General features: G+C 71.3%; 108 protein-coding genes and 1 other RNA gene (1 of these 109 running past the window's edge). 65 read left to right on the top strand and 44 right to left on the bottom strand.

What is annotated here, in order from left to right:
* On the bottom strand, positions 1–46 hold the 5' end (the start) of the coding sequence (locus tag AB0C16_RS02150; RefSeq protein WP_357677944.1) for a response regulator transcription factor. Its footprint begins 608 nt before the window's first position; the window shows 46 of its 654 coding nt (coding positions 1–46); its start codon is at positions 44–46; its stop codon lies off the left edge, out of view.
* Positions 47–288: 242 nt separating this feature from the next.
* On the opposite strand from AB0C16_RS02150, the gene AB0C16_RS02145 reads away from it, so the two are divergent.
* Complete coding sequence (locus tag AB0C16_RS02145; RefSeq protein WP_357677942.1) at positions 289–453, top strand: hypothetical protein; 165 nt, start codon at positions 289–291, stop codon at positions 451–453.
* Between the two features lie 96 nt (positions 454–549).
* Here the strand turns inward: AB0C16_RS02145 and AB0C16_RS02140 are convergent, their stop codons facing one another.
* Together AB0C16_RS02140 and AB0C16_RS02135 are read right to left on the bottom strand one after the other, a co-directional pair.
* Positions 550–1,350, bottom strand: coding sequence for an inositol monophosphatase family protein (locus tag AB0C16_RS02140; RefSeq protein ID WP_357677940.1), 801 nt, complete (start codon positions 1,348–1,350; stop codon positions 550–552).
* The gene (locus AB0C16_RS02135; RefSeq protein ID WP_357677938.1) at positions 1,350–3,398 is read right to left on the bottom strand and encodes a prolyl oligopeptidase family serine peptidase; all 2,049 of its coding nucleotides are present in this window, start codon (positions 3,396–3,398) and stop codon (positions 1,350–1,352) included. The genes AB0C16_RS02140 and AB0C16_RS02135 overlap by 1 nt, the downstream gene beginning before the upstream one ends.
* Positions 3,399–3,455: 57 nt before the next feature.
* Between AB0C16_RS02135 and AB0C16_RS02130 the strand changes: the two genes are divergently transcribed.
* Positions 3,456–4,409 carry a ferrochelatase gene (locus AB0C16_RS02130; RefSeq protein ID WP_357677936.1) on the top strand — a complete coding sequence of 318 codons (954 nt, stop codon included), beginning with the start codon at positions 3,456–3,458 and terminating at the stop codon, positions 4,407–4,409.
* Positions 4,410–4,523: 114 nt separating this feature from the next.
* Here AB0C16_RS02130 and AB0C16_RS02125 read toward each other — a convergent pair whose 3' ends face one another.
* Positions 4,524–5,696 (bottom strand): lytic transglycosylase domain-containing protein, encoded by a 1,173-nt coding sequence (locus tag AB0C16_RS02125; protein ID WP_357677935.1) that lies wholly within the window; start codon positions 5,694–5,696, stop codon positions 4,524–4,526.
* A 93-nt stretch (positions 5,697–5,789) separates the two neighbouring features.
* Here AB0C16_RS02125 and AB0C16_RS02120 point away from each other — a divergent pair, with 93 nt between their 5' ends.
* The 3 genes from AB0C16_RS02120 to AB0C16_RS02110 all read left to right on the top strand — a co-directional run bounded on the left by AB0C16_RS02120 (position 5,790) and on the right by AB0C16_RS02110 (position 9,116).
* Entirely contained in the window at positions 5,790–6,992 is a 1,203-nt protein-coding gene (locus AB0C16_RS02120; protein WP_357677933.1) for an MFS transporter, read from the top strand.
* A gap of 78 nt (positions 6,993–7,070) precedes the next feature.
* The gene (locus tag AB0C16_RS02115; protein ID WP_357677931.1) at positions 7,071–7,793 is read left to right on the top strand and encodes a polysaccharide deacetylase family protein; all 723 of its coding nucleotides are present in this window, start codon (positions 7,071–7,073) and stop codon (positions 7,791–7,793) included.
* A 45-nt stretch (positions 7,794–7,838) separates the two neighbouring features.
* Entirely contained in the window at positions 7,839–9,116 is a 1,278-nt protein-coding gene (locus tag AB0C16_RS02110) for a D-arabinono-1,4-lactone oxidase (RefSeq protein WP_357677929.1), read from the top strand.
* A gap of 61 nt (positions 9,117–9,177) precedes the next feature.
* On the opposite strand, the gene AB0C16_RS02105 is transcribed toward AB0C16_RS02110, so the two are convergent.
* Positions 9,178–9,990, bottom strand: a complete 813-nt coding sequence (locus AB0C16_RS02105) for a hypothetical protein (RefSeq protein WP_357677927.1) — start codon at positions 9,988–9,990, stop codon at positions 9,178–9,180.
* Positions 9,991–10,103: 113 nt separating this feature from the next.
* On the opposite strand from AB0C16_RS02105, the gene AB0C16_RS02100 reads away from it, so the two are divergent.
* Positions 10,104–11,039: a S8 family serine peptidase gene (locus AB0C16_RS02100; protein WP_357677925.1), complete on the top strand. Its 936-nt coding sequence runs from the start codon at positions 10,104–10,106 to the stop codon at positions 11,037–11,039.
* 161 nt (positions 11,040–11,200) lie between these two features.
* Positions 11,201–14,308 carry a septation protein SepH gene (gene sepH / locus AB0C16_RS02095; RefSeq protein WP_357677923.1) on the top strand — a complete coding sequence of 1,036 codons (3,108 nt, stop codon included), beginning with the start codon at positions 11,201–11,203 and terminating at the stop codon, positions 14,306–14,308.
* Between the two features lie 64 nt (positions 14,309–14,372).
* On the opposite strand, the gene AB0C16_RS02090 is transcribed toward sepH, so the two are convergent.
* A complete protein-coding gene (locus AB0C16_RS02090; RefSeq protein ID WP_357677921.1) occupies positions 14,373–15,851 on the bottom strand; it encodes a PH domain-containing protein in 1,479 nt (492 codons plus the stop codon).
* Between the two features lie 194 nt (positions 15,852–16,045).
* Entirely contained in the window at positions 16,046–16,567 is a 522-nt protein-coding gene (locus tag AB0C16_RS02085) for a PH domain-containing protein (protein ID WP_357677919.1), read from the bottom strand.
* Positions 16,568–16,684: 117 nt separating this feature from the next.
* Between AB0C16_RS02085 and AB0C16_RS02080 the strand changes: the two genes are divergently transcribed.
* The 6 genes from AB0C16_RS02080 (at position 16,685) to AB0C16_RS02055 (ending at position 24,478) form a co-directional block, all read left to right on the top strand.
* Entirely contained in the window at positions 16,685–17,647 is a 963-nt protein-coding gene (locus tag AB0C16_RS02080; RefSeq protein WP_357677918.1) for an ATP-binding cassette domain-containing protein, read from the top strand.
* Complete coding sequence (locus AB0C16_RS02075) at positions 17,644–18,453, top strand: ABC transporter permease (RefSeq protein ID WP_357677916.1); 810 nt, start codon at positions 17,644–17,646, stop codon at positions 18,451–18,453. Before AB0C16_RS02080 ends, AB0C16_RS02075 begins: the two co-directional genes overlap by 4 nt.
* Positions 18,454–19,195: 742 nt before the next feature.
* Entirely contained in the window at positions 19,196–19,699 is a 504-nt protein-coding gene (locus AB0C16_RS02070) for a YbhB/YbcL family Raf kinase inhibitor-like protein (RefSeq protein ID WP_357677914.1), read from the top strand.
* Between the two features lie 183 nt (positions 19,700–19,882).
* The gene (locus AB0C16_RS02065; RefSeq protein WP_357677913.1) at positions 19,883–21,319 is read left to right on the top strand and encodes a hypothetical protein; all 1,437 of its coding nucleotides are present in this window, start codon (positions 19,883–19,885) and stop codon (positions 21,317–21,319) included.
* A 69-nt stretch (positions 21,320–21,388) separates the two neighbouring features.
* A complete protein-coding gene (locus tag AB0C16_RS02060) occupies positions 21,389–23,605 on the top strand; it encodes a bifunctional SulP family inorganic anion transporter/carbonic anhydrase (RefSeq protein WP_357677911.1) in 2,217 nt (738 codons plus the stop codon).
* A gap of 339 nt (positions 23,606–23,944) precedes the next feature.
* Positions 23,945–24,478: a hypothetical protein gene (locus AB0C16_RS02055; RefSeq protein ID WP_357677910.1), complete on the top strand. Its 534-nt coding sequence runs from the start codon at positions 23,945–23,947 to the stop codon at positions 24,476–24,478.
* A 93-nt stretch (positions 24,479–24,571) separates the two neighbouring features.
* Here the strand turns inward: AB0C16_RS02055 and rnpB are convergent.
* The 4 genes from rnpB to AB0C16_RS02035 all read right to left on the bottom strand — a co-directional run bounded on the left by rnpB (position 24,572) and on the right by AB0C16_RS02035 (position 27,967).
* Positions 24,572–24,962: RNase P RNA component class A (gene rnpB / locus AB0C16_RS02050), an RNA gene on the bottom strand.
* Positions 24,963–25,200: 238 nt separating this feature from the next.
* On the bottom strand, positions 25,201–26,427 hold the full coding sequence (locus AB0C16_RS02045; protein WP_357677908.1) for a bifunctional RNase H/acid phosphatase: 1,227 nt from the start codon (positions 26,425–26,427) through the stop codon (positions 25,201–25,203).
* Entirely contained in the window at positions 26,424–27,164 is a 741-nt protein-coding gene (locus AB0C16_RS02040; RefSeq protein ID WP_357677907.1) for a C4-type zinc ribbon domain-containing protein, read from the bottom strand. The genes AB0C16_RS02045 and AB0C16_RS02040 overlap by 4 nt, the downstream gene beginning before the upstream one ends.
* Before the next feature lie 2 nt (positions 27,165–27,166).
* Complete coding sequence (locus tag AB0C16_RS02035; RefSeq protein WP_357677905.1) at positions 27,167–27,967, bottom strand: Nif3-like dinuclear metal center hexameric protein; 801 nt, start codon at positions 27,965–27,967, stop codon at positions 27,167–27,169.
* Positions 27,968–28,090: 123 nt separating this feature from the next.
* Between AB0C16_RS02035 and AB0C16_RS02030 the strand changes: the two genes are divergently transcribed.
* From AB0C16_RS02030 to AB0C16_RS02010, 5 genes are all read left to right on the top strand, one after another.
* Positions 28,091–29,590, top strand: a complete 1,500-nt coding sequence (locus AB0C16_RS02030; protein WP_357677904.1) for an NAD(P)/FAD-dependent oxidoreductase — start codon at positions 28,091–28,093, stop codon at positions 29,588–29,590.
* A 75-nt stretch (positions 29,591–29,665) separates the two neighbouring features.
* Positions 29,666–30,694 carry a membrane dipeptidase gene (locus AB0C16_RS02025; protein WP_357677902.1) on the top strand — a complete coding sequence of 343 codons (1,029 nt, stop codon included), beginning with the start codon at positions 29,666–29,668 and terminating at the stop codon, positions 30,692–30,694.
* Entirely contained in the window at positions 30,691–31,752 is a 1,062-nt protein-coding gene (locus AB0C16_RS02020) for a M20 family metallopeptidase (protein ID WP_357677901.1), read from the top strand. The genes AB0C16_RS02025 and AB0C16_RS02020 overlap by 4 nt, the downstream gene beginning before the upstream one ends.
* A gap of 25 nt (positions 31,753–31,777) precedes the next feature.
* Positions 31,778–32,554, top strand: a complete 777-nt coding sequence (locus AB0C16_RS02015) for a GNAT family N-acetyltransferase (RefSeq protein ID WP_357677900.1) — start codon at positions 31,778–31,780, stop codon at positions 32,552–32,554.
* A 131-nt stretch (positions 32,555–32,685) separates the two neighbouring features.
* Positions 32,686–33,642, top strand: coding sequence for a YafY family protein (locus tag AB0C16_RS02010; protein ID WP_357677899.1), 957 nt, complete (start codon positions 32,686–32,688; stop codon positions 33,640–33,642).
* Here AB0C16_RS02010 and AB0C16_RS02005 read toward each other — a convergent pair.
* Both AB0C16_RS02005 and AB0C16_RS02000 read right to left on the bottom strand, forming a co-directional pair.
* Positions 33,629–34,189: an alpha-L-fucosidase gene (locus AB0C16_RS02005; RefSeq protein WP_357677897.1), complete on the bottom strand. Its 561-nt coding sequence runs from the start codon at positions 34,187–34,189 to the stop codon at positions 33,629–33,631. The genes AB0C16_RS02010 and AB0C16_RS02005 overlap by 14 nt on opposite strands.
* Positions 34,190–34,299: 110 nt before the next feature.
* Positions 34,300–34,869, bottom strand: coding sequence for an RICIN domain-containing protein (locus AB0C16_RS02000; protein WP_357677895.1), 570 nt, complete (start codon positions 34,867–34,869; stop codon positions 34,300–34,302).
* 23 nt (positions 34,870–34,892) lie between these two features.
* Here AB0C16_RS02000 and AB0C16_RS01995 point away from each other — a divergent pair, with 23 nt between their 5' ends.
* Positions 34,893–35,471, top strand: coding sequence for a hypothetical protein (locus tag AB0C16_RS01995; protein WP_357677893.1), 579 nt, complete (start codon positions 34,893–34,895; stop codon positions 35,469–35,471).
* 109 nt (positions 35,472–35,580) lie between these two features.
* Here AB0C16_RS01995 and AB0C16_RS01990 read toward each other — a convergent pair whose 3' ends face one another.
* Genes AB0C16_RS01990 through AB0C16_RS01980 form a run of 3 tightly spaced genes read right to left on the bottom strand, consistent with a single transcriptional unit; the run spans position 35,581 to position 39,288 of the window.
* Entirely contained in the window at positions 35,581–37,074 is a 1,494-nt protein-coding gene (locus AB0C16_RS01990) for an AMP-binding protein (RefSeq protein ID WP_357677892.1), read from the bottom strand.
* Between the two features lies 1 nt (position 37,075).
* Complete coding sequence (locus AB0C16_RS01985; protein WP_357677890.1) at positions 37,076–38,125, bottom strand: acyl-CoA dehydrogenase family protein; 1,050 nt, start codon at positions 38,123–38,125, stop codon at positions 37,076–37,078.
* Positions 38,122–39,288: an acyl-CoA dehydrogenase family protein gene (locus AB0C16_RS01980; RefSeq protein ID WP_357677888.1), complete on the bottom strand. Its 1,167-nt coding sequence runs from the start codon at positions 39,286–39,288 to the stop codon at positions 38,122–38,124. Before AB0C16_RS01980 ends, AB0C16_RS01985 begins: the two co-directional genes overlap by 4 nt.
* Before the next feature lie 157 nt (positions 39,289–39,445).
* Here AB0C16_RS01980 and AB0C16_RS01975 point away from each other — a divergent pair, with 157 nt between their 5' ends.
* From AB0C16_RS01975 to AB0C16_RS01955, 5 genes are all read left to right on the top strand, one after another.
* Positions 39,446–40,795 carry a HAMP domain-containing sensor histidine kinase gene (locus AB0C16_RS01975; protein ID WP_357677886.1) on the top strand — a complete coding sequence of 450 codons (1,350 nt, stop codon included), beginning with the start codon at positions 39,446–39,448 and terminating at the stop codon, positions 40,793–40,795.
* 67 nt (positions 40,796–40,862) lie between these two features.
* A complete protein-coding gene (locus AB0C16_RS01970; RefSeq protein ID WP_357677884.1) occupies positions 40,863–41,462 on the top strand; it encodes a TetR family transcriptional regulator C-terminal domain-containing protein in 600 nt (199 codons plus the stop codon).
* 62 nt (positions 41,463–41,524) lie between these two features.
* Positions 41,525–42,469, top strand: coding sequence for a diiron oxygenase (locus AB0C16_RS01965; protein WP_357677882.1), 945 nt, complete (start codon positions 41,525–41,527; stop codon positions 42,467–42,469).
* A gap of 84 nt (positions 42,470–42,553) precedes the next feature.
* Positions 42,554–43,564 (top strand): copper resistance protein CopC, encoded by a 1,011-nt coding sequence (locus AB0C16_RS01960; RefSeq protein WP_357677880.1) that lies wholly within the window; start codon positions 42,554–42,556, stop codon positions 43,562–43,564.
* Positions 43,561–44,598: a CopD family protein gene (locus AB0C16_RS01955; RefSeq protein ID WP_357677879.1), complete on the top strand. Its 1,038-nt coding sequence runs from the start codon at positions 43,561–43,563 to the stop codon at positions 44,596–44,598. Before AB0C16_RS01960 ends, AB0C16_RS01955 begins: the two co-directional genes overlap by 4 nt.
* On the opposite strand, the gene AB0C16_RS01950 is transcribed toward AB0C16_RS01955, so the two are convergent.
* Positions 44,556–45,725 (bottom strand): hypothetical protein, encoded by a 1,170-nt coding sequence (locus tag AB0C16_RS01950; protein WP_357677876.1) that lies wholly within the window; start codon positions 45,723–45,725, stop codon positions 44,556–44,558. The genes AB0C16_RS01955 and AB0C16_RS01950 overlap by 43 nt on opposite strands.
* A gap of 124 nt (positions 45,726–45,849) precedes the next feature.
* Between AB0C16_RS01950 and AB0C16_RS01945 the strand changes: the two genes are divergently transcribed.
* Positions 45,850–46,962: a transposase gene (locus tag AB0C16_RS01945; protein WP_357677873.1), complete on the top strand. Its 1,113-nt coding sequence runs from the start codon at positions 45,850–45,852 to the stop codon at positions 46,960–46,962.
* A 53-nt stretch (positions 46,963–47,015) separates the two neighbouring features.
* Here AB0C16_RS01945 and AB0C16_RS01940 read toward each other — a convergent pair whose 3' ends face one another.
* Positions 47,016–48,425, bottom strand: coding sequence for a cytochrome P450 (locus tag AB0C16_RS01940; RefSeq protein WP_357677871.1), 1,410 nt, complete (start codon positions 48,423–48,425; stop codon positions 47,016–47,018).
* A 25-nt stretch (positions 48,426–48,450) separates the two neighbouring features.
* On the opposite strand from AB0C16_RS01940, the gene AB0C16_RS01935 reads away from it, so the two are divergent.
* From AB0C16_RS01935 to AB0C16_RS01920, 4 genes are all read left to right on the top strand, one after another.
* The gene (locus AB0C16_RS01935) at positions 48,451–48,858 is read left to right on the top strand and encodes a PaaI family thioesterase (protein WP_357677869.1); all 408 of its coding nucleotides are present in this window, start codon (positions 48,451–48,453) and stop codon (positions 48,856–48,858) included.
* Positions 48,859–48,905: 47 nt separating this feature from the next.
* Positions 48,906–51,440 carry an alpha/beta fold hydrolase gene (locus tag AB0C16_RS01930; protein ID WP_357677866.1) on the top strand — a complete coding sequence of 845 codons (2,535 nt, stop codon included), beginning with the start codon at positions 48,906–48,908 and terminating at the stop codon, positions 51,438–51,440.
* Positions 51,437–52,285 carry an ABC transporter permease subunit gene (locus AB0C16_RS01925; RefSeq protein WP_357677864.1) on the top strand — a complete coding sequence of 283 codons (849 nt, stop codon included), beginning with the start codon at positions 51,437–51,439 and terminating at the stop codon, positions 52,283–52,285. The genes AB0C16_RS01930 and AB0C16_RS01925 overlap by 4 nt, the downstream gene beginning before the upstream one ends.
* Positions 52,286–52,527: 242 nt before the next feature.
* Entirely contained in the window at positions 52,528–54,633 is a 2,106-nt protein-coding gene (locus tag AB0C16_RS01920; protein WP_357677862.1) for an AAA family ATPase, read from the top strand.
* Here AB0C16_RS01920 and AB0C16_RS01915 read toward each other — a convergent pair.
* Positions 54,543–55,547, bottom strand: a complete 1,005-nt coding sequence (locus tag AB0C16_RS01915; RefSeq protein WP_357677860.1) for a hypothetical protein — start codon at positions 55,545–55,547, stop codon at positions 54,543–54,545. The two genes, AB0C16_RS01920 and AB0C16_RS01915, sit on opposite strands and share 91 nt — an antisense overlap.
* A 187-nt stretch (positions 55,548–55,734) precedes the next feature.
* A complete protein-coding gene (locus AB0C16_RS01910; protein ID WP_357677859.1) occupies positions 55,735–56,067 on the bottom strand; it encodes an ankyrin repeat domain-containing protein in 333 nt (110 codons plus the stop codon).
* Between the two features lie 133 nt (positions 56,068–56,200).
* Between AB0C16_RS01910 and AB0C16_RS01905 the strand changes: the two genes are divergently transcribed.
* Positions 56,201–57,100, top strand: a complete 900-nt coding sequence (locus AB0C16_RS01905) for a PAC2 family protein (protein ID WP_357677856.1) — start codon at positions 56,201–56,203, stop codon at positions 57,098–57,100.
* Between the two features lie 21 nt (positions 57,101–57,121).
* Entirely contained in the window at positions 57,122–58,162 is a 1,041-nt protein-coding gene (locus tag AB0C16_RS01900) for a Gfo/Idh/MocA family oxidoreductase (protein ID WP_357677853.1), read from the top strand.
* A gap of 14 nt (positions 58,163–58,176) precedes the next feature.
* Here the strand turns inward: AB0C16_RS01900 and AB0C16_RS01895 are convergent, their stop codons facing one another.
* Positions 58,177–58,959, bottom strand: coding sequence for a tyrosine-protein phosphatase (locus tag AB0C16_RS01895; RefSeq protein ID WP_357677851.1), 783 nt, complete (start codon positions 58,957–58,959; stop codon positions 58,177–58,179).
* A 169-nt stretch (positions 58,960–59,128) separates the two neighbouring features.
* Here AB0C16_RS01895 and AB0C16_RS01890 point away from each other — a divergent pair, with 169 nt between their 5' ends.
* Entirely contained in the window at positions 59,129–59,905 is a 777-nt protein-coding gene (locus AB0C16_RS01890) for a hypothetical protein (protein ID WP_357677849.1), read from the top strand.
* A gap of 142 nt (positions 59,906–60,047) precedes the next feature.
* Here AB0C16_RS01890 and AB0C16_RS01885 read toward each other — a convergent pair whose 3' ends face one another.
* Positions 60,048–62,150, bottom strand: a complete 2,103-nt coding sequence (locus AB0C16_RS01885; protein ID WP_357677846.1) for a M6 family metalloprotease domain-containing protein — start codon at positions 62,148–62,150, stop codon at positions 60,048–60,050.
* A gap of 100 nt (positions 62,151–62,250) precedes the next feature.
* Here AB0C16_RS01885 and AB0C16_RS01880 point away from each other — a divergent pair, with 100 nt between their 5' ends.
* The gene (locus tag AB0C16_RS01880; protein ID WP_357677844.1) at positions 62,251–63,411 is read left to right on the top strand and encodes a helix-turn-helix domain-containing protein; all 1,161 of its coding nucleotides are present in this window, start codon (positions 62,251–62,253) and stop codon (positions 63,409–63,411) included.
* Positions 63,412–63,514: 103 nt separating this feature from the next.
* On the opposite strand, the gene AB0C16_RS01875 is transcribed toward AB0C16_RS01880, so the two are convergent.
* On the bottom strand, positions 63,515–63,934 hold the full coding sequence (locus AB0C16_RS01875) for a MarR family transcriptional regulator (protein WP_357677842.1): 420 nt from the start codon (positions 63,932–63,934) through the stop codon (positions 63,515–63,517).
* A gap of 71 nt (positions 63,935–64,005) precedes the next feature.
* On the opposite strand from AB0C16_RS01875, the gene AB0C16_RS01870 reads away from it, so the two are divergent.
* Positions 64,006–65,739, top strand: a complete 1,734-nt coding sequence (locus AB0C16_RS01870; protein ID WP_357677840.1) for an ABC transporter ATP-binding protein — start codon at positions 64,006–64,008, stop codon at positions 65,737–65,739.
* A 100-nt stretch (positions 65,740–65,839) separates the two neighbouring features.
* Positions 65,840–66,166, top strand: coding sequence for a DUF5709 domain-containing protein (locus AB0C16_RS01865; protein WP_357677838.1), 327 nt, complete (start codon positions 65,840–65,842; stop codon positions 66,164–66,166).
* Here AB0C16_RS01865 and AB0C16_RS01860 read toward each other — a convergent pair.
* Entirely contained in the window at positions 66,159–66,812 is a 654-nt protein-coding gene (locus AB0C16_RS01860) for an HAD family hydrolase (RefSeq protein WP_357677836.1), read from the bottom strand. The two genes, AB0C16_RS01865 and AB0C16_RS01860, sit on opposite strands and share 8 nt — an antisense overlap.
* Before the next feature lie 98 nt (positions 66,813–66,910).
* Between AB0C16_RS01860 and AB0C16_RS01855 the strand changes: the two genes are divergently transcribed.
* Positions 66,911–67,102, top strand: coding sequence for a hypothetical protein (locus AB0C16_RS01855; RefSeq protein ID WP_357677834.1), 192 nt, complete (start codon positions 66,911–66,913; stop codon positions 67,100–67,102).
* 325 nt (positions 67,103–67,427) lie between these two features.
* A complete protein-coding gene (locus AB0C16_RS01850; RefSeq protein WP_357677832.1) occupies positions 67,428–67,598 on the top strand; it encodes a hypothetical protein in 171 nt (56 codons plus the stop codon).
* On the opposite strand, the gene hrpA is transcribed toward AB0C16_RS01850, so the two are convergent.
* Positions 67,588–71,469 carry an ATP-dependent RNA helicase HrpA gene (hrpA, locus tag AB0C16_RS01845; protein ID WP_357677830.1) on the bottom strand — a complete coding sequence of 1,294 codons (3,882 nt, stop codon included), beginning with the start codon at positions 71,467–71,469 and terminating at the stop codon, positions 67,588–67,590. The genes AB0C16_RS01850 and hrpA overlap by 11 nt on opposite strands.
* Before the next feature lie 272 nt (positions 71,470–71,741).
* Positions 71,742–72,485: a polyphosphate--glucose phosphotransferase gene (gene ppgK / locus AB0C16_RS01840; RefSeq protein WP_357677828.1), complete on the bottom strand. Its 744-nt coding sequence runs from the start codon at positions 72,483–72,485 to the stop codon at positions 71,742–71,744.
* A gap of 119 nt (positions 72,486–72,604) precedes the next feature.
* Between ppgK and AB0C16_RS01835 the strand changes: the two genes are divergently transcribed.
* Positions 72,605–73,723, top strand: coding sequence for a TIGR03118 family protein (locus AB0C16_RS01835; RefSeq protein WP_357677826.1), 1,119 nt, complete (start codon positions 72,605–72,607; stop codon positions 73,721–73,723).
* A gap of 135 nt (positions 73,724–73,858) precedes the next feature.
* Here the strand turns inward: AB0C16_RS01835 and AB0C16_RS01830 are convergent, their stop codons facing one another.
* Positions 73,859–74,689 (bottom strand): HAD-IA family hydrolase, encoded by an 831-nt coding sequence (locus tag AB0C16_RS01830; RefSeq protein WP_357677823.1) that lies wholly within the window; start codon positions 74,687–74,689, stop codon positions 73,859–73,861.
* A gap of 142 nt (positions 74,690–74,831) precedes the next feature.
* Between AB0C16_RS01830 and AB0C16_RS01825 the strand changes: the two genes are divergently transcribed.
* Complete coding sequence (locus AB0C16_RS01825; RefSeq protein ID WP_357677821.1) at positions 74,832–75,650, top strand: DUF4253 domain-containing protein; 819 nt, start codon at positions 74,832–74,834, stop codon at positions 75,648–75,650.
* A 6-nt stretch (positions 75,651–75,656) separates the two neighbouring features.
* On the opposite strand, the gene AB0C16_RS01820 is transcribed toward AB0C16_RS01825, so the two are convergent.
* Both AB0C16_RS01820 and AB0C16_RS01815 read right to left on the bottom strand, forming a co-directional pair.
* On the bottom strand, positions 75,657–76,487 hold the full coding sequence (locus tag AB0C16_RS01820) for an SAM-dependent methyltransferase (protein ID WP_357677819.1): 831 nt from the start codon (positions 76,485–76,487) through the stop codon (positions 75,657–75,659).
* Positions 76,488–76,640: 153 nt separating this feature from the next.
* Positions 76,641–77,918 (bottom strand): Scr1 family TA system antitoxin-like transcriptional regulator, encoded by a 1,278-nt coding sequence (locus AB0C16_RS01815; RefSeq protein ID WP_357677817.1) that lies wholly within the window; start codon positions 77,916–77,918, stop codon positions 76,641–76,643.
* Between the two features lie 227 nt (positions 77,919–78,145).
* On the opposite strand from AB0C16_RS01815, the gene AB0C16_RS01810 reads away from it, so the two are divergent.
* The 10 genes from AB0C16_RS01810 to AB0C16_RS01765 are packed head-to-tail and all read left to right on the top strand — an operon-like array spanning position 78,146 to position 87,481.
* Complete coding sequence (locus AB0C16_RS01810; RefSeq protein WP_357677814.1) at positions 78,146–78,904, top strand: hypothetical protein; 759 nt, start codon at positions 78,146–78,148, stop codon at positions 78,902–78,904.
* Positions 78,901–80,493, top strand: coding sequence for an MFS transporter (locus tag AB0C16_RS01805; RefSeq protein WP_357677811.1), 1,593 nt, complete (start codon positions 78,901–78,903; stop codon positions 80,491–80,493). The genes AB0C16_RS01810 and AB0C16_RS01805 overlap by 4 nt, the downstream gene beginning before the upstream one ends.
* An 11-nt stretch (positions 80,494–80,504) precedes the next feature.
* Positions 80,505–80,711: a hypothetical protein gene (locus tag AB0C16_RS01800; protein ID WP_357677809.1), complete on the top strand. Its 207-nt coding sequence runs from the start codon at positions 80,505–80,507 to the stop codon at positions 80,709–80,711.
* Positions 80,712–80,743: 32 nt separating this feature from the next.
* On the top strand, positions 80,744–80,941 hold the full coding sequence (locus AB0C16_RS01795) for a hypothetical protein (protein ID WP_357677806.1): 198 nt from the start codon (positions 80,744–80,746) through the stop codon (positions 80,939–80,941).
* Positions 80,942–80,991: 50 nt separating this feature from the next.
* Complete coding sequence (locus AB0C16_RS01790) at positions 80,992–81,405, top strand: hypothetical protein (RefSeq protein WP_357677803.1); 414 nt, start codon at positions 80,992–80,994, stop codon at positions 81,403–81,405.
* On the top strand, positions 81,402–82,130 hold the full coding sequence (locus tag AB0C16_RS01785; protein ID WP_357677801.1) for a hypothetical protein: 729 nt from the start codon (positions 81,402–81,404) through the stop codon (positions 82,128–82,130). Before AB0C16_RS01790 ends, AB0C16_RS01785 begins: the two co-directional genes overlap by 4 nt.
* On the top strand, positions 82,127–83,332 hold the full coding sequence (locus tag AB0C16_RS01780; RefSeq protein WP_357677799.1) for an FAD-dependent oxidoreductase: 1,206 nt from the start codon (positions 82,127–82,129) through the stop codon (positions 83,330–83,332). The genes AB0C16_RS01785 and AB0C16_RS01780 overlap by 4 nt, the downstream gene beginning before the upstream one ends.
* Position 83,333: 1 nt before the next feature.
* Positions 83,334–84,134, top strand: a complete 801-nt coding sequence (locus AB0C16_RS01775; RefSeq protein WP_357677796.1) for an aspartate/glutamate racemase family protein — start codon at positions 83,334–83,336, stop codon at positions 84,132–84,134.
* Positions 84,135–84,137: 3 nt separating this feature from the next.
* Entirely contained in the window at positions 84,138–85,115 is a 978-nt protein-coding gene (gene hemB / locus AB0C16_RS01770; protein ID WP_357677794.1) for a porphobilinogen synthase, read from the top strand.
* A 32-nt stretch (positions 85,116–85,147) separates the two neighbouring features.
* Positions 85,148–87,481 carry a hypothetical protein gene (locus tag AB0C16_RS01765; protein WP_357677791.1) on the top strand — a complete coding sequence of 778 codons (2,334 nt, stop codon included), beginning with the start codon at positions 85,148–85,150 and terminating at the stop codon, positions 87,479–87,481.
* 249 nt (positions 87,482–87,730) lie between these two features.
* Here the strand turns inward: AB0C16_RS01765 and AB0C16_RS01760 are convergent, their stop codons facing one another.
* The gene (locus AB0C16_RS01760) at positions 87,731–89,653 is read right to left on the bottom strand and encodes a Xaa-Pro dipeptidyl-peptidase (protein WP_357677788.1); all 1,923 of its coding nucleotides are present in this window, start codon (positions 89,651–89,653) and stop codon (positions 87,731–87,733) included.
* 139 nt (positions 89,654–89,792) lie between these two features.
* Between AB0C16_RS01760 and AB0C16_RS01755 the strand changes: the two genes are divergently transcribed.
* The gene (locus AB0C16_RS01755) at positions 89,793–90,359 is read left to right on the top strand and encodes a helix-turn-helix domain-containing protein (protein WP_357677785.1); all 567 of its coding nucleotides are present in this window, start codon (positions 89,793–89,795) and stop codon (positions 90,357–90,359) included.
* A gap of 102 nt (positions 90,360–90,461) precedes the next feature.
* Here AB0C16_RS01755 and AB0C16_RS01750 read toward each other — a convergent pair whose 3' ends face one another.
* Positions 90,462–91,196, bottom strand: coding sequence for a hypothetical protein (locus AB0C16_RS01750; RefSeq protein WP_357677783.1), 735 nt, complete (start codon positions 91,194–91,196; stop codon positions 90,462–90,464).
* Positions 91,197–91,252: 56 nt separating this feature from the next.
* On the bottom strand, positions 91,253–91,888 hold the full coding sequence (locus tag AB0C16_RS01745; RefSeq protein WP_357677780.1) for a class I SAM-dependent methyltransferase: 636 nt from the start codon (positions 91,886–91,888) through the stop codon (positions 91,253–91,255).
* Positions 91,889–91,996: 108 nt separating this feature from the next.
* Here AB0C16_RS01745 and AB0C16_RS01740 point away from each other — a divergent pair, with 108 nt between their 5' ends.
* On the top strand, positions 91,997–93,412 hold the full coding sequence (locus AB0C16_RS01740; RefSeq protein ID WP_357677778.1) for an MFS transporter: 1,416 nt from the start codon (positions 91,997–91,999) through the stop codon (positions 93,410–93,412).
* 5 nt (positions 93,413–93,417) lie between these two features.
* Here the strand turns inward: AB0C16_RS01740 and AB0C16_RS01735 are convergent, their stop codons facing one another.
* Positions 93,418–93,969, bottom strand: a complete 552-nt coding sequence (locus AB0C16_RS01735) for a nuclear transport factor 2 family protein (protein ID WP_357677776.1) — start codon at positions 93,967–93,969, stop codon at positions 93,418–93,420.
* Between the two features lie 467 nt (positions 93,970–94,436).
* Between AB0C16_RS01735 and AB0C16_RS01730 the strand changes: the two genes are divergently transcribed.
* Positions 94,437–94,631, top strand: coding sequence for a hypothetical protein (locus AB0C16_RS01730; protein WP_357677774.1), 195 nt, complete (start codon positions 94,437–94,439; stop codon positions 94,629–94,631).
* Positions 94,632–94,928: 297 nt separating this feature from the next.
* The gene (locus tag AB0C16_RS01725; protein ID WP_357677772.1) at positions 94,929–95,225 is read left to right on the top strand and encodes a hypothetical protein; all 297 of its coding nucleotides are present in this window, start codon (positions 94,929–94,931) and stop codon (positions 95,223–95,225) included.
* A gap of 181 nt (positions 95,226–95,406) precedes the next feature.
* Here the strand turns inward: AB0C16_RS01725 and AB0C16_RS01720 are convergent, their stop codons facing one another.
* Entirely contained in the window at positions 95,407–96,093 is a 687-nt protein-coding gene (locus AB0C16_RS01720) for a putative N-acetylmannosamine-6-phosphate 2-epimerase (RefSeq protein WP_357677770.1), read from the bottom strand.
* A gap of 145 nt (positions 96,094–96,238) precedes the next feature.
* Here AB0C16_RS01720 and AB0C16_RS01715 point away from each other — a divergent pair, with 145 nt between their 5' ends.
* Positions 96,239–96,946: a GntR family transcriptional regulator gene (locus AB0C16_RS01715; RefSeq protein ID WP_357677768.1), complete on the top strand. Its 708-nt coding sequence runs from the start codon at positions 96,239–96,241 to the stop codon at positions 96,944–96,946.
* On the opposite strand, the gene AB0C16_RS01710 is transcribed toward AB0C16_RS01715, so the two are convergent.
* Positions 96,925–97,428 carry a GNAT family N-acetyltransferase gene (locus AB0C16_RS01710; RefSeq protein WP_357678215.1) on the bottom strand — a complete coding sequence of 168 codons (504 nt, stop codon included), beginning with the start codon at positions 97,426–97,428 and terminating at the stop codon, positions 96,925–96,927. The genes AB0C16_RS01715 and AB0C16_RS01710 overlap by 22 nt on opposite strands.
* A gap of 442 nt (positions 97,429–97,870) precedes the next feature.
* A complete protein-coding gene (locus AB0C16_RS01705) occupies positions 97,871–98,140 on the bottom strand; it encodes a dsRBD fold-containing protein (RefSeq protein WP_357677766.1) in 270 nt (89 codons plus the stop codon).
* A 249-nt stretch (positions 98,141–98,389) separates the two neighbouring features.
* Between AB0C16_RS01705 and AB0C16_RS01700 the strand changes: the two genes are divergently transcribed.
* The 5 genes from AB0C16_RS01700 to AB0C16_RS01680 all read left to right on the top strand — a co-directional run bounded on the left by AB0C16_RS01700 (position 98,390) and on the right by AB0C16_RS01680 (position 102,916).
* On the top strand, positions 98,390–98,539 hold the full coding sequence (locus tag AB0C16_RS01700; protein WP_357677764.1) for a putative ATP-grasp target RiPP: 150 nt from the start codon (positions 98,390–98,392) through the stop codon (positions 98,537–98,539).
* A gap of 84 nt (positions 98,540–98,623) precedes the next feature.
* A complete protein-coding gene (locus tag AB0C16_RS01695; RefSeq protein ID WP_357677762.1) occupies positions 98,624–99,619 on the top strand; it encodes a hypothetical protein in 996 nt (331 codons plus the stop codon).
* Positions 99,616–100,593, top strand: a complete 978-nt coding sequence (locus tag AB0C16_RS01690; protein ID WP_357677759.1) for a TIGR04500 family putative peptide maturation system protein — start codon at positions 99,616–99,618, stop codon at positions 100,591–100,593. Before AB0C16_RS01695 ends, AB0C16_RS01690 begins: the two co-directional genes overlap by 4 nt.
* Complete coding sequence (locus AB0C16_RS01685; protein ID WP_357677757.1) at positions 100,590–100,781, top strand: hypothetical protein; 192 nt, start codon at positions 100,590–100,592, stop codon at positions 100,779–100,781. The genes AB0C16_RS01690 and AB0C16_RS01685 overlap by 4 nt, the downstream gene beginning before the upstream one ends.
* Positions 100,778–102,916 (top strand): peptidase domain-containing ABC transporter, encoded by a 2,139-nt coding sequence (locus AB0C16_RS01680; protein ID WP_357677754.1) that lies wholly within the window; start codon positions 100,778–100,780, stop codon positions 102,914–102,916. Before AB0C16_RS01685 ends, AB0C16_RS01680 begins: the two co-directional genes overlap by 4 nt.
* 6 nt (positions 102,917–102,922) lie before the next feature.
* Here the strand turns inward: AB0C16_RS01680 and AB0C16_RS01675 are convergent, their stop codons facing one another.
* From AB0C16_RS01675 to AB0C16_RS01665, 3 genes are all read right to left on the bottom strand, one after another.
* Complete coding sequence (locus tag AB0C16_RS01675) at positions 102,923–103,171, bottom strand: hypothetical protein (protein ID WP_357677752.1); 249 nt, start codon at positions 103,169–103,171, stop codon at positions 102,923–102,925.
* A gap of 164 nt (positions 103,172–103,335) precedes the next feature.
* Positions 103,336–103,500: a hypothetical protein gene (locus AB0C16_RS01670; protein ID WP_357677750.1), complete on the bottom strand. Its 165-nt coding sequence runs from the start codon at positions 103,498–103,500 to the stop codon at positions 103,336–103,338.
* 229 nt (positions 103,501–103,729) lie between these two features.
* Positions 103,730–104,428: a helix-turn-helix domain-containing protein gene (locus tag AB0C16_RS01665; protein ID WP_357677748.1), complete on the bottom strand. Its 699-nt coding sequence runs from the start codon at positions 104,426–104,428 to the stop codon at positions 103,730–103,732.
* A gap of 84 nt (positions 104,429–104,512) precedes the next feature.
* On the opposite strand from AB0C16_RS01665, the gene AB0C16_RS01660 reads away from it, so the two are divergent.
* Complete coding sequence (locus AB0C16_RS01660; protein ID WP_357677745.1) at positions 104,513–104,953, top strand: hypothetical protein; 441 nt, start codon at positions 104,513–104,515, stop codon at positions 104,951–104,953.
* Positions 104,954–105,091: 138 nt separating this feature from the next.
* Here the strand turns inward: AB0C16_RS01660 and AB0C16_RS01655 are convergent, their stop codons facing one another.
* Complete coding sequence (locus AB0C16_RS01655; protein ID WP_357677744.1) at positions 105,092–105,463, bottom strand: DUF5997 family protein; 372 nt, start codon at positions 105,461–105,463, stop codon at positions 105,092–105,094.
* Between the two features lie 55 nt (positions 105,464–105,518).
* On the opposite strand from AB0C16_RS01655, the gene AB0C16_RS01650 reads away from it, so the two are divergent.
* Entirely contained in the window at positions 105,519–106,247 is a 729-nt protein-coding gene (locus tag AB0C16_RS01650) for a LysR family substrate-binding domain-containing protein (RefSeq protein ID WP_357677741.1), read from the top strand.
* A 191-nt stretch (positions 106,248–106,438) separates the two neighbouring features.
* Positions 106,439–107,092: a polysaccharide deacetylase family protein gene (locus AB0C16_RS01645; protein ID WP_357677739.1), complete on the top strand. Its 654-nt coding sequence runs from the start codon at positions 106,439–106,441 to the stop codon at positions 107,090–107,092.
* 20 nt (positions 107,093–107,112) lie between these two features.
* Here AB0C16_RS01645 and AB0C16_RS01640 read toward each other — a convergent pair whose 3' ends face one another.
* From AB0C16_RS01640 to AB0C16_RS01625, 4 genes are all read right to left on the bottom strand, one after another.
* Complete coding sequence (locus AB0C16_RS01640; RefSeq protein WP_357677737.1) at positions 107,113–107,589, bottom strand: NUDIX hydrolase; 477 nt, start codon at positions 107,587–107,589, stop codon at positions 107,113–107,115.
* 590 nt (positions 107,590–108,179) lie between these two features.
* Positions 108,180–109,346, bottom strand: coding sequence for an IS630 family transposase (locus AB0C16_RS01635; protein WP_357677734.1), 1,167 nt, complete (start codon positions 109,344–109,346; stop codon positions 108,180–108,182).
* Between the two features lie 162 nt (positions 109,347–109,508).
* Positions 109,509–110,135, bottom strand: a complete 627-nt coding sequence (locus AB0C16_RS01630) for an NAD(P)H-dependent oxidoreductase (RefSeq protein ID WP_357677732.1) — start codon at positions 110,133–110,135, stop codon at positions 109,509–109,511.
* 51 nt (positions 110,136–110,186) lie between these two features.
* Positions 110,187–110,486, bottom strand: coding sequence for a hypothetical protein (locus tag AB0C16_RS01625; RefSeq protein ID WP_357677730.1), 300 nt, complete (start codon positions 110,484–110,486; stop codon positions 110,187–110,189).
* 99 nt (positions 110,487–110,585) lie between these two features.
* Here AB0C16_RS01625 and AB0C16_RS01620 point away from each other — a divergent pair, with 99 nt between their 5' ends.
* The 3 genes from AB0C16_RS01620 (at position 110,586) to AB0C16_RS01610 (ending at position 112,683) form a co-directional block, all read left to right on the top strand.
* Positions 110,586–111,203, top strand: coding sequence for a TetR/AcrR family transcriptional regulator (locus AB0C16_RS01620; RefSeq protein WP_357677728.1), 618 nt, complete (start codon positions 110,586–110,588; stop codon positions 111,201–111,203).
* A gap of 831 nt (positions 111,204–112,034) precedes the next feature.
* Entirely contained in the window at positions 112,035–112,160 is a 126-nt protein-coding gene (locus AB0C16_RS01615; RefSeq protein ID WP_357677726.1) for a hypothetical protein, read from the top strand.
* A gap of 238 nt (positions 112,161–112,398) precedes the next feature.
* On the top strand, positions 112,399–112,683 hold the full coding sequence (locus AB0C16_RS01610; protein ID WP_357677724.1) for a hypothetical protein: 285 nt from the start codon (positions 112,399–112,401) through the stop codon (positions 112,681–112,683).
* Positions 112,684–112,886 lie beyond the last annotated feature (203 nt).

Genomic DNA, 112,886 nt, shown 5'->3' with positions numbered 1-112,886 from the left:
TCGCGTCGGCGAGCACCCGCTCGTCCTCAACCACCAGCACCCGCACGCCCGTGCACCTCTTTCCGATTCTTGACCAACATTCTGACCACAGCCTCGATAAGCGCACGGTAAGGCATGTCGCGGCCTGCCTTGGACAACGGCCCGCGAATTTCCATGTTTCGGATGCGGAGCGGGCTGGGTATGCCTGCGAAACACCCGACGCCGTGTGCCGATGGACGCTCGCGCGCCAGGCCGGGTGACCCACGTCGCCCCAAGGACGTTTCTGCACCCCCTCAGAAAGTAGGTGAGATGGGCGAGTTCACGACCACGATCGAAAGCCGCCTCGACCAGGCTTACAAGGGCCTCAGGGAGGCCCGCAGCACCGGTGACGACTATCTCGCCGACACCCTCACCGCCGAGATCGAGGACCTGCGCCGCCTGGCGGACGATCACGGCATCCCGTTGCGGAGCTGACGCCCACACGGCGGCGGCCGGAGCCCTGGTCCAGGGCCCCGGCCGCCGCCGTGTCTCGGGGGGCGGCCCGGCGCGTCCGTGGTCGGCCGCCGCGGGTCAGGCGTCGCGTTCGGGGTCGAGCCCGGCGAGCAGGTCGTGCAGCTCCTCGAACAACCCCGGCGCGGCGCAGAGCAGCAGCTCGGAGTTGGCCGGCCTGCCGTGCAGCCCGCCCAGCCTGGCCCCGGCCTCGGTGGCCACCAGCCCGGCCGCCGCGAAGTCCCAGTGGTTGACGCCTCGCTCGTAGTAGCCGTCCACCCGGCCCGCGGCCACGGAGCAGAGGTCGATCGCGCAGGACCCGCCGCGCCGGATGTCGCGCACCCGCGGCAGCACCGAGGCCACCACCTCGCCCTGCACCGCCCGCCTGGCCGCCCCGTAGCCGAATCCGGTCGCCACCAGCGCCCCGGCCAGCGGCACTCCGGTGTTGCAGCGCAGCCGCTCGCCGCCGAGCCAGGCACCCTCCCCCAGCGCCGCGGTGAACACCTCGCCGCGCGGCGCCACGTTGACCACGCCCGCGACGACCTCGCCGTCCACCTCGACCGCGATCGACACCGCCCACTCGGGCAGGCCGTAGAGGAAGTTGACCGTGCCGTCGATGGGGTCGACGATCCAGCGGACACCGGAGGAGCCGCCCTCTTCACCGCCCTCCTCACCGCCCTCCTCACCGAGGAACCGGTCGCCGGGCCGGGCCGCCCGCACCCTGGAGCGGATGAGCTCCTCCGAGGCCCGGTCCAGGGCGGTGACCACGTCGGTGGGGCTGGACTTGGTCTCGACGACGCCGGACATGGTGGGCCGCTTGGCGAGCAGCATGTCGCCCGCCTCCCGCGCGATGTCCTCGGCCAGCCGTGCGAAGTCGGTCATCAGACCACCGAGTCCGGGCGCTTCCACTCCTGGCCGAGCACGTGCTGTGCGAGGAAGGCCAGGACCGTCTCGTACCAGGCGACCGTGTTGCCGGGCTTGAGGATCCAGTGGTTCTCGTCGGGGAAGTAGAGGAACTTCGACTCGACGTTCGTGCGTCGCAGGTCCCACCAGAGCCGCAGGGCCTCGCCGATCGGCACCCGGTAGTCCTTGTCGCCGTGGATGACGAGCATCGGGGTGTCGATCTCGTCCAGCGCGAGGTGCGGGGAGAGCCTGGCGTAGCGCTCGGAGCCGGGCGCGCCGAACTCGCGCTGCCAGTACATGGAGGCGTCGGTGGTGCCGGCGAACTGGTCGAGGTTCCACAGCGAGGCATGGGTGACGATGGCCTTGTAGCGGTCGCTGTGGCCGGCGACCCAGTTGGCCATGTAGCCGCCGAAGGAGCCGCCCATCGCGGCGGCCCGCTCGCCGTCGATGTCGTCCCTGGCCACGGCCACGTCCACGATCGCGTCGAGGTCGGCCAGGGTGCGCGGGCCCCAGTCGCCCCAACCGCGGTCGATCATCTCCTGGCCGTAGCCGGTGGACAGGCACGGGTCGGGCATCAGGACGGCGTAGCCGTGCTCGGCCATGATCCACGACTGCCAGCGCCACTGCCAGTCGTTCCACGAGCCGATGGGGCCGCCGTGGATCCACAGCAGCAGCGGGGCCGGGGCGGCGGCCGAGGCGTCCGGGGGCAGCACGAGCCAGCCGCGGACGGTGGCGCCGTCGTCGGCGGTGGCGGAGATCTCGGTCAGGGTGCCGCGCACCTCGGGGCGGGGCGCGGGTGACGGCAGGTCGGTGATCTCGCCGGTGGCGGTGTCGATCCGGGCCGGGCCGGGCGCGAGGTCGACCGCACTGCGCAGGGCGTACAGGAAGCGGCCGTCGGAGGAGGCGTCGAGGGCGAGGTAGGAGGCGTCGTCCTCGGTGAGCCTGACCGCCTCCAGGCTTTCATGATCGCGCCCGCTGCGCTCCTCGTTGGCCCCTTCCGCGCTCTCTCGTCGCGAGCTCCCGTGCTCGCCGACCGGGACGCGGAACACCGGGCGGCGGCCCTGGTGGTCGGCGGCCAGGTAGACGGCGGAGGAGTCGGGCGCCCACGCGATGTCCATCGGGAACAGGCCGGGCGCGTGGGCGCCGCCCTCGCCGGTGGCCAGGTCGCCGATCCAGAGCTCGGAGCGGGCCGGCACGTCCAGTCCGGTGTGCCGCTCGCGGGAGCAGGCGACGCGGGCGCCGTCGGGCGAGACGGCGAGCGGCCCGGCGAAGTCGTGGGCGTCGTCGGCGAAGACCACCCGGCGCTCGCCGGTGGCCACGTCGATCGCGACGAGTTCGGTGCGCTGCTCGCCCTTCGGCAGCGCGACCCGCCAGGTCGCCACCACGGTGGCGCCGTCGGGGGTGAGCTCGAACGCGACCTCGCAGAGCGCATCGCCCGGGTCGGGCGTCAGGTCCCGGACGTCCTCCAGCCGGTCGCCGCCGAGCCTCCCGGCGAACAGCCGGGTGCGACCGGGGCCGAGGTCGTGGTCCCAGCGGCGGACGGGGTAGCCCTCGTGCAGGATCGCACTGATGCCGCGGTCCTTGCGTGTCTTGCGGCGTTCCTCCTCGGCCGCCTCCTCACCGTCGAGCACGTCCGAGCTGAACACCACCACGTCGCCCGCCGTCCGGACCGCGCCGATGCCGCCGGGCCGGGAGGCCACCTGGCGCGCCTCGCCACCGGAGCGGGGCAGCAGCCAGAGCGAGGGCACCTCGTCGGCGGAGTCCTTGACCGTGGGATCGGGGCGGGCCGAGGTGAACAGCAGGTCGCCCGCGCCGGTGAACTCCGCCTGGGTCTCGCCCTTGGCCGACCGGGTCAGGCGGTAGGGCTCGGCGTCCAGGGGGATCGCCCAGAGCGCGGTTCCGTACGACTTGCCGTCGGGGTTGAGGGACTGCACGGCGGAGACGAGCCGGGAGGCGTCGGGGGAGAGCTTCAGCGAGAGAACCCGGGGGATTGCCACATAGTCACGTATGTCGTTGAATGCGCTCACTCGATCGAACCTACCTCGCAGGAGGGAGCGCGGACACTCCGACATAGGGTTTGTCACGTGGGGAATTACGACGCGTTGCTGATCCTTTCGTTCGGCGGGCCCGAAGGTCCTGACGACGTGATGCCGTTCCTGGAGAACGTGGTGCGGGGCAGGGGCGTCCCGCGCGAGCGGCTGCTGGAGGTGGCCGAGCACTACCTGGGCTTCGGCGGCGTCAGCCCGATCAACCAGCAGAACCGCGACCTGGTCGAGGCGCTGCGCCCGGTGGCCGGTGTGCCCGTCTACTGGGGCAACCGCAACTGGCGTCCGTTCGGCGAGGAGACCGTGCTGCGGATGAGAGACGACGGCGTCCGCAAGGCCGCGGTCTTCGCCACCTCCGCGTGGGCCGGCTACTCCAGCTGCCGGCAGTACTACGAGGACATCGCCCGGATCTCCGTCGAGGACGGCCCCGAGCTGGTCAAGATGCGGCACTTCGGCGACCATCCGGGGTTCGTCGCCGCCGTGGCCGACCACACCCGGCAGGCGCTGGAGCGGCTCGGCCGCGACGACGCCCGCCTGGTGTTCACCGCGCACAGCATCCCGATCACCATGGCCGAGACGGCCGGCCCGGCAGGCGGGCTCTACGTGGCGCAGCTGCGCCGCTCGGCCGAGCTGGTCACCCGGGCGCTGGGCCGCACGGCGCCGTGGGACCTGGTGTGGCAGTCGCGCAGCGGGCCGCCGCGGGTGCCGTGGCTGGAGCCCGACGTCTGCGACCATCTGCGCAAGATCGACGCGCCCGCGGTGGTGCTGGTGCCCCTGGGGTTCGTCTCCGACCACATGGAGGTCGTCTACGACCTCGACACCGAGGCCCGGCAGGTGGCCGACGAGCTCGGCCTGCCGATGGAGCGGGCCGCGACGGCCGGCGTCCACCCCGCGTTCGTCCGCATGGTGCGCGAGCTGATGGACGAGCCCGAGCCGGCGCCGTGCCCGCTGACCTGCTGCCCGGCGCCGCGACGGCCCGGGGCGCCGGCGTAGGCGGCCGTGCGCGATGGGGTGAGGCGGGCCAGGCACGGGCAGGCCAGGCGCGGGCAGGCCAGGCGCGGGCAGGCCAGGCGCGGGCAGGCCAGGCGCGGGCAGGCCGTGGGCGGGTCAGGTGTAGGTGCGGGCGAAGGCTTCGGCGATGCCCATCACCTTGTTCACGTAGTCCCACGAGTGGTTGTAGAACCAGATCGCCTTGCGCAGCTTCTCGCCGCCCTTGCCGGCGCCGTTCGCGCACAGGTAGTTGGCCGCTCCGGGCACCGCGTCGTACGGGCTCCAGATGTCGGCCTTGCCGTCGCCGTCGCCGTCCACCCCGTACGCCTTCCAGGTGGCGGGCATGAACTGCATGGGCCCCAGCGCGCCCGCGCTCGATGGGCCGTTGTTGCGGCCGTGCCCGCTCTCCACCTGGCCGATCGCGGCCAGCACCGTCCACGACAGCCCGGGGCAGCGGGTGGCCGACACCTTGTAGAGCTCGAGGTAGCTGGCGGGCCGCCGCGCCCCGACCGCCTGATCCGCCTGCTCCGCCTGCGGGGGATCGGTCTTCCTCGGCGCGGCGGCCAGCGAGACGACCTGGGCGCCGTCGCCGAGCAGCCTTTTGACCCGCGCCTGGCTGATGTCGCCCGTCCTGCCGTGCAGCAGCACCGCGACGCCCGGCGAGAGCCCGAGGGTCTTGCCCACCTCGGTGCTCACCAGGCCGTCGACGCCCTTCAGGCCGAGGGTGGCCGAGGCGGCGACGCGCAGCCTGGGGCCGCCGTCCACCTGGTAGTGGGCGCCCAGCACGAGGCCGAGCCGGCGGGTGGCCGCGCCGTCGGCGACGAGCTCGCCCCTGGCCAGCGCGCTCCAGACGGCCGGCTGGTCGGCGACCGCCTTGGGCGTCCACGAGCGGAACCCGGCCGGGTCCACGGCGAGCAGGTTGAGCCCGGTGCCCGCCACCTTGACCGCGCCCGCGTCGACCACGGTCACCTTCTGCACGTTCTTCAGCTCGGCCAGCGCGAACCGGGTCTTTTTGGGCACCTCGTCACGGGTGATCGCGAGCAGGTGGGGCCGGGTGGGGGTGACGCCCGGGCCTCCCTCGCCGAAGCCGGGGGTGGGCGCCGTCGTGGGGACGAGCCGGTCGAGCCTGATCTGTTCGGGCCGCTCGCGGGTCCGGCGTACCGGCTGTTCCGCTGCGGTCCCGAGCAGGTCCTCGTTCATGATCACCACTATTCCCCCGCCCGCGAGCGTGATGGCGACCACGGCGGCGACCATGAGCAGCACGGCACGGAGGGTGGGAAGTCCGGACACCCGGCACACGTTAGCTCAGTCACCGGGTAAACCAGTTGCGGTACGGACAGACGGTGCGCGAAGGTTCGGGGCGCACAGTAAGGAGAAAATGACGTGGTCGGGCCTTACCGGGGGTTGTTGAACGGGCCCGGCGTCAAAGGTTTCGTGCTGGCCGGCTTCATCGGCAGGATGCCCATGTCCATGCTGGGCATCGGCATCGTGCTGCTGATCTCGGCTCTCACCGGGTCCTACGCGACCGCGGGCGCCGTGGCCGCCACCACCAACATCGCCTTCGCGATCGCCGCGCCGCTGTCCGGGCGGCTGGTGGACCGGTTCGGGCAGAGCCAGGTGATCATCCCGCTCGCCTCGGTGAACGCGCTCGCGCTGGCCTCGCTGATGCTCAGCGCGGGTCTCGGCCTGCCCGAGTGGACGCTCTACGCCACCGGCCTGCTGGTCGGCGCGACCTCGCTCTCGCTGGGCTCGATGGTGCGGGCCCGCTGGTCCACGCTGCACGGGGGCTCGGCCAAGCTGCACACCGCGTTCGCCTTCGAGTCGGTGGCCGACGAGGTCATCTTCGTCACCGGCCCGGCGATCGTCACGGTGCTCGCCACGGCGGTCAACCCGTACGCGGGGCTGCTGGTGGCGCTGCTGTGCATGCTCGGCGGGTCCTTCGCGCTGGCGCTGCAGCGGCGCACGCAGCCGCCGGTCCAGCCGGTCAGGAGCGCCTCGGGCACGCCCATCCTGATCCCCGGGATCGCCCTGCTGGCCTGTGTCTACCTGGCGCTCGGCGCGGTCTTCGGCTCGGTCGACCTGATCACGGTGGCGTTCGCCGAGGAGCAGGGCGTGAAGGGCGCCGCCGGGTTCCTGCTGGCCTCCTTCGCCGGCGGGTCGATGGTGTCGGGCCTGTGGTTCGGGTCCAGGGACTGGCGGATCCCGCCGCGCGAGCGGTTCGTGCGGGCGCTGGGCGTGTTCGTGGTGGGACTGCTGCCGATCACGTTCATCGGCGACGCCCGGGTCATGGCCGTGGGCCTGTTCGTGGCCGGGCTGGCCATCTCGCCGACGCTCATCACCGGCTTCTCGCTCACCGAGCGGCTGGTGCCGCCGTCGCTGCTCACCGAGGGTCTGGCCTGGATCTCGACCTCGATCGGGTTCGGGGTGGCGATCGGCGCGTGGGCCGGCGGCCTGCTCACCGAGGCGTTCGGCGCGTCCAGCGCGTACGGCTTCTCCGTGGCCTGCGCGATCGTCGCCGTCGTCGTCGGAGTGGGAGGTTCGGGTTTGCTGAGACTTCCCGAGGCCCCTTCACCGGCCGAGACGTGATCCGCTACGGTCGAAACATCCCTCGCAACACCCTTCACATTGGAAGCTCTATTTATGTCCCGACAAATCCGTTCACTCTTGGCCATCGCGGCTGTCACCCTCACTCTGGCACCGGCGCCCGCTCTGGCCGACTCCCCCACCAACCAGCGGGCGGCGAAGGCCGCCCCCGCCCCGGTCGACTGCGAGCAGCTCAAGTGCATCGCGCTGACCTTCGACGACGGGCCGGGCAAGTACGCCGGCACGCTTCTCGACACCCTGAAGAAGTACGACGCCAAGGTGACGTTCTTCCTGGAGGGCCAGTACGTGAAGAGCCGTCCCGCCTACGTCAAGCGCATGGTCAAGGAGGGCCACGAGCTCGGCAACCACAGCTACACGCATCCCAATTTCACGACCATCGAGCCGGGGGCCATCCGGAGCGAGATCCAGAAGACACAGGACGCCGTCAAGAAGGCCGCAGGCGTCGAGCCCAAGCTGCTGCGCCCGCCGTACGGGATGGCCGACCTCCAGGTGTCGGACATCGCGGCCGAGTACGGCATGCCGATCGTGCTGTGGACCGCCGGGTCCCGCGACTGGTCGTCCAAGAACGCCGACGCCATCAAGAAGCAGACGCTGGCGGTGGCCCAGCGCGACGGCATCATCCTCATGCACGACTGGGTGAAGCAGACCGTTGACGTGATGCCGTCGCTGGTCAAGACGCTGCAGAGCCGGGGCTACACCCTGGTGAAGGTCTCCGACATCCTCAAGAAGGAGAACCTGGCAGCGGGCGACGTCTTCCCGCTTCCGGAAGGCTGGGAAAACTGAGTATCGTTCACGTTTAGTCGGAACGAGGCTCGAAGGGGGCCGCTCATGGTCTTCACCAACTGGGCTCGCAACCAGTCGGCCGCTCCCTTCGAGGTCCGCACCCCGGCCTCGGTCGAGGACGTCGTGCGGGCCGTACACGACGCGGCCGCCGGCGGGCGGCGGCTGCGCATGGTCGGCACGGGCCACTCCTTCACGGGAGTGGCCCTCACCGACGGCATCATGCTGCGCCCCTCGGCGCTGACCGGCATCCGCTCGGTCGACGGCGACCGCGTCACGGTGCTCGCCGGCACTCCGCTCAAGGTGCTCAACGAGCTGCTCGGCGAGCGCGGCCTGGCCCTGGCCAACATGGGCGACATCACCGAGCAGACGGTGTCGGGCGCCATCCAGACCGGCACCCACGGCACCGGCCGCGACAGCGGCGGCCTGGCCGACCAGGTCGCCGCCCTGGAGCTGGTGCTGGCCGACGGCTCGGTGGTGACGGCGGCGCCGGGCGAGGACCTGTTCGACGCCGCCCGGGTCGGGCTCGGCGCGCTCGGCGTGCTGACGGCCGTGACGTTCCGGGTGGAGCCCGCGTTCCTGCTGCGCAACCAGCGGCGCCGCATCACGCTCAGCCGCATGCTCGACTCGCTCGACGAGATGACCACCGGCAACGAGCACCTCGACTTCTTCTGGCTGCCGCACACCGACGCGTGCCTGGTCAAGACCAACAACCGGCACCCCGGCCCGCCCCGGCCGCCGGGCGCCGTCAAGCACTGGCTGGACAACGTCTTCCTGGAGAACACCGTCTTCGGCGTGGCCTGCGCCGCCGGCGCCCGGTTCCCCGAGCTGATCCCGCGGATCAACGCGCTCAGCGCGGCGGCGCTCGGCGACTCCGAGGCCGTGGACACGTCGTACCGTGTCTTCACCGCCCGGCGTGACGTGCGCTTCCTCGAGATGGAGTACGCCGTGCCGCGCGAGCGGCTCGGTCAGGCGCTGCGCGAGACGCGCGACCTGGTCGAGCGCGCGAACTGGAAGATCACCTTCCCGATCGAGGTGCGGGTGACGCCGCCCAGCGACGCCTGGCTCTCCACCGCGTACGGCCGGCCGTCGGCGTACATCGCGTGCCACATGTACCGGCCGACCCCCCACCACGCGTACTTCGAAGGGGTGGAGGAGATCATGACGCGGCTGGAGGGGCGGCCGCACTGGGGCAAGCTGCACACCCGCGACGCCGCCTACCTGAGCACGGTCTACCCGAGGTTCGCCGACTTCGTGGCGCTGCGCGACCGGCTGGATCCGCGGCGGCTGTTCGGCAACGCCTACCTGGAGACCGTGCTCGGCTGACGGTGACGAGGCACGTGAGCGCCTCCCGGCGGGGTTCGACCCCGTCGGCTGACGGGCCCGGTCACTCCGGCGCGCCGGGGGCGGGCTCGTCGCGGTCCGGTGCCACGGACGGCGCCTCCTCCACCACGTCCGGCCGCTCCGTCGGCTCAGGCGGGGCGCTCGTGGGGTCGGCCGGCTCGGCCGGGCCGGTGTCCGTGGGCTCGGGCGTGCGCGCCGGTGAAGGCGTCACCGAGGGGGTGGGAGTGGCCGTGACCGTCACCGTCGGCGCCGGAGTCGGGGTCGGGGCCTGGGTCGGGTCGCCGGACGGCGTGGTGACCGCCGTGGACGGCTCGCGCGAGCGCCGCTCCTCCTCGACCGGCGCCTTCGCCGGCTGCTTGTCGCCGGCCGGGCCCCTGAGCTGCTCGTGCACGGTCGTCCCGGCGATCCCCTGGTAGATCAGGATGCCGCCCATGCTGACGGCGAAGACCAGCATCGCGGCGACGGCCATCGTGATCCACGGCAGCTTCGCCCGCGGCGCCTCCAGCGGCGCCATGACCAGGGTCGACTCCGCCTGATCGGGGTCGTCGTCGCGGACCGTGGCGTGCGCGGCCGTGGCCAGCGCGCCCTCCCCCTCGTCCTCGCGGGGCGGCTCGTCCTGGCCCGGATGGGTCAGCCGGGCGATCACGGTGTGCTGTTTGACCCTGTCGCCGGTGCGCTTGAGGTAGTGCGTGTAGACGGCCGAGGCGACCGTGCTGGCGATGCTGACGACCGCGGCGCCGATCACCGTGCCCGCCACCCCGAGGTAGGAGGCCGCGGCCGCGGCCGTCACCGCCGCCAGGGCGCTCCCTCCGATCTGCGGCCCGCTCAGCTCGAACTTCCGCTGCTCGCCGCCCATGCCGTCGATCAGTCCCCTCTGGCCATCCGTAAGGTAAAGAGCTTCCTCGTGAATAGACGCGAGTGCGTGTCCCGTTGTTCCTGTGACGTGTGCGACAGGCACCCTCTTAGTTCGTGCCCCGACGATTCGGCCTGCCCTCCGTGTATCTCGCCGCGGCCGTGGCGACGGCCATGACCACGGCGGCGCCCATGGCCATGACGCCCGCCTCCGGCCTCGCCGCCCGGCCCGCCGTGAGCGAGCCCGCCCGGCCCTATCTCGTCACCGCCCGCGACCGGGCCGGTGCCCGGGATCTCGTCGGCGAGGTGCGCTGGCGGGTGCGCCGCTACTACACCGCGGCGCTGCCCGGCTTCGCCACCTGGCTCACCTCGGCGGAGGCGGCCGAGCTGCGCACCGATCCGCGCGTACGCGCGGTCGAGCCCGACCGGCGGATCCACCCGATGACGAGCCCGCGCCCGCGCCCTGCCGCCGAGCAGGGGGCCACCGGCGCCGGCACCACGGTGTACGTCGTGGACAGCGGCCTCGATCCCGGCCGCGCCGAGTTCGGCGACCGGGCCTGGCGCGCCTTCGACGCGACCGGCGGCACCGGCGACGACTGCACCGGGCACGGCACGCAGGTGTCCCGCCAGGTCGCGGAGCCCGCGCACGGCGCCCGGCTCGCCTCGGTGCGCGTGCTGGGCTGCGACGGCACCGGCACGCTGTCGGACGTGGTCGCCGGGCTCGACTGGGTGCGCAGGCACGCCAGGCGCCCCGCCGTGGCGAACCTCTCCATCGACGGCGCCGGTTCCCCGGCCTACGCCACCGCCGTACGCCGCCTCGTGCGGTCCGGGGTCTTCGTCACCGGCGCCTCGGACACCGGCGGCTGCCAGATGGACCGGAACGGCCAGGCGCTCACCGCCGCCGCCCCCCAACTGGCCGGACTCGCCGCCCGCTACCTGGAGCTCCATCCAGCCGCCGGCCCATTGGCTCTCGCGTCTTACCTGAAGTGCACGGCGGCGGACGGCACAGTTCGCCAGAATCCATCAGGGGCCCCGCGGAACGGCGGGCGCTGATGTCGATGGAAGCGGCAAATGTGACCGGCGTCACATCGCCCCGAGGCTATCCCAGGAAGGCGATGTTCGGACATGCCGGGTACGGTGCTGGCAGGCAACCGGCACACGCGAGAGACTCAAGGGTCCGGGGGAAGAACGAGCACGCTGACGAAGGGACTCGCATGCAGGAGCTCCGACTCGTCGCGGTGAGCGAAGACGGCACCTATCTCGTGCTGGCGACTGCCGGCCGGGGTACACGCTTCACGCTTCCCGTGGACGACCGGCTCCGTGCTGCCGTCCGTGGCAACTTCTCCCGTCTCGGCCAGTACGAGATCGAAGTGGAGAGTCCGTTGCGCCCCAAGGAGATCCAGGCTCGCATACGTGCCGGAGAGACCGCGGAACAGATCGCCGCGACCGCCGGCATCCCTGTCGAGCGGGTCCGCTGGTTCGAGGGCCCCGTGCTGCAGGAGCGCGAGTACGTCGCCCAGCAGGCGCAGCGCGTCGCCGTACGGATGCCGGGAGAGTCCTCCCCCGGCCCCACCCTCGGCGACCTGGTCGCCGAACGGCTCACCCGGCGCGGCGTGCCCACCGACGAGATCGACTGGGACTCCGCCAAGCGTGACGACGGGCTGTGGCGGGTCAAGCTCGGCTACGTGTGGAACGGTCACACCAGGCACGCCGAATGGCTCTTCGACCCCCGGCGCCGCCACGTCACGCCGCACGACGACGAGGCGCTCCGCCTGTCGGCCGCCGACTTCGACCCCAGTCCCGTCACCGAGGACACCACGGTCACCCCGTTCGCGCCGCGCGTGGCCAAGCTGCAGCCGGTGCCGCCGCTCGCGTCCGACCCCCTGCCGTTCCCCTCGGTGGTGCGGCGCGAGCCCGAGGAGCCCGCGGTCGGCTACCAGCCGCCCGCGCGCGGCTCGGAGTCCGCCTACACACGCCCGGCCTCCGAGACCCCGTTCGAGCGTGCTCCCGGTGCGCGCGAGACCGGCCACACCCGCCCCGGCGGCGGCGCGCCCTGGGCTCCCGACTTCGGCTCCAACCGCACGTCCGGCCGTGACTTCCGTCCCTCCCCCGCCCCGGACCGAGCGGACGCGCCCCAAGACGTCTCGCCGCCCGCCGCCTTCCACCCGCCGGCCGAGTCCACTCCCCGCCCGTTCCCTCCCGACCCCGGCGCTCCGGGCGCCTACCCGCCGGCCGACAGCCCCCCGGCCCAGGCGGGCACCCCGCGTCCTCAGGTCGAGACCGGTCCGCCCTCCCGGCCCGAGCCGTACGCGCCCGCTCAGCCCGAACCCATGACAAGCGCCACCGCGACTCAGCCCGACCACTTCACGCCCCCTCAGACCGGCACCACGCCCCCTCAGACCGGCGCCACGCCGACTCCGCATCGCGAGCCCATTTCGGCACCCGCACCGGCTCACCGGAGCGAACCTGCTTCGGCGCCCCGTTCCGAGGAGGGCCCAGCTCACCGGAACGAGCCCGCCACGGCCGGGGACATCCAGGGTGTGGGGTCCCCTTCGGGCGCGGTCGCCGCCGAGACGACATCCGCCACGGAAACCGGACCAGCGGCTCAGCCCTGGCCCGCTCGATCCCCGGAGGACACGCCGACGGCTCAGGCGGGGCATTCCGCCCAGACCGGCCCCGCCGTCGACGCGGCTGACAGCCTGCCGGTCGGGGCAGTTCAGGCCCCTGACCCCAGGCCGACCTCGGCGACCATCCCGGCCGCCTTGCCGGCCGACGCCACCCCGGCGGCGCAGGGCCCGTCGATCGACGAGCCTCGCGCGGCCCAGGACGCTTCGGCGGCTTCGACTCCCGACGCGGCGGCCACCGTCGCAGACGGCCCGATCACCACAGCGGCCGGCGTGGCCGTTCCTGCCGACAAGCCGGTCATCGAGGACAGGTCTGTGGAGGCCGAGGAGGCCACCCAGGCGGTTTCCGAGTCGTCCAGCGAGACGGTGTCGGCCGCGGGGACCCAGCTCACCGTGGAGGCCCTGGCCGGCGACGCGGCGGACAGCCCGACCGGCGACTCCACTGGGAGCCGTCAGGTCGCGGGCGGCACACCCGTCACGGCCTCGGCCGAGCCGATCGACAAGGCGACGCCCACCGCCCCCGGCCTGACCCAAGACGTGACCGCCGCCCCCGGCCTGACCCAAGACGTGACCGCCGCCCCCGGCCTGACCCAAGACGTGACCGCCGCCCCCGGCCTGACCCAAGACGTGACCGCCGCCGCGGGCAAGCCCCAGGACGTGCCGTCGCGGCCCGCTCCGGACGTGGAGGCAACCCCCGGGGCCGCGCCCGGAGCTCCGGCGACAGCCCCGACCTCGCCCGCCACACCGACCGCGACCCCGGCGCCCCCCGCCGCGCCCGCGCTGCCGACGTCGCCCGCCGCACCGGCAACGCCTGCCACACCCACCACGACCCCGGCAACGCCCACCACACCAGCGCCAGCGCAGGCAACGCCCACCACGCCGGCGCCGGCGCCGGCGCCGGCGCCGCCGGCCGCACCGGCAGCCGCCCCGACGCCTGCTGCACCGACCACGAACCCCGCCGCACCGGGGACGGCCTCGCCTGTGGTCGCCGAAGCGCAGGTCACGCCTGAGACGACGACTGTCACTGAGGACACATCCGCGGCACCGGCCGCGCCGACAGTCACCGCACACACCGATGACGCGTCGCCCGCGCCAGAAGCGACCACCACGGGCGCAGCCCCGGCACCCTCGGACGCGGAAACACCGGCACCCGCCGAAACCTTCACACCCGCCACCGAAGCACCAACCACGGCGGAAACGACCACACCGCCCGCCGAAGCACCAACCACAACGGAAACCACCACACCGGCCACCGAAGCACCAGTCACGGCGGCAACGTCCGCACCCGCCACTGAGACACCGGCCGAGGCGGACACGTCCGCACCGGCCGCCGGGGCACCGGCCGAGGCGGAAGCCGTACCGGCCGCCGAGGCGGAGGGCACGGACGCCGTACCCGAGACGGAGCCCCAGGAGCCGCAGGAGGCCGCGCCCGCGGCTCCCAAGGCCGCTCCGAAGCCTCCGGCGCCCAGGCCCAAGCCGGTCCCGGGACGGGAGGCCAGGGCCGCCGCCGTGCCCGCCGCGCGGCCGGGCAAGGACGACGCGGCCGGGGAGGGCGCGGCCGCGGAGGAGCCCGCGGTGCCGGTGCCGTCTCCCCCGCCGGCCCCTGCGGCCCGCCAGCCGCGCAAGGGCTCGCGGGGACGCCGCGCCTCGGTGCCGACCTGGGATGAGATCATGTTCGGCGCCCGGCGCCCGGACTGACCGCCCACGCGGGGTGCCCGGACGGGGCACACCTCCTCGGGCTCCCGTCAGGTCCGGGCAGGGGCTATCGGCGGTCTTCGAGGAAGGGGGCCAGCCAGTCGGGGTTCACCTCGGCGGGGAGGCCCACGGCCTGCGCCCGCGAGACGTCGTACGCGGAGTAACCGCCCTTGCCCGCCCCCACGCCGGCTATGAGGGTGAAGACGCCTGCCCGGCGCTGGAACCAGGTCTGCCTGAGGCGCCAGCCCACCACTGCGCGCCGTTCGACCACCGCCTGGACCCGCCGGAGGGACCCTGAGCGGACCGAGAGGCGGCTGCCGTCGTAACCGTGCCCCAGCGACCGGTAACGGTCGAGGCCGAGGGGAACACCGAGGCCTGTCAGGAGCAGGGCGAGCACCGTGAGGATCCACCAGAACAGGGTCCCGGTGAGCAGGGCCGCCAGGCCGGACAGGGCGGCGAGCAGCAGCCACGGGAACACCGCGCGGAACAGGCGGCGGTTGCGGGCCACGGGGGGATGCGGGCGAAGGGGCGCCTGGTAGGGGCCGATGGCGTCCGCGACGACCTGGAGGGCGACGGCGCGCGGCACGTCCGGAAGGAGCTGGCCGCGGGTCGAGGAGTCGCCGAGACCGGTCACGATGGCCCAGGCGCGGACGACCCCGGCCCACCGTTCGGCCAGGCCGTCGACGACCTCGTAGCCGCGCACCCGCCTCAACTCCAGCGACACGCTGCGCCGGTTGATCAGCCCGCGCTCCGCCACCAGGTAACCGTCGCGGTGCTTGAGCCGGAAGTCCCAGTTGAACACCGCGTACATGAGCCCGCCCACGAACGGCATCGCCACCACGAGCAGCAGCGCGGCCACCAGCAGCAGGTAGGGGCGGTCCCAGAGCCATTGGCCGACCGTCCAGGCGGCGTCGCGGCCGAAGCCGAGCTCGTCGCCCCACTGGAACGCCAGGCCTACGGCGCCACCGGCGAGGGCGAACGGGGTCAGCAGGTAGGCGCCGGAGAGGGGACCGTACAGGAGCCACCTGCGGGGCACGCCGATGATCGTGTGATCGGGCGGGGAGTCGGCGCTCACCGCCTCGACGGCCGGCCGGCTCTCGTCCCGGGCCGCTCTCACGCGCCGCAGCAGGACCGCCTTGAGGCGTTCGGCCTCCTCCACGGTGACGCCGTCGAGCTTGCCCTCCTCCTCGCCGCCGCTCGCCCCGGTGTCGATCTTGAGTACGGCGAGGCCCAGCAGCCGGTGCATGGGCGGGGTGGACACGTCGACGCCGCGTACGCGCTCCAGCGGGATGGTGCGGACGGAGCGGCTGATCAGCGAACGTTTGATCTCCAGCCGCTCGTTCGCGATGTGGTAGCTGAAGGTGGCCCATCTGATCACGGCGAAGATCACGGCGCCGACCAGGCCGAGGGTCGCGAAGCCGTACGACCTGCCGGAGAAGCCGCCCGCCAGGAACAGGCCGACGAGCGGGAGGAGCAGCGACGGCAGCATACGTACCGGGTCGATGAACAGCACCCTGGGACTCAGCCGCTGTGGCAACCCCGCCATGCCGGGGTATGGACCGCCACCCGGTGCCGGGACGTGCGGCTCTCCCGACGCCGCCCACCCCTGATGCGGTGGCGGCTGAAGCGGTGGAGGCTGAGGCGGCTGATGCTGCGGTGGCGGGCCCTGCGGCGCGGGCGGGAGCCGGCGCGCGGGGTCGTGGTGGGGTGGTGGGCCGGTGGGAGGCTGGGAGGGGCCGGTCATGTGGCGTCGTCCCGGAGTGCTTCGGCGCGGTGCGCGAGCTGCTCGGCCAGCCCCGCCGCGACCAGGTAGTCGAGCCCGTTGATGGTCGAGGAGCCCGCGTGGGACGCGGTGCGGATCTCCAGTGTCGCCAGCCCGAGCATCCGCTCCATCCAGCCCTGCGCCTTGTCGACCGTCTGGATGCGGCTCACCGGCACGAACACCCACTCCCTGGTCAGGAACCCCGATCTGGCGTACACCACGTCACCGGACAGCTCCCACCGATGGACGGCATAGCGGACGAACGGCTCCGCCACCAGGAACGGGGTCGTCACCACCCCCACCGCCACGGGCAGCAGCCACCCTCGGCCGGCGAACCAGCCGGGCACCCAGGACCAGTCGCTCCCGCCGATCCACCCCCCGACCAGGGCCGACCCCACGATCAGCAGCACGAACGCGATCAGGGCCTCCAGCAGCCAGAGCCGCACGGCCTTGGGCGAGACGCGGTGCAACGGGTCGCGCAGCGGTCCAGTTGACGTCACAAATCCCAGCCTATGGTGCGCGGCCCATAGGGGCGATCTATCGGCGGTGACACAGCGGCTCCGAAAAATGTCAGTGCCATCGTGGACAGTGGAGGCACTGAGACGAAGGGACGACACATGCGATATGCGATTCAGGCCGAGGGCCTGGTGAAGCATTATGGCGAGACCAAGGCGCTCGACGGCGTCGACCTGGCCGTGCCACCGGGCAGGCTGCTGGGCGTGCTGGGGCCCAACGGGGCCGGCAAGACCACCGCCGTGCGCATTCTGGCGACATTGCTCGCCCCTGACGCGGGGACGGCCACCGTGCACGGGTTCGACGTGTTACGGCAGGCTCATCAGGTTCGCTCCCTCATCGGGCTGACCGGGCAGTACGCCGCCGTGGACGAGATGCTGACCGGTGTCGAAAACCTGGTGATGATCGGCCGCCTGCTGGGCCTGTCCAGGAGCGAGGCACGGCAGCGGGCCACGGCGCTGCTGGAGCGGTTCGACCTCGCCGAGGCCGGCGGCCGTGCGACCAAGACCTACTCGGGCGGCATGCGCCGGCGGCTCGACCTGGCGGCGAGCCTGGTCGGCAGGCCGCAGGTGCTGTTCCTCGACGAGCCGACCACCGGCCTCGACCCGCGCAGCCGCACCGAGCTGTGGGGCGTGGTGCGCGGGCTGATGGCCGACGGGGTGACGGTGCTGCTGACCACCCAATACCTCGAGGAGGCCGACCAGCTGGCCGACGACATCGTGGTGTTCGACCATGGCAAGGTGATCGCGTCGGGCACGTCCGACGAGCTCAAGGCGACCACCGGCGCCCAGGTGCTGGAGGTGCGCCCGCTCGACGCGCAGCAGCTGGAGCTGGTGGCCAAGGTGGTCACCGACGTCATCGACCAGAAGCCCGAGCTGGCGGGGGGCAAGGTCACGGCCGCGGTCCACGACCCCGCGGTGGTGGCGGCCGTCGTCCGCCGCCTCGACGATCTCGGCGTCGTGGCCTCCGAGCTGACCCTGCGCAAGTCCAGTCTCGACGAGGTGTTCCTCAGCCTGACCGGGCACCGCGCCGAGGAGCCCGCCGACCAGGAAGAGGTTCTCGTATGACCGCCATGACGACGATCGCCCCGCCGGTGATGGCCGGGCGGGTGGGGGTCGGGGCGACGGTCCGGCAGACGTTCACGCTGGCCTGGCGGAGCCTGGTGCAGATCAAGCACAATCCGTGGGAGCTGCTCGACCTCAGCATCCAGCCGATCATGTTCCTGCTGCTGTTCACCTACGTGTTCGGTGGGGCGATCTCCGGCTCGACGGGCGACTACCTGCAGTTCGCGCTGCCGGGCCTGCTGGTGCAGAACGCGCTGTTCTACACGCTGTCCACGGCGATCGGGCTCAACACCGACATCACCAAGGGCGTCTTCGACCGGCTGCGCAGCCTGCCGATCGCCCGCGTCGCCCCCTTGGCCGGGCGCATCATCGCCGACACCTTCAAGCAGGTGTGGGCGTTCGCGCTGCTGGTCGGGTTCGGCATGGTGCTCGGGTTCCGGGTGACGACCAGCGTGGTCGGCCTGATCGGTGCGCTGGCCCTGCTCGTGGTGGTGGCGCTGGCCATGTCGTGGATGTCCGTGCTCATCGGGCTCAAGGCGTCCAACCCCGAGAAGGTGCAGATGATCGCCTTCTCCACGATGATGCCGCTGACGTTCACCAGCAGCGCGCTGGTGCCGTCCGACACCTTCCCGGGCTGGCTGCAGGTCTGGTCCGACATCAACCCGGTGACCCACCTGGCCGACGCGATCCGCGGGCTGCTGATCGGTGGCGAGGTCGGCGATCCCGCGCTGGTGTCACTGCTGTGGTCCGCGGGATTCGTCGTGGTGTTCGCGCCGCTGGCCATCAGGGTCTTTCGGAGGCATGTCTGACCATGACCTGATCGCGGCCGGTCAGCCCTTGTCGCGGCCGACCAGGCCTGATCACGGCGATCCCATCTCGTGACGATCCCAGCTCGTGGCGATCCAGGGCGAGATCCGTGACGATCCGCCTCGTGGATCCGTCTCACGACGACCCGTCTCACGGCGATCCCGTCTCGTTGCGATCCCGTCTGGCGGGAGTAGGCGGGGAGGCACCGACTGCGGGGGCGCTTCGGGCCGGGTTCTTCGCCGCGCGGACCCATCGGCCGACGGCCGTGCCCGGGAAATCTCGGGTACGGCCGTCGAGCGTTGTCCAGGGCCGGCACTACCTGGCGCACCGGCTTTTTCGAGCGCCCCCCTCGCCGACGGGCATCGAACACCCACAGTGGTCTGCCCGGACCGCCGGGCACACGCCGCCCCATGATCCCTCCTTCGGCCTCTCGGCCGGACCGATGATCGCGATGTCGCGAACCAGCAGGCCAAGCGGGGTAGGCGGGCATTCTAGGGCGATCTTCACTTACCGCCCATCCCGGTGCACCTCGGACGCCCGGAGAATACCGAGGGTCATGCTTGTGTCCAAGCTCACCCGGTCTATCCCGTGGAAAGTGTCCGATTTCGTATCGTTACCGACCACCGAGCCTCCCGAAACGGTCGGCGTACCGCCGATACACGCGTAGCATCATCCGGCATGGGGCTGTGTAACACGGCTAGACGCGTGCGACGCATCGCTGTCACTGTGACAGGGGTGGCCGTCATGCTCGCCTTGTCGGGCTGTGGCATCCTCATCGGCAAGTCAGAGGCCAAGGAGATCGCCGAGATCAACGTGTCGAGCCCCGACTTGCGCGACGGGGAGCCGCTGCCGCGCCCATACACGTGTGACGGCACCCAGGGCAGCCCTCCGCTCCGCTGGTCGAGCGGGCCGCTGCCCACGGCGAAATCCATCGCGGTCGTGGTCGACTCCCATTCACCGTCCGAGTCCAACGTGCACTGGGTGCTCTACAACATCCCGGCGACCACGACCGAGCTCGGGCCCGACGCGGCGTCCAGCCCTCCGGAGGGCTCCGGTCAGGCCAAGGTGACCAGCGGCAAGGCCGGTTACGAGCCTCCGTGCGACAAAACAGCCAACTACCGGTTCTCCGTCTACACGCTGAGCGGCAAGGTCAAGGTCCAGGAGGGCGCCCCCCTCTCCGTGGTCTTGAAAGAGATCGCGGACCAGACCATCGCTCGCGGCCGCCTCACAGCAGTCCACACCGAGTGACATTTCAAACACTACGGGTAGTAATCGTTACCAATTCTTCGCTTAGGGTGTGACAACGCTCGTAGTGGTCCGACAGAATCAGATCCAATTGTTAGGTACTGGTGATCAAAGGGGGCAGATCGCGTCGATGGCCGCGCGATCTCACCGGTGCCACAGGGAGGCCATGGCTTTGAGGGTGGTGCAATGATCGCGGTCGTCGTCAGCTTGGTCGCTGTCGTGCTCCTCGTGCTCGTCGTCGTGGCACTGGGCATGCGTTCGATGAACCGACGGGAGAGTTCGCTCCCGCCGGAGCGGCTGAAGCAGATGGCCGAGAAGGAGGAGATGACTCATGCTCGGTCGACGGACGAGTTCGCCGCTCACGAACCACGGATGAGCAACTTCAGCCCCGATTTCAGTCCCATCGACGAGCCGAAGCCCAAACCGGTGCGCACCGGTCAGCGGGGCAAGCGTGGCGTCGACGAATGGGGCAACCCGAGCTCCGACGACGAGGACGAGGAGTTCTGGGCCAACATCCGCAGCGACGCGTCCGAAGGCGGCTTCGGCGCCGGCGGCACGGTCGCGGCACGCAAGGGCGCCTCTCGCCCCGTCGAGCGCGAGCAGCCAGGCTCTGACCGCGCGCGGCCCGCCGAGCGTGAGCGGCCCGCCAGGCGGCGGCCCGCCGCCGCGGTCGACCCGCACGCGGCGACCGTCCAGGGCCCCCTCCCTCAGCGGGCCGTCCCCGCGGCCGCCTCGGCCGGACTGGCCGACCTGGTCGAGCCGGTGCAGCGGCCCGCCGCCGCGGCCTCCGAGCTGGCCGACCAGCGCACGGTGACGTTCTCCGCTCCCCCGGCCGACGTGATGAGCATCCTCGGCGCGGGCGCCAAGCCTCTGCCCGCCCCGCACTCCGCCCCGCACTCCGCCCCGCGCTCGTCCACCGGGTCGTTCCCGGCCACCGGAGGCAGCGGCTCCCCCTCCTCCAGCGGATCGTTCCCGGCCGCCGCGAGCAGCGGCTCCCTGTCCACGCCGGCCGGTGGCATGTTCTCCCCGGCCGGCACCGGCTCCTTCCCCGTCACGCCCGCCGCCCCGATCCACGGCGCGCCGACCAGCGACCCGTTCCCCGCCTACAACGGCACCGGCGACCAGCTCGGCAGCGGAGCCGCCTGGCCTGCCCCTCCCGCCTCCGCCACCTCGGGCTCCTGGGCGGCCACCACCTCGCCCGACATCCTCGACGACCCCGCCCCCAGCGCGAGCGGTTCCTGGCCCGCCTTCGAGCCGCAGCCGCCCGCCGCCGCCACCTATCCGTCCTCCTACGAGGTGCGGTCCGGATGGGCCGTGGCCGACGACTCCGAGGCGCTCACCGGTCCCTCACCCGCCACCAGCACCCCGACCAGGCCGGCCAGGACGGTCTCGGCCTACGACGACGTGCTTTCGGCGCCTCCTCCCGCCCAGTCCATCGCGTACGAGACGGGCGACTTCACCTCCCCCGGCGCGCAGGCCGCCTGGCCGGAGGGTTCGGCGGGCTCCCCGAGCCGGCCCGGCTACAGCGAGACGTACGGCGCGCCCGAGGCGGGTCACGCCGCCCGGCACGGCAACGGCCACCAGCGGACACCAGAACAGGACTTCCCCGACTACTACCGCTGACCCTTGTTTGCGTAAAACCCGCGCGATGACCTCTTAAGGGGCGGCCCGTCGGGCACTAGGGTTTGCCGCATGGTCGCCGTCACACAGAGTCGCCTGCTGAGCACGCTCAGGTACGACGTTCCTGCCTCGCTGGTGGTCTTCCTGATCGCGGTGCCCCTTTCCCTGGGCATCTCGATGGCCTCCGGCGCCCCCCTGGCCGCCGGGCTCATCGCCGCGGTGGTGGGCGGCATCGTGGCCGGCGCGCTCGGCGGTTCCGCTGTGCAGGTGAGCGGGCCCGCGGCGGGCCTCTCCCTGGTGGTGGCGGATCTCGTCCAGACGTATGGCTGGCGGGCCACCTGCATGATCACGCTGCTGGCCGGGGCGGTGCAGCTGGTGCTGGGCGTGTTCAGGGCGGCCAGGGCCGCGCTGGCCGTCTCCCCCGCCGTGGTCCACGGCATGCTGGCGGGTGTGGGCGTGGTCATCGCGCTCTCCCAGCTGCACGTCGTACTGGGCGGCACCTCGCAACGATCAGCCCTGGCCAACATCATGGAGCTGCCCGCGCAGCTGGCCGAGATGCACGGTCACACGGTCGCGGTGGGCCTGCTCACGATCGCGGTGCTGGCGCTCTGGACCCGGCTCCCCAAACGGGTCAAAGTGGTGCCCGCCCCACTCGCCGCGCTGCTCGTGGCCGCCGTCACCGCCTATGTCTTCCGGTGGGACGTCACCCGCATCGACCTGTCGGGCACCCTCGGCGCGTGGGAGTTCCCCGTGGTGCCGCAGGGCGACTGGATGCACATCGTGGCGGCCGTGATGCTGGTCGCGCTGCTCGCGGGCGTCGAGTCGCTGCTCTGCTCGGTCGCGGTCGACGGCATGCACACCGGCCCGCGCGCCGACCTCGACCAGGAGCTCACCGGACAGGGCGTGGCCAACATGGTCAGCGGTGCGCTGGGCGGGCTGCCGCTGGCCGGCGTGATCGTGCGCAGCACCGCCAACGTGCAGGCGGGAGGGCGCAGCCGGTGGGCGACGATCCTGCACGGGGCCTGGGTGCTGGTGTTCGCGCTCGGCTTCTCCTGGACGATCAAGCTGATCCCGGTGGAGGCGCTGGCGGCGCTGCTGGTCTTCATCGGGGTGCAGATGGTCAACCTGGGCCATGTCCGCAAGGTGCACGGCCACGGCGAGGTGCCCGTCTACGTGGCGACCATGACGGCGGTGATCGTGCTGGGACTGGCCGAGGGTGTGCTGGCCGGCTTGGCGCTGGCCGCGTTGCTCGCGCTCCGGCGGCTGACCTGGGTCACGGTCAAGATCCACGAGATGCCGGACGGGCGCTGGCACGCGACGATCTGCGGCTCGCTCACCTTCCTCGGGGTGCCCCGGCTCACCCACGAGCTGCGGACCATCCCCGACGGCGCGGCCGTCGACCTCGACCTGAACATCGACTTCATGGACAACGCCGCCTTCGAGGCCATCCACTCCTGGCGGCTGGGCCACGAGCGGCTCGGCGGCACGGTCGACATCGACGAGGTCCACGACGAGTGGTACGCGCTGGCGGCCAGCGGCGCCCGCACGTACCCGGCCAAGAGCCTGCCCAAGGCGCCCGACCGGTCGTGGCTGCCGTGGGCCCACCGCAACCACCGTCCCGTCCACCACATGACGCCCTCCACGCACACCCGCCCCGCCAGCGTGGAGTGCCAGCTGACGGCCGGCGCGCGGGAGTTCCACCGCCGTACGGCTCCGCTGGTGCGGCCCATCTTCACCGAGCTGGCCCGCAAGCAGCAGCCGTCGCACCTGTTCATCACGTGCGCGGACTCGCGGGTCGTGCCCAGCCTCATCACCGCGAGCGGTCCGGGCGACCTGTTCACGGTGCGCAACATCGGCAACCTGGTGCCACGCCGGGGCGCCGAGCCGCACGACGACTCGATGGCGGCGGCGATCGAGTACGCGACCCAGGTGCTGAGCGTGCACACGATCACGGTGTGCGGGCACTCGGGCTGCGGGGCGATGGCCGGCCTGCTCAGCGGCGGCGTGAAGGCGGGCAGCCTGCCGGGGCTGCGGCGCTGGCTGCGGCACGGGCACCACAGCCTGGCCAGGTTCATCGAGAACGCGGACGATCCCTTGGACGCCAGGGCGCTGGACCAGCTCTGCCGGGTCAACGTGCAACAGCAGCTGGAGAACCTCCGCACGTATCGGAAGGTCGACGAGCAGGTGCGTGACGGGCGGCTGCAACTGGTCGGCCTCTACTTCGACATCGGCGCCGCGCGGGTGCACATGGTGCCACCGCTGCCGCCCACACTCGCGGTGAAGATCTGACGGCGGAAGGCTCCACCCGTTTGTGCGTAATCGTCCGCAGACCGGGCGGCAGGGCGAGGTTAGCGTCATCGGTGTCCGCGAGGTCTCCCATGGTCCCCGGTACACCTCGCGTGGCGGCGGTCCTCACTCCCAGGGGCCGAGAGGGGCGGAGGTGCCGATGCCTCCGCCCCTCGTCACGATGACGCCGCGGCACTCTACCGGCCCCGCTGGGCGTGGCCGAGCGGTTCGGCCGCCACCGCGACCAGCACCGGGACCCGCGTCCGTGCCTTCGGCGCTTCCGCCGGGGAGCGGCGGAAGGAGGATCGGGACAGGCTGGGTGCGCGAGTTTATGCTGCCCATGTGGACATGTCGGCGATCATCGCAAGCGTGGTCTTATTGACGATCGGTGCCGCGGTGGGCCTCATTCCGACCTACGTGATGGAGCGGAAAAAGGAACGCCACGCGCTGAGAATCCGGTGGGATCTGCCGCTCTACGATCTGTGCAAGGACTGCGCGGCGACAGTCCGCCAGTTCGTCCACCTGGTACGACGCTACGATCGCGTGCACGACAGAGATCAGCACTATACGAAAGTGGATGAACAACACGCGAGACTTCGAGCGCTGGTGCAGCAAATTCGCATTCTCGGCAGTCGCGAGCTTCAACAGGCGGCACGGGAACTCGAGCATCACGCCTATTGGGTCAGGCAGGTTCACGAAGGCGGCACGGACGAGCTGGCCGCATATTACGCGAACGTGCCACCTGAAGACCGGCTTCGCGAATCCATACGTGCGCTGTTCGTCGCGGCCCGCCGGCAACTCGGCGTCAAGGACCCGGATGACGTCGTCTCGGACGAGCCGATCGACCCTCGGTCCGACGTGTGGCCTCCTACGTAGGACACCTTCTACGTAGGACACGGGCCAGCGAACCAGCCGAGCGTCGCCGATGAACGGCGGAGCCTCCGCAGGTTAACCTGCGCCCCGTGGAGGGAGACGAGCCGGCCTGTAGGCCGGGTTCTGTCCTTCGTGTGAAGGGGCGACCATCCATCTAGGGCCGTCGTTGCCGGCGGCCTCGAGCGGTCTACCCGCGCGGCTCGGGCGGGCAGCCCTCAGGCGCCGCGCGCGGGACGCTCCGTGGAGTGTCCCTTCTTGACCTTGCTCCGGGTGGGGTTTACCTAGCCGCCCACGTCACCGTGGGCGCTGGTGGTCTCTTACACCACCCTTTCACCCTTACCTCCCGCGCGAGCGGGAGGCGGTTTGCTTTCTGTGGCACTGTCCCGCGGGTCGCCCCGGGTCGGTGTTACCGACCACCCTGCCCTGTGGAGCCCGGACCTTCCTCGGCGGGCCCGTGAAGGCCCGACGCGGTCGCCCGGCCGACTCGTCTGCTCGGAAGGGTATCGCATCCCAAGCGACCTCCAACTCGTTGGCAAGATCGATCCGGTCGAATGGGCGGTGTCATCGCCTGAGGGGGACGGTGACGCGCGGCGGTCGTGCCGGGTGCGTCTGGCGGCATCCGGCCCGGCCGCCGTCCGGGGCCGAGCCGAGCGGGCCGTCCGGCTCGGCCCGCGACGCGCGGCGGGACGCACCGGCACCCGGACGGGCGGGCAGGCGGGGCCGCGTCAGCGCAGGTGGGAGGTGTCGTTGAAGGACTTCACCACGCACTGGCCGTCGGAGTAGTACTCGATCAGCGACAGGCAGGCGAGGTCGAGGTGCATCCGATAGAGCGCCCCCGGTGGGGCCATCAGGGCGAAGCGCAGCAGCATCTTGATGGGCGTCACGTGCGACACCGCGAGCACCGTCTTGCCCTGGTAGCGCTCGACCAGCCGCTCGCCCGACCGCTGGACGCGGCGGGCCGCGACGCCGAAGCTCTCGCCGCCCGGGGGCGCGGCGTCGGGGTCGGCGAGCCAGGCGGCGAGCTCGGCGGGCCAGCGGCGCTGGATCTCGGTGAACGTGTGTCCCTCCCAGGCGCCGAAATCGGCTTCCCTGAGGTCTTCGTCCACCTCCACCTGGAGGCCCGTGCGCTGGGCGACGGCCTCCGCGGTCTGCATGGCGCGCCTGAGCGGGGAACTGACGATCACGTCGATCTGGTAGGGCTCACGGGACAGTCTGGCGGCCGCCGCCGCCGCCTGGGCGAGGCCGTTGGCCGTCAGCTCGGCATCGCCCAGGCCGGAGAACCTGCGCTCGACCGACAGCGGGGTCTCACCGTGTCTGAGCAGCAGCAACGACGTCGCCGCCCGCGCGGGGGGCGCCCAGCCCGTGCCCTTGCCGCCCTGCTCAGCGGCGGTGGCCTTGACGCGCTGCTGGGCCGTGGCCACCGAGGCGGCCGGAGCCGACACCTCGGAGACGCCCGCCACGTCGAGGAGGTCGGTCTGCTCCACGATGGCGGGGGACGTCGCGGAGCCGGTGGAGCCGCCCGCCTTCCAGCGCAGGCCCTTGGCCGCCGCGTCCATGGCCTCGTTGGCCAGGCGGTCGGCGTGGGTGTTGTGGTGGCGGGGGATCCAGGTCCACTCGGTCACCCGCAGCCGCCTGGCCAGCCGGCCTGCCTCCAGCGCAAGCGGTCGCAGGCCTTCGTTCTTGACCTTCCAGCGGCCGGCCATCTGCTCGACGACCAGCTTGGAGTCCATCCGGACCGCCACGGAGGCGCCCTCGCCGGCCAGGTCGAGGACGGCCTGGAGTCCGGCGATCAGGCCGCGGTATTCGGCCACGTTGTTGGTCGTGACGCCGATCGCCTCGGCCGCCTCGGCCACCACCTGGCCGTCGGAGGCGTCCTTGACGACCGCGCCGTAGCCGGCGGGGCCGGGGTTGCCGCGCGAGCCGCCGTCCGCCTCGACGAGGTAGGAGGTCACAGGCCCGACTCTGCGGTGCGGACGAGGATGCGCCGGCATTCCTCGCAACGCAGCACGTCGTCATGTGGCGCGGCCTTGATGTGGTTCATCTCCGCGATGGACAGGGCCACCTTGCAGCCCTGGCACCGGCCTCCGCGCAGCATGGCGGCGCCCACGCCGTACTGGCCCTTGAGCTTCTGGTAGAGCGCCAGGAGGTCGGCGGGGATGTCGGCGGCGACGGAGGTGCGGCGGCCCTCGGCGTCGCCCGCCTCCTTGTCGATCTCGGTGAGCGCGGCGTCACGGCGGTCTTCGGCGGCGGCGCGGGTGGTCGCGACCTCGTCGCGCTGCCGGTGCAGGTCGGTGACCCTGGCGTCGGCGGCCTCGCGGCGCTCCATGATCTCCAGCACGACCTCCTCGAGGTCGCCCTGGCGCTTGTGCAGGGAGATGATCTCGGACTGGAGGCCGGCGAGGTCCTTGGGCGAGGCCACCGCGCCGGAGTCGAGCCGCTTTTGGTCGCGGTCGGCGCGCATGCGGACGGCGTCGACGTCGCTCTCGGCCTTGGTCTGCTCGCGCGCCAGATCGCCCGCCTCCGTCTCGGCCTCGATCACCTCGGTGGCGAGCTTGGCGTAACGCTTCGACAGCTCGTCGATCTCGGCGAGCTCGGGCAGGGTGCGGCGGCGATGGGCCAGCCGGTCGATCACGGAGTCGAGCTCAGCCAGGTCGAGCAGTCGCTTCTGGATCTCAGGGGCTGCTTTCATGATCAATATCCTCTTGTCCAAGCATCGGTGACCGTGGCGGAGACGCGTGTCTCAACGGTAACGCCACTCGCGTCCAGGATGGACGCGGCGGCGGCCAGCCAGGGCCACTCGGTGGCCCAGTGGGCGGCGTCGATCAGCGCGGGCCCGCCCGCCTCGGCGAACTCGCTGGCGGGGTGGTGGCGGAGGTCGGCGGTGAGGAACACGTCGACCCCGGCGGCGCGGGCCGTGCCGAGGAGCGAGTCGCCCGCTCCCCCGCTGACGGCGACCCGGAAGACGAGGCGGGACGGGTCGCCCGAGACGCGGATGCCCCACGCGGTCTTCGGCAGCCCAGCCGCGGCCCGCAGGGAGAACTCCTCGAGCGTGATCTCCTCGGGCAGCTCGCCGACGCGGCCCAGCCCGCGCCGCGGGTCGTCGGGGAACGGCTGCAGCGGCGTCAGGTCGCCGACCAGCCCCACGGCGCGGGCCAGCGCGTCGGACACGCCCGGGTTGGCCACGTCGGCGTTGGTGTGGGCGGTGTAGAGGGCGATGTCGCGCTTGATCAGGGTGTGGACGAGACGGCCCTTGGGGGTGTCGGCGGCGACGGTCGTGGTGCCGCGCAGGTAGAGCGGATGGTGCACGACGATCAGGTCGGCGCCCCACTCGGCGGCCTCCTCGACGACGGACGAGACGGGGTCGACGGCGAACAGCACCCGCCGCACCGGCTGGGCGGGGTCACCGCAGACCAGGCCCACCGCGTCCCACGACTCGGCCCGGGCGGGCGGGTAGGCCGCCTCGAGCTTCTCGATCACCTCTGCCAGCGTCACAGCAACCACCTGCGCAGACTATCGGGCGGCGGCCGCGAAGGCGCGATCGGCGGAGTGGTCAGGGGTGTTGCCCGAACATGCTTCGGCGTACTGTAAGTGAATCCTGACATGTGGGAGGACGGCATGGGACCCAAGGTCGCGATCGTCGGAGCCGGGTTCGGCGGGCTGTGCATGGCGATCCAGCTCGAACGGGCCGGGATCGACTCCTACACCGTGTTCGAGAAGGCCGGCGACCTGGGCGGCACCTGGCGCGACAACAGCTATCCGGGCGCGGGGTGCGACATCCCCTCGCACCTTTACTCGTACTCCTTCGAGAGGTACGGCAGCTGGACCCGCCGTTATCCCGAGCAGCCCGAGATTCTCGGCTATTTAGAGCACTGCGCCGATAAATACGACGTCAGGCGGAAAATCCGCTTCAACAGTGAAGTGGTGAGCGCCGTCTTCGACGGCGCGGAGTGGCAGGTCAGCACGGCGCCTCCGGCGGCCGCCACGCGGCCGATCACGGGGTCACCCACGGAGCCGCCTGCGGAACCGCCCATGGAGCCGCTCACGGAGTCGTTCGACATGGTGGTCATGAGCGTGGGCCAGCTCAACCGCCCCCACCTACCCGACATTCCCGGAATGTCGGACTTTGAGGGCACGTCCTTCCACTCCGCCCGCTGGAACCACGACCACGACCTCACGGGCAGGCGGGTGGCCGTCATCGGCAACGGCTCGTCGGCCGCCCAGTTCATCCCGCGCATCGCCCAGCGGGTCGAGCACCTGAGCGTCTTCCAGCGCACCCCGAACTGGGTGATCCCCAAGCCCGACGCCACGTTCGGCCCCATCGCCAGGCTCGCCTTCCACTACGTCCCCGGCCTCCAGCGCGCCTACCGCGAATGGATCTACCGGTACGCCGAGGCCACCCTCTACCCGGCGCTCTCCCAGGGCTGGAGCGTGGGACTGCTGAAGCAGCGGGCCCTGCGGCACCTGCGGGACCAGGTGCCGGACCCCGCCCTGCGGGCCAAGCTGACCCCCGACTATCCGCCCGGCTGTAAGCGGGTGGTCATCGACAGCACTTTCTATCCCGCTCTGACCAGGCCGAACGTCGACGTGGTGACGGAGAAGCTGGTGCGGATCACACCTCGGGGCGTCGAGACCGCCGAGTCCCTACACGAGGTCGACACCATCGTCTACGCCACCGGCTTCAGAACCACCGAGTTCGTCGCTCCGATCAGGGTCGTCGGCCGCCAGGGCCGCGACCTCGCCGAGCAGTGGCGCGGCGGCGCGGCGGCCTACCTGGGCATCTCGGTGCCGAACTTCCCCAACCTGTTCCTGCTCTACGGGCCCAACACCAACCTGGGCCACAACTCGATCATCTTCATGCTCGAGTGCCAGGTGAACCACATCATGGCCTGCCTGCCGTACATCTCCACGCTGGGCCCGATGGAGGTGCGGCCGGAGGCGATGGCGGCGTGGACCAGGCGGCTCGACACGGCGATGTCCCGCATGGTGTGGGGCAACGGCTGCCAGAGCTGGTACAAGACGGCCGAGGGGCGCGTCACCAACAACTGGCCCGGCCCCACCCCGCTCTACCGCAGGCTGACCGCGATGCCGCCCCGGCGCGCCTACCGGCCGGTGTGACCCGACCGAACCCGCCGCCGACGTTGTGCCGCTCGACATTGGAGCGGGCCGCCGCCGGGCGGTAGCGTCCACCGCATGACGACTCCTCTGCACCGGCGCGCTGTCGTGGCCGACACCCATAACGACCTGCTGATGGCGGTCTCCGCCCGGCCGCCCGGGCAGTGGGCCTCCTTCTTCCGCGAGCGCTGGCTGCCCCAGCTGGTCGAGGGCGGCGTCGACCTGCAGGTGCTGCCGGTCTTCATCGACGACCAGTACCTCCCGGAGGGGGCGCTCAGGCAGACGCTGCGCATGATCGAGTGCGCGCACGTGCTGGCCGAGGGCAACTCCGAGCACGTGCGGATCTGCCTCGACGCGGCCGACATCGACCGGGCGCTGGAGGCGGGCAGGATCGCGCTGGTCATCGCCCTGGAGAGCATGCCCGGCCTGGACGCGAGCGTGGAGCTGATCTCGACCGTCCACCGCCTGGGCGTGCGGATCGCCTCGATCGCGCACTGGGGCCGCACGCCGCTGGCCGACGGCAGCGGCGAGGACGCCACCGGCAGCGGCCTCACCTCGCACGGCGTGGCCGCGCTGCGCGAGATGGAACGGCTCGGCGTCGTCTTCGACGTCTCCCACCTGGGCGCCTCCGGCGTGGCGCACGTGCTGGAGCTGGCCACCAAGCCGGTCATGGCCACCCATTCGTCGGCCCGCGCGCTGCGCGACCACCATCGCAACCTCACCGACGACCAGCTGCGCGGCGTGGCCGCGACGGGCGGCGTGGTGTGCGTGAACTTCTTCGCGCCGTTCCTCGCCGAGCGCGAGGAGGACAGGACGCTCGACCGCCTGCTCGACCACATCGAGCATGTCGCCGAGGTGGCCGGGATCGACCACGTCGGCCTCGGCCCCGACTTCATCCGCGAGGTCATGGAGGATCTGACACCGCCCTGCTGCGAGGACGTCAACGCCAGGGGCGTCGATCCCAGGTCGGCCGTCCCCGGCCTGGAGGGCCCGTCGGGCCTGCCCATGGTGACCGAGGGCCTGCTCGCCCGCGGCATTCCGGAGAAGGACGTCACGAAGATCATCGGTGGCAACGTGCACCGCTTCCTCGGCGAGCGGCTGGCGTGATCGCCGACCTGGAGGAGCTCGTCGTCTGCGAGTCGTTCTCCAGCGACCTGGAGGCGGTCGCGCGCAGCGCCAAGGTCGTCGCCGCCATGGGGGCCCGCCACCTGGGAGCTCAGCCCGAGTTCATCGTGATCGACGGCGTGACACACCTGCGCTGGACGTTCGGCGCGCCCCGGGTGCTCCTGCTCGGCCACCACGACACCGTGTGGCCGATCGGCTCGCTGCTGACCCACCCGTGGTCGGTGCGCGACGGGGTGGCGCGCGGTCCCGGCGTGTTCGACATGAAGGCCGGGATCGTGCAGACGTTCCACGCGCTGGCCGGGCTCGGCTCGCTCGACGGCGTCAGCGTGCTGATCACCGGCGACGAGGAGGTCGGCTCCCCCACCTCGGCCCGGCTCATCGAGGAGGCCGCGCGCGGGCTGGCCGCCACGTTCGTGATGGAGGCCAGCGCCGACGGCGGCGCGCTCAAGACCGCGCGCAAGGGCACGTCCCTCTACACCCTCCAGGTGTACGGGAAGGCCGCGCACGCCGGGCTCGAACCGGAGAAGGGCGCCAACGCCGGGCTGGAGCTGGCCCACCAGATCCTGGCCGTGGCGGCCATGGGGTTGGGCGACACCACGGTCACGCCGACCGTGCTGTCCGGCGGCACCACGCTCAACACGGTGCCCGCCGAGGCGGCGGTGGGCGTGGACGTGCGGGTGACCTCGGTGGTCGAGCAGGACCGGGTGGACGCGGCGATGCGCGCGCTGCGGCCGAACGTGCCGGGCACCCGGCTGGAGGTGCGCGGCGGGCCCAACCGGCCGCCACTGGAGGGCGCCATGTCGGCCGGCCTCTACGCGCTGGCCCAGGAGCTGGCGGCCGGTCTGGGGCTGGAGCCGCTGACCTCGGCCTCGGTGGGCGGCGCCTCCGACGGCAACTTCACCGCCGGGGCCGGCTGCCCCACGCTCGACGGGCTGGGGGCGGTCGGGGGCGGGGCGCACGCCGACCACGAGCACGTGATCGTGGCCGAGCTGCCCCGCCGAGTGGCCCTCCTGCGGGCCCTGGTCGAAGCGGTCCGCTGAGCGTGCCTGAGGGTAGGAGGTCCGGGTGACGAGCGCGTACCAGGTCGCCGGAGAGGCGGCGGCGAAGGCCGGGGTGGCGATCCGCGAGCTGCACGAGATCGGCGAGTTCGTGCGGGTCTACCGCCTCTTCGACGACATCTGGCATCCCGATCCGGGCAATCCGCCCGTGACGGTGGAGCTGATGGCCGGGTTCGCCCACGCGGGCGGCTACGTGGCCGGGGCCTTCGAGGACGACTCTCTCGTCGGCGCGTCGGTCGGCTTCCGGGCGGACGGCCGGACCCTCCACTCGCACGTGACGGGCGCCTCGATCGGGCGGGGCATCGGCTACGCGCTCAAGCTGCACCAGCGCGCCTGGTGCCTGGATCGGGGGCTGACCGCGATCAGCTGGACGTTCGATCCGCTGGTGCGCAGGAACGCCCGGTTCAACCTGGCCAAGCTCGGCGCCCGGCCGGTCGAGTACCTGACGAACTTCTACGGCGTCATGGGCGACGCGATCAACGAGGGCGACGAGTCCGACCGGCTGCTCGCGCTGTGGGAGCTGACCGGGCGGGCACAGGAGCCGCCGGGCGGGCCGTACACCGCCGGGGTGGGCGTGGAGGGCGGGCTGCCGGTGATCGGGCGCGTGGACGGGCCGGTGGTGCTGGTCGCGACGCCGCCCGACATCGAGACGCTGCGCCGGGCGGACCCCGGGGCGGGCAGGGCATGGCGGCTGGCCCTGCGGGAGGTGCTCGGCGGGCTGATGGCACGGGGATCCCAGGTCGCCGGATTCACCGACAAGGGCGAATATGTCGTAGTTAACTAGATAGTTCACAGCCGTGCCGGGCAGGTGCGCCGGCGGCCCGATCACGCCGGTGGCGGTCCTGCCGACCGGCACGGGCGAGATCCGCGTCATCGCGGAACCCGGTCTTCCGCGATAGCGGGCAGACTGGGGGCATGCTCGACACCTCGGCCCGCCTGCTCAAACTGCTCTCCCTGCTCCAGGCGCACAGGGACTGGTCGGGCCCGGAGCTGTCCGAACGGCTCGGGGTCTCGACCAGGACGATCCGCAACGACATCGAGCGGCTGCGCAGCCTGGGCTATCCGGTGCACGCCACGCCCGGCGTCGCGGGCGGATACCGGCTGGGCGCGGGGGCCGCGCTGCCGCCGCTGCTGCTCGACGACGAGGAGGCCGTGGCGGTCGCGGTCGGGCTGGGCCGGGCCGCGGGCGGCGGCGTCGAGGGCATCGAGGAGACCTCCGTGCGCGCCCTGGCCAAGCTGGAACAGGTGCTGCCGTCGCGACTGCGGAGCCGGGTCAACGCGCTCAACGCCTACACCGTGCAGATCCCGGGCAAGGCGCCGTCCGTGCCGCCCGGGGTGCTCACGGCGATCGCCGTCTCGGCCCGCGATCACGAGCGGCTGCGCTTCGACTACACCGATCACGACGGCGCCTCGAAGACACGTGACGTGGAGCCGCACCGGCTCGTGCACCGGCGTGGCCGCTGGTACCTCGTCGGCTACGACGTCGAGCGGAAGGACTGGCGGACGTTCCGGGTCGACCGGATCGAGCCCCGCACGCCGCCGGGGCCGCGTTTCACGCCGCGCGAGCTGCCCGGCGGTGGTGACGTGGCCGCGTACGTGGAGAAGGGCGTCAACACGGCGATGTGGCGCTACCGGGCGACGGTGCTGCTGCACGCGCCGGCCGAGCGGATGAGCCACCTGCGGGCCGAGCTGGAGCCGGAGCCGGTGGACGACGCGACCTGCCTCGTCAGGATGGGCGGCGACGACCTCAACGGGATGGCGGCCTGGATCGGGTTCCTCGGCGTCGACTTCGAGGTGGTCGACCCGCCCGAGCTGGCCGAGGCCGTGCTGAGGCTGTCGGAGCGCTTCCGCAGGGCGGTCAGCGGCCGGTAAGGCGCCGGTCAGCGGCCGGGCGCAGGCTCGCCGCCATGAACATGACGCGGATAGCGGGCGGCAGGGACGACTTCCAGATCGTGCACCACCTGACGCTCACCGGCTCGCAATCGAGATCGGCCGGGCGCTCACCGAGGAGGCGCGCAGGCTGGCCTGGGCTCCCACGGCGATGAGCCCGACCGTGAACCGGGCCCGCAGGACGCTTGCGGCGATGACATGGTCGAGAAGACGACGTCCGATCGCCGGATCGTCTGCGAGGGGTGGTTCCAGTCCAGGATCGAGTAGTAAAGCCCGAACCTGATCCCCTGCCCGCAAAGACCTGTTGCTGGTAGTCGGCCTTCGACCGGTTCTCGTCGTTGAACACCCACTCGCCGCGGCCGAGGTAGGAGCAGGAGCCGAAGTGGATGAACATGCCGAAGCGCGCGGCGTACCACCAAGCCATCCGGGTGGGGACGGTGTAGGCGGCGGGCTGCTGGAACGCCGCCAGACCGCCGACGGCGGTCGCGGCGGTAAGCGCGGCAACCGTGAGAAGTTGCCGGCGGTTCATGGACGTGGATATGGAGACCTCCAGGGGGCGGGTGCCATGAGACGGGGGGATCGACACGAATGCCGGGGCCGTCGGACGAAGCGAAGCCCGTCCGACGGCCCCGGCCCGGACTACGCCTTGGCGAGCTTCCACAGCTGGTTGGGATAGCCGTTGCAGCCGTACTGGACGACATCCCCGCCCGGCTCCGTAGCGGCTCCAGTGACGTCCAGGCACATGCCGGGTGCGTGCGCTGGCTTGAGGTTATATCCGTTGGCCGTCTTCCCCAGTGCCCAGCGCTGGTCGGTGACGCCGGTGCAGGGCCACTGGATAACGTCGGTGCCCGCGGGGGTGGCGCCGTCGCTGACGCCCAGGCACTGCTGGCTGTGCTGGGCCACGAGCTGCGTGGTGGACACGTCGCGGCGCCAGCACCGCTCCACGCCGGGCGTGGTGTGGCCGAACACGGCGCCGGTACAGGCGACGCCGCCGGTGTGCACGGCCCGGACGTCGTTGCCGTCGGCTCCGTAGCGCACTTCCGAGGTGCCGGTGAAAGCGCAGGTCTGCCCCTCGGTGGCGCACTGGCTCCAGGAGGAGTCCTCCACGACGAGGCGGTCGACGTTGCCCCAGACCCCGCCGCCGGGCGCTCCGCTCTGTCCGAGGACGCGTACCCTCAGCGTGTGCCGCCCCGCGGCTCTACGCCGCACCCCTGGACGGGCCGGCCGACGGCGTGCTGAGCTTCGCCGAAGTCCGGGACCGGGCACAGGTGTTCGTCGGCAGACGCGGCCGGGGCGTGCTCAGCCGCGACCACGGCGAACGGATGATCGCCATCTCCGGCGACTCCTCCGTGGAACTACTCGTCGAGGACCTCGGCAGGGTCAACTACGGCCCGCGCATCGGCGAGCCCAAGGGGCTGATCGGCCCCGCCTGGCTCGACGGGACGGCCGTCTCCCGGTGGACGGTACGTCCCTTGCAGCTGGACCGCATCAACGCCGTGACCAGCAGGCTGCGCGACGGCACCCCGGTCGACGCCGCGGTCGCCGGACCGGCGTTCGCGCTCGCCCGGTTCGACGCCGCCGACACCGGCCTGGACCTGTTCCTCGACACCTCAGCCTGGGGCAAGGGCGTCGCCTGGATCAACGGGTTCTGCCTCGGCCGGTACTGGAACCGAGGGCCACAGCGGAGCCTTTATGTGCCCGCTCCCCTGCTCCGAGTGACCGGCAACGAGCTCGTGGTGCTCGAACTGCACGCCGCGACGCCGACCGTGCGGTTCGCCGCGGGCCCCGACCTCGGGCACACCGAGGCGTAGGCCGCGCCGCCGCCCCGCACGCTGTGGACCACGGTGTTCGACACCGCGGACCGCACGATGGCGACCAGGTTCTTGCTGGGCGACGACCGCTACAGCGACGAGCTGGTGTTCACGCCCCGGCCAGATACTCCTGCCTGACCTTCGAGCGCGACAGCTTGCCCGTGGGGGTGCGGGGCAGCTCGTCGCGATACTCGATCACCTTCGGATGCTTGAACTTGGCGATGCGCGGCGCGCAGTGCTCCAGCAGCGCGGCGGTGAGCTCGGGGCCGGCCTCGACGCCCTCGGCCGGCTGCACGAGGGCGACCACGTTGTGACCCCACTCCTCGTCGGGCACCCCGATGACGGCCACGTCGGCGACCGCGGGATGCTCCAGCAGCGCGGCCTCGATCTCGGCGGGGTAGATGTTGACCCCGCCCGAGACGATCAGGTCGGTGCGCCGGTCGCACAGGAACAGGAAGCCGTCCTCGTCCATGTAGCCGATGTCGCCGGGGGCGTACCACTCGCCGCGCATGCTGGCGGCCGTCTTGGCGGGGTCCTTGCGGTACTCGAACGTGCCGAGGCCGGACTTGATGTAGATCATGCCGGGCTCCCCGGCGGGCAGCTCCTCGCCCTGCTCGTCGAGGATCCTGGCCTCGAACATGGGCGCCGGCTTGCCGACGGTGCCGGGCCGGGCCAGCCAGTCGTGCGGCTTGACCGAGAAGGCGATCGTGGACTCGGTCGAGCCGTAGTACTCGTACAGCACCGGCCCCCACCAGTCCATGATCCCCTGCTTGACCGCCACCGGGCAGGCGGCGCCGGTGTGGATGACCTGCCGCAGGCTGGACAGGTCGTACCTGCTCTTGACGTCGTCGGGCAGTTGCAGCATCCGGTGGAACATGGTGGGCACCATCATCGCGTTGGTCACCCGGTAGCGCTCGATCAGCTCCAGGATGTTGACCGGCTCGAACCTCGGCGTGATCACCACCGTGTGCCCGAGGTGCAGCGCGAACTGCGTGTGCGCGCAGGGCGCCGAGTGGTACATCGGCGAGGTCACCAGGTGCACCTCGTCGCCCGGCGTCAGGTCGACCACCTCGCCGAAGAACCACGCGTAGAGCGGGGCGATCGCCTCGGGCTCGGTTCCCGGCAGCGGCCGCTGCACGCCCTTGGGGAAGCCGGTGGTGCCGGAGGTGTACCACATCACCGCGCCGGTGGTGCGGTCGGCGGGCGCGGTGTCCGGCTGCCCCTCGGCGAGCGCGCCGGTGCCGAGGTCGGCGTTGGGCACGGACTTCGCGTGGGACTCGTGGGTGACCACGACCTTGGCGTCGCAGTCGCCCAGGATGTAGGAGATCTCCGTCTCGGTGAGGTGCCAGTTGATCGGCACGTAGTACATGCCGACCTGGCCGGTCGCCATCAGCATGACGACCGCGTCGATGCCGTTGGGCAGCACGCCGGCCACCACGTCGCCGGTGCCGAGCCCGCGGGCCCGCAGGCCGTGGGACACCTGGTTGACCGTGGCGAGCAGCTCTCCGTAGGTCGTCTCGGAGCCGTCGGTGTCGATGACCGCGAGGCGGCCGGGGTCGGCTGCGGCGATCGCGTAGAAGCCGGGCAACTGCTTGACGTCCATTTCACAGCTCCAGGAGTTCGGCGAGGCGGGCGCGGTGGATTCGGGGCGGGCCGAGCAGCACCTCGTCGGTCTTGGCCCGCTTGTAGAACAGGTGCGCGTCGTGCTCCCAGGTGAAGCCGATGCCGCCGTGCAGCAGCAGGTGGTCGCGGGCCACCTCGAAGCAGGCCCGGCCGACGTAAGCCTGGGCGAGCGCGGCGGCGGCGGGCAGCTCCTCGGGCGACTCGTCGGCGGCCCAGGCGGCGAAGCGGACGATCGACTCGGCCTGCTCCAGCTTGCAGTGCATGTCCGCGAGCTTGTGCTTGACCCCCTGGTACGAGCCGATGTAGCGGCCGAAGGCGACGCGGATCTTGGCGTAGGCGACGATGGCGTCCAGCGAGGCGCGGAGCACGCCGAGCTGCTCGGCCGCCAGCGCGACGGCCAGCCGGTCGCCGATGCCGCCGTCCTGCGGCGGCGCGCCGAGCACCCGGCCCCGCGCTCCGTCGAGCTCCACCCGTGCCTGGCCGCGGGTGATGTCGAGCGTCTCCAGCGGCGTGCGGGTGACGCCCTCGCCCTCCAGGTCGACGGCCACCAGCGCCACGCCGTCACCGGTCAGAGCGGGCGCCAGCAGCACGCCGGCCTCCATGCCGCCGAGCACCTGGTCCAGGGTGCCGCGCACCGCCACGCCGCCGTCGGCGCTGTCGGCCGTCAGACCGGCGCCGGCGGGCGGCTGGGCGAGGGTGGCGACGACGCGGCCCTCGGCGATGCCGGTCAGCAGCTCCTTGTCGGGCACCCGGGTGAGCGCGATCGTGGCGAACGTGGTGGCCAGGAAGGGGCCGGGCAGCAGCGCCGCGCCCATCTCGGTCAGCACCACGGCCAGCTCCGCGAAGCCGGCGCCGGCTCCGCCGTGCTCTTCGGGGACGATCAGGCCCGACAGGCCGAGCTCGCCGTTGAGGCGGGCGTAGACGTCCGGGTCGTAGCCCTCGCGGACCTTGGGCAGCGGCGAGACCGCGCCCAGGAAGGAGCGGACGGTGTCGCGGAGCTCCTGTTGTTCCTGGCTGAGTACGAGCTTCACCCCTGGGTCCCCACCTTCAGGTCCTTGAACGGCACGGTCTTGTCCACCCGCGGCTCGGGCGGCAGGTTGAGCACCCGGTCCCCGACGATGTTGCGCATGATCTCGTTGGTGCCGCCGCCCAGCGCCATGCCGGGCGCCAGGGAGATCGCCTGCGACAGCGCGCCGCCGCCGACGACGGAGGAGGGACCGGCCAGCCGGGTCGCGAGGTCGGCCTGGTACATGGTCAGCTCGGCCAGCAGCAGCTTGGCCGCGCTGCCGCGGGCGCCGGGGAAGAGACCGGCCTTGGTCTCCTGAGCCAGGCGCTGGTTGAACAGGGCCAGCGCCCGGGAGCGGATGTGCAGCTCGACGAGCTCGTCGCGGACCAGCGGGTCGGTGGTGTCGACCAGCCGGCGCAGCCCGTCCACCGCGGTCGGGTCGTCCCTCCGCCTGCCCATGCCGACGCCAGACGAGATCGACAGCCGCTCGTGCAGCAGGGTGGTGACCGCGACACTCCAGCCGTCGTTCACCTCGCCGACCCGATGCTCGTCGGGGATGGGGACGTCATCGAAAAAGATCTCGTTGAAATTGGCCCTGCCCGACATGTCCTTGAGCGGCCGGACCGTCACCCCCGGATGCCGCATGTCCACGATGAACATGGTCAGGCCCTTGTGCTTGGGCACGTCGACGTCGGTCCGGGCCAGCAGCAGGCCCCAGTCGGCGTGGTGGGCCACGGACGTCCACACCTTCTGCCCGTTGACGATCCAGTCGTCGCCGTCACGCACGGCCCTGGTCTGCAGGCTGGCGACGTCGCTGCCCGCGCCCGGCTCGGAGAAGAGCTGGCACCAGATCTCCTCGCCGCGCAGCAGCGGCCGGACGAAGCGCTCGCGCTGCGCGTCGGTGCCCCGGTCGACGAGCGTGGGGCCCGTCATGCCGAGGCCGATGGAGAAGACGTACGTTGGGAGGGTGAAGTCGCGGGACTCGGCGGCGAAGGCGCGTTCCTCGGCCTGGGTCAGGCCCTGGCCGCCCCACCGCGCGGGCCAGGTGATGCCGGAGTATCCGGCATCGTAAAGCCTGGCCATGAATTCCTTGGCGCGGGCGATGCCGTCCGCCTCCGCCGCGTCCGCTGCCGGGGTGTTGGCTTCCAGCCACGACCTGGCGGTACGCCGATACTCGTCAAGGTTCACATCGTCTCCTTGGCATCAGTGTTCACTTACTCTAACCAGCCCGCCGCAGCACGCATAGAGCAGTATTTTGGGCGTTTTATCCGAATTTGGAGCTGAATCTCCGCTAATTGGAGCGAAGCCGACCTAGTGTGCTCATCTGATTACCGGGGGGAAGGGTGTGATCACACGGTTCGGGAGCTCCATCCGGGCGCGGCTGACATTCTGGGCCGGCGTCGCGGCAGCGCTCTTCTGTATCCTGATCAGCCTGCTCGTGATGTACGCCGCGGAGCGCACCGCCGACGACTGGCGCCGGGCCTCAGCGGTGAACGCCGCGCTGAGCACGGTCCACCATCTCGAACGCGGCGAACTGCCCACCGTGATCCCCGAAGACGACGTGGACGGAATCCAGGTGCTCAACGCCGCGGGAAAGGCGATGGCCTCGACGCCCAATCTGGTCGGGCGGCCCCGCGTCAGCACCCTGGTGCCCGAGAACACCGCCAGCCGCACCCTGATCACCTGCGACCTGCCGGACTTTCCCGGAGACTGCCAGTTCATGGCGATCTTCCGCGCCTACCAGGACGGCGGCGACTGGCTCGTCTACTCGATCGTGGAAGAGGTGCCGTGGTACATCCATCCGGCACTGGTCGGCTCCCTCGCCGGCTTCACGGTGGTGATGGTGCTGCTGACCCGGTTCGGCGTGTCGCGGGTGGTGGCCAAGACGCTCGCCCCCGTGGACGGGATCTGCGCCGAGCTGGCCGAGATCACCACCACCGACCTGGGCAAGCGGGTACGGGTCCCGCGGAACGCGGACGAGATCCGGGAGCTGGCGAGTACCGTCAACCAGACCCTCGACCGGCTGGAGGACGCGGTGGAGCGTGAGCGCAGGTTCGCCTCGGACGCCTCCCACGATCTGCGCAGCCCCATCACCGCGATGCGCACCCAGCTCGAGGACGCCGTGCTGCATCCCGCCGACGCCGACTGGGAGGAGGTCGGGCAGGCCCTGATGAGCAGTCTGGACCGGCTGCAGGCCATCGTGACCGACCTGCTGACCCTGGCCAGGCTCGACGCGGGCGCGCCCTCGGCCCGCGAGCCGGTCAACCTGTCGGAGCTGGTCTCGGCGGAGACGGCCAGACCGCGCACCAAGAAGGTCATCACCACCCTGCATCCGGACGTGATCGTCCCCGGCGACCGGATACAACTGACCCGCCTGCTGACGAACCTGCTCGACAACGCCGAACGTCACGCGGAGTCCACGATCATCGTCGCCGTGCGGCGCACCAGGGACATGGCCTACATCGAGGTCCTCGACGACGGCGCCGGCATCGCGCCCGACCAGCGCGAGACCGTCTTCCAGCGCTTCATCCGGCTGGACGCCTCGCGCAGCCGCGACGCCGGTGGCACCGGGCTGGGGCTGCCCATCGCCAGGCAGATCGCCACGGCGCACAACGGGACCCTGGTCATCGAGGATTCCGACTACGGCGCCCGCTTTGTCCTGCGGCTGCCGCTCGCGGAGGAGCCATCCGGGTGACACTTCCCATACCTGGTGCCCGATTTGTCCTACTGATCGTCCTGCCCACTGGTTAAAGTGGCCCGCTGTGACTCCAGGTTTCAGCCGATTACGGCGCGAGGACTTGCTGAAGACGGCCTGCGAGGTGATCGCCGAGCGAGGGTTCGGTCACACCAGGACCCTCGACATCGCCCGGGCCGCCGGCGTGAGCCAGGCGCTGCTGTTCTACCACTTCGAGACCAAGGACCGGCTGTTCGCCCAAGCCTTCGACTACGCGGCCCGCCAGCATCGCGAGACGCTGGCGGAGATCGAGCGCCTGGAGCGGCCACCGCTGGACCGCCTGCGGACACTGCTCAGGCGCTGCTCGCCCAACGGCTCACCGGACGGGTGGCGACTCTGGATCGACGCCTGGGCCGAGGCGATGCGCAGCCAGGACCTCGAGGAGACCTCGCGCGGGCTCGACGAGCAGGGCAGGACGGTGCTGCGCGGGATCATCGAGGACGGCGTGGCCTCGGGCGACTTCGTCTGCGCCAACCCCGAGGACGCCGCCTGGCGGATCTTCTCGCTCATCGACGGGCTGGCGATCCACACCCACGTGCATCCCCGCACGCTGTCACGGCGCCGGATCACCCATCTGGTCCGTACGGCCGCCGCCGCGGAGCTCGGCCTGACGCCCACCGATCTGTGAACCCCCTTCCACACTTATTGGATGGTCCGTACAATTAGCGGGCGAGGAGAGGAGTGCACGCGATGACACCTGCGCCGAGCTCTACCACCGCCCCCGACCGGAGCGCCTACCGGGCGGTCGTCGAACGCCTGTCGAAGGCCTCGGTCGACAAGCACTGGGAGCCGTACCGCGACATCCCGTGGGACGACCCCGACTTCCTCATCGACCGGACCGACCCGCGCTGGGAGCTGCCGGACGTCGACAAACTGGGCGGCCACCCGTGGTATCGCAGCCGTCCCCCCGAGACCAGGGCGCTGATCGGGCTGTGGCGGGTGACCACGGCCATGAAGATCGGGCTGCAGTTCGAGAACCTGCTCAAGCGGGGCCTGCTGAACTTCGCCTACCGGCTGCCCAACGGCTCCCCCGAATTCCGCTACGTCTACCACGAGACCATCGAAGAGGGACATCACGGGATGATGTTCCAGGAGTTCGTCAACCGCACGAAGCTCCCCGTGCGCGGCATGCCCGGCCCGCTGTCGGCCATCGCGCAGGTGACGCCGTGGATCCCGCTGATCTCGACCGAGTTGTTCTTCGTGTTCGTGCTGGGCGGCGAGGACCCGATCGACCACGTCCAGCGCAGGGTGCTCAAGGACGACCGGCCGCACCACCCGCTGGAGGAGATCATCATGCGCATCCACATCGCGGAGGAGGCCAGGCACATCTCCTTCGCCCGCCACTACCTGCGCGACCGGGTGCCGAGGATGCCGAGACACCGCCGCTTCCTGCTGGGCGTGATCTCGCCGATCGTCCTCGGCGTGATGGCCCGCATCATGCTGGCCCCGCCCGGATCGATGATCAAGCGGTTCGGGATCCCGGTCGACGTCGTGGCCGAGGTCTACCTGCGCAACCCGGCCGCCAGACAGGAGATCCGCGACTCGGTGAGCAGGACCCGCGAGCTGTGCGCGGAGATCGGCCTGGTCAACGCCTTCAGCAGGCGCGTCTGGAAGCTGATGGGCATCTGGGCCTGACCGCCGCGGTTCACGGGCGCCGAACGGGTCCCTCATGGGTGGGACCATGGATGTCGCATGACGTCCCATGGAAGGTGCTGATCGGTGAGGCGGCTACTCACGGTCCTGCTGCTCGCCTGCGCCGGGCTGGGGATCTCACCCCCGGCCCTGGCGCACAACGTGCTGGCGAGCAGCGACCCCAAGGACGGAGCGACGCTGTCCTCCTCTCCCGAGCGGATCACACTGGTGTTCGACCAGCCCGTACGCCGGGGCTACGCGCAGATCGGCGTGACCGGGGCCGACGGCTCGTCCTGGGCCGACGGGGCCGCCACGGTGGCCGCCGAGCGGGTGTCCGTCAAGGTCGGGCCGCTGCCCGCGGGGGGCGCGTACGTCGTCGGCTACCGGATCCTGTCGGCCGACGGGCACCCGGTCACCGGCAAGATCACCTTCTCCCTGGCCCCGGCCAAGGCCTCCGCCCTCCCCACCGACCCCACACAGGCCGACCCGGCACAGGCCGACCCGGCACAGGCCGACCCGGCACAGGCCGACCCGGCACAGGCCGACCCGGCACAGGCCGACCCGGCACGGGCGGATCCGGCACAGGCGGATCCGGCACAGGGTGACCCCACCCAAGCCGACCCCGCACAGGGCGACCCCGCGCAGGGCGACCCTGCGCGGCAGGATGTCGGGGCCGAGGCCGCCGATGCGGCCGAGGCGGCGGCGAACGGCGGGGCGGGCATGGCCGTGGTGTGGATCGTGGGGGCGCTGCTGATCCTGGCCGTGGGCACGGCGGTCGCCCTGCGGCGGGCCGCCCCCGGCCCCGACGGCGCACCGCCGACCCGGGAACCCGGCGGGGCACCGGACCAGAACGACACGGCACCGGGCCGCGACACGGCGCCAGTTCCCGACACGGCACCGGCCCATGACACACCGCCAGTGCCCGACACGGCACCGGCCCATGGCACACCGCCAGCCCTCGACACGGCACCGAGCCGCGATACGGCATCGGCCCATGACACACCACCGGTACGGGACACGGACGGGGCGCCGGTTCGGGGCGCGTCCGGTCCGGCGCCGGTGGGTGTGGCGACGACGGATCAGGAGGGGCCGGCGTGACGGTCACGGCCGCCGCCCGAAAGCGAGCGGACGGCCGGGCGGGCGGGTGGTCGGCGGCGGGCGCGTTCGCGGTGGGCGCGGTCGTGGCGGCCGTGGTGGCCAGCACGCTGACCGCGCAGGAGGCGGTGCCGGGCATCCCCATGCCGGGTCCGGTCGTGGCCGTCGGGCTGCCGGTCGTGCGGGTGCTCCTGGACGTCGCCGCGGTCGCCGTGGTCGGCCTCAGCCTGCTGTCCAAGCTGCTCGGCTACGACGATCCGGAGCGCACCGAGCCCGTCATGCGCCGGGTGCGGCCGCTCACGGTCACCGCCGCGTGGGCGTGGGCGGCGTGCGCGCTGCTCACGATCGTGTTCCAGACGGCCGAGCTCAACCCGGGCGGCGTGCCCACGCTCGGCATGATCGCCGGCTACGTCGACACCGTCGGCACCGGCCAGGGGCTGCTGTTCAGCGCCGCGTGCGCGCTGGCCGCGGCGGGCATCGGGCTGATGGCGGTGCGCTTCGGCGAGAAGGTGCCGGCCGAGCTGCGCATCGTGGTGGCCCTGTTCGGGCTGCTGCCCATCCCGGTCACCGGCCACGCGGTCGACTCGGTCTGGCACGACCCGATCATGATCGCGATGGAGGCGCACGTGATGGGCGCGGCGCTCTGGGCGGGAGGTCTGGGCGCGGTCGCGGTGTTCGTCGCGCCGCGCAAGGAGCTGCTGGCCGTCGCCCTGCCCCGGTTCTCCCGGGTCGCGACCGTGTGCCTGGTGCTGGTGGGCCTGTCCGGGCTGATCAGCGGGCTCGGCACGATGGCGCTCACGCCAGGCGTCGAGCTGCCGGGCGCGATCGTCACCAGTGAGTACGGCCTGCTGGTGGTGGTCAAGGTGGCCCTGACCGCGCTGCTGGTGCCGCTGGCCGCGCACATCCGCTTCCGGCTGCTGCCGGGCATCCACCGGGGCGCGACCACGGCCGTCGTGGGCTGGGCGACGGCCGAGCTGACCGTGATGGGCCTGGCCTACGGCGTGGCGGTGGCGATCACCCGGGCCTCGATCGGCTGACGCCCGGCCAGCCACTCGCAGGCCAGCCAGACGGCCAGCAGCCCGGCCCCCGCCCAGACGGCCGACGACATGACCAGGGGCGGGGCGCCCAGCAGGCCCGACTGGCCGGTGAGCGTGCCGTACACCTGGCCCATGATCGCGCTCTGCGCGGCCAGCGCGCCGTAGACGGCGGCCGTCACCCCGGCGGAGCCGAGCACGGCGCGCACGACAGGCATCCGCACCGCGAACGCGAGGTCGACGCAGAGCCCGCCGATCACTAGGAAGAACGGCACCGCCGACGGCGGGAAGCCGGTGAACGTGAGCAGCGGCCAGATCAGCGTGCGGAACCCGACATAACCGGCGGCCACCAGCGTCGCCGCGCCGAACCTGCCGATCATCATCCGGGCGACGACCAGCACGGCCAGGCCGGCGACCACCGCGTAGACCGGATACAGGGTGTCCGGCACGGGCAGCGCGAACCCCGTCATCATCACCCGGTCGATCGGGCGGCCCATCTGGTCGGCGGCGAACCGCAGCAGGATCGGCTCGGCGTAGGTGGCGCCGTTGTCCCAGGCGCCGATCGACAGGATGCCGTACTCCTGGTGCTGCTCGGGGAAGTGGACGTTCTCCAGGAAGAACGCGAAGAAGGCGCCGAGCACGACGGTGCGCTCCCTGCCCGGGGGCGCGCCCATGAACCAGCCGCGGATGACACCCGCGATCATGAGGAACGTCCCCGCGTAGAGCATGATGTGCGACGGGCTCCACGACGTGATGTCGAGCCCGTTGACCCGGTGGTTGATCAGGTCGAGCGGCACCGCCACGAGGAACACCCCGGTGCCCCACTGGATCAGCCGGAGCGCGGACCTGTCGACGCCGTAGCCGGTGTAGCCGTGGACGATGGTCAGCGCGACGGCCAGCACCGTGCCGGCCGAGTTGAGCAGGTGTGGCGGCGCGAGGTCGTCGCGGAGCCACTTGAAGTGCCACGACACGTCCCACGCCGAGCCGAGCAGCTTGAGGGTGAGCGCCACCAGCCAGCCGTAGTAGAGGACCCTGAACAGGTCGGGCGGGGTCTCGCGCCCCGCCTGGCCCCGGGCCCAGTGGGGGGCGGCCCAGGCTACGGTGTTTCTGACAATGGCTGGTGTTCTCACGGCGAGCATCCTATGGTCCGCCGCGCGGGTTCAGCGGTTGATGCGAGGAACCCCGGGCCTTCGGGCCCGGGAGGAATCGCATACGGCGTCGCGCGTTAGGTAGATCCACAGTAAACTTCACAACGTGAAATTCGTTGTGCAGGTCCGGCTGTTCCCCGAGCCCGCCCAGGAGGCGGCGCTGGCGGACACTCTGCGCCTGTGCAACGAAGCCGCGAACCTGGTCTCCCGCATCGCGTGGGAGACGAAGGTGTTCCGCAACTACGACCTGCGGCTGCATGCCTACGGCGAGCTGAAGAACATGGGCCTGTCGGCGCAGCCTGCCCAGCATGTGATCAAGAAGGTCGCTGACGCCTACGTGACGGTGAAAGCCCAGGTGAAGGCGAAGCTCCGCAAGCCCCTCGCCAAGCCGATCGGGTTTCGCACCGACGCTGCTCAACCGTTCGACGACCGGTGCCTGTCCTGGCAGGTCGAGGAACGCACCGTGTCGATCTGGACCACCGGCGGCCGGATGAAGGGCGTCCGGTTCGGTTGCTCCGAGAAGCAAGCCACCGCGCTCGCGGCCTACCGCAAAGGCGAGTCCGACCTGGTTCACCGGGACGGCATGTGGCTGCTCATCGCCACCTGCGACGTCCCCGACACCGACGTCACCGAACCCGACGGGTTCCTCGGCGTAGACCTCGGCATCGCGAACATCGCCACCACCGACGACGGCAAGCGATATTCCGGCAAGCACCTGAACGCGGTCCGGCACCGCGACCGGGAGCTCCGCCGCCGCCTGCGGGCCAAGCAGACCAAGTCCGCCAAGCGGCTGCTCAAGGCCCGCCGCCGCAAGGAGTCCCGGTTCGCCCGGGACGTCAACCACGTCATCTCCAAAAGCATCGTGACCGAGGCAGAACGCACCGGACGCGGCGTCGCGCTCGAAGACCTGAGTGGGATCCGCGACCGGGTACGGCTCCGCAAGCCCCAGCGGGTCACATTGCATTCGTGGTCGTTTCACCAGCTTGGCCGGTTCGTCGCCTACAAGGCCGCCCGCGCCGGGGTCGCCGTGATCTACGTCGACCCGGCCTACACCTCGCAAGGGTGTTCGGCGTGCGGCCACATCGACAAACGCAACCGGCCTAGCCAGGAAACCTTCGCCTGTACGTCGTGCGGCTTCGCTGAGCACGCCGACGTCAACGCAGCCCGCAACATCGCTAAGCGCGGAGTTGCGGGCTGGGCAGTGAGTCACGCTGCCTGACGCGGCCTGAACCGTCGAAGCCACCGACGGCGAGGAGCTGCAAGCTCGGTCGTTTACGGCCGAGAAGCTGACGAGAGCGGTGCCAGCCGTACGGGCAGGTGCTTGAGGCCGTTCTGGAAGTTCGAGGTGAGGCGTACGGGCTCGCCCGTGAGCGTGACGTCCCAGGTGAGGAGCTCTCTGAAGACCGAGCGCAGCTGGACCCTGGCGAGGTGGGCGCCGAGGCAGAAATGCGGGCCGAACCCGAAGCTGACGTGGTCGTTCGGTGTGCGGGCGATGTCGAAGCGGTCGGGGTCGGGGAAGACCGCCGGATCGCGGTTGGCCGAGGCGTGATAGACGACGACCTTCTCGCCGGCCCCGACGCGCCGGCCGCCGAGCGTGAGATCGCGGGTGGCCGTGCGCCTGAAGTCCATGACGGGCGGCCAGAAGCGCAACATCTCCTCCACGGCCGAGTCCAGCAGCGACGGGTCGGCGCGCAGCCGGGCGAACTGGGCGGGGTGTTCGAGCAGGGTGAGCAGGCCGCCGGGGATGCCGTTGCGCAGCGTCTCGTTGCCGGCCACGGCGAACAGGAAGAACATGTTCTCGAACTCCGCCTCGGTCAGGCCGCCCTGCAGCATCGCGGACATGACCGAATCGCCGTCCAGCGGCGAGCGCGCCAGGGCGTGCGCGTAGCCGAACATGTCGCGCAGCGCCGCCCGGGAGCGCGGGTTCGTGCCGGGGCGCGGCTCGGGCCGGGAGGCGGCGGCCAGGCGGCCGACGGGGGTGAGCTCCTCGACGTCGGCCGTGGACAGGCCCGCGTAGTCGGCGTCCTGGTAGCCGATCACCCGCGAGGCCCAGTCGTACAGCAGCCGCCTGTCCCGGTCGGGGACGCCCATGACGTGCGCCAGCGTCCAGACCGGGAGGTCGGCGGCGACCTCGACGAAGTCGCACTCGCCCGCGGCGAACAGCGTCGCGGCCCGCTCGGCGATCGTCCGCTCCAGCGCGCGGACGGCGCGCGGGGTGAGGGCGCCGGCCACGATCCGGCGCAGCCTGGAGTGGCCGGGCGGATCGGTGTTGAGCATCATGGCCTGCACGAAGGCCAGGTCGGCGGGGGTTTCGGGGTCGCGGATCTGGGTGGCGCCCAGGTGGGAGGAGAAGTCGGCGGGGGTGCGCAGGACGTGCTTGACGTCCGCGTGCCGGAAGACCGCCCAGTAGCCCGGCCCCTCCGGCCACGGGCCCACCGCGGGCTCGGGGACGCGGCACACGGGGGCCTCGCGCCTGAGCCGGGCGTAGAGCTCGTACGGCACGGCCCGCGTGTACGTCGAGGGCAGGAAGACGTCCACCGGCGGCCGCGCGGATCCGGCCTCGTCCGCGGGCGGGCGCGGTGATCGGGCGTCGTCCACGGGCGGCCCCTGTGCGGCGTCGTCCACAGGCGGGCGGGGTGATCCGGTGTTGTCCACAGGAAAAGCCGGGGTCTCCTCGTTCACGGGTTCCAGCGTGCATGATGAGCGCGTGACTCCAGAAGACGGTGAAGCGATTCTCCGCGACTACTTCGCGCCCTGGATCCAGCGGCTGGGGCTGCGGGTCGAGGAGGTGGGCGAGCGCCACGCGGTCGTCCGGCTGCCCTGGTCCGACGCCCTGGCCCGCGAGGGCGGCGGGCTGTGCGGGCAGGCGATGATGGCCGCCGCCGACACGGCCACGGTCATCGCGATCTCCTCGGCCAGGGGCGGGTTCGTGCCGATGACCACGGTGCAGCAGTCGACGACGTTCCAGCGGCCGGTCGTGGACAAGGACGTTCTGGTCGACGTGCGCATCACCAAGCTGGGCCGCACGCTGGCCTTCTCCGAGATCACGCTGACGGCCGACGGCGCCGGCGACCCCGTCGCGCGGGCGTCCACGGTCTACGCGATCCTCGGCTGAGCCGATCGTCTCAGGGATCTCTCAGGTCGGGAAAGTAGGCTCACGCCATGAAACGTGTGGCCGCGCTCGTCGCGGTGCTCGCGCTCGTCGGCGTGGCGGTCTGGGTGGTCTGGCCGTCCGCGCCCGAAGTGCGCGGCCAAGAGCAGAGGATCGCCGTCGTCGACGGACCGGCCGACGACCAGCGGGTGGAGATCGACGCGACGTTCTTCGCCCCGCCGGGCGGTGGCAAGGCTCCGGCCGTCCTGCTCGCACACGGTTTCGGCGGCAGCAAGCAGAGCGTCCGCTTCCAGGCGCAGCGGCTGGCGCAGGACGGCTACGCCGTGCTGACCTGGTCGGCGCGCGGGTTCGGCCGCTCGACCGGTCAGATCGCGCTCAACTCCCCCGACTACGAGGTCAAGGACGTCAAGCAGCTGATCGACTGGCTGGCCAAGCGGCCCGAGGTCAGGCTCGACGCCGCGGGCGACCCGCGCGTCGGCATCGCGGGCGGCTCCTACGGCGGGTCGATCGCGCTGATGACGGCCGCCCACGACGCCCGGGTGGACGCGATCGTCCCCCAGATCACCTGGTCCGACCTGGCCGACGCGCTGTTCCCCGACGCCACGGGCCAGGGCCCGGCCAACGGCGTGTTCAAGCGCATGTGGGCCGGCTTCTTCTTCGGCAGGGGCGGCGGCCCGATCCAGGGCCTGGAGGCGCTGACCCGGCAGCCGGAGCCGCTCTCGGCGCAGGAGGCGCGGTGCGGCAGGTTCCTGCCCGAGATCTGCGAGATCTACCAGCAGGTCGCCGAGACGGGCAGGGCCACGCCCGAGGCCGTGGCGCTGCTGCGCCGGTCCAGCCCCGTCACCGTGGCGGGCCAGATCAAGGCGCCCACGCTGCTCATCCAGGGGCAGCGCGACTCGCTCTTCCCGCTCGGCCACGCCGACGCCAACGCCAGGGCGATCGCCGCGGCGGGCACACCGGTGAGCCTGGCCTGGTTCGACGGCGGCCACGACGGCGGCAACGGCGAGGCCGACTGGCTGCACGACCAGACGGCGGCCTGGTTCGGCCGCCATCTCAAGGACGACGGATCGGCCGTGGCCAGGCCGTTCACGGTGACCCGTGACGGCGGGCGCGACCCCGGCACCCGCCAGCGCATCCGCCTGCATCCCGAGGCCGACTCCTATCCCGGCCTCGGCGGCACCGCCACGACCTCGGTCACGCTGTCGGGCCCGGAGCAGCCGGTGGTCAACCCGCCGGGCGGCGCGCCGGCCTCGATCTCGACGGTGCCTGGGGTCGGCGGCCTGCTGGGCGGCGGCGGCCAGGGCAACACGAGCGTCTCGCTCGACATGCCGGGCCAGAGCGCCTCCTTCGAGTCGCCTCCGCTGACCGCGCCCCTGCAGCTCACCGGCAGTCCGACCGCCACGATCAAGGTGTCCGGCAAGGGCCAGGTGACGCTGTTCGCCAAGCTCTTCGACGTGTCCGACAGCGTCCAGCCGCCCAACCTGCCCGCCGGGCTGGTGGCGCCGTTCCAGGTGACCATCCCCGAGGGCCAGAGCAGCGTCGAGGCCACCGTGACGCTGCCCGCCGTCGACCACGCCTTCGCCGCCGGGCACAGGCTGCGGCTGACGGTGGCGACGACCGACATGGGCTACGCCACTCCCGCCGAGCCGGCCTCCTACCAGATCGGCCTGGCCTCGACCGCGCTGACCGTGCCCACGGTCGCCGCGCTCGCGGCGCCCGCGACCGGGGTGGCCTGGTGGGTGTGGGCGATGCCGCTGGCCGCCATCGTCGTGGCCGCGCTCCTGCTGGCCACCGGCCGGACGCGCTCGCGCGACGGTGGAGACGCGGCCGAGCGGGCCGGCGACCCCGGGGTCCCGCTGGAGATCACCGGGCTGACGAAGGCCTACCGCAACGGCGAGCTGGCCGTCGACGGGCTGTCGTTCCGGGTCGAGCAGGGCCAGGTGCTGGGGTTGCTCGGGCCCAACGGGGCCGGCAAGACCACCACGATGCGGATGATGATGGGGCTCATCCAGCCCGACGAGGGCGAGATCCGGATCTTCGGCGACCGGGTGACGTCCGGGGCGCCTGTGCTGTCCAGGCTCGGGTCGTTCGTCGAGGGGCCCGGCTTCCTGCCCCACCTGTCCGGGCGCGAGAATCTCGAGCTCTACTGGGCCGCGACCGGCCGCCCCGCCGCCGACGCCCACTTCGAGGAGGCGCTCGAGATCGCCGGGCTGGGCAAGGCGCTGGAGCGGGCGGTGCGCACCTACTCCCAGGGCATGCGCCAGCGGCTGGCGATCGCCCAGGCCATGCTCGGCCTGCCCGACCTGCTGGTGCTCGACGAGCCGACCAACGGGCTCGACCCACCCCAGATCAGGGAGATGCGCGAGGTGCTCAAGCGCTACGCGCTCGACGGCCGCACAGTGATCGTTTCCAGTCACCTGCTGGCCGAGGTGGAGCAGACCTGCAGCCACGTCGTGGTCATGCACCGCGGCCGCCTGGTCTCCACCGGGCCGGTGTCGGTCCTGCTCAGCCAGGCGGTGCCGGCCAACGGCCACGGGCCGCGCCTCGAAGACGTGTTCCTCGACCTCATCGGAGACAAGTCGTGACCGCCGCGACGGGCTACGTGCCCCGCCATACCCTCCCGCTCAAGGTCGAGATCGTCAGGCAGTTCAAACGACGGCGCACCCTCGTCATGTTCGGGCTGCTGCTGGCGCTGCCGTGGATCCTGGTGATCGCCTTCCAGTTCGGCCCCCAGGGCGGCGGGCAGCAGCAGGCGGCGCTGCGCATCTCCGACCTGGCGTCGGCGAGCGGGCTCAACTTCGCGGCGTTCGTGCTGTCGGTGTCGGCCAGCTTCCTGCTCGTGGTGGCCGTGGCGCTGTTCTGCGGCGACACGGTGGCCAGCGAGGCGAGCTGGTCGTCGCTGCGCTACCTGCTGGCCGCGCCGGTGCCGCGTGACCGGCTGCTGCGGCAGAAGCTCATCGTGGCGCTCGGCTACTCGGCGACGGCGGTCATCTGCCTGCCGCTGATGGCGCTGCTCGCGGGCACGCTCGCGTTCGGCTGGCACGACATCCAGGTGCCCGGCACGGGTGAGACCATCCCGGCGCTCGACGTGCTGCCGCGGTTCGGCATCGTGATCGGCTACGCGCTGGTCAGCCAGCTGGTGGTGGCGGCGCTGGCGTTTCTCGTCTCCACGATCACCGACTCGCCCCTCGGCGCGGTGGGCGGGGCGGTGGGCCTGTGGATCGTGAGCACGATCCTGCAGGCCGTGGAGGCGCTGGGAGCGTTGCGGGAGTTTCTGCCGACGTTCTGGAACACCGCCTGGCTCGACGCGCTCGCGCCGGAGCTCGACTGGAGCGGGATGGCCAAGGGCGCCTCGGTGTCGGTGACCTACGCGGCCATCCTCATCGCGGTGGCCTTCCGCAGGTTTCGCCGCAAGGACGTGGTCAGCTAGGTCTCAGGCCCAGTGCGGGGGCTTGTTGTCCAGATAGAACGAGTCTGACTCGTCCTCCTGCCACTCGCCCCAGCCGAGGTCGGTGTCGTCGGTCGACTGCTCCGGGAGAAAATCACTCACGGTAGACATGCTACCGAGAGGAACAAAGTCGATCCCTCGGGCCGCGTCGGCCCCCGGACAGCCGGGATCGGCGGAGGTACGATGCCTTGGCAGGTGTCGCCTAACCCCTCGTGAGGCAGCCCATGGCCACGCCGACAGGCTGGCGGCGCGAAGGCAATCTACCGGCGGAGCTGACGAGCTTCGTGGGGCGCACGCGCTTGCTCGCCAACCTCAAGCGCCACCTCGGTGAGTCGCGTCTGGTCACGGTCACGGGGATCGGCGGGGTGGGCAAGTCCCGCACCGTGCTGCGGCTGGCGCACCAGATCAGGTCCCAGTACGAAGACGGCGTGTGGTTCGCCGATCTGGCGCGGCTGCAGGACGCGGGCATGGTCAAGCACACCATCGCCTCCGCCCTGGGCATCGCCGACCAGTCCTCGCGGGCCGAGTCCGAGTCGCTGGCGGAGTGGGTCGGCGACCGGCAGATGCTGCTGATCATCGACACCTGCGAGCATCTCGTCCAGGGCTGCGCCGAGCTGGTCCAGGAGCTGCTGGAGAGCAATCCCCATCTGAAGGTGCTGGCCACCAGCCGCCAGTCGCTGCACCTGCCGTACGAACACGTCGTGCCCGTGCCGCCGCTGCTGGTGCCGGGCGACGATCCGGCCGAGAGCCTGTTCACCAACGAGTCCGTCCAGCTGTTCGCCGCCCGCGCCGGCGCCGTGGTGCCCGACTTCGCGCTCGACGAGCAGAACATCGGCGCGGTGGCCGAGCTCTGCCGCAGGCTCGACGGCATCCCGCTGGCCATCGAGCTGGCCGCGGTGCGCCTGCGGGCGCTGTCGGTCGACCAGATCCTCGGGCTGCTGGCCGACCGGTTCAGCCTGCTCGCGGGGGCCAGCCGGACGGCGCTGCCGAGGCATCAGACGCTGCGCGCGGCCATCGGCTGGAGCCACGAGCTGTGCGATCCGGCCGAGCGGCTGCTGTGGGCGCGGCTGTCCGTCTTCGCCGGCGACTTCGAGCTGGACGCGGCCAGGTCCGTCTGCTCCGATGAGCGGCTGCCGTCGGAGGCGATCACCGATCTGGTGACCGGCCTGGTCGAGAAGTCCATCCTGCTGATCCGGAGCAACCATGCCGGGGTCCGCTACAAGCTGATCGACACGCTGGCCGAGTATGGCGAGGAATGGCTGGACAAACTCGGTCAGACCGAGCAGATGCGCCACAAGCATCTCGAGTACTACCTGAGCCTGGCGGGGCGCAGCGAGGACGCCTGGTCGGGTCCTCGACAGATCTACTGGTTCGTCCGCATGCGGCAGGAGCACGACAACGTGCGCGTCGCGCTCGAGCACGCCCTGCGCACACCCGGCGAGACCCTTCTGGCGCTCACCCTGCTGTCGTCGTTGTGGTTCATGTGGGTGTGCTGCGGCTTCGTCCGCGAAGGCCGCCTCTATCTGGAGCGGGCGCTCCAGGCCAACCCGGGGGTGAGCAAGGAGCGGTGCAAGGCGCTCTGGGTGCTCTCCTACGTCCGCAGCGCCCAGGGCGACAGCACGGGCGCGCTGAGCGCCGCCGAGCAGTGCAGCACCGAGGCCGTCAGGGTCGGCGACTCCAAGGCCGTCATCCTCGCCTCCAAGATGCAGGGCACCGCCGCGCTCCTGCAGGGCGACCTGCAGAAGGCCAGCGCCCTGCTGGGCGTCGCGATCGAGTTCAACACCGACAACAAGGAGCTCAACCCGGGCCTGCTGCCCGCCATCGTCGAGCTGTCGATCGTGCTCACCGCCCAGGGCGAGCTGTACGAGGCCGAGTCGCTGCTGACCGACTGCCTGCAGGTGTGCAAGGAACGAGGCGAGCTGTGGGTGAGCTCCTACGCGCAGTGGGCGCTGTCGATCACTCGTCTGGCCACGGCCCGGGCCGAAGACGCCCTGCAGAGCGCGCGTGAGGCCCTGCGGATCAAACGCCACTTCCATGACACGCTCGGCACGCTGCTGGTGCTGGAGACCACGGCGAGGGTCTTCGCCGCAGGTGAGGAGATGGCGCTGGCCGCCCGGCTGCTGGGCGCGCTGCACCAGAACTGGAAGACCGCGGGCCTGCCGATGCTCGGCGCTCCGTTCCTGACCACCGACCACGAGCAGTGCGTCAAGGAATGCCAGCGGACGCTGGGCGAGCTGCGTTACAAGAACCTCTTCGAAGAGGGCTGCAGGCTCGACCTCGACGAGGCGTCCTCGCTCGCGCTGGGCGAGCTGGACGCTCCTGGAGACTGACGACCTCCGGTCTCCGGCCAGCGGGTCCCGGTGGGCCAGGCGTGGATGTAGCGAGCGCTGCCGAGCGAGAACTGAATGTGCCCGCGCACCCAGTGTTCGAGGCCCCGCACGTATTTACGGACCGGCAGCGTGGCCCAGTGGTCGAGTGACCCGAGCCGGGCCTGGAAGGCGGCGATCACGTCGTTGTGCATTCTCGACACCTCTTCCAGCGCCTCCTGCAGGGTGAGGGCCCGGTGCGTCGCGAGCACGGTGACGAGGTTGTGCCTGGCCTTGTCCTTGCCGCGCTCCTTGGCGTACGAGAGCAGGTCGTTGTCCCAGCCGATGAGGTCGCAGGCGAGATCGGACAGCGCCCGCACATCGGGGTGGTGCCATTCCTCCGCCTCGAGCCGGTAGCCGCCGCCCACGTCGATCAGGGCGAAGCAGGTGAAGGTGGCTCCGGTGATGCGCCGCATCAGCACGTACTCTTCGAGGGTGGGGATGAGGTCGATTTCGCGATTGGCCGCCTCCCAGATCTGGGCGAAGAGATACTCCTTCACCGTGGTGCGCCAGCGGTCCACCTGGGCCGGGGTGGCGGTCGCCGAGATGCGGTGGAAGAGCTCGTGGAGCGTTACGCCGAAGGGGTCGTCGCTGTCCGGCTTCCTGCGGCCGTCGAGAATCTCGAGGAGCGGCGGCAGGGCGCGGGCGAGCGCGGCGGCCCGGTGTCCCATCGACTCCCCCTCGCAGAAGGCGTCGTCGAACGCGAAGAGCCAGTTGTACCAGTCGTTGATCAACCTGAGGCTGTCGCGCGGGACGGTGGGGTTCGTCCGTGCGGCCAGCAGGCCGATTCCGGAGCGCCGGAAGTGCTCGATCGTCTTGGGACCGTCAAGCATGTTGGAGGCGGCCAGCCAGGCATGGCTCTCCGCGTCGACCTCCACGGCATGCACGTTGATGTCACTGGGGAACGGGCATGGCAGCGGAGGGATGCGGAGGGGTCGGCTGCCGAAGGAGGAATGCGCAGAAGTAGCCATTCATACAGCATGACGATGGAGCCTTCGAAAGGCTACGCTCGTTTACTTCCCGACCATTTCCTAATATGTCACGCTATGAATGGCTTTGTCGGAATCATTCAAGAAACTGATCTTTTGCGAACATCTTGGCGGTGTCCATCGCGGATGGATTCCCGGCCCTCGGGTCGGCTCCCGCGTCCAGCAACGCTCTGACCACGTCAGGCTCCTTCTTGAACACGGCGCCCGCGAGCGGTGTCTGGCCACGGTCGTTGGCGCGGCCCGGGCCGGCGCCGAGCCCGGTGAGCATCCGCACGGTCTCGGCGTGACCGTGATAAGCCGCCGGAATCAGCAAAGTGTCACCTTTGTCGTTGGCGAGGCCGGCGGGCACCCCGGCCGCCACGTAGGCGCGCGAGGACTCCGTCTCACCCGCCCTCGCCAGGGCGAACAACCTGGTGGCGAACCCCTCCAGCTCCGGGTCCCCGTCCGTGCTCCTCCTTGTGCCTCGATAGTGTGCCCTGCACGGAATCGTTCCGGCTCGCCGTAGGTTCTGGAGAGAGTACCTAGGGAAAGGCTGTCCAACCGTGTTCGACCCGACGGATCTCTACAAGCTCGCAGACGACGTGCCCGAGCTGGCCGATCCGGTGCTGCTCTACCATTTCGACGGTTTCGTCGATGCTGGTGGTGCCGGACGCCTTGCGCTGGGCCACCTGCTGGCCGAGCTGGAGCACCGGGTCGTGGCGACATTCGATGTCGACCGCCTGCTCGACTACCGCTCCCGCCGCCCCATCATGACCTTCGACACCGACCGGTGGGTCGAGTGCGAGGCCCCCGCCCTGACCGTCCACACCGTGCGCGACACCACCGGCACGCCCTTCCTCGTCATGACCGGCCCCGAGCCCGACAGGGAGTGGGAGCTGTTCACCAGGGCGGTCGGCACCCTTCTCGTCAAGCTGGGCATCAGCAAGATCGTCACCCTGCACGGCATCCCGATGGCGGTGCCGCACACCCGCCCGCTCGGCGTCACCATGCACGCCAGCCGCCCCGAGCTGATCAACTCGCAGACCAGCTCGTTCGGGCGGGTCCAGGTGCCGGGCAGCGTCGCCGCCCTCCTCGAATACCGGCTGGGGGCCGAGGGCCACGACGCGGTGGGCTACGCGGTGCACGTGCCGCACTACCTGTCGCAGGCCGAGTATCCCCATGCCGCGGTCGCCGCCCTGGAGGCGGTCACCAGGGGCACCGGCCTGGTGTTCCCCATGGACGAGCTGCGCGAGGCGGCCCGGCGTACGACGACGGAGATCGAGGAGCAGATCCAGGCCTCGACCGAGCTGTCGACCGCGATCAACGGGCTGGAGCAGCAGTACGACGCGTTCGCCGGCGGCGCCGAGCGCGAGAACCTGATCGCCGAGACGACCCAGATGCCCACCGGCGACGAGCTGGCGGCGCAGTTCGAGCGCTTCCTGGCCGAGCGTGATGACGAGTGAGGGGCACGTTAGCCTGACCGGATGAGCGAGATCGACGTCGGCCTGGTCGGCTACGGCACCGCGGGGGCCTGCTTCCACGCCCCGCTGATCGCGGCGACCGCGGGGCTGCGGCTGGCGGCCGTGGTGACCCGCGATCCGGCGCGGGCGGCCGAGGTCGCCGGCAGACACGGCGCCGTGGCGGTGCCCGACGTGGAGCTGCTGTGGGATCGGTGCGACCTGGTGGTCGTGGCCTCACCCAACCGCACCCACGTGCCGGTGGCGGCCGAGGCGCTCACCCGGGGCAAGCCGGTCGTGGTCGACAAGCCGCTGGCGGGCAGCGCCGCGGAGGCCCGCGCGCTGGCCGCCCTCGCGAGCGAGCGGGGGCTCATGCTGACCGTGTTCCACAACCGCCGCTGGGACGGCGACTACCTGACCGTGCGCGAGTTGGTGGACGACGGCGCGCTGGGCGAGGTGCTCCGGTTCGAGTCGCGTTTCGAGCGCTGGCGGCCGGTGCCCAAGGGCGGCTGGCGGGAGGCCGGCGGCCCCGAGGAGATCGGCGGCCTGCTCTACGACCTGGGCAGCCATCTCGTCGACCAGGCGATCCAGCTGTTCGGCCCGGTTCGCGAGGTCTACGCCGAGACCGACGCCCGGCGTGAGGGCGTCGCCTCCGACGACGACACGTTCGTGGCGCTCACCCACGCCGGCGGCGTCCGCTCGCATCTGTGGGCCGGCGCGATGGCCGCGCGCCTCGGGCCCAGGTTCCGGGTGCTGGGCTCGGCCGCCGGCTACCTGAAGTACGGCCTCGACGTGCAGGAGGAGCGGCTCCGGGCCGGCCTCTCGCCCGCCACGCCGGGGTTCGGCGAGGAGGGCGAGGACCGGTGGGGCACGCTCGGCACCGACGAGCGGGCCATCGCGGTCCCCACCCTGCCCGGCCGCTACCTCGACTTCTACCGGGGCGTGGTGGCCTGCCTGCGCGAGGGAGCGCCGCCGCCGGTCGATCCGGCGGGCGTGATCGACGCGCTGGCCGTCCTCGACGCGGCCCGCCTGTCGGCGACCCAGCGCATCGTGGCGCACCTGGGATGAGGCGCGAGCCGGGCTTAGTCGCGCAGGCGGGAGCGCACCGCCTCGGTGTCGTCGCGGGTCCAGCCGTGCAGTTCCAGCCAGCCGCGCGGCCCGCCGAAGCGGTCGTCGAGCACGCCGAGAAACTGCTCGATGTACCTCGGCCTCGGCATGTGGTCGTCGGCCGGGCGCGAGTCGAGGTCGTCGCGGTAGGTGGTGCTCCTCCGCAGCCGGCGCAGCACCAGCTCCAGCCGCTCCCCGGTGGCCGCGTAGTCCTCGACGATCGCCTGCCTGGTGGCGCCCGCCACCTCCAGCGCGAGCGCCGACAGCACGCCGGTGCGGTCCTTGCCCGCCGCGCAGTGGACCACGGCCGCGCCGTCGTCCAGCGCCATCGCGCGCAGCGCCGCGACGACCGCGTCCGGCCGGTCGCGCAGATATCCGTAGTAGAACCCGGTCATCCGCAGGTCCTCGTCCAGCCGGCGCTCCTGCCAGGGCAGCACCCGGTCCGCGTCGATGGTGTCGGCCTCGACGTCGGTGTGCCTGCCTCCCTCGGCGAACAACGTCAGATGGTGGTGGGTCACCTCGGCCACGCGGGCCAGCGGGCCGGGTCCCTCCAGGGTGACCTCGGCGGTCGAGCGAAGGTCGACGACATGGCGCAGCTTGAGCTCGCTGACCAGCCGGGACACGTCGCCATGCGTGAGTCCCTGGAGATTGTCCGCACGAAAAATACGGCCATAACGGGTGACTCCACCGTCAACGGTGGGCAATCCTCCCAGGTCACGGACGTTGACCGCGCCTTCCAGGTCTATCCATCTCGTCATCGCGTTCATCGCTCTGACCCTATATGTCCGCTAAAAATGAGCGGATTCGAGGTTCATAACGCAGCATGAACCTATGGATCCGCGTGCTCTGCCCCCGCGGCTGGTGATAGATCCATCCCTGCCGCCGGACATATCGATCCAGCTTCGGTCCAGCCCGCAGGTGCTTCGCATGGCCCGCACCGGGTGGCGGATGGAGCCTTCGTACAATCCCGTCCTGCTCTTCGTCCTGCCCGGCTTCCTGCTGCTGATCTGGATGCTGACGAGCACGGCCGGCATGGTCGTGGCCGCCGTCGGCATGAGCCTGATCGCGCTGATGCGGTGGATGGCCGTGGGCTCCTCCAACCGGGCGAACAAACGGCGCCTGCGGCTCGCCCACGAGCACGCCGCCCGCTACGTCCTGCCCGAGGACCTCGACTACCCCTGCCAGATGCTGCTGCGCCGCGCCCAGGACGCGGTGGACACGATCCTGGCCTCGCGGGTGCACCAGGCCGGGCTGATCGACACCATCGACAACCAGGTGACGCTGCCGGAGGAGGTGTGGCAGATCGCCCAGCGGCTGGCCCGGCTGTCGGCCATGCACCACGAGCACGGCCGGCTGATCCCGCGCGAGCTGCCCTCGGGCCTGGAGGACGCCTTCAAGCCGTACACCACGGCGCTCGACGCCGCCTGGACGTCGCTGTCGAAACGGATCCGGCGCCTGGAGGAGTACGCCAAGCAGGTCCTGCGGGCCGACCAGGTCTACCACGCGCACCAGAGGCTGGAGGCGCTGGCCGCGCGGACCCCGGACTACCAGCAGCTGATCGCCGAGACCGTGCGCGACGAGGTGGCGTACGAACGCATCCGGGAGCTGGGCGAGCAGGCCCGGCACGTGCGCAAGTTGTTCGAGGAGAGCATCGACCAGGCCCGCCAGACGGCCGGCGAGCTGATCAGGCCTCCGTCGGCCTGACCGGCTCCGGAGTACGGCGCCCCGCCGGCCTCGTCGCCGAGGTCCGGCCAGGTCCGACGGGCCGCCGAGGCCCGCGAGGTCCGGCCAGGCCCGGCGGGGTCCGAGGGGTACGGCCACGAGCCGGCCGTACCCCGTCGTCCGCCTACTGGCCGATCACGTGACAGGTGGCCTGCACCGTCTTGCTCGGGTCGCTCTCCGAGGTGGCGGTGAGTTCGACCTTCCCGAGCGGGGCGCCGCCCGCGTCGCGCACGGCGTTGACCGTGACCGTCGACCGCTTGCCGAAGTCGACGGCGGCCAGGGAGTTGGGCAGCTGGGCGGTCCAGCCCTTGCCCTGCGCCTCGGCCTTGAGCCGGTAGACGTCGCCGTTGAGGTAGGCGCTCACGTCCTCAGGGTGCTGTCCCTGCGCGGGGGCCGCCCTGCCGGTGTTGAACAGCGGGAACGTGCAGGTGGACACGCCCTTGCCGGCGGGCACTCCGGCGGCGGGCAGCAGCCTGACGCCGCGCTTCTGCGGGCCCGCTCCGTCGAGGGAGCGGACGGCGACCGTGTAGGACAGCGCGCCGTCATGGTCACGCTTCAGGTCGGTGACGTAGAAGTGCAGGCGGTTGGCCTCGTCGACGTACTCGTACTCGCTGCCCGAGTCGGTGCCCGCGTGGAAGAGGGCGTCGGACAACTGGCGGTAGTCGCCCATGGTGATGGGCACCTCGGTGCCGTCGGGCAGCACGTAGTCGGTCATCCCGATGTCCTGCGGGTTGGCGTCGACCACCCAGATGAACGGCGACCGGTCCTGGTCCTTGGTCTTGGCCAGCAGGACTCCGGAGTCGGGGGTGAAGGAGTCGCTGCCCATCCGGTCGACGACCTCGACGGTGTAGTTGTCGTAGCCGCCGCCGTCGCACAGCGGGTCGGTACGGAAGTCGCAGGCGGGGCTCTTGTCGCCGGTGCCGAAGGCGATGTTGAGGCCCATCAGCCCGTCCGGTCCTGGCTGCACCGCCCGGGCGGTCACCCTGGCGGTCACCAGGCCCGACTCGTCCAGCGCGTCACGCGAGAGGTTCAGCACGTTCTGCTGGTCGACCATCTGCAGCTTGATCTTGTTGCGCAGCATGTGCTGCGCGCCCATGGAGGAGCCGGCGGTGGGCGGGATGAGCCAGCGGCTGTGCGGGCCGCCGGGGCCGTTGAAGGTGCCGCGGCTGAGCATCTCCCAGATGCCGGAGTACGCCCTGCGCAGCGGCACTCCGTACGGGTTGTTGTAGTTGTCGGCGATGCCCATGATGTGGCTCAGCTCGTGGGCGTAGACCGACATGCCGGAGCTCTCGGCCTGCACCGAGTCGACGCCGAAGCGGGCGTTGGGCCAGAAGGTGGATCCGGCCTGCCAGGAGGTCCAGTCGACGTAGCGGGTGGCCGACCAGTTGGGCAGGGCGGGGTCGGGCGGGCCGAACTCGTCGGTCACGTCCTCCTTGGTGGGGAACTTCATCATGCCGAACTCCTGCCAGGTGGACGACTCGTCCTGGCCGGCGCTGACGTAGAAGACGAAGTCGAACTGGGCGGCGACCTCCTGGCCGACGGCGGCGATCCAGGCCGCGTTGCCGTCGGTGCGCAGGTTGCGGTTGCAGGTGTCGCCGCTGGGGCAGGCGCCCCGCTGGTACTCCATGGCGTACTCGTGGTCCTTGCCCGGCATCGTGTAGGGGCCGAAGCCGGTCAGCTCCACGCCGAGGCGGCCACCGGAGTCCTCCATCCAGTATTCGTGGATGGTGTGCCCCTTGTTCAGCTCGTTCGGGGTGTTGAGGAAGTCCTGGTAGAACTTGGCCACCTGGTCGCGGGGGATGTCGTGGGCCTCGGCGCTCGGGTTGCCGAAGATCGTCGAGCCCTTGGGCTGGGTGACGACGAACTCCTGGTTGGGATAGTCGAGCAGGACGAGTGCGCCCTTGAAGGTGCGCATCGAGCCCTTGACCGCCGGGTCGTTCCAGTTGGTGCCGGGCGGCTTCTTGTAGTCCGCCCACGTCATGTGGTCGGGGTTCTTCCAGTTCTGCGGGTCGATGGGCTTGAGGTCCGCGACCGGGCGGCCGCGCAGGGCCTGGTTGTCGGCGGGTGCGTCGCGCTGCCAGGGCTGGGTCTGCGGCCAGTGGTTCTGTCGCCAGGGGTGCTCGGGATCAGCGGGGGGTGCTGCGGAAGCGGGGGTGGCCATCAGGCTCAGCGGGACCAGCACCAGGGTCGCCAGCAGGCCTTTCAGCAGCTTCTTCGGGGCGTTCACCAATGGGACGGTATAGGCGATATTGACAGAGATCACCGGACAGCTGTAGGGAAGACCCATAGTCGTCTTTCCGACATTTGTCGAAATATCCAGGTGAGTTGTGGCCGACCTCCAGCGGACCGTGGACGAGCTCGCGGCGCGCCTCGACCGGCCGCTGCTGCTCGAAGATCACCTGCAACGGGTCGTCGCGTACAGCGAGCAGAGCGGCGCCATGGACGACATCCGCCGCGACTCCATCCTGCGTAGGCACACCACGCCGGAGGTGCGCGCGTGGCTGCGCGCCTCGGGCATCGACGGCGCCTCCCTCCCGCTGCGCACCCCGGGCGCGCCGGACCTCGGCCTGCTTCCCCGCGTCTGCGTCCCGGTACGGCACGACTCCGGGCTGCTCGGATTCCTCTGGTTCATCGACGCCCCGGTCATGTCCGACACCCAGGTCGCCGAGGCCGCCGCGGCGGCCCCCGGGCTGGCCCTGGCGCTCTTCCACGAGAGCCTGGCCACGGGCCTGGCCTCGCACCGGGAGCTTGAGGCGGTCACGGGGCTGCTGCTCGGCGAGCGGAACGCGGCCCTCCAGCTGATCGAGGCGGGCGCCTTCCCGCAGGCCCAGCCGGTGACCGTGCTCGTGGCCAGGCCGCTGGCGGCCGAGCCCGACCAGGCGCTCAGGCTGGCCCTGGAGCAGGGGCTGCTGGCGCTGCGGCGGCGGCTGAGCGGGCACCACCCGCTGCACCTCGTGCGCTACGACCACGCCGTGCTGCTCACCGCGGGACCCGCCGCCTCCCCGGAGGAGCTGCACGCGGCGATGCCCGTCCCCGTGGCCGTGGGAATCGGCCGGCCCCGGCCGGCGCTGGCCGCGGCGTCCGGGTCCTACGTCGAGGCGCGGCACGCCGCCGAGGTCGCCGCCCGGGTGCCCGGCCTCGGCCGCTCACTGGAGTGGACCCGGCTCGGCGTCTATCGGATGCTGACCCATCTGCAGCAGCACGAGCTGCACCCCGGCCTCGAACCACTGCTGGCCGACGCGCACCACCTGCCGCTGCTGGAGACCCTGGAGACCTATCTGGACCTGGCGGGCAGCGCCGTCGCCACGTCGCGGGCGCTGCGGCTGCACCGCACCTCTCTGTACTACCGGCTGCGGCGCGTGGAGGAGCTGGCGCGTACGGATCTGAAGGACGGCGGGGAGCGGCTGGCCCTGCATCTCAGCCTCAAGCTGGCCCGGCTGTCCGGCCGCTACCTGCCCCGCGACTCACGCCCGCCGACGCCCACCTGACCCGGCCTACCCGAGCATTCCCACCCGAGCATTCCCACTCGAGCACTCCCATCTGAGCACGCCCATCTGAGCACGCCCACCCGAGCATTCCCCCCGAGGACGCCTAGCGGAACTGGGCGTCCACCGCGCTCAGCAGTTCCTTGAGCTGGTCGCGCTGCTCCGCCGAGAGCACCGCGAACAGGTCCTGGCCGGCCTGCCGGCGAGCCTCGCGGGCGCGTTCGTAGATCTCGCGGCCCGCCGGTGTGATGACCAGCAGGGTCGAGCGCCGGTTGGCCGGATCGACCTCCCTGCGCACCAGCCCGGCCGCTTCGAGCGCGTCGACGACGGGGGTGACCGAGCGCGGCACGATCCTCAGCTCGTCGGCGAGCTGCACCATCCTGAGCGGCCGATCGGCGTCGATGAGCACACGCAGCGCCCGCGCCTGGCCGGGACTGAGCCCGAGCGGCTCCAGCCGATGCAGATAGCCATGCCGCAACCGGCGGCCGACCAGGTGCATGAGCTCGGAGAGCTCCACGTCGTCCATGGTTCAAGCCTAGTGGGGGAACAACTATGAGTTAACCTCTGTTTGAGCAAGCATCCGAAAGGAGTGTCCGCTTGGCCGAGGAACCCCGCGTCCCGTTGAGGCGCATCGTCCACCTCTTCCGCGCCTACCGGGGCCGCCTGGCCGTGGTGGGCTGCCTCATCCTGCTGTCGTCGCTGGTGTCGCTGGCCTCGCCGTTCCTGCTGCGCGAGGTGCTGGACGTGGCCATCCCGGCGCGTGACACCGGCCTGCTCGCGCTGCTCGCGCTGGGCATGATCCTGGTCGCGGTCACCACGAGTGTGTTCGACGTGCTCCAGACGCTGGTGTCGACCACCGTCGGCCAGCGCGTCATGCACGACCTGCGCACCGCCGTCTACGGCCACCTGCAGCGTATGTCGCTGGCGTTCTTCACCCGCACCAGGACCGGCGAGGTCCAGTCGCGCATCGCCAACGACATCGGCGGCATGCAGTCGGTCGTCACCTCCACCGCCACCTCCCTCATCTCCAACCTCACCACCGTCATCGCCACGGTCGTCGCCATGGTCGCGCTCGACTGGCGGCTGACCGTGATCTCGCTGCTGCTGCTCCCGGTCTTCGTGTGGATCAGCCGCAAGGTCGGCGCCGAGCGCAAGCGGATCACCTCCGAGCGGCAGCGGAAGCTGGCCGTGATCTCCTCCATGGTCCAGGAGTCGCTGTCGATCAGCGGCATCCTGCTCGGCCGCACGATGGGCCGCTCCCCCGAGCTGGCCCGCCGTTTCACCGACGCCTCCGACGAGCTCGCCGACCTCGGAGTCCGCTCCAGCATGGCCGGGCGGTGGCGGCAGTCGTCGATCCAGATCGTCATGGCCGCGATGCCCGCGGTGATCTACTGGGCGGTCGGCCACACCGGCGCCATCTCGGTCGGCACCCTGGTGGCCTTCACCACGCTGCAGGCGGGCCTGTTCAGGCCCACCGTGTCGCTGCTTCGGCTCGGCGTCGAGGTGCAGAGCTCGCTCGCGCTGTTCGGCCGCATCTTCGAGTATCTCGACCTGCCCGTGGACATCCACCCCGGCACACGCACGCTGAGCGGCGTGCGCGGCGAGGTCCGCTACGACGGCGTCGACTTCGCCTACGGCGAGGCGGCCACGCTCACCGGCGTGGACATCACCGTCCCGGCGGGCACCAGCCTGGCGGTCGTCGGGGAGACCGGGTCGGGCAAGACCACGCTCAGCTACCTGCTGCCCCGGCTGTACGACGTCACGGGCGGCCGGGTCACGATCGACGGCGTCGACGTCCGCGACCTCACCTTCGAGTCGCTGGCCCGCACGGTCGGCGTCGTCTCCCAGGAGACCTACCTCTTCCACGCGTCCATCGCCGACAACCTCCGCTTCGCCGACCCCACGGCCACCGACGAGGAGCTGGAGGCGGCGGCCCGCGCGGCGCGCATCCACGACCACATCGCCTCGCTGCCCGACGGCTACGACACGCTGGTGGGCGAACGCGGCTACCGCTTCTCCGGGGGCGAGAAGCAGCGCCTGGCCATCGCCCGCACGCTCCTGCGCAACCCGCCGGTGCTCGTCCTGGACGAGGCCACCAGCGCGCTCGACACGCAGACCGAGCGGGCCGTACAGGAAGCCCTGGACACGCTCGCGAAGGGCCGCACCACGATCACGATCGCGCACCGCCTGTCCACGATCCGCGACGCCGACCAGATCGTCGTCCTGGACCGCGGCCGGGTGGTGGAGCGCGGCACCCACGACGAGCTGCTGGCCCTCGACGGTCACTACGCCGCGCTCGTCAGCAGGGATCGGCCGCTCGAACCGGTGTGACGCCGGCGGTCGTTCCCCGACGGGCAAGGAAGCGTCGACGGAGGCCCCAGGGGAGACCAAATCCTAGGTTTTCGGCGGGCTCCTGGGTAAGAGGACGGGTATGACCGAACAGCCTCCGGACAGGTACGGCCTGGCCGACGAGCAGGAGATCGAGGTCGAGGAGTGGACCGACGACCTCGGCCGGGAGCATCGCATCGAGGGGGACGATCCGAGGCACGAGGACACCCTCGACGAGCGGCTGTGGCGGGAGAAGCCCGACCGGGAGAAGCCGGCGCCTCGGCCGGGGCACCGTCTCACCCAGCCCGACGAGGGCCTGGCCCCCGACGACGAGGGAGACGAGATCGGCGAGGACTGGGGCGAGGACTCCGGCGATCTCTCGGCCGAGGAACGCGCGGTCTACGTCGAACCCGATGACGAGATCAGGTGAGACCCGCGATGGCGGGCAGCAGGGAGGGCAGGTCGTCGACGATCAGGTCGGCGGCCCTCGCCCGCGGCCGCTCGGCGTGCAGGTGCCCCCACGGCCCCCTGCGCAGCAACGCCGTCCGCATGCCCGCTCCGGCCGCGGGCAGCACGTCGTTGTCGAGCCGGTCGCCGACGTAGAGGATCTCGGCGGGCTCCCTGCCCGCGATCGCGGCGACCTTGGCGAAGAACTCAGCCGCGGGCTTCGACACGCCCCAGCCGTCGGAGGTGTGCACCGAGTCGACCGGAAGGTCCATGGCGACCAGCGCGTCGTAGGCCCGGGCGGGCTGGTTGCCCGCGATGATCACCTGGTGACCGGCCGCGCGCAGCCCGGCGAGCGCCTCGCGGACGTCGGGGTAGAGGTCGTCGGCGTCGAAGTGGTTGCGCAGGCCGTCCGGCTCGTCACGCTCCCAGGCCGCCAGCTCCGCCTGGATGTCGATGCCGGGCCGCACGAGCTCGAACGCCTCGCGGTGGGAACGATCCAGGGCGGCCATCCCGCCGAGCGCGCCCATCATCACGAACCTGCTCACTCCCAGGCGGTCGGCCCAGCGCGACCAGATGCGCGTCTCGTCGATGAGCGTCTCGCCGACGTCGAACACCACTGCCTTGATCATCAAACCCCCCACTCGTTCGTCCCCCCACTGTACGGATCCGTACCGAATCACTCGACCGGGGATCGAACCGGTCGCCTGACCATGAAGGGGGATGTTCCATGCCACGAGAGGGCGACACCAGGAACCGGCAGCTCGACGACCTGCCCGCGACCGCCGACCAGGACGTCTGGCACGACTACACCACCGACCTGTTGAAGGTGATCAAGCGCGGCGTGCGGCGGCGGCCGGGCGAGCGGATCTCGGAGACGCCCGACAAACCGCTGCCCACCTGGTGGCCCACCCCCAACTGAACCGGGGCCGCACGACGGCCGCCTCGCTGCCGGCGAGGCGGCCGTCGTGTGCCGGAAGGGGTCCACCCGCAGGCGCGCAAGTACGATACTCAGGGTGCCCGTTCGAGCACGCGCGGGAGCTGTTCGACGCACTCCCCGAACTCCCCGGCTTCCGGGCCGACGTCGTCGATGGAACTCTCATCGTGAGCCCCATAGGCACCCCCGAACACGCTGACTGCGCCATGGCGCTCTACCGCGCCCTCATTCCAGTCATGGACGCGCATGATTGGAAGAGACGCGCAGGTAACGTCGATGTCTGCAGCCCCCGCTCTACGCGACCGGCGGCGTGCCGATCTACCTGCTGATCGACCTCCTCGCCGAGCCGCCGTCGGTCACGGCCTACAGTGACCCGCGCGACGGCGCCTACCTGGCGAGCAGCACGGTGCCGGTCGGCTCGCCGCTCCGGTTGCCCAGCCCGATCGACGTCGAGCTGGACACGTCCATCTTCAAGGTGTGAGCTTCTCCATCGCCTTGGCGATGCGTTTCTCCGAGACCGGGGCCGGGGTGCCGAGGGTCTGGGCGAAGAAGCTGACCCGTAGTTCCTCGATCATCCAGCGGACCTCCACGACGTCGGGGTCGGAGCGCCGGGCGGGGGGCAGCTTGGCCAGCAGGTCGTGGTAGTCGTCCTCGACCTTGTGCACGCGGTTCATCCACTCCTCGTCGCGCCACGGCTCCTCGGGGAGCTTGGCGAGGCGGCGTTCGACGGCCCGGATGTAGCGCAGGAGGTCGGGCAGCCGGCGGTGGCCGGTGGCGGTGACGAAGCCCGGATAGACGAGCCTGGCGAGCTGGTCGCGGATGTCGTCGGCCGAGGCGCTGGAACGTGCCGACTCCAGCCCGGCGCCGACCGTGTGCCAGACGCTGAGGATCTGCTCGACCCGGGCCAGCACGTCGGCCGAGGTGGCGTGGAGCTCGGCCCGGACGTGCTGGTAGAGGCGGTCGAAGGAGACAGGGTCCCAGGCGGGGCCGCCCCGGTCGAGCATCAGTTTGTCGATCGCGGCGTCGACCACGTCGTCGAAGAGGGCGACCGCGCCGCCGTGCGGGCTGCGCGACAGGGCCAGCTTGGCCTGGTTGGACAGGCCGCCGAGCAGTGACCTGGCCGGGTTGGTGACGTTGAGCAGGAGCAGCCGCCGGGTGCCGGTCCAGTGTGACCGGCGCTGCTCCAGCTCGGTCTCGAAGATCTTGATGGAGACCGAGTCGCCGTCGTCGACGAGGGCCGGGTAGCCCTTCATGCGGCCCTGCTCGAACACCTTGGGCAGGGTGCCGAAGCTCCACGTGTGCAGCCCCGACCGCTCCAGGTCGTCGGCCGCGGCCGAGAGCGTCTGGCGCAGCCGCGGGGCGAGCCGCCGCTTCAGCGCGTCGAGGTCTTTGTCCTCGGCGACCGTGCGCCTGCGCTCGTCGATCACCCGGTAGGTGATGCGCAGGTGGTCGGGCACCTGGTCGAGCCGCCAGGCGTCGTGCGGCACCCGGACGCCGGTCAGCCGCAGCAGCTCGCGCTCCACGGCCTCCAGCAGCGGCTCGCCGCCCTGGCGGACGCCCTGGAGCACCTGCTTGGCGTAGTTGGGGGCGGGCACGAAGTTGCGGCGCAGGTGTTTGGGCAGCGACCTGATCAGCGCGGTGATCAGTTCCTCGCGCAGGCCGGGGATCTGCCAGTCGAACCCGTCGGAGTTGACCTGGTTGAGCACCTGGAGCGGCACGTGCACGGTCACGCCGTCGGCGTCGGCCCCGGGCTCGAACTGGTAGGTCAGCTTCATCCGCTGGCCCAGTTGCCGCCAGGTGTCGGGGTAGTCGCGGGCGCTGACGTCGGCGCCCTCGTTGACCAGCATCTCGGGCGAGTAGGTCAGCAGGCCGGGCTCGGTGGCGCGGGCCTTCTTCCACCACGAGTCGAAGTGCCGGGCCGAGACGACGTCGGCCGGCACCCGCTGATCGTAGAAGTCGAACAGGGCCTCGTCGTCGACCATGATGTCGCGGCGGCGGGCGCGGTTCTCGAGCTCCTCGACCTCTTCGAGCAGCTTGCGGTTCTCGCGCAGGAACGTGTGGTGGCTGTCCCAGTCGCCCTCGACGAGCGCGTGCCTGATGAACAGCTCGCGCGACAGCTCGGGGTCGATGCGGCCGTAGTTGACCTTGCGCCCGACCACGAGCGGCACGCCGTACAGGGTGACCTTCTCCAGCGCGATCACCGCGCCCTGGTTCTTCTCCCAGTGCGGCTCGGAGTAGGCGCGTTTGACCAGGTGCTGCGCGAGCGGCTCGACCCAGTCGGGCTCGATCTTGGCGTTGACCCGGGCCCACAGCCGTGAGGTCTCGACGAGCTCGGCCGACATCACCCACTGCGGCTGCTTCTTCGCCAGCGCCGAGCCGGGAAAGATGGCGAAACGGGCGTTGCGGGCGCCGACGTATTCCTGGATCGGCCGGCGCTCGCCTGCGGCCCGCTGCTTGTCGACGACGTCCTTGACGCCCACGTGTGACAGCAGGCCGGCCAGCAGCGAGACGTGCACGCTCTGCGGCTCGGCGACCTGGCTGCCCGGCTGGGCGCCGAGCGACTGGCGCAGCTGGCTGTAGATGTCCTGCCATTCGCGGACGCGCAGGTAGTTGAGGAACTCGGCCTTGCACATGCGCCGGAACGCGCTGGAGGACAGCTCCCGTTGCTTGTCCCCGAGGTAGTGCCAGAGGTTGAGGTAGGACAGGAAGTCGGACTCGGGGTCGGCGAAGCGGCGGTGTTTCTCGTCGGCGTGCTGCTGCTTGTCGGACGGGCGTTCGCGGGGGTCCTGGATCGACAGCGCGGCGGCGATCACCATGACCTCGCGCAGGCAGCCGTTCTTCTCCGCCTCCAGCACCATGCGGCCGAGGCGGGGGTCGACCGGCAGGCCGGCCAGCTTGCGGCCGACGCCGGTGAGGTTGCCCTGGGCGTCGAACGCGCCGAGCTCGTGGAGCAGGCTGACGCCGTCTCTGACCTGGCGGCGGTCGGGCGGCTCGACGAACGGGAACGCCTCGATGTCGCCCAACCCGATCGAGGTCATCTGCAGGATGACCGAGGCCAGGTTGGTGCGCAGGATCTCGGGGTCGGTGAACTCCGGCCTGCCGAGGAAGTCCTCCTCCTCGTAGAGGCGGATACAGATGCCGTCGGAGGTGCGGCCGGAACGGCCCTTGCGCTGGTTGGCGCTGGCCTGCGAGATGGCCTCGATGGGCAGCCGCTGCACCTTGGTGCGGTGGCTGTAGCGGGAGACGCGGGCGAAGCCGGGGTCGACGACGTATTTGATGCCGGGGACGGTCAGCGACGTCTCGGCCACGTTGGTGGCGAGCACGACGCGGCGGCCGGTGTGGCGCTGGAACACACGGTGCTGCTCTGCGGCGCTCAGGCGGGCGTAGAGCGGCAGGATCTCGGTGTTGCGGAAGTCGGCCTTGGCGAGGGCGTCGGCGGCGTCGCGGATCTCCCGCTCGCCGCTCAGGAAGACGAGGATGTCGCCGGGCCCCTCGGTGACGAGCTCGCGGCAGGCGTCGACGATGCCCTGCGTCTGGTCGTCGTCCTCGTCGAGCGGCCGGTAGCGGACCTCGACGGGATAGGTGCGGCCGGACACCTCGATGATCGGCGCGTCGCCGAAGTGGCGGGAGAACCGCTCGGGGTCGATGGTGGCGCTGGTGATGACGATCTTGAGGTCGGGGCGCTTCGGCAGCAGCTGTTTGAGGTAGCCGAGGATGAAGTCGATGTTGAGGCTGCGCTCGTGGGCCTCGTCGATGATCAGCGTGTCGTACTGCTCCAGCAGCCGGTCGTTCTGCAGCTCGGCCAGCAGGATGCCGTCGGTCATCAGCTTGACCAGGGTGCGGTCGCTCGCCTGGTCGGTGAAGCGCACCTTGTAGCCGACGACCTGGCCGAGGTCGGTGCCGAGCTCCTCGGCGACGCGCTCGGCGACCGTGCGGGCGGCGATGCGGCGGGGCTGGGTGTGGCCGATCATCCCTCTGACGCCGCGGCCCAGCTCGATGCAGATCTTGGGAATCTGGGTGGTCTTGCCGGACCCCGTCTCACCCGCGATGATCACGACCTGGTGGTCGCGGATGGCCGCGAGGATGTCGTCCTTGCGCTGGGCGACCGGCAGGTTGTCGGGATAGCTCACCTCGGGCACGGCCTCGCGGCGGCGGGTCAGCCGTCGCTCCGCGCGTTCGACGTCGGCGAGGATCTCCGCGGCGATCTTTTCCCGGGCCTCGCGGGAACGCACACGGCGCGCGCCGTCGAGGCGGCGCCGGAGTCGCCGCTGGTCACGGGGCATGAGCTCGGGCAGGCGTGACTGCAGCTCGCCGAGCTCGGAGTGAGGAGAGGACAACGCAGAGGTTCCCATACTGCTTTCAGGATATTTGAGCCCCGCGCGCCCGGGGCCAACGACCCATGCTGCCTGACCATGGCGGGAGCCCGCATCCCAATATCGTCCCGTGACCGTCCTCGGCGGGCCCACTCTCCCCAGAGTCGTACGTCGTGGACGGTCACGGTCATCAGTGAGACTCCTGAGCGCCCGTTGTGGTTGCCACCCGGAGCCACTTTCCTGATCATGCCGATCATCGGGCGTGAACGGTGACCGCGCCGGGACGGCCCGCGCGCCGCCGGGCGGGTGACCTACCGGATGGGGGCCGGCTGAGGGGCCGACTGGGCGGCCGACTGGGCGGCGCCGATGATGCCCGCCTCGTTCTGCAGGGCGGCGGGCACGATCGGGGTGTCGATGTGCACGTGCGGGAGCCATTTGCCGGGCCTCTTGCTCACGCCGCCGCCGACGACGATCAGCGAGGGAGAGAACAGCATCTCCACATGCCGGAGATACTCCTCCACCCGCGCGGCCCATTTCTCCCAGGTGAGGCCGGACTCCTCGCGGGCGCGGTCGGAGGCGCGCTGCTCGGCGTCCTTGCCCTTCAGCTGCAGGTGGCCCAGCTCGGTGTTGGGCACGAGGACGCCTTCGGTGAACAGCGCGCTGCCGATGCCCGTGCCGATCGTCAGGATGAGGACGGTCCCTCTCCGGTCGCGGCCCTCGCCGAAGGTCATCTCGGCCATGCCCGCCGCGTCGGCGTCGTTCAGCACGGTGGCGCCGCCGAAGAGCTCGGCCGCGTCGACCCCGATCCAGGAGTGGTGGACGTTCGCGGCCGTCATGACCACGCCGTCGCGCACCACGCCGGGGAACGTCACCCCGATGGGGCCGGTCCAGGAGAAGTGGTCGACGATCCGCGCGACCACCTCGGCGACCGGGCCCGGCTTGGCCGGCTGCGGGGTGGGGACGCGCAGGCGCTCCTGGGACAGCGTGCCCACCTCGACGTCGACGGGTGCGCCCTTGATCCCGGAACCACCGATATCAATCCCCAATACGTCCATAACACTCCATCTCCCCTATCGGCGTCGAATAACGCTCTGCCGGATATTTCTGGACCTCACTGAACCCGCCCCGGGCCGCCCGCGTATCTCGCGTCACAAGCGCTAACAAGGAGGCACGGATGCGGTTACGCATCATCACACTCTGCGCTGTCGGAGTCGTTCTGGGAGCGACTCTCGCCACTCCCGCACAGGCCACCCCTCGCAACAGGTTCGACGTCGTCAACCTCGTCGCGGATGTCTCGGGCAAGGCTCCCGTCACCGACCCCAAGCTGGTCAACCCCTGGGGGCTGGCCATGGGCAAGACGTTGTGGGTGTCCGGCACGGGCAGCGGCAGCGCCACCGTCTATTCCGGAAACGGCAAGAAGGAGCAGACCGAGGTCAGCATCCCCGGCGGCGCCCCGACCGGCCAGGTCTTCAACCCCACCGAAGGCTTCACCGTCAAGGGCAAGCCCGCCACGTTCATCTTCGCCAGCCCCAGCGGCGCGATCACCGGCTGGAACGCCGAGGTCGACCCGAAGAACGCCATCATCGCCGCCTTCACCCGCGGCGCCGACTACAAGGGTCTGGAGATGGTGCGGACCGACGACGGCGACTTCCTGCTGGCCGCCGACTTCGCGAACGGCCGCGTCCACGCCTTCGACTCCGAGTTCCGGCGGATCCGGCTGTCGCAGTCGCAGTTCAGGGACCGGGCCATCCCGTCCACCTACTCGCCCTTCAACGTGGCGGTCGTGAACGGGAACATCTGGGTGGCCTACGCGCTGCGTGACGCCTCGACGGGCAAGTCCGTCGCGGGCGCCGGCAAGGGCTTCATCAGCCGCTTCGACGCGAACGGCCGCCTGACCGGGCGGATCGCGCGTACCGGGCTCAACGCCCCCTGGGCGATGACGGCCGCGCCGAAGGCCTTCGGGCGGTACGCCGGTGCGCTGCTGGTCGGCAACTTCGGCGACGGCACCATCCACGCCTACCGCCGTGGACGCCACCTGGGCGCGCTCACCAAGGCGGACGGCCGCACGATCACGCTACCCGGGCTCTGGGACCTGGAGCCGGGCACCTCGGCCAACGGCGGCGAGAACGCCCTGTGGTTCTCGGCCGGGGCCGACGGCGGCCGGCACGGACTGCTGGGCCTGATCCGGCCCGCCGGGTCGCGTTCGACGGTGACGGCGCCGACGACGTCTCCGACGCACTCGCCCAGCCCCACGAAGAAGCCCAGCTCGTCGTCGCCGTACGGCGGGTACTGACAGGGGCACTGACTGAAGCACTGGCAGGAGCGCTGACAGGAGCGCTGACAGGGGCCGCTGACGTTTCCGGCGCGGCTGGCGCGGGCCGTGCCGGAAACAGGCGGCGCACGAAGGCGAGGGGCCCGGATGGCCGGCTCAGCCGAGGGCCGCGGCGAGATCGGCGGCCGTGCGGAAGTGGACCCCGGTCATGCCGAGGGCGCGGGCGCCCTCCACGTTCGCCAGCCGGTCGTCAACGAACAGGCAGCGCTCGGGCGCGGCCCCGGCCCGCTCGGCGGCGATCTCGTAGATGCGCCGGTCGGGCTTGGCCACGCCGACCCTGGCGCTGCTGACCACGTCGTCGGCGAAGTAGGTCAGCCCGAGCCGTTCGAGATGCTCCTCCAGGGTGTCCATGGCGTTGGTGACCAGCACCACGGGCATCCGCTCCTGGGCCCTGGCCAGCAGCAGCCTGACCTCCTCGTCGACCCGGAACGGCACCTCGACGAACTCCGCCACCGCCCGCCTGGCCCGCTCGTCGCCGCCGAGGGCGACCACGATCGACTCGGCCCACTCCCGCTCGGTCACCCGGCCGAGCGTGGCGGGCACGAGGAGGGCCGGATCGAAGGCGGTCTTCATCAGCGGCAGCCCGTATCGGGCCTCGATCTCGGCCTGGACGGTGTGGTCGAACCGGCGCAGCACGCCGTCGAGGTCGCACAGAACAGCGTCGTAGGTCACAGCCAGCCATTGTGCCGTGCCGGCCGGGCGGCCTCGATCCGGTTCCGGGTGTGGGTCTTGCCGAGGGCGGGCGGCGGTGGCGTAGCGGATGCCCTGGTACAGGCGATATGTTCCGGTCGCGGTGCCCCGTACCGCGCCCGCGTCCGTCCGCACGACCGCGGGGTCCGCCGTGCCCGTGTCCGTCCCGGCGGCCGGGCCCTCCGCGCTGGTGGCACATCCTGTGAGTAGTACGGCTATGGCCGGCAGAATCTTCATGAGCCCACGGTCGCGGACCGTCGGCGCCTGGCAGAAGGTCCATCGATCCGGGATCGTACGGGACAAAAGTCCCAGCCCTCGGAGGCGTGTCGGTGCCCCCCACTACCATCTCCCCGACGGGTCCAGAGCGGAACGGTAGGGCATGAAGGATCACCGGCTGCCACGCGAGCTGTGCCGGCTGTTCGCCGACGGCGGCAGGGGGCGCACCCTGTCGGCCGTCCTGCCGGCGGGTGAGGTCGTCTGGCCCGACCCCGGCTACACCCGGCAGGGCGAGGCGGCCCGGCCCGCGTTCTGGATGAGCGACGAGCCGGCGACGGGCGCCGAGTGGGCCCGGTTCCGGGGCGAGCACCCGCGCAGCGGCCTGTGGCCGGTGCTGCTCGACGAGTCGACCCAGTCCTGGTCGATCGGGCAGGTCGTGCCCGACGACGCGGCGCAGATCGACCACTTCACGGCCGAGGGTTTCATGGCGGAGGTGTGGCAGGAGTGGGTGACGCAGATGCCCTCCGACGCGCTGGACGAGCTCGACCCCTACGGCGCGATCTGCCCGGGTCTGGCCCCGCCGGGTGTTCCCGTGGCCGATCCGGGCGCGGTGGCCGACTGGCACGCGGAGCAGCTGGCCGGCCGGGGGCTGCCGCTCGGGCTGGTCGCCGCCCACCGCGGCGCCGACGCGCTGGCCGTCATGGGCTGGCAGGGGGCGCTGCACCACAACGAGTGGATGGTGCCGCTGGCCGCGGTGGTGCGGAGCTGGGAGGACCGGTTCGGCGCCCGGGTCGTGTGCGTCGGCTTCAACACGCTCGAGCTGAGCGTGGCCGCGCCTCCCGTCAAGCCGGAGCACGCGCTGCACGTGGCGGCCGAGCACTGGGCCTTTTGCCCCGACAACGTGGTGCAGGGTCCCGGCGACCTCCAGGGCTACGCCGAGGAGATCGCCGGCGGGCACACCTGGTCGTTCTGGTGGGACTGACCCCGCTCAGATGAGGCGGGCCACCGCCCCGTAGTTGCCCGAGGAGCCGGGCTGTTCCAGGCAGGCGGTCTCGGCGCCGTCCGGCCGCCACTCGGGCACCCACACGAGTCCCGGCGTCACCAGGTCCAGGCCGTCCAGCAGCGCGGTGACCTCGGCCCTGTCGCGGATCGCGTGGCCGGGCAGGGTCATCGCCAGCAGGTCCCTGGCGGCGGGCAGCAGCTCCGGGGGGATGCCGTCGAACGTGGTCTGGAGTAAGGCCAGGTAGCTGTTCGCGGGGGCGGCGTGGCGCAGGCACTTGATCACGTGCTCGGCGTGCTCGTCGCCGACGCCGTGCATCGAGACGAGCAGGATGCCGACGGGCCGGTCCCAGTCGAGGAACGTGCGCACCACCCGGTCGGACAGCAGGTCCTCGACCTGCCGCGCGTCCCCCTCCACCACGCGCATCGCGTCGGTCACGGGTTCGATCGTGGCCCGCGCGTTGGCCAGCACCATGGGGTCGTTCTCCACGTAGACGACCCGGGCCTCCGCGCCGCCCAGCGTGTCACGGGCTATGTCATGCAGCTGATGACCGGTGGGCAGGCCGCTGGGCACACCGCTGCCGATGATCAGATACTGGTCCACTCCGGCGAGCGCCAGATGCCGCACCACCCGGGCGAGAAAGCCCAGCACGGCACGGGCCGCGGCGGTGGTCACGGGGGTGGCCTCGTCATAGCGGCGCACGGCCTCGCGGTCGGCCACGAAGTTGTTCTTGCCGCCCGCGGCGGCGTCCAGCATGCGGGTGATGCGAGCCTGGGACATATCGAGTTTGGCCAGATTACGGATGGCGCGCTCGTTCATTTCGTCTCGTCCCTTTCCCCTCGCCAGGCAATGCCGGGAAAGTTCTGGCCTCGGTCTCACTCGGAACCAAGTTAAAAATGATCCAAATGTCCCAACAATTCAACACATTGGGGCCAATAAAATCGGGAAATATTAGTTTCCGACTTTATTCGATCATCCTCGGGCGATCCGGTCACGGTGCGTATACAGCAGGTCGAGGGTCTCCTCGCGGGTCGTCGTGGTGACCGACAACTTGGTGAAAGCCTGGTGATAGGCCTCGACGGCGGCCGAATCCGTGATCAATTCATCGGACTCGGCGGAGTGCGCGCAGGCGATGTCGGGCTCGAAAGCCTCCGGGAAACGCCAGAGCGTGAACGGGCCCGTGCGCGGCAGATAAGCCGGATCTTGAATGGGCACCACGTGCAGCGAGATGTGAGGGCGCTTCGCGTACTCGAGAAGCGTTTCGAGTTGCGTCAGATGCACATGAGGCTCAGCGATCGAACGCAGCAGCGCGCTCTCGTCCATGATCGCCCACACGACCGGGCCGCCCTCGGTCACCGGCTTCTGGCGGGCCGGCGCGAGCCGGGCGGCGGCGTCGAGGGAGTCCTGCCCGAGCGTGGCCGGCCCGGCGAGGGCGATGGCCGCCCGTGCGTACTCGTCGGTCTGCAGCAGCGCCGGGACGAGCTGCGGGTGGTAGGTGCGGATCACCGAGGCGCGCTGCTCCAGCGCGTAGGCGGCGGCCAGCCAGACGGGCACGGAGTCGTCGTCCCAGCGCACCGGCTCACGCTCGGCGCGGGCCAGCGACAGCACGTGCTCGCGGACGGGCAGCGGGGTCACGCCGTAGAGGTCGAGCAGGAGCTCCACCGTGGCGGGGGCGGGCGCGACGGCGCCCGCCTCGATGGCCTCGATCGCCGCCTTGCCCCGGCCCAGGGCGGTCTCGACCTGCTCGGGTGACATGAGCACGGCCAGGCGCAGGCCGCGCAGCCGCCTGCCGAGCGCGGCGCGCTGCGCGTCGGTGAGCACGGCCGCCGCCTCGGGGATCTCCAGGATCTCCGGCTCCGGCTCGGGCCCGGGCTCCGGCTCGGACAGGCCCTCGGCCCTGCGGGCCAGGCCGATCACGTCGCGCACCACGTCCAGCGAGGTGTCGGACAGGCCAGCGGCGGACTGCCCGATCTGCCCGATCTGCCCGCTCACGCCGGCCGGGCGCGGGATCCGCTCCGCGCCGGGCTCGGCGTGCTCCTCGCCCACCAGCCAGCCCACGCTGACCTGCAGGCAGGCGGCCAGGGCACGGAGCACCTGGAGCGTCGGGTTGGTCTGCTTGCCGGTGCGCAGCTGGCTGACGTAGGCGCGGGTGATCGGGATGCCGGCCCTGGTCAGCTCGGCGGCCACCTGGGCCCCGCTGTAGCCGCGCTTCCTCAGAGCGAGGTCGAGTCGCTCGGCGATGTTCGCCACCCCGCACCTCCTGCCGCCCGTAGCGCCTCCAGCGTAAGGGAAGCCGGGCGTTTCGTCGCATGTCCCCCCGCAGATCGGCATTCCTCACCTCAAACCGATTCAAACTCAAATGATAAGTAGCAGTTGACATCACTTCCGGCGAAGTCCCACTATCGGACCGACAGTTGGTAACTGTGACTTGACGGCCGGACGGTTCTGGAGAGTCGCCGGCGAGGAGGTGGCCGGACGTGACCCTCGATCCCCAGAACGGTTCCTGGTTTGCCAGGCGGCCCAAGGCCGCTCCGGCGCAGGACCGGGTGATCCAACGCATCTGTTCCCGGGTGGTGCCCGAGACCAAGCAGGTGCACGTCGCCAACCTGCCGCTCGGCGGCGTGCAGGTCTGGGTCGACGGCAACGGCGAGCGGTGGGTGCTCTACCACCGCATGGCCCGCGAGCTGCGGCTCGCCGGCTGGCACACCGAGGTGGGCGAGGACCGCCTGATGGTGCTCGGCTGGAGCGCCGACTGCCTGACCCACCGGGCCCGGATGCTCGACGCCGCGCTGTCCGGGCGGCTGGCCGACTACGAGCACACGGCCCGTACGGCCGTCGCGATCGGCACCCGGCTGCGCGACGAGAAGTACCCCGACGACCGCATCGCGGACGAGGTCCAGGACCGCCTCGGCAGGCAGCTGCGCTGGCCGGGCCGGCTGGCCGAGCTCGACGGCCTGGAGCGCACCGCGTCGCTGGAGCCGCTGAGGCTCAGGCTGGCGCAGGTGGCCGGGCTCGAGGCCAAGGTGAGCCGCCGCTGCGCGGAGCACCTGACGCTGGCCTCGCAGATCGTCAGGACCATGGTCGGCGGCAAGGCCCAGCCGTGGTCCCGCGCGCCCGGCCACTCCGTGGGGCTGACGGAGCGGATGGTCGCCGCGAGCGTGCCCAACTGCCCCGAGATCCCGCGCCCTGAGCCCGTCACCGTCGCGCCCAGGGACCTCGCGGAGACGCCGCGATGACGCTGACCTCCGTTCGCGAGCATGTCGCCGGACCCGCCTTCGAGCCCGTGGCACGGCCACGGCTCCGGGTCCGGGGGCGCTTCGCCATACTGCGCCTGATCGCCTCCGGAGTGGTGATCGCGATCATGGCCGACAGCACGGCGACGATGCTGGCGATCCCCGTGCTGAGCCGCGACCCGATCGCGGCCGCCCTGCCGATGGCCGAGATCACCTGGGTCAGCACGGTCAACTTCGCCGCGGTCGCCGCTCTGCTGGCCACCGCGGGTCGCTTCGCCGACCTGCTGGGCAGGCGCAACGTGCTCGCCCTGGGTCTGGCTCTCTACGGCCTCGGCGCGGCGGCGGTCATCGCCACCACGTCCTGGCCCCTGTTGCTCGGCGGGCGGGCCGCGCAGGGCATCGGCGCCGCGCTGATGTTCCCCGCCTCCCTCGCCCTGCTGCTCGGCGAGCTGCCCGCGAACCGCCGCGCGGGCGCCATCGCCCTGTGGAGCGCCTCGTCGGGCATCGGCGCGCTCGCCCTGCAGGGAGCCGGCGGGTTGCTCGTGGAGTCGTACGGCTGGCGCGGGCTGTTCCTGCCCAGTGCCGGACTGGCGGCCGCGCTGCTGATGCTGACCCCCGCGCTGCCCCGCTCACGCGCCATGGTGCGCCGCGTGCCCGATGTGCTGGGCACGGTGCTACTGGTCGGGGCTATCGCCGCGGCCGTGCTCGCCATGTCGCAGGGCGGCGTGTGGGGATGGACCTCCGCGCGGACACTCGGCTGCGCGGCGGCAGCCGGGGTGCTGCTGGCAGGGGCCGTCACGACGTCATGGCGCCACGCGGCCGGCGCCATCGACATGCGGCTGTGGCGGCGCCCCGGCTTCCTGTGGGCCGGTGGAGCGTCCCTGCTGTACGGCGCGGCCTCGTTCGTCGTGCTGGCCATGGGACCGCTGTACCTGAAGTCGTCCGGCTTCGACCTCGTCAGCATCGGGCTGTGGCTGGCCCCGGTGTCGATCGCGATGATCGTGTCGAGCCCGCTGGCCATGCTGGCCGGCCGCCGCATCGGCCTCAACGCGGTCATCTACGCCGGAGCCCTCGCGCTCGGCGGCGGCTGCGCCCTCATGCTGGCCTATCCCCAGCCCAACGCGTGGAGCCTGATCGCCGCGCTGATGCTGGGCAGCGGCTTCGGCGCCCTGTCCACCGGCACGTTCGCGGTCGGCACCATGGCCGCCCACCCGACCCAGTACGCCTCCGCGGTCGGCGCCATCAACACCGCCCGCATGCTCGGCGGGGCGATCGGCGTGGCGGGCGCCTCGGCGCTGGTCGACCAGCCGGTGCTGGACGGGCCGATGCCGGGCTTCGCCTCGGTGCTGGTGGCCTGCATGGCCGTGGCCGTGCTGCTCGGCACCGCGGCCGTGGTCCGCGTGGCCGGGACACCGCGCCGCCGGCCCGCGCGGATGTCCAGGCGCGAGGCGGAGCAGGAGCTCATCATGCTGCGCCGGCTCCTCGCCGAGCTCCGCGACAGTTTCGTCCAGGTACGCGACGAGGCCGAGGAGGAACTGGCCCGCTTCGGCGCCCGCGAACCTTTCACCTATAGAGCCGTCAACCAGCGCTGACAGGAGTGGCCATGATCGCCGACGACATCCGCAGGCCGTACCAGCATCCCTACGCCGTCACCGCACGCGGCGAGAGGCCGGCATCACCCACCACTTCGAGCGACGACCACCCGAGGACCGCCGCCGCCGAGCGCACCGTGCACCGGCTGCACCACATCAGGCAGGTGTCCGACCAGGCCATCAGCGTGATCGACCAGGTGCTCGAGCAGGCGTCTTGACCACCCCCCGAACCCCCCGCAGGAGGAACCCCATGGTCACCATCAAGGTCGAATGCCCGGCAAGCGTGAACACCGATCGTCAACGGGAATTCGCCGACACCGTGATAGGGGCCGCAGTGGACCTGCTCGGCGTCGAACGCACGGGGGTGCGGCTCGACCTCACCGACGAGGACGAGAAGCGGGCACGTCGCGAAGCGGCCTTCTGGGCCGCGGCCTGGTCGGGTTGCTGATGACCGCCGACCTCATCCCTCCTCCGGTCCTTGGGGGCAGGCGCCGGTACATGGGGATCGGCCCCGCTCCCGGTCCGCGCTGGGGGCGCGGCAGGATCACCACGGTCCCCGGCCCGCGCAACGGGCACGCGGCCGTCCCCACCGTCCCCGGCCCGCGCAACGGGCACGACACGATCACGGCCGCTCCCGCGCCGAGGGTGTCGCCGCCCGTCGTGACGGCGCTGCGGCGCAAGGCGGAGGCCGTGGCCGACGCCGAGCTGGGCCGCCTCGCCTCCCGAGCGCCCGGACTGGACGACTCCGCGCGCGACGAGGTCAGGAACACCGTCCAGCGCGTGGTCGAAGCGTTCCTGGACGGGCCTATCACGCGCGTCACCCGCAACGCGGACTCCCCGCTGGGCGACCGCTACGCCGACGCGCTGCGCACGTTGTTCGCACTCGAAGGTCAGGCCGGGGGGACGGCATGAGGAGAGGCAGAGTGGGCGTGATCGTGCCGCCCGCGAACCCGGCGGCGGAGCCCGAGCTGGCACGCCTGCTCGGATCCCGCGCGGACATGCACGTCACCCGCTTCCCCGTACGCCCGGGTCTGGGGCTGGCCGAGCGGCTGGAGAGCTACAACGAGGCGCTCCCCGCGATGATCTGCTCCTTCGGCAACCTCCCGCTCGACGCGATCGTCATGCTGTGCAGCGGCTCCCGCTACCTGCTCGGCCCCGACGAGGACCGGTTCCGCTGCGACGAGCTGAGCAGGAGGTTCGGGATCCCGTTCGCCTCGGCGACGATGGCCACGCTGGAGGCCATCGAGCACATGGGCGCCGAGGAGCTCATCCTCGTCTCGCCCTACCAGCCGTGGCTGACCGAGCTCGCGGAGAGGTTCTGGAAGTCGGCGGGCGTGAACGTCACCCGCGTGGTGCCGGTACGGGCGCAGGGCATGTTCTCGCCCTACTCCGTCACCCCGGCGGAGCTCGTCGAGCAGGTCGGCCAGGCCTGCCTGCCGCACGACGCCGTGGTGCTGATCACCGGCACCGGAATGCTCACGCTGCCCACGCTGGTGTCCATCGGCGCCGGCAACGACCGGATCCTGCTCACCTCCAACCTGTGCAGCGCGTGGTGGGCGCTGTCCAGGGCGACGGGCATGCCGATCAGGCTGGGCCGGGTGCCGCACCGCCCGGCCGCGCAGGGACAGCGGTCATGAACGGCGTGGTCGTGGTCGGCGCGGGCCCCGTCGGGCTGGCCGCGGCTCTCACCCTGGCCAGGGCGGACGTGCCGGTCACCGTGCTGGAGCGCGAGCCCGGCCTGGCCTCCCAGTCGCGTGCCTCCACCTTCCACCCGGCCACGCTGGACCTGCTCGACGACATCGGCGTCACCGAGCAGCTCATCCCCCGCGGCCGGATCGTGGAACGGGTCCAGTGGCGCGACCGGGCGGGCGGCGTGCTGGCCGAGATGCGGATGGGCAGCCTGGACGGGCTGACCCGGCACCCGTTCCGGCTGCACGCCGAGCAGTCGTCGCTCACCCCGCTGCTGCTGTCGGCGCTGTCCGCCTACCCGGAGGCGGACGTGCGGTTCGGCACGCACGTGGACGGGGTCGCCGAGGGCGGCACCGGTGTCCGGATCCGCATCGGTCACACCTGGACCCGGGCCAAGTACGTGATCGCCGCGGACGGGGCGCACAGCACCGTGCGCAGGTCGCTCGGCCTGCCGTTCCCCCGGTCCAGCTACCCCACCCAGGCGCTGCGCGTCTTCACCGACTCGCCGCTCGACCAGTTGCTGCCCCGCCTGGCGCCGCTCACGTACGTGCGCGACGTCGGCCAGTCCTGCAGCCTGCTGGCGCTGCCCGACCACTGGCGGATCATCGTCAGGATCCCGTGCGACGCCCGCGACCCGCTGTCCGCCTCAAACGTCTCCGAGTTGGTACGCCGCGCCCTGCCCGGGGTCCGCCCGCCGGTGCGCGTCATCGGCGCCGACAGGTACGGGCTGGCCCGCGGGGTGCTGTCCTCCTACCGATGCGGTCGCGTGCTGTTCGCCGGCGACGCGGCACACCTCACCTCCACGGCCGGCGGGCTCAACATGAACGCCGGCATCCACGACGCCGTAGACCTCGGTCACGTGCTCGCCAACGTGCTCGGCGGCCTCGCCGGCACCGACGCGCTCGACGCCTGGGCCTGGCGGCGGCGGGCCGTACTCCTCGAACGGGTGATCCCGCGCAGCGAGGCGCGCGTCGCCGGCGTGCAGGACCGCAACAGCTCCAGACTGGCGGCGGCGATGGCCGGGCTGCGCGCCATCGCCGGCGATCCGGAGGCCACCCGCGTGTACCTGGCGCAGGCCTCGATGCTCGACACCGTCCCTCATTCGGTAAGCCCTCATTCGGTAAGCCCTCACCCGGTAAGGCACAGCTGACATGCGCATCTGGTTCCAGAAACACACCGTCGAAGGCCGTTCGGCACTTCTGGACAAGTTGTACGCCGAGCACCTGGCCATGGTCACCTCCCCCGGCACCACCGTGGAGATCCACACGCTCCCGCCGGAGACGTACGGCACCGCGTTACCCGAGCATCTGGTCGGCTACGGGCAGCTCGGGCTGCTCTTCGGCCACTATTTCGCGCAGACGGCCGTGGCCGCCGAGCGTGAGGGCTGCACCGCGTGGATCAGCGGCGCCGGGCAGGACCCGGGCCTGGCGGTGGCCCGCTCGCGGGTCTCGATCCCCGTCGTCGGCTACGGCGACGCGGTGTGGCAGGCCGCCAGGATGGAGCGCCACCGGCTGGGCGTGATCGGCTTCATCCCCGCCCTGACCGAGCCCATCACCGAGAACATCCGCGCGGCGGGCGCCGAGCTGGCCTCCTATCAGGTCGTCGAGGACGGAACGACGCTGGTCGAACGCGCGTTGGCACACGATTTCGGGCCACTCGTGGACGCCTACTCCGAGGCCGCGCGGCGGGCGGCCGAGGCGGGAGCGCAGTGGCTGGTGCCCGCCGAGGGCATCCCGAACGTGATCCTGGTCCACCTGCGTATCCACGAGTTGCACGGCCTGCCGGTGATCGATCCCGGCGGCCTGGCGATCAAGACCGCCGAGCACCTGTGCGGATTGCGGGCGCTGAACATCACGGCGCGCAGCAGCGCCGGCTACTGGTTCCGGCTGCCGCCCGCAGCCGCTGTCGAGCATGCCGAGCGAGTCCTGCTCGGCAAGGTGATCGGAGGCTGAATCGTGAGTTATCCCGCAGATCGACCTCGCCGCCTGCGGCGTACCAACGCCCTGCGCGGCCTGGTCGCGGAGACCCGCCTGCATCCGGCCGACCTGGTGCAGCCGCTGTTCGTTCGCGAGGGCCTGGACGAGCCGCGGCCGATCGCCTGCATGCCCGGCCAGGTCCAGCACACCCGCGACAGCGTGCGCAAGGCCGCCGCGGCCGCCGCGCGGGCCGGCGTCGGAGGGCTGCTGATCTTCGGCATCCCCGAGTCCAAGGACCGCGACGGGCGCGGCGCCTGGGACGAGCACGGCATCACGCAGCTGGCCATCGCCGACATCGCCGCCGAAGTGGGCGACGAGACGGTGGTGATCAGCGACGTCAACCTGGACGAATACACCGAACACGGGCACGTCGGCGTGCTCGACGCCGGCGGCGACGTGGACAACGACGCCACGCTGGACGCCTACGCCGCCGTCGCGGTCGCCCAGGCCACGGCCGGCGCCCACATGGTCGCGCCGAGCGGGATGATGGACGGCCAGGTCGCCGCCATCAGGGCCGCGCTCGACCGGTCCGGCCACCAGCGGGTGCCGATCCTGGCCTACGCCGCGAAGTACGACTCCGCCTTCTACGGCCCGTTCCGCGACGCCGTCGAGTCCCGCCTGGTCGGCACCCGCTCGACGCACCAGCAGGATCCCGCCAACCTGCGCGAGTCGCTGCGCGAGGTGCTGCTGGACGTGGAGGAGGGCGCCGACATGGTGATGGTCAAGCCGGCCGGGCTCTACCTCGACGTGGTGCGCAGGGTCGCCGACACGGTCAACGTGCCGGTGGTCGCCTACCAGGTCTCGGGCGAGTACGCGGCGATCGAGGCCGCCGCCGAGAACGGCTGGCTCAACCGCGACCGCGCGATCAGGGAGAGCCTCATCGCGATCCGCCGGGCCGGGGCGGGCAGCGTGGTGACCTACTGGGCCACCGAGATCGCCGAGCAGCTGCCGGGCTGACTCGCGAGCAGCAGGGAGGAGATGGGACCCGGATGTGGCGAACCCTGTCGGAGGACGCCCGCGAGGCCGTTCGCGAGCTGTGCGACGGCTACGGGCCCCATCTCTACGACTACTGCCGGACGGAGCTCGCCTCGAGCGACGCCGAGCTGGCCGTCGCGGGCGCGCTGCTGTCGGCGCACGCCCGCGCCGACCGGGTCGAACAGTCCTCCCTGCTGCGCCCCTGGCTGTACGCGCTGGCCCGCGCGCACCGCGCGTACATCGCCACCCCCACCAGCGTCGGCTCGTGGTCGCGGCCGGGCAGGATGTCGGACCTGCTGCCCGAGGCCCTGCGCGCCCTCGACCCGCCGCACAGGGAGCTCCTCGACCTGTCCGTACGGCACGGCCTGACGAGCGCGGAGATCGCCGTGATCTTCGACGTGGGGCCGGACGAGGTCGAGACCATCGTGCTGGAGGCGGCCGACGGGCTGGAGGAATGGTTCGCCGCCGTCATCGCCGCGAGGACCCGCCATGGGTGCCCGGCGTTGGAGTCCCGGGTGACGGACTGGGCCTCCACGCCGGGCAGGCGGACCCGCGCGCGGATCAGCCGCCACATCGCCCGCTGCGCGGACTGCCGGCAGGCGCCGCGCACCATGGTGGCGGACACGCTGCTGCGGCAGATGCCGATCGCGCCCGCGCCGAGCACGCTCGGCGAGCAGCTGGCCTGGGCGCTGCCGCTGCCCGGCGAGGCCGGGTTGTGGCGGGACGACGGCTTCCCGATGCAGGTGCACGGGCTGACGGAACCCACGCCGCCGCCGATCTCCTCGGTCCCCGGCCCCACGACGGGGACCAGGGGGAGTTCCGGGCCGGTGGCGGGCGCGGCCGCCGCCGGCCCGGAGCACACCGACGACCTGGCCGCGCACCGCACCACCAGCCGGCACGCCCGGCCGGGCCCGCCCGACCAGGGGCGGACCTCTGACGAGGACGCCCTGACCACGACCGGCCCGGCCCCGGAGGCGGCCCGGGCCGCCCGGGCCCGCGCCTCGGGCCCCATCCTGGCCGCCCCCGTCTATCTTCCCGACGAGCTCGACGAACTCGCCGAGCCCGCCCACCCCCTCGACTCCGCCGACCCCGTCCACGCCGCCACCTCCGGCCCGGAGACCGCGGCCCGAACGGGCACCGGAGCCGCGAACGGCGCCGTCCTTCCGGCTCCCGCCGTGCCCGGCCCTGACTGGGCCATCGTCCGTCGCGCCCGCGGAGGCGTGCCGTACCGGAACCTTCCAGCGGCGTCCGCTCACGACCGGAGCACCAGCGGCCCGGCCGGTCTTGAGAGGGACCCCTCACGCCGGGCCGAAGGTGGCCCGCCATGGGAGCACGATGCGGACGATGGCCCACAGGGGGAGGTCGTTCACGACCGGCCGCCGGCTCTCGGCGCCGGCGGCGAGCCGGTCTGGGCGCGCGGCGGGGACGGCGTGCCGCCGTGGGACGGCGGGAGCGAGAGCGGTCCGGCCTGGGTGTCCGGCGGGCAGGTGGTGGAGCTGCGGGTCGGCCGGGACGAGTTCTGGCAGAACCGCCCGGACGAAGCCGACCCCGAGCCGGCGATCACGATCAGGACCGTGGCCCGGGTCGGGCTGCTCGTCGGCGTCGGCATCCTGGTCGCGGGCCTGGCCTGGTCGGGGCTCAACGCCCGCCAGCGGATGACCATGATCTCCGAGATGTCCGCGCCCGGTCCGGTGGTCACGCCCGCGCCCGGCGGCCGTCCCTCGCCCGAGGCGGCGGTGCCCGTGCCCCCGCCCAATGACGCCGCCACGACGTCCGCGGCCAGCCCCGGCGCGAGCCCCGCGGAGAGCGCCGCCGTGGGCCCGACCGTGGCCGGCACCATGAGCCCGGCCGAGCCGGCCGAGCCGGCCGGGGAGCGCGCGACGGGCACGTCACGGCCGAGGGAGACCGCGACCTCCCGCAGGTCACCGGTGAGGCAGGCGGTCCTGCCCGGGCCGAAGGCGCCGGTGGCGTCCCTGTCGCCTTCCACGATCAGCCTCGACACCCGGCGCACCGGTTCGTTCTCGCTCGCCTGCAGGGGCGGGACCTGCCGCATCACGTCGGTCACGGGCTCGCGCGGCATCGCCGTCTCGGGCAGGTCGTTCAGGGTGAAGGCGCCCGCCTCCCGCCCGGACTGCCCCGGCCCGGCGGCCACCGGGTCCGGCACGATCACCGTCCGCTGGCAGGGCACCGCGCGGGGCGACGGCCGCACGACCGCGGGCACGACCACCGGCGGCGGCACGCTCAAGCTCCGCGTGACGTGGAAGGTGCCCAGGGACCCGGGTCCGTACGTGCAGGACGGCGAGGGCGGCGAGGGCGGCGGGACCTGGACCAACTGCAGCTGGTACTAGCGAGGGAGGGACGTGAGACCGGCATCCGGGCGGCTCGTCATGGCAGCCCACCCACAGTGGCAAGACCCCCAAGGGGTGGTCGTCCCCCGCCGGCCTCCAAGGTGACCGTCACCTGGATCTCCAGGTGACGGTCACCTGAACGGTACGTCGTGAGCCAACGGTCACGGTGGGACCGGGACAGGACCGCCGGGTGGTGGTCGGCGTGGCAACCACCCGGCGGTCCGGCACGCGCTCCGCCGGAGGGATCCGCTAGAAGAAGCTGAACTCCGGCTCCGGCTCCGGCAGCATCAGCCGCTCGGGACCACGGAACGTGCCCTGGTCCTTCGGCACGTCCACCAGCGCTGTGCCCAGCACGAACGGCACCGAGACGCTGCTCCGGGCGAGGTCGAGCGTGACGTTCGCGCCGGTGCCCGTCTCGCCGGTGTAGGTCCCGTCGGTGCCCGCGATCACGAGGGCGAGGCGGTGCCCCTTGGCGAAGGTGTAGTCGTGCGGCAGCGTCTGCCACCTGACCGTGCCGTACGTCCCGACCGGCAGCGGCGCGGGCTCGCTGAGCGAGGTGCGGTTGCGCACGTCGATCCAGCCGCGGGCGACGATCTCGGCCGGCCGGTTGGCCACGTTGGTGACGACCTTGCGGTAGCAGGCGTCGTCGGCGGCCGTGCTCTCGCCGTGGCAGTCCTCCTCGGCGATGGTGGTGATGCCCTGGCCGCGCCGCCAGTCCACGCGGGTGGCGTCACCGAAGTCGACGAGCAGGGCGGTCAGATTGGCGGTGGGCTGGTCCAGCTTGACCCTCAGGTCCGCCGTGGGCGTGCCGGACAGGCGCAGGCTGACCGGGAGCGGTCCGGTGGTGAACGCCACGCGGCCCGGGTTGGGCGTGCCCACGTCGGCGATCATGCCCGACTCCGACATCCGCACGTCCGCGAACGACGCGGTCTCGCCCCTGCCGGCCGGCTTCAGCCCGAGCGAGCCGTCGGCGGCCGGGCGGAGCTGGAGCTTGGCCGCGAACGGCGCCGGCCAGTCGTGCTGCCTGATCCACTGTGTCGGGCCCACCTGCACGTCGGCGCGGGGCTCGGACATGATGCCGTTGCGCACGCCGTGCAGCCAGTGGTCGAACCAGCGGTGCAGCGTGTCGACCCACAGGTCCCTGCGGCCCTCGAAGTCGAACGGATCCACGTGCTGGTACTGGCCGACCCAGATCTTGCGCGGCACGTTCCGCTTGGCCAGCGCCTGCCACCAGGTGGAGAAGTTGTCCGGCTTGACGTTCAGGTCGTTGCTCGTGTGGGCCACGAAGACGCTGGCCCTGACCTTCGAGACGTCGCCCAGCAGCCCGGAGATGTAGTCACGCTCGGCCCAGAAGGCGTTGTAGTCGCCCGTGTCGTCGCCGTCCTCGGCGTCCATGCGGTCGCGTACGGCCTGGCACTTGGCCTCGGGGTCGGTGTCGATGTAGTTGGCCAGCCAGGAGGCGTAGTCGTAGTTGTAGATCACGCCGTTGGAGCGCTGGTACTTGTACCAGGAGCTGATCGCCGAGATGGGCACGATCGTCTCCAGCCCCTGCACGCCGGTGGCGGCGACGGCGTTGGCGAGCGTGCCGTCGTAGGACTTGCCGATCATCGCGGCCTTGCCGGTGGTCCAGTCGGCCACGGCCGGGCTGCCGTCGGCGCGGAACGCCGGGGCCCTGCCGTTCAGCCAGTCGATGACCGCCTTGCCGCCCAGCACGTCGGCCTTGCCGCCGATGTCCGGGCAGCCGTCGGACTTGGTGGTGCCGAGCATGTCGACGTTCAGGACGGCGTAGCCCCGGGGCACGAAAAAGTTGTCGTAGTACAAGGGAAATTTCGTGACATTCCCGGCGGCGTCGTAGACCTTCCGCTCCCCCTCGTTGCCACGTCCGGAGTTGTCGTAGTAGGGGCTCTCGTCGATGATCACCGGCACCTTGAGCCCGGGGCCGGACTCCTTGGGCCTGATGATGTCGACGCGCACCCGGTCGAGCCGGCCGTCGGCGTCGCTGTCGACGGTGGATTCGACGTAGACGTGCTCGCGGACGGCGTCCGCGTAGGAGAAGACCGGCTGCGTGCGGCCGTTCTCAATGGTGATGACAGGTCCCGTGGCCGCCTGGGCGGGGGTCGCCAGCGTCACGGTGAGGGCGACGGCGAAGAGGGCCGGGCGTAATTGTGGCACGCGTGTCCTCCGTGGCAGATGATCGCAAAGGTAACCGCAATCTCTCAGACGCACAGGAACCTGACAAGCATCACCGACCGGGCGACGGCGCCGGCCGTGGAGTTGGGGGGCCGGGGCGGTGCGCCGTTAGGCTCGGCGTATGGTGACCCGTCGTGCCGACGCCGAGCGCAACATCGCCGCGATCCTGGAGGCGGGCCGGCAGGTGCTGAGCGCCGATCCGGCCGCGAGCGTGGCTGAGATCGCCAAGGCCGCGGGGGTGGGCCGGGTGACGCTCTACGGCCACTTCCCGTCGCGCGAGTCGCTGGTCGAGGCCGTGCTGACCCACGCCGTGGAGCTCGCCGACGGCGTGCTCGAAGAGCTGAGGCTGGACGACGTGCCCGCCCCCGAGGCGCTGGACCGGCTGGTCGGCTCGTCCTGGGACGTGCTCGGCCAGCACAGCCGGCTGTTCGTGGCCGCCGACGCGACGCTGCCGGGCGAGCTCATCCGCGAGCACCACGCCGGGCCGCTGCGCCGCGTCGAGCGGCTGATCGCGCGGGGCCGCGACGAAGGCTCCTTCCGCACCGACCTCCCGCTGCCATGGCTGGTCAGCACGTTCCTCGCGGTGCTGCACACGGCCGCGGCCGAGGTCGAGGCGGGCCGCCTCGACCGGGCCGCCGCGGGCGAGACCCTCACCCGCACCCTGCGCTCCCTGCTCCGCGCCTCCTGACCGGCCACGCGGACTGCCGTGATCACGGGCCCGCGACCTGGCCGTGAGCTCACGACCGAGCTCACGACCGAGCTCACGGCCCGGCTGTGAGCTCGGCTCCGGTCAGCCCGGGAAAGCCAGCGTGTCCTTCTTCTCGTCCCTCTCGCCCCTCTCGTCCGCCGGCGGCTCGGGTTCGCGCCGCGCCCGCCCGGTCAGCCGCGACGCGGCCAGCGTGAGGAGCGCGCCACCGGCGGCGGCGATCACCAGTGCGTACACCGGGAATCCGGCCTGTCCGGGCGCCGAGGGAGGCGAGGGAACCGTGACGGCCACGGGGGGCTGCACCGCCGACGGGACGGCGGCGGGCGCGGTCTTCGCGGCTTCGACGGGCTGCGCCGTGCCGCGGGGGAACCCGGGCGGCCGGATGTCGCCCCAGTAGTCCTCGTTCGTGGCCGGCACCAGATCCGTGGACACGGGCCGCACCGCCAGGCCGCCCGGAACGGTGAGCGTGCCCACGTAGTACGGCTCGAACACACCCTGGATGCCGTCGACCCGCCACGACCCCTCGGGCACGACGATCGCGGTGACGTAGTGACCGGGCTCGGGCAGCGGGGTCCCGCGGAAGGTCAGCTTCTTCCCTCCGTCGCCGGTGAGCTGGAGTCCCGTCTCACCCAGATCGCCCTCGTAGGGGTGGTTGCCGTGCTGGAGCACCCAGAACCCCAGCGTGTACGTCGTGCCGGGGGCGAACCGCGCGGGCGTCGGGTCGAGATAGGTCACCGCCCAGTTCCCGGCGGCCGAGGCCGGGAGCGCCCCGGCCGCCAGCGCCGCCACCGTGACCAGGATGGTCAGGATCTTCTTCATCACGCACCTCCGGTGTTGGTACACCGGCCGGGCGAGCGGGGTTCCGGGGCGGGCGATCAGCGGCGGGCGCGGCCGAGGATGTGGGTCATGGACGGCGATCCGGGCATCGGGCGGAAGACGAAGCGGTCGTTCTCCTCGATCGCGAAGCCGGCGTCCCGGATGGCGGCCGTGGTGTCGCGGTTGGGGTGGCAGCCGCCGCACACCCGCCACCACAGCGGGGTGACGAGGTGCTCGAGGGTGGCCCGGACCCGGTTTCCGGAGCGTACGTGCTCGAAGAAGCGCAGCTCACCACCGGGCCGGAGCACCCTGCGCAGCTCGGCGAGCGCGGCGGCCTGGGACGGCACGGAGCACAGCACCAGCGAGAGCACGGCGGCGTCGAAGGCCGCGTCGTCGAACGGCAGCTCGGCCGCGTGCCCGGCCACGACCTGGACGGGCACCGGCGCGGAGCCGGCGGCTCGTTCGGCCAGGGCACGCAGGTGGTCCTCCGGCTCGACGGCGACGACCTCACGCACCCCCGTGGGGTAGTGGGGGAAGTTCAGGCCGTTGCCCGCCCCGACCTCCACCACGCGCCCCGACAGCCCGGACAACAGCCGGGCCCGGTGCCCGGCCATGCCGAACGCCTCCGCCTGGCCGCTCATCCGCGCGTACATGCGAGCGAAACGAGGGTGCTGGTACTTCGAGAGATCCCGCATACGGCCAGGCTAGATCGCGCGGCCGGGCGGCGCGCGGCCGACGGCTGGACATACCTGGGAGGGGTTTGTTATAACTCGAACACCATTGTACGAGTTATGGGAGACCTCATGCGAGCCTCACCCTTACTGGCACTGCTCTGCCTGGCCCAGTTCATGCTCATCGTCGACATCACCGTGGTGCAGGTCGCCCTGCCCGTCATCGGCACCGACCTGGCCCTCGACCGGGAGGCGCTCACCTGGGTGGTGACCACGTACACGCTCTGCTTCGGCGGCCTGATGGTGCTCGGCGGCCGGCTCGCCGACGCCGCCGGCGCCCGCCGCACCCTGTTCGCGGGCCTCGCGCTCTTCACGGCGGCGTCCCTGCTCGCCGGGCTGGCGGGCACCGGCGCCGCGCTGATCGCCGGTCGCGCCCTTCAGGGCGTCGGCGCGGCGCTCATGTCGCCGTCGGCGCTGGCCATCATCACCGCCTCCTTCCACGGCGAGCGCCGTAACCGGGCTCTGGCCGTGTGGGCCGCGATCGGCGGTTCGGGCGCGGCCGCCGGCGTGCTGCTCGGCGGGGTGCTCACCGCCGGCCCCGGCTGGGCCTGGGTGTTCTACGTCAACGTGCCGATCGGCCTGCTGGTGCTCGCCACCCTGCCCGCGGCCCTCTCGGCGGTCCAGCCCCACGACGGACCCCACGGCGAACGGCACGGCGAACGGCAGCGCGTGGACCTGCCGGGCGCGCTGGCCGTGACGCTGGCGACCGCGCTGCTCATCTACGGCCTGGTCGAGGCGGGCGACGCGGGATGGGGCGCGCCGGGCACGCTGTTCCCGCTCGCGGGCGCGGCCGCCGGGTACGTGGCGTTCGTGGTGATCGAACGCAGCGTGCGGGCGCCGCTGATGCGCGCCGAGACGCTGGCCCGGCGGCCGGTCGTCTCCGGGGCGTTCGTCATGCTGGTGGCGACCGGGACGATGCTGGGGCTGTTCTTCCTCAGCTCGCTCTACCTCCAGCACGTGCTGCGGTTCAGCGCGCTGGAGACGGGGCTGCTGTTCCTGCCCGTGGCCGTGGCCATCACGCTCGGCGCGCACCTCGGCGGGCGTCTCATCGGCAAGGTCGGCGGGCGGCCCGTCGCCGTGGCCGCCTTCGCGCTGACCGCGGCCGGGGCCGCGCTGATGACCCGGGTCTCCCCTGACGCGAGCGCCTACACCACGCTGCTGCCGGGGTTCGTGCTGGCCGCGTTCGGCATCGGCCCCGCGTTCGTCACGGCCACCGCCACGACGATGGCCAACGTGCCACACGGTGAGGCCGGGGTCGCGTCCGGTGTCGTCAACACCTTCCACGAGTTAGGTGGTTCGATCGGCGTCGCGGTGGTGTCGTCCGTGGCCGCCGCGAGCCTGGCCCCGGCCGCCACCGGCATCGACGGTTTCGTCATGGCTCTCACCGTCTGCGCCGTGGCCGCGGCCGGGGCGGCCCTGATCTCGCTCGTCCTCGTCCCATCGGGCAGGCCGTCAGGCGCGCTCGTCGGGCACGGTCATGGACACTGAGACCGTCAAGACGGGCTGTTGCTCATGTAGCGGTCGATCTTCCACTCGCCACCGGCCTTCTTGAGGATGAAGAACTCTCTGGTGGTCTCGCCGTCCTTCTCGCTGGTCGCGCGGACGAAGGCCCAGTCACCCGCGGCACCCGACTCTTCGATCTTGTTCGTGGCGGTGCTCTTCCCCTTCGCCATGTCCTTGTAGAGCTTGGTCAGCGCCTCCGTGCCCTGCGCGGTCTCCATGCCCTGGATCGCGGCGAGCCCGTCAGGGGTGTAGGCGGCGACGGCCTTGTCCGCGTCGCCGGCCTTGAGGGCCTCGAAGTACGCCTGCACGGCGGCCTTGGGCGAACCCTGCTCGGCGGGGCTCTCCGACGGCGCCGGGCTCATCTCGGAGCCGGTCGGCACCGGGCTCATCTCGGAGCCGGTCGGCATCGGGCTCGTGGTCTCGGTCGGCGGGCTGGCCTGGCCCATGGCGGTCGTACTGCCTCCGGCCGCGCACCCCGCCAGCAGGGCAGGAACGACGACGGCCGCCAGCAGGAGTGATTTGCGCTGGAAGTTCTGGTGCATGCCCGCTTGATGCCCAGGCGATCTCCGACCGAATGCCCACTTGTCCACTTCGGACGAGCCCTTTACGGAGCTAAGGGGCATCGAGGTCAGGCGCTAGAACTCGGTAACGATCTCCGCAGGTGGGTACACATGGCCGCTCTGGTGCCCCTTGGGCAGAACGCAACGCCGTTCGGAGTCGACGCTGCAGCAGCGCTCGGCATCCTCGCGTTGCGGCAGTGGTTCAGGTTCGACGCTCAACTTCGACTCGACATCAGGCACCCGGTGGACGTTACGTTGGCGCCACGAAGGAGGGGTCGCGATCTGGTCACGATCCGACCTCTGAACGATCTCACCATGCCCAGTGAAGCGAGACCGTGAGTAGGTTCCCCGGATTCTCACGGGGCGGAGGGCCGCCACGCCCGCCGGGACCGCGGGCTCGGGCAGGTTCGCCGGAATCACTCCAGAGGTCAGAGCCGGTAGACCGACACGTGTGCGCGGCCGTCGTCGCCGAACGGGTGCCGTCCCAGTCGGACCAGCGGTGCTCACGCTCCATTCCGGCCAGCCGGGTCTCGGGCGACCCGTCGATCCCCGCCACGGTCAGCCCGCGCGCCGCCAGTGGCAGCGCCAGGCGGCCGGTGCCGACGCCGAACCCCGGCACCGGGCCGTCGCCGGCCAACCGGTGAAGCCGTTCGACCGCACCCTCGGTGGGCAGTTCGCGCACCCGTCGTGTCATAGACGTCCGCGATGTTCCGCCCGTGGGCGGAAGGGTCGAACACCGGCATGCAGCCCCCGTTTCGCGAATTTCCGCAGTGAATGCCCGGGAGCGAAGTGACTAAACGAGCACGATGACTACAGAGAGTGACACGATCGCGGGTGCGCTCACCGCCCGAGTCGAGACGCCGTCAAACGCGGGCAAAGCGGTTTCCGCCATGGTTATCGGCTCCCACCTCGGGTAACAGCACCTCACTAAGGGGGAAATCATGATCAAAATGCTGCACAAGATGGGCGTCAAGTCCAACCACGCGTACCTCGCCGGAACGGCGTCGATCGGTCTCAGTGTCGCGTCGTGGCTGATGTCCAAGAAGAGCGAGCGCGGTGGCCTCGACCGGGCCGACCGCCTGGGGATCTTCATCGGCGAGTGGGCTCCCACGTTCTTCGCCCTGGGGGTGGCGCTGCGCATCGAGGAGACGCACCGCGACATCGAGAAGGAGTCGGAGGCCGAGGTGATCGAGCGCGCGTCCACCAAGGCCAAGCAGCCGACACACGCCGGGGTCTAGGCCCGCGGTCGCAGCGCACGACCCAGTTCCCGCGCGTGGGGCCGCAAGCTTTCGCCCGCGGCCCCACGCGCGTTCCGGGACAGGTCCTCGAATCCCGCCACCTGGTTCGGCCCACGCCTCCGGCGCGGCGCGGGCCCGGCGCGGCGAGTTCCGCCGGCGCCGGCCGCCAGGGCCGGCGGGGTTACCCGGCCGCTCGGGCGGCGGTGGGCGTGACCCCGGCCAGCCTGGCGGTGATGGCCACGGGGTCGGTGATGGCGGCGCCCACGACGACGGCCCAGGCGCCGGCCGCGAACGCCTGCCGTACCTGCTCCTCGGTCTGGTAGCGGCCCTTGGCGACGACCCGGACGCCGCGCGCGGCGAGCGCGCCCACCAGGTCGAGGTCCGGCTCGCCGGGGGTGGGCAGCTGGCGGGCGGTGTAGCCGGACAGCGTGGTGGCGACCACGTCGGCGCCGGCCGCCCAGGCCTTCAGGCCCTCCTCGACCGTGGAGACGTCGGCCATCACCGGCCGGTCGAGCTTGCGCCGCACCGCGGCCACCAGGTCGGCGCCCGACGGCGACTCGGCGCTCACGTCGATCGCGACGACGTCAGCTCCGGCCTCCACGAGCCCGGCGGCCAGGTGCAGGGTCGGCGTGATGAGGTTGCGGTGGGCGAAGGGCACCTCGTGCAGCCCGATGACCGGCAGGCCGGTGCGCTCTCTCACCGCCTGGACGTCCTCGGGCGAGCTGACCCGCAGCCCGGCGGCGCCGCCGAGCTCGGCGCACTCGGCGAGCCTGGCCACGATCTCGGTGTCGCGCAGCGGGTGGTGCTCCGGCGCCTGACATGACACGACGAGCCCGCCGCTCATCCTGTCGAGCTGGGACACGTTCACGCGCCAACGCCCAGGTATACCAATCGTTGGACTCTCATCCACGCATCCCAGTTCGTACGGACAGTTGATCAGATTGGTATAGCCCAATATTGAGCATATGGTCAAGATTAAAGTCGTCCGGTACGCGAACCCGGGAAGGGGGCCCATGCCGCCTGCCAAGTCCGCCCAGCTGCGCCGGCACCTGCGCGCCCTCGTCACCGAGCGGCTCTCGCCACACGACCGGCTGCCGACCGAACGCGCTCTCTCGGACGAGTTCGCGCTCAGCCGCCTCACCGTCCGGCGCGTCCTCGACCAGTTGGAGCTCGAAGGGCTGGTCTACCGGGTGCAGGGGTCCGGCACCTTCGTCAGCGAGCCGCGCACCGCCAAACCGGTCGAGCTGACCTCCTTCAGCGAGGACATGCGCTCGCGCGGGCTGCGTCCCGGGGCCCGGTCGGTGTCCAGTGAGCGCGTCCAGGCGGGAGCCGAGATCGGCCAGGCCCTGCGCATCAGCCCTTCGGCCGAGGTGCTGCGCATCCGCCGGGTGCGCACCGCCGACGACGAGCCGATCTGCCTGGAGGACTGCTACCTGCCCGCCGACCTGGTGCCCGGCGCCCTGGACCTCGACGGGTCGCTCTACGAGGAACTGGCCCTCAGGCACGGCGTCGTGCCGCGGCGCGCCGAGCAGACGATCCGGGCCACCGTGCTCGGCCCCGCCGACGCCGAGGCCCTCCAGGTGCCGGTGTTCTCGCCCGCGTTCCTGGTGCGGCGCACCGGCTACGACGCCCGCGGCCGGGCCGTCGAGCGGGCCGAGTCGCTCTACCGCGGCGACCGCTACGCCTACGATCTCGTCATCTACCGCGACGCGCCTTCCTGACCGGCCGCGACCGGCGCGCGTCCCAGCCGCCGGAGCGGCTCGTCGGTCAGCCTGAACGTGGTCCACTCGTCCATCGGGCCGGCGCCGAGCGACCGGTAGAACCGGATGGCCGGCTCGTTCCAGTTGAGCACCGACCATTCGAGCCGCTGGTAACCGCGCTCGACGCAGATCCGGGCCAGCTCCGTCAGCAGCGCCTTGCCGTGCCCGCCGCCACGCAGGTCCGGCCGTACGTACAGGTCCTCCAGGTAGATGCCATGCGTGCCGCGCCAGGTGGAGTAGTTGAGGAACCACATCGCGAAGCCGGCGACCTCGCCCTCGTCCTCGGCGATGTGCGCGAACACGGCGGGCGAGTCGCCGAAGAGCGTGTCGCGCAACTGCTCCTCGGTGACCTGGACCTCCTGCGGGGCCTTCTCGTATTCGGCCAGGTCATGGATCAGTTCGAGGATCACGGGGACGTCGTCAGGGGTGGCGATGCGAATCATGCGCCTCAGGGTAGGGGACCCCCGCCACCTGTCCGTCCACCCTCGTCCGGCGCCGGCCCGGCCCGTGAGCAGGCCGGGAGGCCCGGCCGTGCCCACGCCGCTCTCGGAGCGCCGCTCTCGGAGCGCCGCCTCGAGGCGCATGCCGAGCCCTATCACGGCCGCCGCGATGGACACCGTGATGATCTGGAACGGCGGCTCGCCCGGCGAGAAGACAAGCGTCATCACCGATAGAGCCCCACCTACGATGAGCGCCATCGTGCCGCACGCCCGCAAAGCGGTGACGTTCTGTTTTCGATCAGCCCCCGAACGCGCGTCGATCTCGGTCAACTACTTCACGTTCACGGCGACGAGCATCCCCTGTGACAAATCCTCACGGCCCCCCGCCGTGCCCCCTACGGCCGGCGTCCGCCCCTCCCCCGGGCGCGGCCGGCCGCGGGCGTGGTCACACCAGCGGCATCTGCGACCCGGACCTCGCGTTGCGCACGACATCCTGGTCGGCCACACCGAGCAGTTGCCGGGTGAGGTCCTCCAGCGCGCGGGCGGCGGCGAGCTCGTCGCCGATCCCCGCGGCGGGCGGGTCGTGCGGGTTGCGATGCGCCTCGCCGTAGCCGGTCAACTGTGCGTCGGCCGGAGTGGCAAGGGTGGCCTGAGCGGTCGTGGTGTCGTCGTTCTCGGATATGTCGATCTGAACGTCCCAGTGTTTCTCGTTCACGATCTTCACCTCCTCCGTTCCTCGTCCCTCCCCTACCCATCAACAGGCCGGGAACGCGGGCGTCCCGCCTGACGGGGATTCACAGAATCCGAGGGGGGCTCATAGTAGATCCCAAGCGAGTTCCAAGAGGCCGCTCCTAGCGTTCTTCTCGTCCAAGCGGGGGCCGATACAGAGCCTCGGCGGCCGGCACTCGGAACGAGAGCCGGGAGACCGAACGAGGCCGCGGTGACGCGGCCGGAAGGAACGATCATGTCGAAGATCACGATTGACGATCTGCCTTTCGAGGGGGCGGAGCTGACCGACGCCGAGCTCGGCGAGGTGGCCGGCAGCCGTCGGAAGGAGTGGGTGGCCAGCGCCTGGACCCTCGACGACGTGCCCTACGAGTGGTGGCTGATCTAACACCCATCGGATGAACGCGGCGCGGTGGAACGTGACAACACGGTCCACCGCGCCTTCGAGACAGGACCGGCAGTGATACTGATCATGAGCGAACGCGGGGACGGCGCGGCCGAGACGGTGCTGGCCGCGCTGCGCCGCCGCGGCGCCCGGCTGGTGGGGTCGGACTCCCCCTCGGGCGGCGTCCCCGTCCTGTGGTGGGACAACGGCGACTACCCCGCGCGCAGCCGGATCACCGCGTCGTTCGCCGGCGGCCGGCGGCGGCTGCTCCTCGACACCGGCACGGCGACGGTCGACCTGTCCCGCGTCACCGCCGTGTGGCGCAGCCGGCCGAGCGGCCCGAGGGCGGCCGACGGCGTGACCGACCCGAGCCAGCGCGCGCACGTCCAGATCCAGTCGGAGGTCATGCTCGACGGCGTGTGGAGCCTGCTGACCGCGCGCTGGCTCCCCGGGCGCCGCGCGGACGAGCTCCGCGCGCACAACAAGATCTTCCATCTGGCGCGGGCGATCGACCTGGGCTTCACCGTGCCCGACACGACCTACACCAACGATCCCGCGCGGCTGGCGGGCGCCTACGAGTCGGCGTCGGGCCGGCTGGTGGCCAAGCAGATCGCCGCCGAGCGGTTCCAGATCGACGGCGCCCCGCACCGCGCGTACACGACCGTGGTCACGCGCCGGCACCTGACCTCCCGGCACCGGATCCAGCACGAGCCGATCATCCTGCAGCCGTACGTGCCCAAGGCCGTCGAGCTGCGGGTGATCGTCGTCGGGGAGCGGGTGTTCGCCGCGGAGATCGACGTGTCGGCCTCCACCACGGCGCGCGACGACTGGCGGCACTACGACAACGACCGCGTCGGCTACGGACCCCACGACCTGCCCGCCGAGGTGGCGCGGCGCTGCGCCCGGCTGGTCGCCGACGTCGGCCTCACCTACGCCGCCCTGGACTTCATCGTCACGCCCGGCGGCGAGTACGTCTTCCTGGAGCTCAACTCCAACGGCGCCTGGGGATTCGTCGAACTGTGGGCCGGGCTGCCCGTCAGCGACGCGATCGCGGACTGGCTCATGGACGGAGAGAACCTGTGACCGATCTGGCCGAGGCCCTGGAATCCGGGGCCGACCTGCTGCGCTCGCTGCCCCGCCGCCGTTCCGGCGTCGCCGCCGCCCGCCGCGCGGCGGACGAGTGGGCCGCGCGGCACCCCGGGGTCCGCGCGCAGCTCGTCGTCGACGAGCGCCCGGGAACCCCTCTGGTCGACTACGACCTGATCCTCGACCACCCCGGCGGTGGCACGGTGGCGCTGACCGCCCCGCCCGAGGACGGTGTGCCCTGGCTGGTCGACCACTCGACACACTGGGCGGCCGGGCACCTGGTCAGCGTCGACGACGTGCACGTGTCGGTGCCCCAGGCGCTGACCATGCTGCGCTCGCTGTCGCGCCGGGACGCCTCGCCGTACCAGGAGATCGTCGACCAGTGCCTGCTCGCCGCGGCCGGCGAGGACGCCGGGCCGGTGAGCGCGGCGGACCTCCAGGCGACGGCCGACGAGTTCCGCCGCGGCCGGGGCCTGCACGACCGCGCCTCGACGCTGGCCTGGATGACCGAGGCGGGCATGTCCGGCGAGCGGTTCGAGGCCTACATCGGCGAGATCGCCCGCCGCCGGCGGTTCCGGCTGGACAAGGAGGCCGAGCTGGCTCCCGCCCATCTGGCCGCGCGTCCCGGCGACTTCGCCCGCGTCAGGGCCGTATGGGTCACCGGATCGGAGAAGGTGGCCGCCGACACCCCCGGCGACCTGCTCACCGGTCTCCCCTCGTTCGGCGACGTGGTGGTGACCGTGGCGACCCGCTGGGAGGCGGAGCTGCCCCCGGTCCTGCGCGGCGCGCCGTCCGGCCGGGTCGTCGGCCCGGAGGAGGCGCCCGGCGGCGGGTTCCTGACCGGCGCCGTGCTGTCCAGGAGTCCGGCCGCCGGAGACGCCGAGACGCTGGCCGCCGCCGGGCGCGCCGCGTTCGCCGGCTGGCTGGCGGAGCGCCGCGCCGCGGCCACGATCGCCTGGCACTGGTCATGACCGGCCCCGACACCCCCCGGCGGCGCGCCGTCTACCGGGAGGAGGCGCTGCGCAGCCGCGACGGCGCCCGCGCCCGGATGCCGCTGGTGATCAGGACGCCCTCGTTCCTGCTGCTGTGGGTGGCGGTGGCGGCCATCGTCGCGGCCGGCGCCGTGCTGCTCGCGGTGATCGTGGAGACGGCCCGATGAGGCGCCGCCTCCCGGTCCTGCTGCAGAACACCGACACCGAATGCGGCGCGGCCTGCCTGGCCATGGTGCTCTGCCACCACGGCCGGCGCACCACCCTGCTCCAGGTCGCCGAACGGCTCCAGGTCGGCAGGGACGGGCTCAGCGCCAAGGCCATCGTGGACGGCGCCCGCGAGCACGGCCTGAAGGCGCGGGCGTTCTCCCTCGCGCCCGAGGACCTGGCGCGCGTGCCGCTTCCCGCGATCGCGCACTGGGAGTTCAACCACTTCGTGGTGGTCGAACGCTGGTCGCCCGACCGGGTGGACCTCGTCGACCCGGGCCAGGGCCGCCGCCGGCTCACCCCTGAGGAGTTCGGCGCCGGGTTCACCGGCGTGCTGCTGGTCTTCGAACCCGGCGAGGGATTCCACCGCGGCACGTCCTCGATGGCGAGCGCCTGGCGCCGCGAGTTCATCCGCACCCTGTTCCGGCGCCGCCGTGGCCTGCTCGCGCAGGTCATCGCCGCCTCGCTGCTGCTGCAGCTGCTCGGGCTGGCCCTGCCGCTGTTCTCCGAGCTGCTGATCGACACGATCGTCCCGTCGCGGGGCGCGGAGCTCCTGTCCCTGCTGGGCGGCGCCGTGCTCCTGGCGGGGGTGGCCCAGCTCGTGATCGGCTACCTGCGGGCGGCACTGCTGGTGGCCGTGCGCGCCCGGGCCGACCAGGAGCTCACCGAGGGGGTGGTCGGCCACCTGGTGGCGCTGCCCTACCGTTACTTCACCCAGCGCGGCAAGGGCGACCTGGTGACCCGGGCCGCCAGCGTCTCGACCCTGGGCGACATCCTCACCGGTCAGGTCGTGGCGGCGCTGCTGGACGGCCCGCTCGCCGTGGGCTACCTCGTGCTGGTCTACCTGTGGGATCCCGTCTTCGGGCTGGCGCTGACCGGAGTGGCCCTGCTTCAGACGGTCCTGCTGCTGGCCACCACCAACCGCATCGCCATGCTCACCCAGCAGGAGCTGACCGCGCTGTCCGCCTCGCAGAGCAGCCTCATCCAGGCGATCACCGGCATCGAGACGCTGAAGGCGTCGGGGGCCGAGAAGCGGGCGGTGGAACAGTGGTCGGGCCACTTCGCCAAGCAGCTCAACGCCGATGTGCGCAGCGGCCTGACCAGGGGCCTGCTGGAGGCCGCGCTGTCCGCGATCAGGGTGGTGGCCCCGCTCGGGCTGCTGTGGCTCGGCGCCTGGCGGGTGCTGGACGGCCAGCTCACGGTGGGCGAGCTGATCGCGCTCAACGCCATCGCGCTCGGCGCGCTGACCCCGCTGAGCTCGCTGATGACCGGCCTGCAGAGCCTGCAGCAGGCCGGCGCGCACTTCGACCGGCTCTCGGACATCCTGGCCTCCGAGCCCGAGCCGAGCGACGGCATCGAGGTGCTCCGGCTGCGCGGCGCCGTCGAGCTGCGCGGCGTGAGCTTCCGGCACGACCCCCGCGGCCCGTGGACGGTGCGGAGCGTCTCGGTCGCCATCCGGCCGGGCCAGAAGGTCGCCCTCGTGGGCGCCTCGGGCTCGGGCAAGAGCACCCTGGCCAGGTTGCTGCTCGCCCTGCACCTGCCGGTCGAGGGCGAGATCCGCTACGACGGGGTGCCCGCCGCCGAGCTGAACCTGCGCACCCTGCGCCGCCAATTCGGCGTGGTCACCCAGGACCCTTCCCTGTTCAGCGGCTCGATCAGGGAGAACATCGCGATGAACGACCCCGGAGCCTCCCTGCAGCGGGTCGTCGCCGCGGCCCGGCTGGCCGCGCTGCACGACGAGATCATGGCGATGCCGATGGGCTACGAGACCATGCTCACCGACGGCGGCGGCCTGTCCGGCGGCCAGCGGCAGCGGCTCGCCCTGGCCCGCGCCGTCCTGTCGCGGCCCAAGGTGTTGCTGCTCGACGAGGCCACCAGCAACCTCGACAGCGCCACCGAGGCGGTCATCGAGGCCAACCTGAGCCGCCTCGTCCAGACCCGGATCGTCATCGCGCACCGGCTCAGCACCGTCAGGGACGCCGACCTGATCCTCGTCATCGACTCCGGACGGGTCGTGCAACGCGGCACCCACGCCGAGCTGATGGCCCTGGGCGGCAAGTACGCCGACCTCGTCGCCACCCAGACCGTACGAGGCTGACGCGCGTCAGGGAGCCGGCCGGCTCACCGTCCGCCTTCGCCGCCGTTCAGGGGCGTGGACCAACCAGCGCGCACCGCGAAAGAGGAGGCGAACGAGCCCGAAGAAGAACGCCAGCTCGAACAGCAGGGAGCACATGAGCAGCGTGTCGCCGACTGCCACATCCCACCTGTTCGCCCAGCTGCCGACCACGGGCGTGACGACCATGCCCAGCACGTACCCGAGCATCGCCAACGCCTCGCTGTACCCGGCTCTCATGAGTCGATCTTAGGAGCGCGGGATACCCCCGCCGCCGGCGAACCGCGTCGGTGTACAGCTCCGTCGTGTGGTCCTCCTCGGCGTCCCCCAGTGCGGACAGCTCCGACCGTACGGTGTCGAGGGCGGCGGTGCCCCCGGCCACTTTGACCAACCCGGCCGACCGCTCACTTCAACCCGCCGAAGAAGGTACGCAGGTCCGCGGCCGGCACCTCCGGCGCCTCCATCGCCGGGAAGTGCCTGCCCCGCCCGTACTCTGTCCACCGCACCTCGGCCGCCGGATTGATGAGCTTGCGGGCCGTGGGGCCGAACACCGCGAACGCCTGCGGCACGGCCGGCGGCACACCCCAGTCAGAGGAGTGGGCCTGCTCGTAACGGAGTACGCCGTCGGTCGCGAGTCACGAGATCCGGCCGGTGTTCACGCGGGGAGCCGGGCCGTGGACCGGATCGTCGGAAGCCGGTCGCTCAGCCCTGGCTGTTCGCATACGACATGCGGACATCCCACGACTTCTCGACCAGGTCGACGGTCCTGGCGAGGAGCGCGTCGAACACCGGTGTCGATCACCTCGTGGGACTCGAGGGTTCGAGGCGCACACAACACTGGTCGGGCGCCGGGTCGAGGCGGGCGCGCAACTCGGTGACGGACAGGCCGTCGAGGACTCCGTCGAGCAGGTGCAGGTTCATGCCGCACACCAGCTCGGTGAAGTCCCGGGCGAGGGCGTGGAACGGACAGTTACCGAGGAGCACCTCGCCGTCCTCGACACGCGGCTGGAAGCCGTACTCCTCCAGGACGCGCAGGACCTCGTCCTGGCCGGCCTGGTCGCCGCCGCCCGAGCGCGCCGTCTCGCCGAACTCCCTGCCCACTCCGTATGCGCGTCGACCGAGGACCGCCTGGGGCGGCTCCCCTGAACGTTCGGCCTCCTCCAGCGCAGCTGCGAGGAGTCGTCCGGCGAGGTCGTAGCGGCGCTCGGGGACCGAAACGGTGAGCTGGCGCGCTGATCGGCGGTACAGCTTGGAGGGCCGACCGGCGCCCGGCCCCGACCGGCCGGTGCGCCGCTCGTAGACGACGTCGAGCAGGCCCGCGTCGGCGAGCCGGTCGAGGTGGAACGCCGCGGTCGCCCGCGAGAGCTGGAGAGCCTCGGCGGCCTCGTCCCGGCTCACCGGTCGTGGCTGGCGCACGACATGGTCGTACAGCCTTCGCCGCGTCGGCTCGTCGAGCGCCGCGACGGCGGAGACGCGTGTCTCCAAGGGCTCGCTCATGACCTTCTAAAACCAATCATGCTTGACGAAAGAAACTTGTGGCGTTCTAATGCTAACACCAGCCTATTTTAGAAGGAGATCACCATGGGTTCTGTCGCCTCCAAGGCCAGCGGCCGCGCGGCCCTGACCGACCCCGGGTACCAGGCGTTCCTCGTCCTGCGCACAGCTTTCACCGTCGCCCCGATCCTGTTCGGGCTGGACAAGTTCGCGAACCTACTCGTGGACTGGCCGACCTACCTCGCCCCCTGGATCGACGGCATCGTCCCCGGAACCGCCCAGCAGGCCATGTACGCCGTGGGCGTCGTCGAGATCCTGGCCGGGATCGTGGTCGCTCTGACGCCGCGGTTCGGCGGCCTGCTCGTGGCCGCCTGGCTGGCCGGGATCATCATCAACCTGCTGACCTTCCCCGGCTTCTACGACGTCGCCCTGCGCGACTTCGGCCTGTTCCTCGCCGCGGTGGCGCTGGCCCGGCTGGCGGTCCGGTACGCGGCGGGCGAGCCGGCGCCGACGGGCAGCGCCAGGTGAGCCTGCACAGGCCAGAGCCGCGTCGCAGCAACCTCGTGCCCTGCCGGCGAACACCGTCGGGCGAGCTCACCGCCGCCGACGATGAGGGTTCTCACGGCCGGCCACCATAGTTGATCAGCCGCTCCGGGTCTCGGCTGTCTAGCGTTGCTTGAGGCGGAGTGCTTCTTTGCGGGTCTCGGCCTGGATGGACCGCTCGCGCTCCAGCCACGCTGGGTTCTCCGCTTTCAGCGCATCGATCTCAGCCGTGGTGAGCGGTCCGGTGATCCCGCCTCTGGTCAGGCCGGAATTGGAGACCCCGAGCTTCGCGGCGACGACCTGCTTGGGGTGCGGGCCGTTGCGGCGCAGGTCAGCGAGCCAGGCGGGCGGCGTCGACTGCAACTCGTTCAGCTCGTCCCTGGAGACGACACCCGCCTGGAACTCGGCGGGAGTGGCCGAGAGGAGAACACCCAGCTTCTTGGCCGCGGTCTCGGGCTTCATCGTCTGGATGGTCTTCGGTTTGGGCGAGGTCATGGCGCCAAGAATAGTCAATCGGAACGGGTTCCCCCGACGTCGGTACCCTGAGGAAGTGACTGATGGAGAGACCGGCAGGGTGTTCCGGCTGGCGTACGTACCCGGGGTGACACCCGCGAAATGGGTCAACGTCTGGACCGAGAGGATGCCCGGCGTGCCGGTCACCCTGGTCGCGGCTCCCGCCGCCGAGGTGGTGGGACTCCTGCGGGATGGCGGTGCCGACGCCGGATTCGTCAGGCTGCCGGTCGACCGGGACGGGCTCAGCGTGATTCCTCTCTACGTGGAGACCACCGTGGTCGTGGTGCCCAAGGACCACGCGGTGGCCGCCGTCGACGAGGTGGCCACCGCCGACCTGACCGACGACGAGGTGTTCCATCCTCTGGACGACACCATCGAATGGACGGTCCGGCCCGGGCTGCCCGCGTTCACCCGTCCGGCCACGACGGCGGACGCGGTCGAGCTGGTAGCGGCCGGCACCGGACTTCTCCTGGTTCCGCAGTCGCTGGCACGCCTCCACCACCGCAGGGATCTCACTTACCGGCCGGTGCCGGACGCGCCGCAGTCTCAGGTCGCGCTGGCCTGGCCCACGGACGCGACCACTGACCTGGTGGAAGATTTCATCGGTATCGTCCGCGGGCGGACAGTGAACAGCTCGCGGGGCCGTACTCCCGCCTCCCCTGCGGAGAAACCGGCACGGCGACAGGCACAAAAACCCGCACAGAGTGGCTCCGGCCGCCGGGCCGTGCCGGCCGGCCGCAAAAGGAAGGGCAACCGACCTCGGTAGCCCTGCAGCCCCGAACCTCCGGCCCGGACCCGCTTTGGGAGTTGGTCACTCAAACCCCGTTTCCACGATTGGAAACGGGCCCCTTCCGGCTTGTGCTTCCATGATCACCTATGAACGCGGCAGCAACGACCATGCGGAGAAGACGGCTCAAGTTTCTCACGGCCTTTTTCTTCATCCTCCTCCTAGGAGCGATGAGCCTGTACCAGCTGATGAACGCGCGGACCTTCCAGCTGGCGGGCGAGCTGACCGACCGCGTGGCGACCGACGGGAAGGTCGTTGCCCTGACCTTCGACGACGGCCCTGACGAGCACACCCCCGAGATCATCGAGATCCTCGCCGAGCAGCGCGTCCGCGCGACGTTCTTCGTCGTCGGCTCCCAGGTCGCAGCCCGGCCACAGGACGCGCATGCGCTGGTCGCCAAGGGGCATCAGCTCGCCAACCACACCTACACCCATCGGCGGATGATCTTCGTTTCGCCCTCTACCGTGGCGAGTGAGGTTGAGCGCACCGATGCGGCCATCCGGACGGCGGGGCAGCGTGGCGAGATCCTGTTCCGTCCGCCGACGGGCAAGAAATTGCTGGTGCTACCGCTGTATCTGGCCCACAACCAGAGGCGCACGGTCATGTGGGACGTGGAGCCGGACTCCGGCACGACTCCCACGGCCGCCGAGATCGTCGCGGCTGTGCGGGAGGAGACAAGGCCAGGATCGATCATCTTGCTCCACCCGTGGTACGCCAGTGGGCGGAACGCTCGCGAGGCCATCAAAGGCCTGGTCACCGGCCTCCGTGACCAAGGATATCGATTCGTCACGGTCTCAGAGTTGCTCGCTTTGCAACGTCGTTGACATCGGTCTGGCCCCTTTGGTCACTCAGCGGGGATGGCCTGGCCATGTTCCAGATAGACGGTCTCACCCAGCTCGTGAGCCATGACAGCGGCATTGATCCGACGGGCAAGGCGCTCGATCAAAAGGCCGTCTAGGTCTTCAACGCGGTGGAACTCGTACGCGCTCAACTCGTTGTCAGCGAACCTGATCTGCTGAATGGTCTCGCAATCGAGGGTGCCGCCGTCGAACACGAACAGGACCTTATCCCCCTCCTGCGGGAGAGGCGCCCAGTCGACCACGAGGAGACGGCCGATGGCCGGCCGAATTCCCAACTCTTCGTGAACCTCACGCACGCACGCCTGATGCGGCGTCTCCCTCGGCTCGACGTACCCGCCAGGGATGTCCAGGTAGGGCTTGTACGTGGGCCGGACAAGCAGCACACGACCGTCGTCATCGAAGAACAGCGCTCCAGCGGCAGCATGGGCCTGAGCGAACGGTACGGCCTCCTGGTCGTTCACGGCCTCGACCTTACGCCACGAGGGCTGCCTTCACACGATGTGTAGTCACCGGGCAAGGGCAGCGAGTCGGAAGCCGGGCTTGCCCTTCGATTGGAAGGCCGCTGGTGTCCAGCCTCGGCCCGAGATCTACGGCGACCTGGATGTCTCCGAGCTTGATTGCCGTCGCCACTCATGGATGCGGACGTTCGTCGGCCCTAACGCCGTCCAAACATAGTTGGCATCCCTGCCCAGCCGCGCCCGCCGACTCCTCCGCCTCGGCAATGAACACCCGTGTAGTGCTGCGGTCATCGCCTCGCGCCGCCGCCATGACCCGGTGAGGTACAGCGTGCCGTACACCGACAACAGTTCAGCAGCGTCCATGGTGAGTTGCCTGGCTGGCACGTCCCGAGTTCAGTGTGCTCCGCCTCCACCACGCTGCCCTGGGCCACTGGTGTTTCTCGCTTGGTCGGGCACTCCAACACGGTGGTCACCGAGACGGTCTACCGGCACCAAACCCGGCATGATCACGCAGGGAGCCGCAGCAATGGACAAGATCTTCGGGAGCCGGTCACTCACTTAGTGGTCGGCTCCGGAAATCGTTCGGGGGTTGATCATGCTGCCAGACCGACGGAGGATTCTTCCTGGTGATCGGCGGTGTGCCGGTCGAGCCTGGCCAGCAGATCGTCCAGGTCGGAGGTGGTGAACTTCCACTGGAACGGCTGTGCCGTGGCGTTGTAGCGGACTTCGAACCCTCGGAGCCGGTCCCCGACCTCGGCGAGGTCGGTGAAGTCGTTGGGCGAGACGACCTTGCGGTGTACGACGGAGAAGTAGATCTCGACCTGGTTCAGCCAGGAGGAGTGCACCGGGGTGTGGACCGTCACCGCGTTCGGAAAGGCGGCCGTCAGCCGGTCGGCGGCCTTCTTCCCGCGGCGGGAGGAGCCGTTGTCGACGATCCAGAACACCCGCTTGGCGCTGGCGTAGGGCTCCTGGTTCATGACCTGGGTGACCAGGTTCATGAACGGGTCGATGCCGGTGCGTGGTTCGGTGCGGCCGAACACCTTGGCGTGGTGGACGTCGTAGGCGGCGAGGTAGGCCAGGGCGCCGCCGCGGCCGTAGGTGTGGTTGACGCGCATGGCGCGGGCCTGCCCGGGGGCCAGGGTGGGGTGGCAGCGGCAGCGGGCCTGGATGGAGGTCTTCTCGTCTGCGCTGATGACGTACTCGTCTTGGTCGAGCGGCTTGCTCTGCCAGGTGCGGGCGTATAGGTCCAGGACCCGGGCGGCCTTGGTGCGGAAGTCGGGGTCGGTGATGAAGATCCAGGAGCGGTGCTGCCAGGGCTTGAGCGCGTCCCGTGCGAGCCAGCGGCGCACGGTGGAGGCCGACAGGAAGGTCGCGATGCCCCGCTCGACGGCCTCGCGGGCCAGCTCCGGGCAGCTCCAGCGGGACAGCGGCACGCCGGTTTCGGCGGGCAACTGACGGGCCAGGGCCTTGACCTGGGCGGTCTGCAGTGCGGTGAAGGAGGGTGGGCGGCCGGTGCGCTTGCGGTCCGCCAGGCCGGGCAGCCTCGCTTCGGCGAAGCGGCCCCGCCACCTACGCACGGTGTCTACGTGCGCCCCTACGCGCTCCGCGATCCGAGCGTTGGCCAGCCCACGTGCCGCGTGCAGGACGATCTGCGCGCGTAGGCGCAGCCGGTACTCGGTCTTGTGGCCCCAGGCCATCTTCTTCAACCGGTGCCGCTCGCCGGCGGCCAGGGCTATCGGGCATGCGGTGGCAACGGGCACGGAAACCTCTCGACCGTTGGGCGCGGCCTCGCAGAACTGCTTGTTTCTGCGAGGCGTATGCCTCGACATGTGGCTGCATGGCGCCGTGCGGAGGCGGAGCGGCCCGGTCCACGCAGTCGGTCCTCAACGGGATGCGGGGGACCGGGCGGCCCGCTGTCCGGGTCAGGCGGGGAGCGGTTCGGGTGCCGCCGACGGGTCGCGTAGCGGCTTGAGTGCATGGGACCAGGCGATGATCTCGTCGAGCATGGTGGCGAGGGTCGATTCCTGGCGGGTGCTCGGTGTGCAGGTGCCCGGGTCGGTTGGATCGGTGGGGTCGGTGAAGACGAAGTCGGTGAACATCGCCAGGGCCACCTGAGTCTGCACGTCGGCGATCTTCGCCTCTGCCATCACTTGCCGCAGCTGCTCCACCGCGCGGATGCCGCCGTGTACGCCGTAGCCGACGAACCCGGCGGCCTTGTGGTGCCATTCCGCGTAGAGGAAGTCGATCGCGTTCTTCAGCGCGGCGGGGAAGGAGCGGTTGTATTCCGGGGTGACGAACACGAACCCGTCGAAGGCGGCGATGGTATCCGCCCATCGGTGGGTGTGCGCGTTGGCGTAGCGGCCGAAGGCCGCGGGCATTGGCTCGTCCAGCAGGGGGAGTCCGTATGCGGCTATGTCGACCACCTCAACGGCCGCCTGGCCGGCGGTGACGGCGGGATGGCGGACGGAGGTGTCGGCGACCCACCGGGCCACGGCCTCGGCCCGGCGTCCGGGACGGGTACTGCCGATGATGACGGCAATCCGGATCATGCGCTCTATCTCCTTGCTGTGGTGGTGCGTTGGCGGCTGTTTTGGCCGCTGTCACTCGGATCGGTAGGAGCCGACTTCGTCCAGGTAGGACACGGTGGGCGGCTCCGTGCAAATCTCACTCAGGGCGGTGCGGTAACGCTGGAACGAGGACAGCCGGTGGTGCGGGGCCGCTACCGGGTCCCCCTCAGACTCGATCAGGGCCAGAAAGCTGCCGCTGCCGTCGAGCCGAAAGGTGTCGTAGCGCAGGCCGTGCGGACGGGCCCGTTCAAGATCCGCGTAGACGGCGTGCAGCAACGCCACGCTCTGCCCCACTCGTTCCGGCCTGACCGTGTACCGGATCATCACGCGCATGCCGTTCCCTTCTCTGCGGTGCATCGGTCGACCCAGATTTCATCGGACAGCCTGTCTTTCAAAAGACAGACTGTCAAGCGAATGCTAGGGTGCTGAGTCATGCCCCCGACTCGAAAGTACGAGCAGTGCCTGCGCGCCCGGGCCGCGGAGGAGACAAGGCGCCGCATCCTCGACGCCGTCTACCAGCGCCTGCGTGAGGCGCCGTCCGAAGCGGTCAGCGTCGACAAGGTCGCCAAGCTCGCGGAGGTGTCCCGCTCCACCGTCTACACGGTCTTCGGCTCACGCGCGGGCTTGTTCGACGCGCTCGGCATGGACCTGCTCCAACGCGGCGGATTCACCGACATGGTGCACGCGGTGCTCCACCCGGATGCCCGGGAGGGCCTGCGCGGCGGCATCCGCGGCAACGTGCTGATGTACGCGGCGCACCGGGACGTGCTGCGCGCGTTGTTCTCGATGGCCCAACTCGACGCCGAAGCGGTCGGCGGCGCGGTCCAACGCCTGGAACGTGGACGCGCCGAAGGCATGAGCGGCCTCGCCGGCCGGCTGGCCGAGCAAGGCGTGCTCCGCGACGGCCTCACCGCCGCAAAGGCCGCCGACGTGCTGTGGCTGCTGACCAGTTTCGACAGCTTCGACCTGCTCTATACCGGCCGCGCGCTGCAACCCGACCACGTCACCGCGACCCTGGTCAGCACTGCCGAGCACGCCTTGTGCTCCTGAGGATCACCGGCAAGACGACGACTCGCTGCCGAACCGTGCAGCCATATGTGCTTCGGCCGCTGCCACCCAGCTCGGAGGCGGCGCGGGTCTGAGAGACTGCCGTGGCGCTGGACAGTTCGAGCGCCGACCTGAGAGGCAGGGCCGTCTATGGCCCTTGGTGATGCCGAGCCCGCCCTGCCCGCCGGCGCCTTCGCCGACTCCCCCGAGGAGGCCCTGGACTGCTCCTGCGGCCTCTACCTCGCCGCGCCCGACATCTGACGAAGCGATATGCATGGTACCGGCTCCGGAGTCAACCCCCTGAAGGACTTCCGGAGCGGACCACTTAGTCACCCAGACGCCGTTTACAAGATCACAGACAGGGTGTTTATACAGGTGGGCGGTACTGGGTTCGAACCAGTGACCCCTCGCTTGCAAGGAGCCAAGATCGCTCCCGGCGGTACGCTGACCTGCGGGCCGACCTGGGACAGCGCTCCCCCGCCGGCCGTATCCGAGCTGCTCTAATGGCACGCTAATGGCACGACGATCAAGGGCGAAGCGACAGCGGGCCGACGACGGAAGGTCAAGCCCGTCCTCGCGTGTACCTCAACCGGCCACCGTTCCTCGATCATCAGATTCCAACGGTCACGGACGGGCTTGAGCTGGAGGAGTCAGGGCTGGGCTCTGCCTGGGTCGGGGCAGGCGGGACGATCAGGCCTACCCCAAGCCACTACGGACCCGGCTCGGGCTCGTCGCGATCATCCCGGAGCTGGGGCCCCCGCCGGAGGCAATTGATCGACAGCGCCGCGCTATTGGCGGCATACTGCTTATTCCTTCATTGCTGCGAGGTGTCCATTGTTCGGACTCGGACTGCCGGAGCTGCTGCTGATCGCGATTCAGGTAGCCATGCTCTTCCTGATCGTCTACTTCGCGGTGCGGCTCGCGCTACGGCACGACCGGAAGAGAAACGACGGCCTGTGAGCCGTCACCAGAGCGTGCGGCGTGCCGCACCGCCGTAAGGCCCGCGCGGCGCGGCGCGCGAGAACGGCCCCCAGGCCGCACGCGCAGCGCCCCAGCGCCAGAGCGGGCCTTACGGCGGCGCGGTGCGCCGCCGCTTGACCTCGTAAAGAAGGCCGTCAGCGTTCGGCAACAGCATGTCGAGCTGGACTCGGGCGAACTTCTGGTCGGGCCGCCCAAGTCGGAAGCGGGCGTCCGTACTGTGGCCATTCCCAACGCGATCATCCCGGCACTCCGTGAGCACCTGGAGACCTTTACCGGTCCCGAACCGGAAGCCTTGATCTTCACCGGAATGCGAGGCGGCATCCTGCGGCGAAGCAACTTCCAGCGCGTGGCCAAGTGGGACGAGGACACGAAGAAGATCGGCTTCCCTGCCTGCATTTCCACGATCTCCGGCACACCGGAAACACGATCGCCGCGGCGTCTGGCGCGAGCCTCAGAGATCTCACGGGCCGGATGGGACACGACTCGATACGGGCGGCGTTGATCTAGCAGCACAGCACGGCAGAAGCGGACCGAAAGATCGCCAACGCGATGGACGCCATGATCTAAGGAGATTATGGGTTTCTGGACCCATGGAATTACATTCTGTGAGATCATGAATGCATGGCGTTAAAGGGGCGGCGGGCCACGTTCGAGGAGCGACTGCACGCTGTGCACATGCTGGAACAGGGAGAGTCGGCCGACAAT

The organism is Nonomuraea sp. NPDC048916 (assembly GCF_040649575.1).
Lineage (GTDB): Bacteria > Actinomycetota > Actinomycetes > Streptosporangiales > Streptosporangiaceae > Nonomuraea.
This window is presented reverse-complemented; position numbering and strand designations above follow the sequence as displayed.

Excerpts from the sequence above, each read along its gene's own strand:
- ppgK (WP_357677828.1), bottom strand. The coding sequence starts at position 72,485 with ATGGACGTATTGGGGATTGATATCGGTGGTTCCGGGATCAAGGGCGCA.
- AB0C16_RS01630 (WP_357677732.1), bottom strand. The coding sequence starts at position 110,135 with ATGATCCGGATTGCCGTCATCATCGGCAGTACCCGTCCCGGACGCCGG.
- AB0C16_RS01645 (WP_357677739.1), top strand. The coding sequence starts at position 106,439 with ATGAGCCTGTACCAGCTGATGAACGCGCGGACCTTCCAGCTGGCGGGC.
- AB0C16_RS01775 (WP_357677796.1), top strand. The coding sequence starts at position 83,334 with ATGCGCATCTGGTTCCAGAAACACACCGTCGAAGGCCGTTCGGCACTT.
- AB0C16_RS01625 (WP_357677730.1), bottom strand. The coding sequence starts at position 110,486 with ATGCGCGTGATGATCCGGTACACGGTCAGGCCGGAACGAGTGGGGCAG.
- AB0C16_RS01790 (WP_357677803.1), top strand. The coding sequence starts at position 80,992 with ATGGGGATCGGCCCCGCTCCCGGTCCGCGCTGGGGGCGCGGCAGGATC.
- AB0C16_RS01965 (WP_357677882.1), top strand. The coding sequence starts at position 41,525 with ATGACACCTGCGCCGAGCTCTACCACCGCCCCCGACCGGAGCGCCTAC.
- AB0C16_RS01755 (WP_357677785.1), top strand. The coding sequence starts at position 89,793 with ATGGTGACCCGTCGTGCCGACGCCGAGCGCAACATCGCCGCGATCCTG.
- AB0C16_RS01660 (WP_357677745.1), top strand. The coding sequence starts at position 104,513 with ATGGGTTCTGTCGCCTCCAAGGCCAGCGGCCGCGCGGCCCTGACCGAC.
- AB0C16_RS02090 (WP_357677921.1), bottom strand. The coding sequence starts at position 15,851 with ATGGCGGGGTTGCCACAGCGGCTGAGTCCCAGGGTGCTGTTCATCGAC.
- AB0C16_RS02075 (WP_357677916.1), top strand. The coding sequence starts at position 17,644 with ATGACCGCCATGACGACGATCGCCCCGCCGGTGATGGCCGGGCGGGTG.
- hrpA (WP_357677830.1), bottom strand. The coding sequence starts at position 71,469 with ATGGGAACCTCTGCGTTGTCCTCTCCTCACTCCGAGCTCGGCGAGCTG.
- AB0C16_RS01715 (WP_357677768.1), top strand. The coding sequence starts at position 96,239 with ATGCCGCCTGCCAAGTCCGCCCAGCTGCGCCGGCACCTGCGCGCCCTC.
- AB0C16_RS02025 (WP_357677902.1), top strand. The coding sequence starts at position 29,666 with ATGACGACTCCTCTGCACCGGCGCGCTGTCGTGGCCGACACCCATAAC.
- AB0C16_RS02030 (WP_357677904.1), top strand. The coding sequence starts at position 28,091 with ATGGGACCCAAGGTCGCGATCGTCGGAGCCGGGTTCGGCGGGCTGTGC.
- AB0C16_RS01620 (WP_357677728.1), top strand. The coding sequence starts at position 110,586 with ATGCCCCCGACTCGAAAGTACGAGCAGTGCCTGCGCGCCCGGGCCGCG.
- AB0C16_RS02070 (WP_357677914.1), top strand. The coding sequence starts at position 19,196 with ATGCTCGCCTTGTCGGGCTGTGGCATCCTCATCGGCAAGTCAGAGGCC.
- AB0C16_RS01700 (WP_357677764.1), top strand. The coding sequence starts at position 98,390 with ATGTCGAAGATCACGATTGACGATCTGCCTTTCGAGGGGGCGGAGCTG.
- AB0C16_RS01725 (WP_357677772.1), top strand. The coding sequence starts at position 94,929 with ATGATCAAAATGCTGCACAAGATGGGCGTCAAGTCCAACCACGCGTAC.
- AB0C16_RS01710 (WP_357678215.1), bottom strand. The coding sequence starts at position 97,428 with ATGATTCGCATCGCCACCCCTGACGACGTCCCCGTGATCCTCGAACTG.
- sepH (WP_357677923.1), top strand. The coding sequence starts at position 11,201 with ATGCAGGAGCTCCGACTCGTCGCGGTGAGCGAAGACGGCACCTATCTC.
- AB0C16_RS01900 (WP_357677853.1), top strand. The coding sequence starts at position 57,122 with ATGAGCGAGATCGACGTCGGCCTGGTCGGCTACGGCACCGCGGGGGCC.
- AB0C16_RS01895 (WP_357677851.1), bottom strand. The coding sequence starts at position 58,959 with ATGACGAGATGGATAGACCTGGAAGGCGCGGTCAACGTCCGTGACCTG.
- AB0C16_RS01765 (WP_357677791.1), top strand. The coding sequence starts at position 85,148 with ATGTGGCGAACCCTGTCGGAGGACGCCCGCGAGGCCGTTCGCGAGCTG.
- AB0C16_RS01855 (WP_357677834.1), top strand. The coding sequence starts at position 66,911 with ATGCCACGAGAGGGCGACACCAGGAACCGGCAGCTCGACGACCTGCCC.
- AB0C16_RS01785 (WP_357677801.1), top strand. The coding sequence starts at position 81,402 with ATGAGGAGAGGCAGAGTGGGCGTGATCGTGCCGCCCGCGAACCCGGCG.
- AB0C16_RS01780 (WP_357677799.1), top strand. The coding sequence starts at position 82,127 with ATGAACGGCGTGGTCGTGGTCGGCGCGGGCCCCGTCGGGCTGGCCGCG.
- AB0C16_RS01920 (WP_357677862.1), top strand. The coding sequence starts at position 52,528 with ATGGCCACGCCGACAGGCTGGCGGCGCGAAGGCAATCTACCGGCGGAG.
- AB0C16_RS02065 (WP_357677913.1), top strand. The coding sequence starts at position 19,883 with ATGATCGCGGTCGTCGTCAGCTTGGTCGCTGTCGTGCTCCTCGTGCTC.
- AB0C16_RS01860 (WP_357677836.1), bottom strand. The coding sequence starts at position 66,812 with ATGATCAAGGCAGTGGTGTTCGACGTCGGCGAGACGCTCATCGACGAG.
- AB0C16_RS01890 (WP_357677849.1), top strand. The coding sequence starts at position 59,129 with ATGGCCCGCACCGGGTGGCGGATGGAGCCTTCGTACAATCCCGTCCTG.
- AB0C16_RS01930 (WP_357677866.1), top strand. The coding sequence starts at position 48,906 with ATGAAACGTGTGGCCGCGCTCGTCGCGGTGCTCGCGCTCGTCGGCGTG.
- AB0C16_RS02110 (WP_357677929.1), top strand. The coding sequence starts at position 7,839 with ATGGTCTTCACCAACTGGGCTCGCAACCAGTCGGCCGCTCCCTTCGAG.
- AB0C16_RS01805 (WP_357677811.1), top strand. The coding sequence starts at position 78,901 with ATGACGCTGACCTCCGTTCGCGAGCATGTCGCCGGACCCGCCTTCGAG.
- AB0C16_RS01735 (WP_357677776.1), bottom strand. The coding sequence starts at position 93,969 with ATGCACCAGAACTTCCAGCGCAAATCACTCCTGCTGGCGGCCGTCGTC.
- AB0C16_RS02080 (WP_357677918.1), top strand. The coding sequence starts at position 16,685 with ATGCGATATGCGATTCAGGCCGAGGGCCTGGTGAAGCATTATGGCGAG.
- AB0C16_RS01695 (WP_357677762.1), top strand. The coding sequence starts at position 98,624 with ATGAGCGAACGCGGGGACGGCGCGGCCGAGACGGTGCTGGCCGCGCTG.
- AB0C16_RS02005 (WP_357677897.1), bottom strand. The coding sequence starts at position 34,189 with ATGAACCGCCGGCAACTTCTCACGGTTGCCGCGCTTACCGCCGCGACC.
- AB0C16_RS01990 (WP_357677892.1), bottom strand. The coding sequence starts at position 37,074 with ATGGACGTCAAGCAGTTGCCCGGCTTCTACGCGATCGCCGCAGCCGAC.
- AB0C16_RS02040 (WP_357677907.1), bottom strand. The coding sequence starts at position 27,164 with ATGAAAGCAGCCCCTGAGATCCAGAAGCGACTGCTCGACCTGGCTGAG.
- AB0C16_RS02145 (WP_357677942.1), top strand. The coding sequence starts at position 289 with ATGGGCGAGTTCACGACCACGATCGAAAGCCGCCTCGACCAGGCTTAC.
- AB0C16_RS01665 (WP_357677748.1), bottom strand. The coding sequence starts at position 104,428 with ATGAGCGAGCCCTTGGAGACACGCGTCTCCGCCGTCGCGGCGCTCGAC.
- AB0C16_RS02140 (WP_357677940.1), bottom strand. The coding sequence starts at position 1,350 with ATGACCGACTTCGCACGGCTGGCCGAGGACATCGCGCGGGAGGCGGGC.
- AB0C16_RS01835 (WP_357677826.1), top strand. The coding sequence starts at position 72,605 with ATGCGGTTACGCATCATCACACTCTGCGCTGTCGGAGTCGTTCTGGGA.
- AB0C16_RS01875 (WP_357677842.1), bottom strand. The coding sequence starts at position 63,934 with ATGGACGACGTGGAGCTCTCCGAGCTCATGCACCTGGTCGGCCGCCGG.
- AB0C16_RS01680 (WP_357677754.1), top strand. The coding sequence starts at position 100,778 with ATGAGGCGCCGCCTCCCGGTCCTGCTGCAGAACACCGACACCGAATGC.
- AB0C16_RS01750 (WP_357677783.1), bottom strand. The coding sequence starts at position 91,196 with ATGAAGAAGATCCTGACCATCCTGGTCACGGTGGCGGCGCTGGCGGCC.
- AB0C16_RS02060 (WP_357677911.1), top strand. The coding sequence starts at position 21,389 with ATGGTCGCCGTCACACAGAGTCGCCTGCTGAGCACGCTCAGGTACGAC.
- AB0C16_RS02010 (WP_357677899.1), top strand. The coding sequence starts at position 32,686 with ATGCTCGACACCTCGGCCCGCCTGCTCAAACTGCTCTCCCTGCTCCAG.
- AB0C16_RS01865 (WP_357677838.1), top strand. The coding sequence starts at position 65,840 with ATGACCGAACAGCCTCCGGACAGGTACGGCCTGGCCGACGAGCAGGAG.
- AB0C16_RS01745 (WP_357677780.1), bottom strand. The coding sequence starts at position 91,888 with ATGCGGGATCTCTCGAAGTACCAGCACCCTCGTTTCGCTCGCATGTAC.
- AB0C16_RS02105 (WP_357677927.1), bottom strand. The coding sequence starts at position 9,990 with ATGGGCGGCGAGCAGCGGAAGTTCGAGCTGAGCGGGCCGCAGATCGGA.
- AB0C16_RS01820 (WP_357677819.1), bottom strand. The coding sequence starts at position 76,487 with ATGAACGAGCGCGCCATCCGTAATCTGGCCAAACTCGATATGTCCCAG.
- AB0C16_RS01685 (WP_357677757.1), top strand. The coding sequence starts at position 100,590 with ATGACCGGCCCCGACACCCCCCGGCGGCGCGCCGTCTACCGGGAGGAG.
- AB0C16_RS01830 (WP_357677823.1), bottom strand. The coding sequence starts at position 74,689 with ATGAAGATTCTGCCGGCCATAGCCGTACTACTCACAGGATGTGCCACC.
- AB0C16_RS01800 (WP_357677809.1), top strand. The coding sequence starts at position 80,505 with ATGATCGCCGACGACATCCGCAGGCCGTACCAGCATCCCTACGCCGTC.
- AB0C16_RS01795 (WP_357677806.1), top strand. The coding sequence starts at position 80,744 with ATGGTCACCATCAAGGTCGAATGCCCGGCAAGCGTGAACACCGATCGT.
- AB0C16_RS01675 (WP_357677752.1), bottom strand. The coding sequence starts at position 103,171 with ATGAGAGCCGGGTACAGCGAGGCGTTGGCGATGCTCGGGTACGTGCTG.
- AB0C16_RS01825 (WP_357677821.1), top strand. The coding sequence starts at position 74,832 with ATGAAGGATCACCGGCTGCCACGCGAGCTGTGCCGGCTGTTCGCCGAC.
- AB0C16_RS01740 (WP_357677778.1), top strand. The coding sequence starts at position 91,997 with ATGCGAGCCTCACCCTTACTGGCACTGCTCTGCCTGGCCCAGTTCATG.
- AB0C16_RS01655 (WP_357677744.1), bottom strand. The coding sequence starts at position 105,463 with ATGACCTCGCCCAAACCGAAGACCATCCAGACGATGAAGCCCGAGACC.